Raw genomic sequence first — 92,554 nt, 5'->3', positions numbered from 1 at the left:
ACCCGCCTCGCCGCCGCGCTGCCGGAGCACTCGCCCGCCCGGGACCGCGCCGCGGAGTTCGCCGCACTGACCGCCGCCTGGCGCGAGCGGCTGCGCGCACGGCTGGCGGAGGGCGGCGGCTCCGCCACGGGGGTCGGCGGCTCCCCCGCCGGGGCCGAGGTCTCCGCCGCGGGGACGAGCAGCGCCGCCGGGGACGCCGACCTGCTCGTCGACCTCGCGGACACCGCGCTCGCGGACCTCTGGGTGCTCGACGACGACCTGCCCGCCCCCGTCGCCGGCTGGACCGCGAACTGGCGGTACGTGTGGCCGCGCGATGCGGCGTTCTGCGCCGTCGCCCTGGCCCGGATCGGCGCTGCCGATCGCGCCGCCGACGTGCTCGCCCACCTCCAGGACCTCCAGCAGGCCGACGGCTGGTTCGAGGCGCGCTACGTGCCCGGCACCGACCGCGCCCCCGACCGCCGCGCCCCGCAGTTCGACGGGACGGGGCTTCTGCTGTGGGCGAGCGCCGAGGCGGTCGCCGCCGCGGGCGCCGAGAGCGGGGCCGTCGCCGACCGGCTCGCACCGCTGGTGACGACCTCGTTCGCGGCGCTGCACCACGCTACCTCGGGCGGGACCGCGCTGCCCCGCCTCCCCCGACTACTGGGAGGTGCGCGAGGGCGCCGCGACCCTGTGGGGCGCGGGAGCGACCCTCGCCGGGCTGCGCGCCGGGGCGGAGCTCACCGGCACCGCCGGCGCGGTGGAGTCATCGCAGGTCTTCGCGCACCTGCTCGAGGGGACCTTCGGGCGCGGCGGCTGGCAGCGCTATCGCGACGGCGGCGGCGCCGACTCCGCACTCGCCCTGTTCGACGCGACGGGCCTGCACGGCATGATCGATCCGGCACGCCTGGGGGCGCTGCGGGGCGAGCTGTCCCGGCCCGCCGGCGGCATCGCGCCGGGCGCGGCCTGGAAGCAGGACGGGATCAGCTGGACCCCGTCGACCAGCCTGCTGGGCCTGGGCCTCGCCCGGGCCGGGGAGCACCGGGCCGCCCGCGAGGTCCTCTCCTGGCTCGCCGCGCACCGCACCGAGCAGGGCTCCCTGCCCGAGAAGGTGCTGCACGACGGCCGCCCGGCCCAGGTCGCGCCGCTGGCCTGGACCGCCGCGAACACGCTGCTGGCCCTCGACGCGCTCGCCGCCTGAGCAGCGCACCGACGCGCTCGCTCCCCGCACCGCGCACCGGGGCGGCGCGATAACTCGCTGGCACCACGGCCAGGGCGTGCCCTAGCGTGCCCGGCATGGACACCACCGGCACGCCCCACCGCACAGGCGCCGACGACGCACTGGCACGACGGCGCCGCTTCGAGGACAACCGCGCGAACTGGGACGACCGCGCCGCGCTCCACGTCGCCTCCGGCTACGGCATCGAGGAGCTCGTGGCCGACCCCGCGCTGATCAGCCCCGAGGTCGCCCAGGACCGCGAACGGCTCGGGGATCTCACCGGACGCGACGTGATCCACCTCCAGTGCCACCTCGGCACGGACACGGTGAGCCTCTCCCGGCTCGGGGCTCGCAGGACCGTCAGCGTCGACCTCTCCCCCGGCTCCCTCTCCCGTGCCCGGGAGATCGCGGACCGCGCCGGGGCCGGGATCGAGTTCGTCGAGGCGAACGTGTACGACGCCCGGGAGGCGGTGACGGGCGACTTCGACCTCGTGTACACGTCGATCGGAGTGCTCTGCTGGCTGCCGGACGTCGCCGCGTGGGCACGGGTCGTCGCCTCGCTGCTGCGCCCGGGCGGCCGCTTCCTGATCCGCGACGACCACCCGATGTTCATGGCGGTGGGTGACGACGTCTCCGACGGGCTGAAGATCGAGCAGCCCTACTTCCAGCGGGAGCAGCCGATGACCTGGGACCAGGAGGGCAGCTATGTGCCGGTCCCCGAGGGCACGCCCCGCATGACCCACACCGTCAGCCACGAGTGGAACCACTCGATCGGGGAGATCCTCACCGCGCTGCTGCAGGCCGGGCTGGTGCTGGACTCCTTCGAGGAGGTCCCGTTCGCAGCCTGGTGCCCGTGGCCCGGGCTCATTGTGCGCGACGGCGACCGCTACCGGCTGCGCGAGCACCCGGACCGGCTCGCGCTGCAGTACGTGCTCACCGCTCACCGGCCCGATTCTCCGTCGCACGGCTGAGCAGTTCCGGACAGTCGGTGCACACATGACAGCTGTCACGGCGATCCCGTGACCCGGCCCCCTCGCAGCAGGGCGCATGCCGCGAGGAGGCTGGAGCCATGATCTCGACCACGCGCTCGCCGTTCCGTCCCCTCGCCCTCTTCATGGGCGTGATGACGCTCGCCTGGGCCTCCAATGCCGCAGCGGCAGCTCCGGTGCCGGCGGCGCTGCTCGCCCTGCTGGGCCTCGCAGTGATCGTCCGCGCAGCGACGATGCGCCGTGCCGGCGACCGCTCACCCGTCGCCCGGAACGCTCCGCGCTCGGCGCCCTCGGTGCCGATCGTCACCGGCCGCACCGCCGGTCTTCTGGCCCTGGTCGAGGTGATCGGGATCCTCGTGACCGTCCTGCTCCTGGCACGGTCCGGTCTCGGGGAGCTGGTGATGCCGGCCGTCGCCGTGGTCGTCGCCGCGCACTTCGCCCTGTTCCTGCGCGTGCAGCGTTCGTGGCTGCACCTTGTCACCTCGGTGCTGGGGGTCCTCGGGGCGGGGAGCGCCCTGGTGCTCATGGCCGTCGGCGCGCTCGACCCCTCAGCCGGCCGGGCCGTGGCGGGGCTCTCGCTCGCCGCGTGCACGGCGCTCTACGGAATCGTGTTCTGCGCCCTCGTCCCCGCCCCGGTGCGGTCGGTCGCCGCCCGCTCTTGAGCACGGCGCGGCGGGCTCAGAACAGCAGCGTCGCCAGCTCCCCGACCTGGCGGAAGCCCGAGGCGGCGTAGGCCCGACGGGCCGGCTCGTTGAAGTCGTTGACGTAGAGGGAGACCTGCGGGGCGTGGTCGCGGCGCACCTGGGCGACGAGCTCGGCCATAGCGGTGCGGCCCAGCCCGTGGCCGCGACGGTCCGGGCGCACCCACACGCCGTGGATCTGGGCGACGGGGCCGAAGAGCGCGCCGACATCGGCCTTGAACAGCACCTCCCCCTCCTCGACCACCGCATAGGTGCGGCGCTGCCGGATCAGCTCCCCGGCCCGATGGCGGTAGGAGCGGCCGCCGTCGCCGAGCAGCGGATCGATCCCGACCTCCTCGCGGAACATCGCCACCGCGGCCGGGAACACGGCCGCCGCGTCCTGCGGCTCGGCGGCCCGCAGTCCGGCGCCGGGCAGGGCGGGCATCAGCGCCGGCGGGTCCGCGAGCAGCAGCGGCTGGCTCCAGCGGTGCTCGCGCACCTCCCGGTCCCAGGAGCGGCCGAGGGTCTCCCACAGTCGTTCGATCGCGGCCCGCTCCCCCACCACCGAGCTGGCCCGGCGAGGCCTGCCCGCCAGGTGCGCCCCGAACTCATCGAGCGCCCGCGGGGTCGAGGACAGCGGCGAGAGGTTCACCCCGTGCCAGAGCACGCCCTCGGGCAGGCGGTCATCGCCCACCAGGGAGAACTCCTGGGCGACGGAGGCGGAGCGGGCGGTCTCCCGCAGCCGGGCCCCGCCGAGCGCGTTGGTGACCGGGTCCCGCAGGGCGAGTTCCAGCGCCGCGTCCACCGTGCCGGGGCGCACTGCGCGCAGGCGCCCGCCCCGCCGGAACACGGCCTCAGCCCACGGAGACGGAGGGGGCACCGCCGGCGGGGACGTCCTCGCCCATCTCGGCGGCGATGCGGTTCGCCTCGGCGAGGAGGGTCTCCACGATGTCCTCCTCCTGGACGGTCTTGATGACCTCGCCCTTGACGAAGATCTGGCCCTTGCCGTTGCCGGAGGCGACGCCGAGATCGGCCTCGCGCGCCTCGCCGGGGCCGTTGACGACGCAGCCCATGACGGCGACGCGCAGCGGGACCTCGAGGTGCTTGAGCCCCTCGGTGACCTTGTCGGCGAGGGTGTAGACGTCGACCTGGGCGCGGCCGCAGGAGGGGCAGGAGACGATGTCGAGCTTGCGCGGCTTGAGGTTCAGCGACTGCAGGATCTGGTTGCCGACCTTGACCTCCTCCACAGGCGGGGCGGAGAGGGAGACGCGGATGGTGTCGCCGATGCCCTCGCCGAGCAGGATGCCGAAGGCGACCGAGGACTTGATGGTGCCCTGGAAGGCGGGGCCCGCCTCGGTGACGCCGAGGTGCAGCGGCCAGTCGCCCTCGGCGGCGAGCTGGCGGTAGGCCTCGACCATGATCACGGGGTCGTTGTGCTTGACCGAGATGCCGAAGTCGTGGAAGTCGTGCTCCTCGAAGAGGGACGCCTCCCACTTCGCGGAGGCGACGAGCGCCTCGGGCGTGACGCGGTCGCCGGTCATCATGCGCTTGTCGATCGAGCCGGCGTTCACGCCGATGCGCAGCGCGGTGCCGTGGTCCTTCGCGGCCTTGGCGATGTCCTTCACCTGGTCGTCGAAGCGGCGGATGTTGCCCGGGTTGACACGGACGCCCGCGCAGCCCGCCTCGATCGCGGCGAAGACGTACTTGGGCTGGAAGTGGATGTCGGCGATCACCGGGATCGGGGACTTCGCGGCGATCGCGACGAGCGCGTCGGCGTCCTCCTGGCGCGGGCAGGCCACGCGCACGATGTCGCAGCCGGCCGCGGTCAGCTCCGCGATCTGCTGGAGGGTCGCGTTGATGTCGTGCGTCGGAGTGGTGGTCATCGACTGCACGGTGATCGGCGCGTCGCCGCCGACGTACAGGTCGCCCAGCTTCACCTTGCGGGTCGTTCGCCGGGGGGCGAGGACCGGCGGGGGCGTCTTGACGGAGGGGATGCCGAGGCTCACGGAAGTCACCCCTCCATTATGGACCGCCGACGGGCTCCGGCGAGGCGAGGTGCGACACCTCCACCGCTCCTGCACGCACGACGTGGCCCGGGGCACAGCCCCGCAATGTCCGGTGCGCGCCGCGGACGAGCCGCCGTCGATCGAGCCGGCGCGCGTCGGACCGGCGCCTGTCGGGCCGGCCCCGAAGGACCGGGCGCGCGGCGGTCAGGGGAACAGCGTGATCGGCTTGACGATGTCGGCGTAGAGCAGCAGCAGCGTCATCACGATGAACACGAGCGCGACCGCATTGGTCAGCGGGAGCATCCGCGACATGTCCACGGGGCCGGGATCCGGGCGTCCCCGCAGCCGAGCGATCCGGCGTCGGATCCCCTCGAGCAGCGCCCCGGCGACGTGACCGCCGTCCAGCGGCAGCAGCGGGACGAGGTTGAACACGAACAGCGCCATGTTCAGCGAGGCGAGCATCGAGATCATCGTCCCGACCTTCTCGCGCAGCTCGAAGCCGGGCTCGTCGGCGGAGGCGACCTCGCCGGCCAGGCGGGAGACGCCGACGACGCCGAGCGGTCCGTCCGGGTCCCGCTCGGCGCTGCCGAAGGCGGCCTGCGCCACCTCGTACAGCCGCACCGGGAGGGTCACCACGATCTGTCCGGTGCGCACGAAGGCGTCCCACGCCATCGCGGGCACCTCGGTCGGGGACTGCGGGACGAGGTCGGGGGTGCCGGCCACGCCGAGGAACCCGACCTCCTCGGTGACCAACCTCCCGTCGGCGTCGCGCACCGCGGCGCCGTCCTGGTCCAGGACGGGCCGGGCGTCGATCACGAGGGTCGCCTCGAGCGGGATCTCCCGCCCGTCGCGCTCGACGACGACCTCGATCGTGCGGTCGTCCGCGGCGCGGACGGCCTCGGTGACGTCCTCCCAGCGCGTGATCGGGGCGCCGTCGATCTCGCGCAGCACGTCGCCGGGACGGATCCCGGCCTCGAGCGCGGGGGCCGGGGGCTGTCCCTCGCAGGAGACGTCCGCCGGCGCGTCGGCCGGGACCACGCACTCGGAGACGCTCTGCACCGTCGGCGTCACCGAGGGCAGGCCGATCCCGCTGACCAGCACCACCATCAGCAGCACGGAGATGAGCAGGTTCATGGCGGGCCCGCCGAGCATGACCACGAGCTTCTTCGGCACCGACAGCGCCACGAAGGTGCGGTGGGCGTCCTCGGGCCCGTACTGGGCGGACTCGTACGCCTTCGCGTCCTCGGACATCTCCGTCATCTGCTGGAGCAGGCCGGTGGAGTCCTCGCGGATCGTGCCCTCGGGCTCGCCCTTGTGCGGCGGGTACATGCCGATCATGCGGATGTAGCCGCCCAGCGGGATGGCCTTCAGCCCGTACTCGGTCTCGCCGCGGGTGCGGGAGAGGACCGTCGGCCCGAAGCCGATCATGTACTGGGTGACGCGGACCCCGAACAGCTTCGCGGGGACCAGGTGCCCGATCTCGTGCAGCGCGATCGAGAGGGCGAGCCCCGCCGCGATGACGAGGACGCCGAGCGCGAACAGCAGCATGCTCAGCGCGTCCGGGCCGCGAGGAGCTCGGCCGCGGCGGTGCGCGCCCAGGACTCGAGCTCGAGCAGGGCCTCGACGCCGTCGGCGCGCTCCGCGCGCGGCCGCGTCGGGAGCTCGAGCACCGCCCGGATCAGCCCGGTGATGCCGAGGAAGTCGAGGCGCCCGTCGAAGAAGGCGTCGACCGCCTCCTCGTTCACGGCGTTGTACACGGCCATCGCTCCCCCGCCCTGGCGGTGCGCGGCGCGGGCCAGCGCGATCGCGTCGAAGGTGTCCTCGTCCACGGGCTCGAAGGTCCAGGACTGGGCGGCGGAGAAGTCCAGCGGGGCGGCGAGGCCGGGGAGCTTCTCGGGATGGGCCAGGGCCCAGCCGATCGCGTGGCGCATGTCCGGCGGGCTCGCCTGGGCGATGGTGGAGCCGTCCACGAGCGTGACCATCGAGTGGACGATCGACTGGGGGTGGACGACCACCTGCACGCGCTCCTCCGGCAGGTCGAACTGGAAGCAGGCCTCGATCACCTCGAGCGCCTTGTTCACCAGGGTCGCGGAGTTCGTGGTGATGACCCGGCCCATCGACCAGGTGGGGTGGGCGAGCGCCTGCTCGGGGGTGACGCCGTCGAGCTCGGCGCGGGTGCGGCCGCGGAAGGGCCCCCCGGAGGCGGTGACCACGAGGTGGTCGATCTGGTCGTGGCGCACCCCGGCCAGGGCCTGCGCGATCGCGGTGTGCTCGGAGTCGACGGGGAGGATCTGCCCGGGCGCGGCGGCGCCGGTGACCAGGTCTCCGCCGACGACGAGGGACTCCTTGTTCGCCAGCGCGAGACGGGCCCCGGAGCGGAGCGCGGCGAGGGTGGGCAGCAGGCCGACGGAGCCGGTGATCGCGTTGAGGACCACGTCCTGCACGCCGAGGGACCCGGCGAGCTCGACGACCGCCTCGGCGCCCGCGCTGATCCGCGGCGCGGGGAGGCCGGCGGCGGAGCAGGCCGCCTCGACGGCCTCGCGCACCGCGACGACCCGGGCGGGGTCGGAGACGACGAGCTCGGCGGGGCGGTGCGCGAGCACCTGCTCGGCGACGAGGCCGGGCCGGGTGCCGCCGACGGCGAGGCCGTGGAGGGTCGCGACGTCCCCGTAGCGGGCGAGGACGTCGAGCGCCTGCGTGCCGATGGAGCCGGTGGACCCCAGCAGGACCAGGCGCCGAGGGGCGGCGCCGGTCACGGCACGGAGGCCATCACGTCCGCGACATGGTCGAGGTACACGTCGACCACGGCCTCGCGGTAGCCCTCGGGGCCGCGGCGGCGGCCGAAGGCGGCGCGGCGCACGTCGTCCACGCTCATCGGGTGGCCGTCGGTGAAGTAGGCGACGAGCTGGTCGCACAGGGCGTCGACGTCGCCCTTGTCGTAGGCGGGCTCGCCCTGCGCGGCCGGGGCGAAGCGGTCGCCCGCGGGGCGCTCGAGCCGCTCCTTGAGCGTCTCGGCACGCTCGGTGAGCTGCGCGACCCATGCCTCCTCGCCCTGGGCGGCGATGGCGTCATCGCGCGCCTGCAGCGCGAACGCGTCGGAGAGGCGGTCCAGCGCCTCGTCGACCACGCGCATGTCGTAGCCGCCGCGCTCGGTGCCGAAGCTCGCCGCCGTGATGTCGGAGCCGTCGAAGGACGGGTCGCGACCCTCGTAGGCCTTGCGGGCGCGGGAGAGGAACTCGTCGACCTCGCGCATGTCGTATCCGACGCTGAAGCGCGAGACACGCTCGAACGATGTGCTCACCTGATGGTCCTTCCTCGGTGCTGTCGGTGTCCCACTGTAGCGGCGCGGGAGGGGCGATTCGGGGAGGCGTGCTGGGCTCCGCGGTCCCGGACGGGGCCGGGCCGCAGCGTCAGTCGGCGACGGCCGAGGCGACCGCCTCGACCCGGGCGACGCGCGCCTCGCGGTCCTCGCGATGGGCGTCGGACTCGATCACCTCGGCGGCGAGCTGACCGCAGGCGCCGTCGATGTCGGAGCCGCGGGTGTCGCGGATCGTGGCGGAGATGCCGTTGTCCCGCAGGATCTCCACGAAGCGCTTCTCGACCAGGGGATCCGAGGCGGTCCACTTCGAGCCCTTGACGGGGTTCAGCGGGATGGGGTTGACGTGGATCCAGTGCGCCCCGCCCTTGGCGATCAGCCTGTCGGCGAGCAGCTGGGCGCGGTGGGCCTGGTCGTTGATGTCCCGGATCAGCGCGTACTCGATGGAGACCCGTCGGCCGGTGGTCTCGAAGTACTCCCAGGCCGCATCGAGGATCTCGTCGACGTCGAAGCGGGTGTTGATCGGCACCAGCTCGTCGCGCAGCGCATCGTCCGGGGCGTGCAGCGAGACCGCGAGGGTGACCGGGATCTTCTCCGCGGTGAGCTTGCGGACCGCCGGTGCGAGGCCGACGGTGGAGACGGTGATGTGGCGGGCGCCCATCCCGAACCCCTCCGGGGCCGGGGCGTTCAGCCGCTTGCAGGTGGTCGCGACGGGGCGGTAGTTCGCCAGCGGCTCCCCCATGCCCATGAACACGATGTTCGAGACGCGGCCGGGGCCGCCGGGCAGCTCGCCGCTCGCGAGCATCCGGTTCGCGATGCGCACCTGCTCGAGGATCTCGGCGGTGGAGAGGTTGCGGGTCAGGCCCATCTGCCCGGTCGCGCAGAAGGGGCAGTTCATGCCGCAGCCCGCCTCCGAGGAGATGCACAGGGTGACCCGGTCGCTGTAGCGCATCAGCACGGACTCGACCATCGGGCCGTCGAACAGCTTCCACAGGAACTTCTGCGTGGCGCCGTGGTCCGCGCTCTGGCGCGAGACGACGCTCAGCAGCGGCGGGAAGAAGCGGTCCACGAGCTGCTGGCGGAGGTCCTTGGGGATGTCGGTGAGGTCCTCGGGATCCGTGGTGAAGTGCTCGAAGTAGTGCACCGAGAGCTGCTTGGCGCGGAAGCCGGGCAGGCCCATCTCCTTCACCGCCTCGATCCGCTCCTCGAGCGTGAGATCGGCCAGGTGCGCCGGCGGCTTCCCACGACGGGTGGGACGCAGCTGCAGCTGGCCGGGGGCGAGGGCGACCTTCTGCCCGGGGACGGCCTCGCGGGAGAGGTCGGGGTTGCTCGTCCCTGCGGCAGGGGTGCGAGGCGGGGTCTCGTTCATGGCAGCAGTACCTCCAGCATGACGTAGGTGGTGGGGGCGGCCAGGAGGATCGAGTCCACCCGGTCCAGCACGCCCCCGTGGCCGGGCAGCAGGTGCCCCATGTCCTTGATCCCGAGGTCCCGCTTCAGCAGGGACTCGGCGAGGTCCCCGCAGGTGGAGACCACGACCAGCACCGCACCGATCGCGACTCCCACCCACCAGGGCAGCTCGAGCGCGAGCACCGCGATCAGGGTGACCATCGCGGTGCCGAGCACGAGCGAGCCCGCGAAGCCCTCCCAGCTCTTCTTCGGGCTGATGCCGGGCGCCATCGGGTGGCGGCCGAAGAGCACCCCGGCGATGTAGCCGCCGACGTCGTTGCCGACGGGGCCGAGCACGGCGAGCAGCACCAGCATGGCTCCCTGGTCCCGCTGCATCAGCAGGAGCAGGAAGCAGCCGAGGAAGGGCACCCAGGCCAGGGCGAACACTCCCCCGGCGACGTCGCGCAGGGCGGTCAGGCCCATCGACTCGCTGACCCGCCACAGGATCAGCACACAGACCGCGGCGGCGGTGGAGAGCATAAGCCCCTCCGCCCCGAACACGACGGTCGAGACGACCATCCCGATCACGCCGACCAGCAGCGGCACGGCCGGGACCTCGAGCCCTCCGTGGGCGAGCGCCCGGGTGAGCTCGAGCACCGCGGCGACCATCGCGATGGCGGCGACGAGCGGGAACGCCTGCGGCACCACCAGCACGGACAGCGCCAGCACCGCCACGAGCGCGAGGCCGACGCCGATCGCGGCGGGGAGGTTCCTGCCGGGGCCGCGCCGCTTGGCATGCTCGCCTTCCGGCGCGACAGCGACCGCCTCGATGGAGGTCGAGGCGGTCGCTGCGGCGGGGTCCGGCGCGGAGGTGCTCATCGCGGAGCGCTCACGGTCTGCACGGCGGGGCGGTGGCTCCGCGGCTCAGACGGTCTCGAGCTCGGTCTCCTTGAGGGCGAGCGCCTCGTCGACCTGCTCGATGAACTTCTTGGTCAGGGCCTCGAGGTCCTTCTCGGCGCGTGCGCCCTCGTCCTCGCCGATCTCCCCGTCCTTCACCAGCTTCTCGATGGCCTTCTTCGCATTGCCGCGGGAGCCGCGGATCGCGATGCGGCCGTCCTCGGCCTTGGTGCGGGCGAGCTTGACGTAGTCGCGGCGGCGCTCCTCGGTCAGCGCCGGCAGCACCACGCGCAGGGTGTCGCCGTTGTTGGTGGGGTTCACGCCGAGATCGGACTCGCGCAGGGCGGTCTCGGTCGCGGACATCGCCGTCTTGTCGTAGGGGGTGACGATGACGGTGCGGGCCTCGGGGAACTGCAGCGAGGCCAGCTGGTTCAGCGGGGTCGGCGCGCCGTAGTACTCGACCGTGATCCCCTGGAACATCGCGGCGCTCGCCCGGCCGGTGCGGATCGCGGTGAACTCGCCCTTGGTCACCTCGACGGTCTTGGTCATCTTGGACTGGGCGTCCTTCAGGATGCTCGCGGTGTCGTCGCTCACGGGGTGCTCCTCGGTTGTCGAAGGGTGTTCGGGTCCATTGTCCCGCACGTCGCGGCGTCCGGGCGCCGCGACCTGCGGGCCGGTGTCACTTGGTGACGACGGTGCCGATCCGGTCGCCGCGCATCGCCCGGGTGATGTTCCCCGGGGCGTCGAGGCCGAAGACCATCATCTGCTGGGCGTTGTCCATGCAGAGGCTGAAGGCGGTGGAGTCCACGACCTTGAGGCCGCGCTGGAGCGCGTCGCCGTAGGTGACGTGCTCGAGCTTCGTGGCGTCGGGGTTGGTGCGGGGGTCGGCGTCGTAGACGCCGTCGACGCCGTTCTTCGCCATCAGGACCTCCTCGCAGCCGATCTCGAGCGCGCGCTGGACGGCGACGGTGTCGGTGGAGAAGTAGGGCATGCCGGCGCCCGCGCCGAAGATGACCACGCGCCCCTTCTCCAGGTGGCGCACCGCGCGCAGCGGGATGTACGGCTCGGCGACCTGGCCCATCTCGATCGCGGTCTGGACCCGGGTGGAGACCCCGCGCTGCTCGAGGAAGTCCTGCAGGGCCAGGCAGTTCATGACCGTGCCGAGCATTCCCATGTAGTCCGCGCGACGGCGGTCCATGCCGCGCTGGGACAGCTCGGCGCCGCGGAAGAAGTTGCCGCCGCCGACGACGATCGCGCACTGGACGCCCTGGGCCACGCCCTCGGCGATCTCCGCCGCGATGCGGGAGACCACATCGGGGTCGACGCCCACGGCGCCTCCCCCGAAGGCCTCGCCCGAGAGCTTCAGGAGGACGCGTCGCCCGTCCTGTCGCTTGGGCAGAACAGGGATGGGGGACGTGAACGTCTGGGTCATGGGAGGGGTCCTTCCGCGCGGGGTCCTCGGCGATGATACCGGCGCGGCCCCGCACCGATGGTGCGGGGCCGCAGGGCGGTGGCCACGCTCACGTGGCCGGCGGGCGGGGAGGGCGCGCAGCGCGCCCGGCCCGGCCCGGTGGCGTCAGTTGCCGACGCGGAAGCGGACGAAGCCGGTGACGGTGCCGCCGACCTCCTCGACGACCTGGCCGACGGACTTCTTCGGGTCCTTCGCGAAGGCCTGGTCGAGCAGGACGTTCTCCTTGTAGAACCCGTTCAGGCGGCCCTCGACGATCTTGGGGATCGCCTTCTCGGGCTTGCCCTCGTTCTCGGCGGTCTCCTGCGCGATGCGGCGCTCGTTGTCGACGAGCTCGGCGGGGACCTCGTCGCGGCTCAGGTACGCGGGGGTGAACGCGGCGATGTGCATCGCGACGTCGCGCGCGACCTCGGCGCCGGCCGCGTCGGTCGCGACCAGCACGCCGACCTGCGGGGGCAGGTCCTTGTTGGTGCGGTGCATGTACTCGGTGACGGCCTCACCGGAGACGCGGCCGATGCGGCGCACCAGGATCTTCTCGCCCATGGAGGCGCCGGCGTTGGTCAGCGCCTCGCCGAAGGGGGTCTCGGCGAGCTGCTCGGGCTCGGTGGCGCCGGACTCGACGGCGGCGGCCACGGCCTCGTCGCCGAGCGCCACGAACTTGTCGTTCTTGGCGACGAAGTCGGTCTCGGAGTTGAGCTCGACGAGGGTGCCGGTGCGGCCCTCGGCGCTGTCGCGGATGTCGAAGGCGATGAGGCCCTCGGAGGCGGTGCGGCCCTCGCGCTTGGCGATGCCCTTGAGGCCCTTGACGCGGATGACCTCGACGGCCTTGGCCTTGTCGCCGTCCGCCTCGTCGAGCGCCTTCTTGACGTCGAGCATGCCCGCGCCGGTGGCCTCGCGGATCTCCTTGATGTCTGCTGCCGTGTAGTTGGCCATGTTCCTCTTCCTTGTGGGAGCTGCTTCGGGAGGTGGCGGGAGGCGATCGGCCTCCCCGTGGAGGGGCCCGGGACCGACGTGTCGGTCCCGGGCCCGCGGATCACTCGGCGGCGGGGGCCTCGGTGGAGGTCTCCTCGGAGGACTCCGCGGCGGGGGCCTCCTCGGCGGGCTTCTCCTCGGCGGCGGCAACGGACTCCTCGGCGGGAGCGTCCTGGGACTGGACCTCGGACTGCTTGAGCAGCTCCTGCTCCCACTCGGCCAGCGGCTCGGCGTCCACGGCGGAGACGTTCTTCTCGCCGCCGGTGGACTTGGCGTGACGCTCCTGGAGGCCGGCGGCGACCGCGTCGGCGACCACGCGGGTCAGCAGGGTGACGGAGCGGATCGCGTCGTCGTTGCCCGGGATCGGGTAGGTGATCTCGTCGGGATCGCAGTTGGTGTCCAGGATCGCGACGACGGGGATGTTGAGCTTCTGCGCCTCGTCGACGGCGAGGTGCTCCTTGTTGGTGTCCACGACCCAGAGGGCGGAGGGGGCCTTGCCCATGTCGCGGATGCCGCCGAGGGTCTTCTCGAGCTTGTCCTTCTCGCGGCGCATCATCAGCAGCTCCTTCTTGGTGCGGCCGGAGGAGGCCACATCGTCGAAGTCGATCTGCTCGAGCTCCTTGAGGCGGTTCACGCGCGCGGAGACGGTCTGCAGGTTGGTGAGCATGCCGCCCAGCCAGCGCTGGTTCACGTAGGGCATGCCCACGCGGGTGGCCTGCTCCTGCACGGACTCCTGCGCCTGCTTCTTGGTGCCGACGAACAGGATGGTGCCGCCGTGGGCGACGGTCTGCTTGACGAAGTCGTAGGCCTTGTCGATGTACGACAGGGTCTGCATGAGGTCGACGATGTAGATGCCGTTGCGCTCGGTGAAGATGAAGCGACGGACCTTCGGGTTCCAACGACGGGTCTGGTGACCGAAGTGGACGCCGCTCTCCAGGAGCTGGCGCATGGTGACGACTGCCATGATGGTGTCCTCTGTTCTCCGGTCCTGGGCTCGCACGGCGCGCCCGAAGGCGTCCGCGGTCATCGCGCAGGACCTGCTTTCTCGGTTGTTCCCCCGCCACCGGTCGGTGCGGGGCCTGGTGCCCGGGTGCCGGCCGCCCTGCACCTGCCTCCGCACGGGGCGGGGACGGGAAGGACCGATGGCCGACGAGCCCTGGTGGGCACGCGAAGTCATCCGGACGGACCGGATGCTGAGTGGAGTCTATCGGACGCCGCCGCCTCCTCGCGCGCGTCCTGCGTCACCCCCGTCCCGGCGAATCCTCGCCGGGCCCCGTGGGTCGCCTCCGTCCCGGCGAGTCCTCGCCGGGTCCTCGCGCGACCTCTCCTCCACAGACCCCGCGGGTCCACCGCCGCCGGGCGGGGCTCGCCGAGCCGCGGCGGGGCGCGGACGATGCCGACATGATCCCCTCGTCGGCGCCTCCGCCCTCTCCCCCGCCCCTGTCCCTGCCCGCCTCCCCGGCGTCGCGGGTGCTCGCGCTGCTGGTGCTGCTCCTGCCGGTGGTCGTGATGCCGTCCGCCGCGGCGCGGGCGGACGGTCCGCGCTGGCAGTGGCCGGTGCCGCCGCCGCACGAGGTGATCGCGCCCTTCGACGCGCCGGCGACGCCCTACGGCCCCGGCCATCGCGGGATCGACATCGCGGTCCCGGGCGGTGCGGAGGTCCGGGCGGTCGAGGGCGGGACCGTGCGGTTCAGCGGGTCGGTCGCCGGGCGCGGCGTCGTCTCGGTGGTGCATGCCGACGGGCTGATCTCGACCTACGAGCCGGTCGACGGTGGGGTGCGCGCCGGGGACCCGGTCGGGGCCGGTCAGGTGCTCGGCACCCTCGAGGGCTCCTCGCCCGCCTCCCACTGCGCCGGTCGGGACTGTCTGCATCTGGGTGCTCGACGGGGCGAGCTCTATGTCGACCCGCTGCTGCTGCTCGGCGGGCGCGGGCCGAGCGTCCTGCTGCCGTGGGCAGGCGACGTGTCCGGAGGCGATGCGGGAGCGGCCGGGCCGAGAGCCTCCGCCGATGCCGGGGCAGGGCCTGCGGGGACGGCGTCGGGAGCAGGAGCGAGTGCGGGGCCTGCAGCAGGGGCGGGAATGCCGTCCCGGGCGGTCGCTCCGGTCAGCGCTTCGGTCGGCGCTCAGGTCGCACGTCACGGCGCGCGGGCGGTCGCCCTGGCCTGACCGTGCCCGGGGCCGCCAGGGCTGCACGGCCCGGGACCGTCGGGACCGCGGGGGCGCCGGGGCTCCAGGGCCGAGGACCGTCGGCGATGGTGGCGAGCCCGGCGCGACGGGCGCGGGCGCGGTGCGTCTGCCGAGGATCAGGCTCGCGGATGCGCCTGCTCGACGGTGCTGCGCAGTCGCTCTGCACTGACATGGGTGTAGATCTGCGTGGTGGCGAGCGAGGAGTGCCCGAGGAAGTCCTGGACACTGCGGAGGTCCGCGCCGCCCTCGACGAGGTGGGTGGCCGCGCTGTGCCGCAGGGTGTGCGGGGTGACGTGGCGGGCGATCCCGGCGCGGGCCGCGTAGCGGTCCACGAGGGTGCGCACGGCGCGGTCCCCGAGCCTCCCGCCCCGCACCCCGAGGAAGAGCGCCCGCCCCGGCGCCTTCGCTCGGCGCGCCGCGGAGGTCCCGGCCCGACCGTTCCCCGGGGCCTGTGCCGTGCCTCGACCGGCGGCGGTCGCTCCGGCGAGCACCGGCCTGCCCTCCGTCTCCCAGCGGCGCAGCGCCTCCAGGGCGGGGACGCCGACGGGGACGATCCGCTCCTTGTCGCCCTTGCCGCGCACGCGGACGGTGCCCTGGGCCATGTCGATCCCGCCCAGGTCGAGGGCCACGAGCTCGGAGACGCGCAGGCCGGAGGAGTAGAGCAGCTCGAGCACGGCGGCGTCGCGCAGCTGCACCGCGCGCTGGACGGGATCGACCGCGGACGGCTCCTCGGCGGGCGCTCCGCCTGCGGCGGTGCCCTCCCCAGCCGTGGCCCCCGGCGTCGGGGTGCCGCCTCGTGCCGGGGCGGCGTCCTCGGAGTCCGTGTCGGCGCCCGGTGCCGGGACGTCGCTCCTCCTCGGCGCGGGCTCGGTGACGATCCCGTCGAGGAGCGCGCCGGCCTGCTCGTCGGTGAGGACGGTGGGCAGGTGCCGGCCGCGGCGGGGCGCGCGGAGCCGGCCGCCGACGTCGTGCGGGATCCTGCCGGTGGAGGCGAGCCAGGTGGTGAACGTCCGCGCAGCCGCGGCGGAGCGGGCGAGGGTGCTCGCGCCGGCCCCGGTCTCCGCGCGAGCGCCGAGCCAGGAGCGCAGCGCGGTCACGTCGAGCTCGGCCGGGGCGATCCGCTCGACCTCCCGCAGATGCGCCAGCAGCGCCGCGGCCTCGCGGCGGTAGGCCCGGACGGTGTGCTCGGACCTGCCTCGTTCGAGGTCGAGATGGGCGGCGAAGGCGTCGACGATCTGCTCGTCGGTCTCCGTCGCGCGCTCCGTGCTCATCCCGTCATTCTCGCCCATCCTCGCTGCCGGGGGCAGTGCTCCCGCCCAGCCGGCCGTCAGCCCGTGCGGCGAGTGCGCCGCACCCGCTGCCCTCCCTGCTCGATCAGGCCCAGCAGCTCGAGCCGGGCCAGCGCTGCGCCGACCTCACGCGGCGCGAAGCCGATCTCGTCCGCGAGGCGGCCCGGGGAGATGCCCGAGCGGGGCGGGACGGCATCGAGCACACGCCGATCCGCTGGTGAGAGCAGATCGAGCTCGTCCTGGCGGGCGAAGCTCCCCTCCCCTGCGGCGGGCCCTCCGGGCAGCAGGTCCAGCAGCTCGGCGGGCTCGGTGACGAGCACCGCGCCGCGTTCGCGGATCAGGCGGTGGCAGCCGGCGCTGGCCGCGGAGGTGACCGGGCCGGGCACCGCTCCGACCGGTCGGGAGAGCTGATCGGCGAGCCGCGCCGTGGACAGGGCCCCGGAGCGCCAGGCCGCCTCGACGACCACCACCGCGCGGGACAGGGCGGCGATCAGCCGGTTGCGGGCCAGGAACCTCCACCGTGTGGGGGCGGTGCCCATCGGGGCCTCGCTGAGCAGGAGGTGCTGCTCGCGGATCCGCTCGAGCAGCTGCGTGTTCCCGCGGGGGTAGAGGCGGTCGAGCCCGCCGGCGAGAACGGCCAGGGTCGCGCCGTCCTGGGCGGCGAGCGCCCCGCGGTGCGCCGCGGCGTCGATGCCGTACGCGCCGCCGGAGACGACGGTCCCGCCGGCGCCCGCGAAGGCGGCGCCGAGGGAGGAGGCGACGTCCTCCCCGTAGGGGGTCGAGGCGCGGGAGCCGACGAGCGCCGCGGCGCGCTCCCCGGCCAGGCGGTCGAGCCGGGCGGGGCCCTGCACCCACAGGCAGTGCGGGGCGGTCTCCTGGAGGTCGTCGAGGGCGATCGGCCACTCCTCGTCCCCGGGGATCAGGACTCGGATCCTCCGTCGGTCGGCGTCCTCCAGCACCGCCTCGACGTCGACGGCGGCGAGCCGGCCGCGCCAGCGCTGGAGGGCGCGGGAGGCGCGGGCGCCGGGCGTGCCGGCGCCGGGGTCGGCGGCCTCGGCCGGCACCTGTCCGTCCAGCGCGGCGAGCAGCTCGGTCGGCGTCGCCTCCCGCGCGAGCTCGAGCGCGGCGCGGGATCCGAGCCGTTCCCGCGCCATGAGCGCGACGGCGTCGGACGGCTCGGCGAGCAGGGACCAGGTGAGCCGGGCCCGGCGCTCGGTCTCGTGCGTGATGTCGGGGTTCTCGGGGTTCTCGGGGTTCTCGGGGTTCTCGGTCATCGGGCGTCCGCCTGTCGCAGGGTGAGGGCCTCGCCGATGTGCAGGGCGTCGGGACGATCCTCGCCGTCGAGGTCGGCGAGGGTCCAGGCCAGGCGCAGCACGCGGTCGTGGCCGCGCAGGGTCAGCCGGCCCTGGCTGAGGGAGTGGCGCAGCAGCGCGAGGTCCGCCGGGGCGGGGGCGAACTCGGTCCGCAGCAGCGGGCCGGGAAGGTGGGCGTTGGTGCTCCAGCCGCGTCCCTCGTAGCGGTGGGCCTGGCGGGTGCGGGCCCGGCCGACGCGGGCGGCGATCGCGGCGCTGGGCTCGGCGGGCTCGGCGCCGCTGCGGTGGAGGTCCACCGGTCCGACGTCGACGCGCATGTCGATCCGGTCCATCACGGGCCCGGAGAGCCGGGAGAGGTAGCGGCGACGCTGCAGCGGGGTGCAGGTGCACTTCTCGCCCTTTCCCCAGGCATTCCCGCAGGGACAGGGGTTCGCGGCCAGGACCAGCTGGAAGCGGGCCGGGTAGCGGGTGACCCCGCGTGCCCGGTGCAGGGTGATGTCCCCGGTCTCCAGGGGTTCGCGCAGCGCCTCGAGCACCCGGGCGGAGAACTCCGGCGCCTCGTCGAGGAAGAGCACCCCGCAGTGGGCGCGGGAGATCGCGCCGGGCCGGGCGAGCCCTCCTCCCCCGCCGACGATCGCGGCGGCGGTGGCGGTGTGGTGGGGGCTCTCCAGCGGCGGGGTGCGCAGGAGGCCGCCGCGGGCGTCGAAGCGGCCGTCGAGCGAGTGGACGGCGGAGACGTCCAGGGCGTCCTCGGTGCTCAGCTCGGGCAGGATGCCGGGCAGGCGCGCGGCGATCATCGTCTTGCCGGCGCCGGGCGGTCCCTGCAGCAGCAGATGGTGGGCGCCTGCGGCGGCGACCTCCGCGGCACGGCGGGCCTGCTCCTGGCCGATCACGTCGGCGAAGTCGACCGCGCTGCCCGCTCCCCGCTCCACCGCGGCGCCCGCGGGCAGCGGCTCGCGGGCGGGGGACGGCGGGACGTCCGCGCCGAAGCGGTGCAGGAGGGTGGTGAGGTCGGGCGCCGCGTCCACCTCGATGCCGCCGACGAGTCGGGCCTCGGCGAGGTTCGCCTCGGGGACCACGGCGCGGGAGAGCCCCAGACCGCGGGCGGCGAGCAGGGCGGGCAGCACCCCGGGGACGGGACGCAGCCTCCCGTCGAGCCCGAGCTCGCCGAGCAGCACGGTGTCGGAGGGGACGTGGGTGAGCAGGTCGCCCTGCGCGTCGAGGACCGCGAGCGCGATCGCGAGGTCGAAGCCGGAGCCGTGCTTCGGCCGCCAGGCCGGGGTCATGTTCACGGTGATCCGGCGCTGGGCGAGGCGGAGGCCGCTGCGGGCCGCGGCGGCGCGGACCCTGTCCTTGGCCTGGAGGGTGGAGGAGTCCGGCAGGCCCACGAGCGAGAACGCGGGCAGGCCCTGAGAGACGTCGGCCTCGACCTCGACCAGGGTGCCCTCGAGGCCGGTGAGGCTGATCGAGAGGGTGCGCGCCTGGCCCATCTCAGTGCACCCCTTCGAGGTGCTCGAGGGAGAAGACCCCGTCCAGGTGGGCGTGCACGGCGATCACGTCGATCCGCACGTCGCGGTGCGGGGTCGAGCGCTCCATGAGGTACTCCCCCGCCAGCCGGCGCAGCCTGCGCAGCTTCGCGGGGGTGACGGCGGCCTGCGGCACCCCGGTGACGAACGATCGGCGGGTCTTGACCTCGACGAAGACGAGGGTCGTGTGCGCGAGGGCGACGATGTCCAGCTCGCCGTGCTCGAGCCGCAGGTTGCGCTCCACGATCTGCCAGCCGCAGGCCACCAGGTGGTCGGCGGCGAGGTCCTCCCCGGCGCGTCCGAGCTCGAGGGTGGTCATCTCCCGCACGCGGGGCGGTGCCGGGGCCGGGCGGGGCCTGTCGGCGGGGAGGGAGGCGGGCGGGGTGCCGGGGGCGGGAGCGAGGCTGTTCATGCCCGTCAGCCTCGCGGGAGGGGCCCGGGCGGGGAAGCGGCCCCTGGATCCTGGGGACGACGGGGTGCTGTGGAGGAGAGGTCGCGCGGCACCGGAGGGTCGCGCGGCGGGCTCAGGGCAGGGAGATGTCCTGCTTGTTGAGCTCCTCGATGTTGACGTCCTTGAAGGTCACCACCCGCACCGAGCGCACGAAGCGGTTGGAGCGGTAGATGTCCCACACCCACACGTCCGCCAGGCGCAGCTCGTAGAACACCTCGCCGCCGCCCGAGCGGACCTGCAGGTCCACCTGGTTGGCGAGGTAGAAGCGGCGCTCCGTCTCCACGACGTACGTGAACAGGCTGACCACGTCGCGGTACTCGCGGAAGAGCTGGAGCTCGAGGTCGGACTCGTAGTTCTCGAGATCCTGGCTGCTCATCGGCGCTCCTCCTCGTCCTGCGGGCTCCACGGGCCCTCCCACAGTACGCCAGCGGAGCCGGGCGTCGGGCCGGTGCCCGCGGCAGGCGCCGCTGCGGGGCGGGCGGTGCGGGCGGCGGCGGGCACGGAGCCGAGCCGCCAGCTGCGGCGATGGTGCTCGTGCACGCCGATCCGGTCGATCGCCGCGCGGTGCACCGCGGCGCCGTAGCCCTTGTTCGAGGCCCAGCCGTAGTCGGGAGCCACCGCGTCCAGCTCGACCATCCGCGCGTCCCGTGCGACCTTCGCGAGGATGCTCGCCGCGGACACGCTCGCGCAGTCCCGGTCGGCGGCGACCCGCAGCTGCACCAGCGGCGCGGGGCGCTCCGCAGCCGTCAGCGCGGGGGTGAGCACGTCCGCGTCCCCGTCGAGCAGGAGGGCGTCGGCCTCGACGCCGAGCCCCTCGAGCGCGCGCAGCGCGGCGCGGGTCAGGGCGGCCATGATCCCGATCTCGTCGATCTCGGACGCCTCCGCCCAGCCGACGGCGCCGGTCAGCGCGGACTCGCGGATCGGGGCGACCAGCGCCTCACGGCGCCGGGCGGTGAGCTTCTTGGAGTCCCTCACGCCGTCGGGCAGGGGTGCGACCTCGCCGTCGGTGATCTCGAGGGCGACCGCGCCGACGGCGACGGGGCCGGCGAGGGCGCCACGGCCCACCTCGTCCAGCCCCACCACGACCCGGCGCCCGGGGCCCGCGCGGCGGGCGAGCTCGCGTTCGAGGTCGAGGGTCGGTGCGGGGGCGCTCACGGCTGGTCGGGCACGTCGGCGAACGCGTCCGACCCGTCCCCGAGGCCGGTCCAGCGGCTCGCGGGCCAGAACACGACCTCGGCGCGGCCGGTGATGTCCGACTCGTCGACGAAGCCGCCCTCGCCCTGCACCTCGTGCCAGGCGGAGTCCGCGGAGGCGTAGCGGTTGTCGCCCATCACCCAGACCTTGTCGTCGGGGACGGTGACATCGAAGGCCGCCTGGCAGGCGGGGGTCTCCGGGTTGATGTACGGCTCGTCGAGTGTGGTGCCGTTGACCTGCAGGGCGGCGCCCTCCTCCTCGCACACCACGTGATCGCCGGGCAGGCCGATCAGCCGCTTGACCAGGTGGTCCTGGGAGGGGTCGGGGGCGAGCCCGATGAGCGAGAGGGCCATCATGACCCGCACCCGGGGGGTGGGGTTCTCGGTCGCGTCGCCGGGGATCCAGTCCGCCGGATCCTCGAAGACGATGACGTCGCCGCGCTCAAGGTCGAACACCCCGGGGCTGAGCTTGGAGACGATGATCTTGTCGTCCTCCAGCAGCGTGGGGTTCATCGAGGCGGAGGGGATGTAGAACGGCTGGATCAGGAAGGTCTTCACGAGCACCGCGATGACCAGCGCGACCACCATGGTCACGAGGGTGTCCAGCCACAGCGGCATCCGCTGCCCGCGGCGGTGGGTGCGGCCCTCGCCCTCGGGGCGGTCCTGCGCCGCGGGGCGCTCGTCCCCCTGCGGGGCGCTGCCCTCGGACGCGGTCGTCGCGGTCGCGGCGTCCTCGGCGGGAGCGGGGTCCCCGGTCGGGGAGCCGGCTCGGCGGTTCTCGTCGGACGCATTCATCGCGGCAAGGATAGCCGCTGGGGGCTGGGAGTCAGAGGGAGCCGCCGCGAGGCGGTGGCCACACGATCCGCTCGACCCTGCCGACCACCCGATCCACTGGGATCATCCCGCCGCCGGGGGCGCCGAGCAGGTGCCGGGAGTCGGTGGAGTCGGGACGGTTGTCGCCGAGCACGAACATGCGCCCCTCGGGGACGACGAGGTCGAACTCGGTGGTGCTGGGCGCCATGCCGCCCGGCAGGTAGGGCTCCTCCAGCTCCTCGCCGTTCAGCAGCAGGGCGCCCTCGTCGCCGCAGCAGGCGATGGAGTCGCCGCCGACGGCGATCACCCGCTTGACCCAGTAGCGGTCGCCGTCCTCCGCCGAGGGGGCGAAGTATCCCCTGCCGTCGAAGACGACCACGTCCCCGCGCTCGGCCTCGCCGGCGCTCGTGCGGTCGGCCAGGAGCACGTCCCCGGCCTCGAGGGTCGGGGCCATGGAGGCCGACGGGACGCGGAAGGGCTGGACCACGAAGTGCCGCACGGCGAGCACCGCGAGCAGCGCCAGCACGACGCAGACGGCGACGGCCACCACCGGGTGGGGCCGTCGCCGTCTCGCCGCGCTCACGCGGGTGATCCTGGGATCCGGGAGCGGATCAGGAGTGGTCGCGCTTCTCCTTGATGCGGGCCTTCTTGCCCGTGAGGTTGCGCAGGTAGTACAGCTTCGCGCGGCGGACGTCACCGCGGGTGACGACCTCGATCTTGTCGACCGTGGGGGCGTGCACGGGGAACACGCGCTCCACGCCGACGCCGAAGGAGATCTTGCGGACGCGGAAGGTCTCGCCCACGCCGTGGCCCTGGCGGCCGATGACGTAGCCCTGGAAGACCTGGATTCGGGAGCGGTTGCCCTCGATGACCTTCACGTGCACCTTGACGTTGTCGCCGGCGCGGAAGGCGGGGACGTCCTCGCGCAGGGACGCCTTGTCGAGCTCGTCGAGCTTCTGCATGTCTCTCTCCTGGCCTCCGCCTCAGGTCGTCGGCCTCGTTCGTCGGGCCGCCTCTCGGGCGACCCGTCATGAACCGTCGATCCGGCGGGGAGCTGGCCCCCGTGCCGGTGTGCTGGGCCTCTGGCGGCGACTCCCATCGCCACGGACCTGCCCGACCGCGTGATGCGCCCTCCCCTGAGGCAGAGAGGCGCGCGGTGCGCACGAGGGGACATTCTGCCAGCGCACGGGAAGGGGCGGCAAGCCCGCATCGGGGCGTTCGTGCCGGTGATCACCGTGGAGGGCTGTCGGATCGCTCACGTCCAGGTCGCGGGCGGGGCGTCCTCGGTGCGCCGGACGACGCCCTCAGGCCTCGTCGAGCAGATCGGGGCGGCGCTGCCGGGTGCGCTCGAGCGACTGCTCGCGCCGCCAGGCGGCGATCTTCCCGTGGTCGCCGGAGAGCAGGATCGCGGGCGCCTCCCGCACCACCCCGGCCGGGTCCTCCCAGCGGGCGGGGCGGGTGTAGAGCGGGTACTCCAGCAGCCCGTCGGAGTGGGACTCCTCGACGAGGGACTCGGCGTTGCCGACCACGCCCGGGACGAGCCGCACCACGGCCTCGGTGATCGCGAGGACCGCGACCTCGCCGCCGTTGAGCACGTAGTCGCCGACGGAGGCGAGGTGGACCTCGCAGCCGATGTCGGCGAGGTGCTCGTAGACCCGCTCGTCGATCCCCTCGTAGCGACCGCAGGCGAGGACCAGCCATTCGCACTCGGACCATTCCTGGGCGGTGGCCTGGGCGAAGGGGGTACCGGCGGGGTTGGGGAAGATGATCACCGGCTCGGTGTCGGCGCCGAGCGCCGCCTGCCCCTCGGCGCGCACGGCGGCGAAGGCCTCCGCCCACGGCTCGGGCTTCATCACCATGCCGGCACCGCCGCCGAGCGGGGTGTCGTCCACGGTGCGGTGGCGGTCGTGGGTCCAGCTGCGCAGGTCGTGGACATGCAGGTCCACGAGTCCGTCGCGGCGCGCCTTGCCGATCAGGGAGAGCTCGAGCGGGGCGAGGTACTCGGGGAAGATGGTGAGGACGTCGATGCGCACGGCGGGCTCAGCGCTCCGTCCGGGCGGGGCCGGAGGTCTCCGGCTCGGGGCCCTGCTCGTCCTCGGGCAGCGCGTCGAACAGCCCGCCGGGCGGATCGGCGATGACGACGCCGGCCTCGAGGTCGACCTCGGGCACGAGCTGCTCGACCAGCGGCAGCTGCACGCGTCGCCGGTCGGGGGTGCGCACGACGAGGAGGTCCTGCGCCGGGTAGTGGTCCACGCCCGCGACGACGCCGAGCTCGCGCCCGTCGACGTGGCGGACGGCGAGGCCCTTGAGCTGCGCGGGATACCAGGCATCGGGGTCCTCTGCGGCCTCCTCCTCGGCGTCGACCGCGACCTCGAGGTCCACGCCGCGCAGGGACTCGGCGTCGGTGCGGTCCGCGACCTCCTCGAAGCTCGCGTACCAGCGCTCCTGCTGGAGGCGCGTGCGGGCCACGGTGAGGGTGCGGGAGCGGCCGGCGACCTCGACCTGGAACGCGGTGCCGGGGCTCAGCCGCTCCTCGGGCTGGTCGGTGCGCAGGACGAGGGCGACCTCGCCGCGCAGGCCATGGGCGCGGCCGATCGTCGCGACGATCACGTCGAGGGTGCTCATGCGGTGGCTCCGTTCGAGGGGGCGGGAAGGGCTGCGAGGTGGGCGGGAGAGCCGTCGGACGGGTCGGAGGCATCTGCCCGGGCGGGCACGTCCTCCGGGGCGGGGGCGCCGACGACGGCGTCGCCTCCCTCCTCGGCGGGCGCCGGGGCGTGGTAGCCCTGCTCGGCGCAGGCGGTCGAGAGCTGGTCGAGCGGGTCCTGGAGCCCGTCGGACCAGGTGTCGCCGTCCAGGGCGTCGACGAAGGGGGCGCGGACCTGCTCGAGGGCGGTGCGCACGGCGTCGTCGTCCACGGCGGTGATCTGCGCGTCCAGCAGCTCGGCGGTCGCGCGGAGGTCGTCGGTGCGGCCGGAGGGAACCTCGCGCGGGGAGAGGCCGACGAGCTTGAACATGTTCGAGGTCAGGACGTTCGAGTTCGCGAAGTGGGTGAGAGTGCCGGGGGTGTCGAAGACGTCGGCGCAGACGAGGGCGGCGGGCTTGGCGCCGGCCTCCCCTCCCCCGGCGGCCCAGAGCGCCGCGACGGAGACGTCATGACAGCCGGCGGCCACGCCTTCGAAAGCGTCGGCGAAGGCCTCGCGGTCGGACTCGGCGCCGCGCTCGGGCTGGGTGCGGAACCAGTCGGCCAGCTCCGTCGCGGCCGCCCGTGCGCCCTCGGGCGCCTCGGCGAAGAGGTCCTCGACGTCGTCACCGGTCATGGCGTAGAAGCCGGGGTCGGAGGGGCCGACCTCCGGTGCGCTCCCGGCACGGTCCAGGACGTCGCGGGAGAGCGGGCCCGCATAGTCGGGGTCTCCCCAGAACCCGGTGCAGGCCGCGGCGAGGGCGGGATCGGCGCTTGCCTCCTCGGGCGCGGCCGACGGCGCCTCCGGCTCCCCGCCGGGCGCCTCGGCCGTGCAGCCGTCGAGCGTGAGGGCGAGGGTGGCGAGCGCGGCGCCGGGGAGGGCGGCGCGGTGAGCGCGGCGACGACCCCCGGACGGCGAGGAGCGGCGCTGCCGGGACCTCTCGGTCCGCTCGGCAGCGCCGCTCCTCAGGATCCTGCGGGGCACCTCAGCGACGGTCGACGTCGACGATGTCGACCCGCACGTCGTCCTCGGAGAGGGCCGCGGTGACCGTGCGCAGGGCACGGGCGGTGCGGCCGGACCGGCCGATGACGCGTCCCAGGTCGGCGGCGCCGACCCGGACCTCGAGCAGCGGGCCGCGACGCGTGGACTTCTCCGTGACGCGCACGGCGTCGGGGTCGTCGACGATGCCGCGTACCAGATGATCGAGCGCTTCGGCGCGGGCGCTCATCTCAGGCCTCGTCGGTCGCCGCGGCCTCGGCGTCCTCGGTGGTCTCGCCCTCGGCCGGAGCCTCCTCGGAGCCGGGGGCGACGTCCGCGGCCTCGGCCTGCTCGTCAGCCTTGGCCTTCTTCGCCCCGTCGCGGGACTCGGTGGCGGCCTTGTCGGCCTCGGCGATGAGCTCCTCGGCAGACTTCTTCGCCTCGGCGGTCTTCAGGGAGCCGGCGGCGTCGCCCTCGCCCTTGAACTTCGCCCAGTCGCCGGTGACCTTCAGCAGCGCGGCGACCTGCTCGGACGGCTGCGCGCCGACGCCCAGCCAGTACTGGGCGCGCTCGGAGTCGATCTCGATGACCGAGGGGTTCTCGGTGGGGTGGTACTTGCCGATCTCCTCGATCACGGCGCCGTCGCGCTTCTTGCGCGAATCGGCGACCACGACGCGGTAGAACGGTGCACGGATCTTGCCCATGCGCTTCAGACGGATCTTGACAGCCACGTGGGTGGACTCTCCTTCAGGGATGTTCGGGTGAGTCCCGCCGCAGCCTGTGGGGTGATGCGGGCGCTGACGGTTCTCGGGGTGTCGCTCCCGGGCGGGTAGAGGGCCGGCCCGGACGCATACAGCGCACGATTATGCCAGGGATCCCCTCCCCCGTTCCACCCCGCATCCTGTGCGGCGGGGCACAACGGCCCGAGGGGCAGGGCCGACCCCGGCGCGCCGGGCCGACGAGCCCGTCGGCCTCAGCCGGAGAACGCCTCGATCAGCTGGTTCGCGCCGAGCACCACGAACAGCAGCGTCACCACGCCGAGGGCGATGTTCAGGATCGGCCCGTTGCGCCACTTCTCCGGCATGTGCCGGGAGTTCATCAGCACCAGCAGCGTGATCGCGAGGAAGGGCATGAAGAACGCGCCGAGGACGCCGTAGGCGATGATCACCTGCACCGGCCGGCCGAGCAGGAGCAGCAGCATCGGCGGGAAGGTCAGCCACAGCACGTAGAAGCGGTAGTACTTCCCGCCGATCCTGCGGTCGGGATGCTCCTCGGCCTTGCCCCGCACGTGTCCCCAGAAGTCCGCGAACATCACCGAGACGCCGTTCCACACCCCGAGCACAGAGGAGAAGGACGAGGCCCAGAAGCCGATCAGGAACATCCAGCTGAAGGCCGTGCCGTAGCGGGAGGCGAGCACCTCGGCGAGGTCGAGCAGGCCCCGATCACCCTCGTCGATCGCGATCGAGGAGGAGTACAGCAGCTCCGCGCCGACGACCAGCATGGCGATGACGAAGATGCCGGAGATGACGTACGCCATCGCGTTGTCGATCCGCATCACCCGCATCCAGCGCGGGCTGGACCACCCCTTCTCCTTCAGCCAGTAGCCGTAGGCGGCCAGCGTGATCGTGCCGCCCACGCCGCCGGCGATGGACAGCGTGTAGACGAGCCCTCCCTCGGGGATGCGGGGCACGAGCCCGCCGAGCACCTCGCCGAGGTTCGGCAGGGTGACCACGGCGGCGCCCACGACGGTCAGGAACATCAGGCCGACGAGCATCGCGACGAGCTTCTCGAGCGCGTGGTAGCGCCCCACCCAGACGAGCCCCGCTCCGATCAGACCCGAGAGGATCGCGTAGACGATGAACGGCATGTCCGCGATCCAGCCGACGTCCCCGAGCACGGGCAGCTGCGGGACGAGCGCCGCGAGCGGGAGGGCGGAGGCGCTCATCGCCGTCGCGCCGTACACGAAGCCCCAGACCATGATGTACGGACCGAAGTACCAGGAGGTCCATCGGCCCACGCGGCGCCAGCCCTCGAAGATCGAGTGGCCGGTGGCGAGGGTCCAGCGCCCCGCACCCTCGACCAGCACGATCTTGATGATCACGCCGGCGACCGCGGCCCACAGGAGCGCGTAGCCGTAGCGGGAGCCGGCGACCAGGGTCGCGACGAGGTCGCCGGCGCCGATTCCGGTCGCGGCGACGACGAGGCCCGGGCCGACGAGCTTCCAGCGCGGCGGGGCGCCCTCGGCGTCCTCGACGGCGGTGCCGGCGCCGGCGGGATCCTGCGGGACATCGGACGGGCCGTCCGCGGCGGGGGCGGGAGCGGAGGCGGAGCCGCGCGCGGCGGGGACCGGTGCGGAGGCGGAGCCGCGCGCGGCGCGTCGCCGGCCGGCGGGCTGCGATCCGGTGGGCTGCTCTGCGTCGTCGGAGTGCATCCCCGCACGATAACGGTCGTGTGCCCTGGATCACCGCGCGACTCGGTAGGGCGGTGGGAGGTCGTCCGCTCTGTCCGGTTCGGGCCCGCGGCCGGCGCCGCACGGACGACCGGGCGCCGTCCGTCGGCCGGGACCGGCTCGACCCGCTCGTCCGCCCTGTCCCGCTCGTCCCGCTCGTCCCGCCGCGACGTTCCCCGTCGGTCGGCCGCTCGGACGGTCAGGTCACGCGACCACTCGACCGCCGAGCACCACGTGACTGCGCTCGCGCAGGATCCGATGGTCCTCGCGCGGGTCGGCGGGGACGACGAGCAGGTCCGCCGGGGCGCCGTCCTCGAGCCCGGGGGCGCCGAGGAAGCGACGCGGCGCCCAGGCCGCGGCCTCGAGGATCTCGGTGGCGGAGAGCCCGGCGGCGTCGAGCTCGTCGAGCTCGTCGTGGATGATGCCGTGGCCGAGCACTCCCCCGGAATCGGTGCCGACCAGCAGCGGCACCCCGGCGTCGTGGGCATCGCGGGTGCGGTCGTAGCGGCCGGCGCGCAGGCGGCGCATGTGCGCGGCATAGGCGGGGAACTTCTTCTCGCCCTGGGAGGCGTAGGTCTCGAACTCGTCGACGTTCACCAGGGTGGTCACCACCGGGATACCCGCCTCGGCGACACGGCGGATCGTCTCGTCGGTCAGGCCCGTGGCGTGCTCGAGGCAGTCGAAGCCCGCGTCGAGGACGAGCGGGAGGGTCTCCTCGTCGAAGGTGTGGGTGGTGATCCGGGCGCCCGCGGCGTGGGCCGCGTCGGCCGCGGCGACGAAGTCCTGCGCCTCCCAGCACGGGGTCAGATCGCCGACGCCGCGGTCGATCCAGTCGCCGACGAGCTTGACCCAGCCGTCGCCGCGGCCGGCCTCGCGGGTGACGGCGGCGGGCAGGTCCTCGGGCTCGAGCTCGTCGGCGTAGCCGAACAGGTAGCGGCGGGTGCGGGCGAGATGGCGGCCGCAGCGGATCAGCCGCGGCAGGTCGTCCTGCTGCTGCAGCGGGGAGTTGTCGATGATCGAGCCGGCGTCGCGGATCAGCAGCACCCCGGAGTCGCGGTCGACGAGGGCCTGCTCGCGCGCCTCGGCCAGGGTAGTGCCCCCTCCCCCGTCGGCGATGCCGAGGTGGCAGTGCAGATCGGCGAGGCCGGGGAGCACGAATCCGTCGATCTCGCGGACCTCCGCACCGGCGGGCAGCTCGGGCTTCTCGTGGTGAATCCGGTCGCCGACGACCCAGGCGCCGCCCTGCTCCTCCTCGGCGCCGAGCAGGATCGGTCCGCGCAGGTGGAGGATCGGTGCGGTGGTCTCGGCGACATCGGTGGTGCTCATGCCGCCGAGCCTATCGATCCGGGACCGGGACCGAGGCGTCCCACCGGGTTCGGCCTCGAACAGCGGGGCACGGCACGTGCAGCTGGACTCGGCCAGAGCGGCAGGCGTCGGCGTCGACGGAGAAGTTCAGCCCCATGTCGATGACGACGCGGCCTCTGCACCCCACGCGGCATCGAGGCGAAGGAAGAAGTCGGTCGGCTCGTGGAGGTCCTCCGCGTGCACCCGGATGACCGTCCACCCCTCGGCGGTCAGCACGGCGCTCTTATGGTGATCGTGCTTCACCCGGTCAGGGCTCGTCAGGTGGTCGCCGCCGTCGTACTCGATGGCGATGCGCCGATCCGGATAGGCGAGGTCGGCGTAGTAGACGATGCCGGTCGTGGGGTCGACCACCTCGTGGTTCATCGCGGTGACGGGTCGTCCGCACCGCATCAGCAGCAGATGCATCTGAGTCTCCTGCGGAGACCAGACGCGCTCCCGGGCCAGCGCGACGGCGTCCCTCAGCCGTGATGCCCCGCGGCCGCGTGCCGTGCCGGCCCGCTCTCTCACCTCGGTCATAGGGATGCGCCATGCAGTCCCGAAGCGGTCCGCGACCAGCGAGTCGACGGCGGTGACGAGCTCGTCGAGCGTGAGGCCGACGGCGATCTCCTGCAGCGCTGTCAGCGGATCGACCATGGTCACGCCGTGGAGGTCGACGGTCGGGGACGCGGCTCGCCGATGGACGACGAGCGTCTCGGTGCGCCGCGGGGAGCTGCCCTCGCTGGTGTTCAGGTGCACGCGCGCACCGCCCTCTCGTCGAGCCCGCCGGGGCAGACGGACTCCGAACAGCTCGGCGGCGGTCGCCCCCGAGACGACCGACGGGCACCCGAGGAGCTCCTGGGCCGCGAGGACCACCCGTCGCAGGTCGGCCGGGTGGTCGGTGCGCGTGTAGCAGGTAGGGAGCACGCGGGTCATCGCGGGCGAGTGGAGATGGCGCCGGTGCATCCCGTGCTCGAGGAGCCACTCACCTCGGTACACCTCGCCCCGCTGCAGATCCTCCGGCCTCAGTCCCATGGCCGGGACCGTAGCTCTCTCACGTCACCCGGCACCGGCTCCGGTCGATGCTGGGGACGACCCAGCTGTGGGGAGGAACGGTCGTCCCGCACGGAGCTCGCGGATCGTGTCAGTGCCGGCGTGCCCCTGGCCGACTCTGTGCAGTTGTTCGACGGGAGGTACCGGAAAATCGGTACCGGGCGTCGAACAACTCCACGTAACTGGTACCGGACGTCGAAGTGCCGGGCGGAACTGGTACCGGAGGTCGAACTGCCAGCCGGCGCCGCGCCCGGAGGGCGGTCAGCGCCGCGGGGTCACTTGCCGCCGAGGAGCTTCTGCATCTCCGGCGGGAGCTGGCTGGGGTCGAAGTCGGACAGGTCCGGCTGACCGCCCTGCTTGGCGCCGCCGCCGAACGCGGAGCCGCCCTGTCCGCCGCCCTCCGCGGCGCGCTTGGCGGCCTCGGCCTGCTCGCGCGCGGCCTTGGCGGGGTTCTTCGACTTCGACTTCTTGCCCTGGGGGCGCTGCGGGGCCTGCCGGCCTCGGGACTTCTTGCCCATGCCCATGCCGGGACCGCCGGGCATCCCCGGCATGCCTCCGCCGCCGCCGGACATGCCACGGCCCATGGTGCGCATCATCTGCTGGGCCTGCTTGAACCGCTCGAGCAGCTGGTTGATCTGCTGGACGGTGGTGCCGGAGCCCCGAGCGATGCGGTTGCGGCGCGAGCCGTTGATGATCTTGGGGTCGTTGCGCTCCTCGGGCGTCATCGAGCGGATGATCGCCTCGATCCTCCCGATCTCGGACTCGTCGAAGTTGTCCAGCGCCTCACGGTACTGCCCCATGTTCGGCAGCATGCCGAGCATCTTCTTGATGCTGCCCATGTTCTTGAGCTGCTGCATCTGGTTCAGGAAGTCATCGAGGGTGAAGTCCTCGCCCGAGGCGAGCTTCGCCGCGGTCTTCTCGGCCTCCTTCTGGTCGAAGGCCTTCTCCGCCTGCTCGATCAGGGTCATCACGTCGCCCATGTCGAGGATGCGGCCGGCCATGCGGTCCGGGTGGAAGCGCTCGAAGTCGTCGAGGCTCTCGCCGGTGGAGGCGAAGAGGATCGGGCGCTCGGTGACGCCGGTGATGGACAGCGCCGCGCCGCCGCGCGCGTCGCCGTCGAGCTTGGAGAGGACCACGCCGGTGAAGCCGACGCCGTCGCGGAACGCCTCGGCGACCCGCGCGGCGTCCTGGCCGATCATCGCGTCGACGACGAAGAGGGTCTCGTGAGGACCCACGGCATCGCGGATGTCCCGCGCCTGCTGCATCATCTCCTCGTCGATGCCGAGGCGGCCGGCGGTGTCGACGATGACCACGTCGTGCTGCTGGAACTGCGCGGTGGAGACGCCGTTCATCGCGACCAGGACCGGATCGCCCACGCCGTTGCCCGGCTCGGGGGCGAAGACGGGCACGCCCGCGCGCTCGCCGACGATCTGCAGCTGGTTCACGGCGTTGGGGCGCTGGAGGTCCGCGGCGATCAGCAGCGGCGTGTGGCCCTCGGACTTCATCCACTGCGCGAGCTTGCCGGCGAGGGTCGTCTTGCCGGCGCCCTGGAGGCCGGCGAGCATGATGACCGTGGGCGGGTTCTTCGACCAGTTCAGCTCGCGGGCCTCGCCGCCGAGCACCTGCACCAGCTCGTCGTTGACGATCTTGACGACCTGCTGGGCGGGGTTGAGCGCCTTGGAGACCTCCTCGCCGAGGGCGCGCTCGCGCACCGCGGCGGTGAAGGTGCGCACCACGGACACCGCGACGTCGGCGTCGAGCAGGGCTCGACGGATCTCGCGGATCGTCTTGTCGACGTCCGCCTCGCTGAGGCGGCCGTGGCCACGCAGGCCCTTGAGCGACTCTGTGATGCGGTCGGAGAGGTTGTTGAACACGAAGCGCTTCCCCTTGGTCGGTCGGACCGCACCAGTGTAGAGGCTGGGCCGCGTACTCCCGAGCCCGGCCCCGGCGCGCGGTGAGCTAACCTGCACCGATGGCACGCGGGGGCGTCGGGACGGCGCACGGGATCACACTGCAGCAGCTGCGCTACTTCGTCGAGGTCGCCGCGGAGGGGTCCATCACCGCGGCGGCGGACCTGCTCCAGGTGTCCCAGCCGACCATGTCCGCGGCGATGAAGGACCTCGAGCGCCGGGTGGGGCGCGTCCTGCTGCGCCGCTCCGTGCGCGGCGCGGCCCTCACCGAGGACGGCATCGAGTTCCTCGGCTACGCCCGTCAGGTGGTCGAGCAGGCCGAGCTGCTCGAGCACCGCTATCTGGGACGCCCTCCGGCCCGCCGCCTGCTGGCGGTCTCCGCGCAGCACTACTCCTTCGTGGTCGAGGCGTTCGTGCGGATGGTGAAGGCCTCGGAGGCGGCGGAGTACGCGTTCACGCTGCGCGAGACCCGCACCGCGGACATCATCGAGGACGTGCGGACGCTGCGCAGCGAGCTCGGCGTCCTCTACCGCAGCGACTTCAACCGCAAGGTCATCGACAAGCTGCTGCGCGACTCCGAGCTCGTCTTCACGCCGTTGTTCCTGGCGACCCCGCACATCTTCGTCGCCCGCACGAACCCGCTGGCCTCGCGCCGACGGGTCACCCTCGAGGACCTCGAGGGCCTGCCCCGGCTCACCTTCGACCAGGGGACGGACAACTCCTTCTACTTCGCCGAGGAGATCCTCTCCACGCGCTCGGCCGCGCAGGACATCCGGGTCAGCGATCGGGCCACGATCTTCAACCTGATGATCGGGCTGGACGGCTACACGATCTCCACCGGGATCGTCTCCGACGACCTGGACCCGTCCATCGTGGCCGTGCCGCTCGAGGTGGACGAGCGCATCGAGATCGGCTGGATCGGCCATGCCTCCGCGCCGCTGACCGGTCAGGCGGAGCGGTTCGTCGCCGAGATGCGCGAGGTGGTCTCGAGCTTCGGGGTCGAGCCGTTGTCGTAGCGGCCGCTCCGCCGCCGGAGCCCCTGCGACCGGGGCCGTCCCCGCCATGGCGACCGCCCCGACGCCGGGACCGATCCGTCACCATAGACAGCACCTATGAAGAGCCCCCAAGTGTCGTGATGACACTATGGCGGGTGGTTCTGCGTACGCTCGCTCCCACCACGACGACCGGGGGCATGATGACGACCGACTTCTCCTTCAGCATCCGCACGACCCGCTTCGACGAGGACTACGTCCCCTCGAGCGGCTCGCGGATCACCACGAACTTCGCCAACCTCGCCCGCGGGGAGCATCGCCGCGAGAACCTCCGCCGCGCCCTGCGCATGATCGACGAGCGCGCGAACGAGCTCGCGGGCGGCGGGGACCGCTACGCCGTGGAGCTCGACATCGTCTCGGCGGACCTGCACCTGAGCGCAGGGGCGGATCCCGCCGACGGCGGTGAGGGGCTCCCGCTGATCGAGATGCTCGACGTGCGGATCCTGGACCGCGAGACCGGCGAGCGCCTGCCGGGGATCACCGGGAACAACTTCTCCTCCTACGTGCGGGACCACGACTTCAGCGTGCGCCTGCCCGCCCATCAGCAGGCCACAGGCGACGCGGGATCCGGCGGCGGCGTGCCGGAGGACTTCGGCGTGCTGCACGGCAGGCTCTTCCGCCGCTTCCTCTCCTCGGACGCCTATCGCGAGCGCTTCGCCGGCCCGCCCGTGGTCTGCATCAGCGTCTCCACCAGTCGAACCTATCGCCGCATCGGCGCGCCGCATCCGGTGCTCGGCGACGAGTACGAGGCCGACGGCTCCTCCCTGACCGATCTCTACTTCGCGCGGATGGGGCTGCAGGTGCGGTGCTTCAAGCCCCGCGGCGCCGTCGCCCCGCTGGCGTTCTACTTCGAGGGCGATCTGCTCGCCGATCACTCCGACCTGGCGCTCATCGGCACGATCGCCACGATGGAGACGTTCCAGCGGATCTATCGCCCCGAGATCTACAACGCCCGCGAGAGCGCCGGGGAGGTGTACCGGCCGAGCCTGGGCAGCACCGACCACGCGGACACGGGGATCGTGTACGACCGCGAGGAGCGCAGCCGTCTCGGCGTGACCCAGGGCAGGTTCATCCAGGAGCGGCTGATCGCGCCGCACCAGGAGCACCTCGAGCAGTGGCTGGCCGAGGAGGTCGTCCGATGAGCACCCTCCTCCCCACCTCGATCGTCGGCAGCCTCCCCAAGCCCTCGTGGCTCTCCGAGCCCGAGACGCTCTGGTCCCCCTGGCGTCTCGAGGGCGCAGAGCTGGACGAGGGCAGGCGCGATGCGCTGCACCTGGCCGCGGCCGAGCAGGCCGTGGCCGGCCTCGACGTGATCAGCGATGGGGAGCAGACCCGCCAGCACTTCGTCACCACCTTCATCGAGCATCTCAGCGGCGTCGACTTCGCACGTCGCGAGACGGTGCGCATCCGCGATCGCTACGACGCGAGCGTCCCGACGGTCGTCGGTCCGGTGCGTCGTGAGCGGCCCGTCTTCGTCGACGACGCGGCCTCCCTCCGCACGCGGACGGACAAGCCCCTCAAGTGGGCGCTGCCCGGCCCGATGACCATGATCGACACGCTGTACGACGCGCACTACGGCAGCCGCGAGGAGCTCGCCCGCGAGTTCGCGGCCCTCCTCAACCAGGAGGCGCGGGGGCTGGAGGCGGCGGGCGTGGACATCATCCAGTTCGACGAGCCCGCCTTCAACGTCTTCTTCGACGACGTGCGGGACTGGGGCGTGGAGGTCCTCGAGCGGGCGGCCGAGGGGCTGCGCGCCGAGACCGTCGTGCACATCTGCTACGGCTACGGCATCAAGGCCAACACCGACTGGAAGGCGAGCCTGGGCACGGAGTGGCGCCAGTACGAGGAGACCTTCCCGCTGCTGCGCGACTCGGTGATCGACACGGTCTCCCTCGAGAGCCGCGGCTCGCACGTCCCGATGGAGCTCGTCGAGCTGCTGCGCGGCAAGAAGGTGATGCTCGGCGCGATCGACGTCGCCGATCCGCGGGTCGAGACCCCCGAGGAGGTCGCCGACACCCTCCGCCGGGCCCTCGCCTTCGTGGAACCGGAGAATCTCTGCCCGAGCACGAACTGCGGCATGGCGCCGCTGTCCCGCACCGTCGCGCAGGGCAAGATGCGGGCGCTCGCCGCGGGGACGGCGCTTCTGCGCGCCGAGCTCGCGGGGGGCTGAGTCCGCGCCGCCGCGGGGCGGGCGGAGGGAGCCGGGCCCGGCGAAGGGCGCCGACCCCGCGTCGCGACGGAGCCTGCGCCGCAGCGGAGCCTGCGCCGCGGCCCAGCCTGCGCGGCGACGCCGACCCGGCCGGCTCAGGTCGAGGCGGCGTCCATCAGGGCCGCGACGATCCGGCCGACGGTCGGCGGGTCCAGGGCGCGGCCGTGCTGATCGGTCAGGTACAGCACGTCCACCGCGCGCCGGCCGAGGGTCATCACGTGGGCGCTGCGCACCTGCAGCCCGTGGACGGTGATCGTCTCGGCGACGTCGGCCAGGAGGCTGGGACGGTTGCGGGCGTTGACCTGCACGACGGTCGCCTCGCGCGAGGCGCCGGGCAGGAGCGTCACCACCGGGGCGTCCTCGGTGGTCCGCAGCGGCGGGGCCGGTGGGAGCTCGAGCACCCGGGCGTCGGCCCGGTCCCGGTGCGCCAGCTCCCGGTCCAGGGCCGAACGCACCACGGAGGGGTGCGGGAGGTCGGCCTGGGTGCCGGTGACCCACCAGGTGTTCACGGCGATCCCGTCCTGGGTGCTGACCACGGCGCTGTGCACGTCCAGTCGCAGCCGCACCAGCACCCGCGCCATCGCCGCGAAGACCCCGGCGCCGTCGGGGGCGCCGAGGCAGAGCTGCGAGATCGGCTCGTCGTCCAGCGGGGCGGGATAGATGACCTGCGCGCTGTCGCTGCGGCGCACCGCGGCCAGCACCGCCTCCTGGGCGGAGCGCTGCGGGGCCAGCCGGGTGCGGGGCGCGGTCTCGGTGCCGCGCAGCGCGTCGCGCCCTAGATCGGTGAGGTGGTCGACGAGGTCGGCGCGCCAGGTGGACCAGGCCGAGGGACCGGCGGCGATCGCGTCGGCCTCGGTCAGCGCCCGCAGCAGCTCGAGGGTGTCGAGGTCCTCGTCCACCGCCCGCAGCAGCTCGCGCAGGGTCGTGGGGTCGGCGAGGTCGCGGCCGGTGGCGAGGCCCACCAGGGTCAGGTGCTCGCGCGCGAGGGTCGCGATCGTGCGGGCATCGGCCCTGTCGAAGCCGAGGTGGCGAGCCGCGGTCTCGGCGAGCGGCGCGCCCTCGGCGGCGTGGTCCCGCGCCCCGGGGCGCTTGCCGAGGTCGTGCAGCAGGGCGGTGACCAGGAGCAGGTCGGGTCGGCTGACGCGGGACAGGAAGCGCTGCGCCTCGAGCACGGTCTCGATCTGGTGGCGGTCCACGGTGAAGCGGTGCACGGCCGAGCGCTGGGGCCGGTTGCGGATCTCCGACCAGCCCGGCACCCAGCGGGAGAACACGCCCTTGACGTCGAGGGCCTCGTAGGCGTCGGCGAGGTGCTCCCCGGCGAGGGCGTCGACGAGCACGTCGCGCTGGGCGGGCAGCAGCGGCGCCACGGGCTCCTGCGCCATGCGGGCGAGGGTCGCCTCGGCCAGCGGGAGCCCCGTCGTCGCGGCGTGGCGCACCGCGGCCACGTCCCGCAGCAGATCCCGCGAGGACGGGTCGACGGACACCTCCCCGGCCTGGACGATCACGCCGTGCGGGAGACGCTCGAGGGCGGGGCGTCGCGCGGTGCCGACGCCGCGGGTGGCGCTGCCGCCGGGAGCGATCGCGGCCTCCGCGGCGCGCACCGCGCGGTGCAGCTCCCAGGTCACGGCCCGGGCGGCGTCGGCGAGGACGGCGTGGTGGTCGTCGGCGGTGGCGTGCCCGGTCAGCGCCGCGACGGCGTCCTGGTCGGCGCGGCCCAGGCGGGTGCCCGAGGCGCCGGTGACGGCCTGCAGCGCGTCGCGCGCGTCCCGGAGGGTGCGCGAGGCGGCGTCGACGACCTCGTGGTCGTGGTCGGCCAGCCAGCTCTCGGCGAGCGCCCGGATCACGGTGATGTCGCGCAGCCCGCCGCGGTCGGACTTGAGGTTCGGCTCGGTGGCGTGGGCGAGGGAGCCGTAGCGCCGGTCGCGGTCGGCGGCGAGGTCGACCACCTCCCCGACCCGTCGGCGCGCCTCGCGCCGCCATCGGGCGCGGACCCGGGCGGCGGTGTCCTCGACGAGCTGCGCGTCCCCGGCGATGTGCCGCAGGTCCAGCAGCGCGATCGCCGTGCGCAGGTCGGCAGCGGCGACCTGCTCGCACTCCTCGGGGCTGCGCACCGAGTGGTCCAGGGAGGTGCCGGAGTCCCAGATCGGGTACCACATCGCCCCGGCGAGCTCGGCTGCGCGTTCGGTGCTCACCCGGGCGGGGTCCACCAGCAGCACGAGGTCGAGGTCGCTCGCGGGGCCGAGCGAGCGCCGGCCCAGCGAGCCGATGGCGGCGAGCGCCGCTCCGCTGCCCCGTCCGGGCACGGCCTCGCCGGCCCGCTCCCACAGGGTGCGCAGCCAGTCGTCGACGAGGTCGGACTGGGCGAGCCTGCGAGAGGGACCGGCGGAGGGGTCCGCGAAGCCCTCGTGGAGCACCTGGGTGATCCGGCGGGAGGCGAGCTCCTCAGAGGGCATCCGCACCCCGTTCCCCGGTGCGCACGCGCACCGCGGTGCCGACGTCGGTGGTCCAGATCTTCCCGTCGCCGATCCTCCCGCTGCGGGAGGCGGCGAGGATCAGGTCGATGATCGCGGACTCGTCGCTCTCCAGGGCCAGCACCTCGACCTTGATCTTGGGGATGGTGTCGATCGTGTACTCGGCGCCGCGGTAGACCTCGGTGTGGCCGCCCTGGCGGCCGTACCCGGCGACCTCGGTGACGGTCAGGCCGGTGACCCCGTACTCGCGCAGGGAGTCGGTGACGTCCTGCAGGGCGTGCGGCTGGATGATCGCGGTGATCAGCTTCATCGGGGCTCTCCTGCGACGGCGGGACGGGCGGGCTGCTCGGCGGCGGGGCCGCCTGCGGCGGGGACCGGGTCCGCGACGGGGTCGCCGGGGGCCTGGTTGCGGGGCTCGGGGCCGGGGTCCGCGGGCGGGAAGGCGGCGGAGCCGACGGTGCCGACGACCGAGGAGCGGTCCCGGCGGGAGGCGAGGGCGCCGACCAGATCGTATCCGGCCTCGGCGTGATGGGTGATGTCGATCCCGGCCCGTTCGTCGGCCTCGGGGATCCGCCAGCCCATCGTGTGCTTGAGCACCAGGGCGATGGCGAGGGTCAGCACCGCGGAGATCAGCATGGCCACGATCGCGACGAGGGTCTGGACAAGCAGCAGGCTCGCGCCGCCGCCGAGGAGGAGACCGCCGTCCACGGCGAGGAAGCCGATCCCGATGGTGCCGACGAGGCCGCCGACCAGGTGCACGCCGACCACGTCGAGCGAGTCGTCGATGCCGAAGCGGTACTTCAGGCCGACGGCGAGCGCACAGGCGAGACCTGCCGCGAGACCGAGCACGATCGAGGTGAGCGGCGTGAGCGCGGCGGCGGCCGGGGTGATCGCGACCAGGCCGGCGACGACGCCCGAGGCCATGCCGAGAGAGGTGACGTGCTTGTCGCGGATCCGCTCCACGAGGGCCCAGCCGAGCATTGCACCCGCCGTGGCCACCGTGGTGTTGATCCAGGCCAGGCCTGCGGTCCCGTCGGCCGTGCCGGCGGAGCCGCCGTTGAAGCCGAACCAGCCGAACCACAGCAGGGCCGCGCCGAGCATGACCAGCGGCAGGTTGTGGGGCTTCATCGGCTCCTTGCCGAAGCCCTTGCGCGCTCCGACAACCAGGGCGAGCACGAGACCGGCGACGCCGGCGTTGATGTGGACCACGGTGCCGCCGGCGAAGTCGACCGGCTCGGCGATCGCGGCGAAGGGGCCGTCGCCGCTGAGCAGGCCGCCGCCCCAGACCATGTGGGCCAGGGGTGCGTACACGATCAGCACCCACAGCGCGGCGAAGACCAGCCAGGTGCCGAGCTTGACGCGGTCGGCGATCGCGCCGGAGATCAGGGCGGTGGAGATGATCGCGAAGGTCATCTGGAAGCCCGCGGCGACCAGGAAGGGCACGCCGCTCTCGGCGAGGAGGGACTGGTCGTCGGTGCCGGCCAGGCCCAGGAACTCCAGCGGATTCCCGAACAGGCCGCCGACGTCGGTGCCGAAGGCGATCGAGTATCCGGCGACGGTCCAGGCGATCGCGACCACGGCGATGGCGCTGAAGGACATCAGCATCATGTTCAGCACGGTGCGGGCGCGCACCATGCCTCCGTAGAAGAGGGACAGGCCGGGGGTCATCAGCAGCACGAGCGCCGCGCTGGTGAGGATCCAGGCGGTCGCCCCCGTGTCGAGGGTGAAGTCCATGGCGGCTCCAGTCAGAGGAGGGCCGGCGGCCGGGATCGAGGTGCCGACCTGCCGTACGGCCGGGCGGGCCGTGCCCTCAGAGTGCGGGCTCTGCCGGGGATCGCCTAGGCGGGAGGGTCGCCGTGACCGTTCCGTGACCGGATGTTCCGGGACATGGAACGGGGCAGGACACGCGCCGGGCCCGCCGCCTAGCGTCGGCCCGACGGCACCCGCCGAGCCCTCCGCAGCGTCGCGGGAGCACTCCGCTCCGCCCCTCGGCGGACGACCTCGAGGAGACGATCCCGCCCGTGACCCCATCGACGGCCCCGCTGCCGACCGACGACCTCTCCTCGGACCGCTTCGCGCGGCATGCCGCCTCCACGCTCCGACGCGAGGTGGGCCGACGGCAGATGCTGCAGGTCGCCGCGGCCCTCGGGGCGAGCGGCGCGCTGATGTCGGCCTGCGCCCCGTCGTCCGGGGAGCCCGCGACCGGGGATCCGACGCCGCCCTCCGGGGCCGGGCAGATCCTGCAGCCGGGACGAGGAGAGATCCCAGGCGACCACTACCTCGGTTCGGAGACGGACCAGGTGATGTGGGGCTATGTGCCCACCGTCCACTCCGATCCGGTGCTGACCGTTCGCTCCGGCGAGACCGTGACGATCGATGCGGTCTCCCACGAGGGGATCCTCGAGGACCAGGGCCGGGACCCGCTGGAGTTCTTCGGCGCGCACGGCGTGGAGGCCGGCTCGGTGCTCGAGGACGCGATCGCGATCGCCGCCGACTACGACCGCACCGCCCGTGACTTCGCCGCCGACGGCCCTCACGTGGTCACCGGGCCCATCGCCGTCGAGGGCGCCGAGGTCGGCGACGTCCTGAAGATCGAGACCCTCGAGGCGGTCCCCCGCGTCCCCTACGGCGTGGTCTCCAGCCGGCACGGCAAGGGAGCGCTCGCGCTCACCGCCGACGGCGCCGCGTCGGAGGGTGCGTCCCTCGAGCAGGTGATGCCGGCGGCGTCGACGGACGGCCGGGGTACGGCCGACCCGATGGCCTGGGGCAACGTCTCGGTGTTCACCCCGATCGAGGACGGCCACGGCGTGATGACCTTCGACGGCGGGGCGGCCAGGTTCCCGCTGAGGCCCTTCATGGGGATGATGGGCGTCGCCCGCGCCGAGGCCTCCTCCCCCTCGGACCCCTCCGCCAACTCGATCCCGCCGACCCTCGGGGGCGGCAACATCGACATCCGGCTGCTGGGCCCCGGCTCCACGTTCTACCTGCCGGTGCACGCCCCCGGCGCCCTGTTCTACGTCGGCGACCCGCACCATGCGATGGGCGACGGGGAGGTGGCGCTGACCGCTATGGAGGGCTCGCTGCGCGGCACCTTCCGTCTGACGGTGTGCAAGGAGGGCGAGGGGGACGCGCCGCGGCTCGCGCACCGCCATCCCTTCGCGGAGACCGCCGACGCGTGGATCCCGATCGGGCTGTCCGATCCCGACGGGTCGGTCGACGGCCAGGGCAGCGACCTCGACGTCGCCCTGCGCACCGCCGTCGTCAACGCGCTGGAGTTCCTGGAGCAGGAGCTCGGCATGGACCGCGCGATCGCCTACGCCTATCTCTCCGCCGCCGCGGACTTCACGATCTCCCAGGTCGTGGACCGCACCGTCGGGGTGCACGGGATCATCGCCAAGAGCCACTTCGCCTGAGACGCGGGACGGCCCGGGCGATCGCTGGGGATCGCCCGGGCCGTCCGGGAGGTGCGGGGCCGGGGAGCGCTCAGCCTTCCAGCAGCGCGTCGACGAAGCCGTGCGGGTCGAAGGGGGTGAGGTCGTCCATGCCCTCGCCGAGGCCGACCATCTTCACGGGCACGCCGAGCTCGCGCTGGACGTTGACGACGATGCCGCCCTTGGCGGTGCCGTCGAGCTTGGTGAGCACGATGCCGGTGATGTGCACGGCCTCGGAGAACACCCTCGCCTGCTGCATGCCGTTCTGGCCGGTGGTGGCGTCGATGACGAGCAGCACCTCGGCGACCTCGTCGCCGTGCAGGCCCTTCTCGGCGACCCGGCGCACCTTGCCGAGCTCGTCCATCAGGCCCTTCTTGTTCTGCAGGCGGCCGGCGGTGTCGATGATGACCACGTCGACCTCCTGCTCGATGCCCTTCTTCACGGCGTCGAAGGCGACGGCGGCGGGGTCGGCGCCGTCGCGGTCGGCGCGGACGGTGTCCACGCCGACCCGGGAGCCCCAGGTCTCGAGCTGGTCGGCGGCGGCGGCGCGGAAGGTGTCGGCCGCGCCGAGCACGACGGTGCGGTCCGCGGCCACGAGCACGCGGGCGAGCTTGCCGACGGTGGTGGTCTTGCCAGTGCCGTTGACGCCGACCATGAGCAGCACGGAGGGGACCTCGGTGCCGTCCTCGGCAGTGCGGCGGGTCGCGGCGAGGCGGCGGTCCAGGTCCGGGTCCACGAGCGCGACGAGCTCCTCGCGCAGCACCTCGCGCACGGCGGCCACGTCGTCGGTGCCGAGCACCTGGATGCGTCGCTTGAGGTTCTCGAGCATCTCGTCGGTCGCGGCCGGGCCGAGGTCGGCCATCAGCAGCGTCTCCTCGATCTCGTCCCAGGTCTCCTCGTCGACCGTGGAGCGGGTGAGGAGGGTGAGGATGCCGCGGCCGAGGGCGCCGGAGCGGGAGAGCCGCTCGCGCAGGCGCAGCATGCGGCTCTCGGGTGCCTCGGGGGTCTCGATGACGGGGCCGGCGGGGGCGGTCGTGGTGGCGTCCTCGGCCGGGGCCTCGGGCTGCGCGGTCCCGGCCTGTGCGGTCTCCGTCGGAGCGGCGGCGTCGGTCCCGGAGGTGTCGGGCTCCGCCGTGCCGGTCCCGGCGGTGTCGGCCGGGGCCGTCTCGGCGGGAGCGTCGGCCGGTGCGGACGCGGCGGGGGCCTCGGGCGCCTCCTGATCGAAGGGGACGTCCTCGGCGGGGGCGGTCTTCTCGGCAGGAGCGGCACCGTCCGGCGCCTGCTCGCCCGCGGCGGGCCGCTCGGCGGTCTTCGGGGCCGGGGCGGAGAGTGTATCCGCCCAGGTCGGGGCGGCGGGTCGCTCCTTGACCGCGGTCGCGGTGCCGGTGGTGGAGCCGGGCTCGCTCCTCGAGGAGTCCTCACCGCCACGCTGCTCGTCGCGGTCCTTCGAGGATGACGAGCGGCCGCGGCTGCGGATGTAGGCCCAGGCACCGACGCCGAGCACGACGACACCACCGCCGCCTCCGGCGATCAGGGCGAGTAGGGCATCGGGATCCACGGGTCACCTCCGAGGTCGGGGAAGCCGGCGATGCGGCGAGGACAGCTGCCAGTCTAGGGCCGTCGCGGGCCCCTCCCTGCGTGAGTCCCGGATCCGGGCGCGACCTGCATCGCCGCCGCCCCACGGACGGGGCGGGGTCAGCCGCGACCGGTGCGGGAGGTGTGGCGCGGATGCTCCGCGGCCGTGCCGTCCTCGTCCTCGCGCGGGAGGCGCAGATGGGGCATCGCGACGACTGCCAGGATCACCACGGCCAGGACAACGGCGAGGATCAGGAAGAGCACGACGACGAAGGGCAGCTGCATGCCCATATTGTGCACCGACGACGGCGCGGTCCCCGGGAGCGTCCTGGACGGCGCGTCACCGGGGACCGCGGGGACCGACGGGCCTGCACGGCCCGCCGATCGCAGGGCTCAGCCGAGGCCCGGGAACCAGATCCCGATCTCCCGCTCGGCGGACTCCTCGGAGTCGGAGCCGTGGACGAGGTTCTGGATGACGGGGAGGTCCTGCTCGCAGGCGAGGTCGCCGCGGATGGTGCCGGGCGCGGCCTCGGTGGGGTTGGTGGCGCCGGCCAGGGAGCGGAAGCCCTTGATGACGTTCACGCCCTCGACGACGAGCGCGACGAGCGGGGCGGCGCCCATGTACTCCACGAGGCCGGGGTAGAAGGGCTTGCCCTCGTGCTCGGCGTAGTGGGCGGCGAGCTCCTCGGCGGTGGCGGTGCGCTGGGCGAGGGCGACGATGTCGTAGCCCTTCGCCTCGATGCGGCGGAGGATCTCGCCGCGCAGGCTGCGCTGGACGGCGTCGGGCTTGAGCAGGACGAGAGTGCGCTGTGCGGTCATGGGATCAGGGTACCCACAGGTCAGCCGTGGTCATGTCAGCGCTCGTCCGTCCCGTCCGAGGCCAGCAGCCTCGCGTCCACGGCGTCCTTCTCACGGTCCAGCTGGCGGCCCTTGACGATGCCGTAGGCGAGCATGGCGGCGAAGCCGAGGCCGATCACCCACATCGCAGAGACCTGGAGGCCGAGCAGGATCGCCGGGATCTGGAGGGCGAGGGCCAGCCAGTAGGCCCAGGCGCCGCGGCTTAGCAGCCCCCCGTTCAGCAGCAGGGCGATCGCGGTGACGAGCCCCCAGGTCCAGGTCAGGGCCCGGTCGTCGGGGGCGAGCTGATGGGCGACGAGCACCGCGAAGAAGACGACGAGCGCCTCGCACACGAGCACCGTCGCGGTGATCATCCGCTGTGCGCCGTGGGAGCGGGGGGAGGGGGTGAGGTCGAGGTCCATCTCTCTCACACCTCCTCGGGGACGCCGAGCAGGTCGCGGACCTCGGCGGCGAGGGTGACGGACCCGGCGACGACCACGCCGCCGAACTGGTCGCCGTCGGCCTCGGCGAGGTCGACCGCGATCTGGATCGCATCGGGCAGGCTCTCCTGCTCGAGCACCCGGTCCTCGTCCTCGAAGATCTCGCGGGCGATGTCGGCCAGGCGGTCCGCGGGGATCGCTCGGGGGGAGCTGGAGCGGGTGATGACCACCGCGTCCAGCAGCGGCTCGAGCACCTCGAGGATGTCGTCGGCCTCCTTCTCCTGGAGGATGCCGACCACGCCGATGGTGCGGGTGAAGCGGAAGTTCTCGCGCACGGTCGCGACGAGGGTCAGGGCGCCGGCGGGGTTGTGCGCGGCGTCCAGCAGCACCGTCGGCGCCTGGCGCACCACCTCGGCACGACCCGGGGAGGTGACGCTCGACAGCGCCGCCTGCAGCAGCTCGTCGTCCAGCGGGGAGGTGCCGCCGCCCAGCAGCGCCTCTGCGGCGGCGACGGCGAGCAGGGCGTTGCGGGCCTGGTGCTCGCCGAGGAGGGAGAGGAACACCTCCTCGTAGCGGCCGGCGATCCCCTGCAGCGAGAGCATCTGCCCGCCGACGCCCGGGGTGCGGGCGAGCACGCCGATCTGCTGCCCCTCGACGGAGGCCTCCGCGCCGAGCTCCGCCACGCGCTCGCGCAGCACGTCGGCCGCGTCCTGGTAAGGCTGCTCGGCGAGGACCGCGATCGCCTCGGAGGTGAGGATCCCGGCCTTCTCCCCCGCGATCTCGGCGATCGTGTCGCCGAGGTACTCCTGGTGGTCCAGGGAGATCGGGGTGATCACGGCGACGTCGGGGTCGACCGCGCCGGTCGCGTCCCAGGTGCCGCCGAGGCCGGTCTCGACCACGGCGACGTCCACGGGGGCGGAGGCGAAGGCCTGGAAGGCCATCGCGGTGAGGTACTCGAAGTAGGTCAGCGGCGGGCCGCCGGCGGCCTGCGACTCGGCGTCGACCATCTGCGCGAAGGGCTCCACGTCGCGATAGGCCTGGAGGAAGCCCTCCTCGTCGATGGGCGCGCCGTCGATCGCGATCCGCTCGGTGGGCGAGTGGAGGTGGGGGCTCGTCGTGCGGCCCGTACGCAGCCCGGCCTCGCGCAGGATCCGCTCGAGGATCCGCGCGGTGGTGGTCTTGCCGTTGGTGCCGGCGATGCGGATCGAGCGGTAGGAGTTCTGGGGGTCGCCCATCAGCTCCATCACCCGGCGGATCCGGCTGAGGTCCGGCTCGATGCGGTTCTCCGGGGCGCGCTCGAGGAGCGCAGCATAGACCTCCCGCAGCTCGGGGGACATCGCCGGACGGGAGGAACCCGGGCGGGGAGAACTGGGCACTGCGGCTCCTGGGTGCGGGGCGGGACGGGCCGGATCAGTGTACGAGGGGCACCTGGGACCCGGGGACCGGGCGACCCCGGGGCGCGGGCAGCCGGGGACCGGACGTCCGGGGCACAGACGGTCGGGGCACAGACGGTCGGGGCACGGACGGTCGGGGCACGGGCGACCGCTCCTCCCCACGTCGCGGTCGTCCACAGCCCGGCCCTCCCCCGCTCGTGCTCGACCGCGGCCTCCCTAGCCTGACCGCGAGCGCCGGCGCCGTCGGGGCGGAGGACGCCGATCCACGGGCTCGGCTGGGCGAGGAGACGGGAGGGACGGCATGGGGGACGGAGCCGACGCGATGCTCGGCATGGACACGGACCGATGCCGCCTGCAGGCCGACAGTCTGGAGGCGGCCGCCGACCGGCTCGCGGGGCTGCGCGAGAGGGTCGACGACGCCGTCGGCGCCGCGACCTGGCACGGCCCGGACGCCGACGCCTTCCGGCTCCGCTGTTCCCTGCTGTCCCAGGGCCGTCTGCGCGAGGCCGGCGAGCTCCTGGATCTCCTCGCCCGCCGTCTCCGCGTCGAGGCCGTGGCGCAGGAGCGCGCGTCGGCGGCCGACGGGCACGGCGTGGCCTCCTCGGGCCGTGCGCTCGCCCCCGCCGGAGCAGGAGGACGTCTCCTCGCGGGTCCCTCCGCCGCGGCGTCCCTCCCCCTCCTCGGCGCTCCCGCATCCGCCGCCCTCGTCTCCGACGCCCTCGGCGCCGGGGTCGCGCTCGGCACCGCGGAGCTCACGGGCGTCGTGGTCGGGCTCGGCGGCGACCCGGACGGGATCGACCGGGTCCAGGACGAGCTCGGACACCTCGGCGGGATGTTCGAGGACTGGGCGGCGGGCGGGGATGCCCCCACCCTCGCCCGGCTCGGCGCGAGCACCCTCCTCCTCAGCGGCGCGATCGCGCTCGCACCGGTGGAGACCGTGACCGACACCGGTCTCCTCGACCCACGCACCGACGTCACCGTGCACGCCGTGGTGGAGGTCCCCTCGAGCACGGCTCCGCGCGGCCTCGCCGACCTCGTCGCGGCGAACGACGAGGCCCGCCGACCGCTCGCAGGCGTCCCCGGCGACGCCGACCGGGACGGTGCCGCGGCGGGGCGGGTGCGGATCCAGACCGTGCGCGGCCGGGACGGGGGCGAGGCGTTCATCGTCCACGCCCCGCCGACCGGGGGCGCGCCGATCTGGGATCCCGACTCCTGGGGGCCGCAGGGGAACTCCGCCGGCTGGGACTCGAACCTGCGGACCATGGCCGGGCAGGAGTCCGCGGCGATGGCCGATATCCGCACGGCGATGGCCGCGGCAGGGGTCCCCGACGGGGCGCGGGTGATGGTCGTGGGCCATTCGCAGGGCGGGCTGACAGCCGCGCATCTGGCGGCGGACCCCGGCGTCAACCGGGCCGACGGAGCACCGGGCAGCTACGACATCACCCACAGCTTCTCGGTCGGGTCCCCGGTGGGGACGGTGGTGCCGGCGCAGGCCTCGACCAGCACGGTCAACGTCTCACACAGCTCGGCGCTCGAGCCGTCCCTGCTGCTGCGGCATCCCGCGACCTGGCCGGCGCCGCTGCGGATCGCCGATCCGGTGCCGCTGCTGGACCTGGCCGGGTACCGGATCGACGGCAGCCGCGTCTCCTCCCCCGCTGTCCGCGAGGTGGTGCTCGAGGCGCCGGCTCCCGCTCTCGGCGGGGCCTCCCCGCTCGAGAACGCCCATGAGTCGGTGCTGCGCACGGAGCAGGGCGTGGACCCGACCGGCGGCTATCACGGCAGCCTGCAGGCAGGGTCCGGGACCGACCCTGTGCTCGCCGCGCTGCAGGAGGACCTGGAGGGGACCTATGTCGGCGACGGGGTCACGGTCGTGGAGGACGTCGTGGTCGTGGTGGGTCGGAAGGACCTACGGTGAGCGCGAGGCAGGGCCGGGTCCCGCGGGCGGAGGACCCGGGCGGGCGCCGCGGGCCCCGGCTCAGGTCAGCCCGTATCTCGCGTAGAGCGCGCTCGCGCCCACCTGCTCCAGTCGGTAGTCCTCGACGGCCATGTCCGGCTCGAGGTCCCTGGCCGTGAACTCCTCGACACCGGCGAGCAAGCCCATGATCCCGCCGACGGAGATGTTCCCCTCGGTCTCGTCCCCCTCGTGCAGGGTCGTGACGACCGCGCGCATCGCGTCGTCGTAGATCGTGAACGCGTCCCTGCGCTCCTCGGCCGCGAGGTCGATCCGTCCGTGCAGGAGTCGACGGAAGGTGCCGTTCATGCCGCTCTCGATCTCGCACCCGGCCACGCCCTCGACCTCGAGCACCGCCGTGGTGACTCGACGGACCCGCCCGCTGCCGCCGCAGCCGGTGAGCGGGCCGACAGCGAGTGTCCCCGCCGCCAGGAGCATGGTGCGTCGCCTCGTGATGCCGGCCATGACCTCCCCTTCCCCTGTCCTCGATCCCCACAGGGTGCCATCCGGCGAGGCCGGTGTCAGGACCCTGCGGGCAGTGAGGCCGACGACGGGGAGGCGGCCGGAGACAGGGGCGCTGAGGCGCATGGGGCGACGATCGGCCCTCCGCTCAGGCGACCTTCCAGCGGTAGACGAAGGCGGCGACGGCGTCGCGCTTGATCGGCTCGTAGGGGCGGAAGGTGCCGTCGGACCATCCGGTGGAGTAGCCGTTCGCAGCCATCCAGGTGATCTCGTCGTAGAAGACCTCCGAGCCCCGGTGCACGTCCGTGAAGGGGGACCGGGTCGGGCCCGTGAACGCGGGCGCACCGGCGGCACGGTGGAGGAACGCGGCCATGGCGTCGCGCTTGATCGGCTCGTAGGGGCGGAAGGTGCCGTCGGGCCAGCCCTGCGCGAGCCCCACCGAGTGAGCCCAGGTGATCTCCTTGTAGAAGATCGTGTCCTTCGAGTTCACGTCCTTGAAGGGCGAGACCTTCGGCGGGGTGAACGCGGGCGAGCCCGCCGCCCGGTACAGGAAGGCGATCACAGCGTCGCGCTTGATCGGGTCGTAGGGGCGGTAGACGGCGCTCGCGCCGCTCCCCCACCCCGTGGAATAGCCCATGTGCTTCATCCAGGCGATCTCGGTGAAGAAGATCGTGGTGTCGTAGGGGACGTCCGCGAAGGGGGCCGCGGGCTTCTTCCCGAGCGGCGCGGCGACCGGGTACCGCGAGGTGCTCGCGCCCGTCGGGGAGCCGAACCACTGCGAGTACAGGCGGTAGAAGTTGCGGTTGCCGTAGGTGGCGCAGACGTCGTCGGGCACGGCCGCGGAGCCCGCGTCGAGGGTCGCCTGGGTGGGGGTGAAGGGGGTGTAGTTGTACAGCGCGGCGGTGGCCCGGTTCGAGATGGTCACCTTCCCGTAGCCGCAGAAGGCGTAGGGGCTGTACTGGATGTCGTAGGTGCGGCCCGCCTGGTAGCGGTAGCCGCGAGCCGGGTCGCCGTACGCCTGCAGGCGCACCCCGGCGTTGTAGATCTGCTGGGCGAAGCCGGCATACCTCGGGTCGCAGGTCTGGAAGTCGGGGCAGCCGAAGCCGAGCGCCTCCCGCAGCATCTTCGGGGTCGCATTGCGCGTGGTGACGAGGCCCTGCTCCTTCTGGAGCATGGTCAGGAGCACCTTGGGGCTGATGCTGCAGGCGCGGGCGACGTCCGCGATGATCGTCCCGGCGCTCGCCGCCTTCTTCGCGGGGATCGCGGCGCAGTAGGCGTCCTTCGCTCGCTGCGGGGTGTCCATCCGGAGGTTCTTGAGGCAGTCGGCGCCGTCGGTGCCGCGGGTGCAGCTCGCGCCCTTCTGGTCGAGGAACGCGTCGACCTGCGCGGCGGTCATGGAGGTGCCCGCGAACATCTGCGCATCGCTGATGAGGGTGCCGGGGACGAAGCCGCCGAGGCCGGCGGGCGGGGTGCGGGCCTCGGAGCCGGGGGCCGCGCCGAGGACGCCGGCGGAGGCGATCAGCACGGCGAGCACGAGGAGCGCGAGACGCCGACGAGCCCGCGTCGGAGCGGTCGTCGAGGAGGACCGGGCGGGGACGGGCGTGGACATGCGATCTCCTGGGGATGGGGGATCCCCAGCTGGATCCCTCACCATGATACGTCCGACAGATGCCCAGAAACCCACCCTGACCAGCCGATACGCAGTCGTGACCCGAACCGGGTCGTAAATCGTCACGAAGCGGGCGAACTGACGTCCACCGCTGTGATCGGGACGCGCGGGAGGGCCGACGGGACAGCCCGGGCGAGCAGCCGGGACGGCGCGGGCGGGCTGCCAGGACCGCGCGGGAGGGCCGACGGGGCGGCGCTCCTCACGCCGCCCCGTCCCGCCTCAGGCCCGCTGCACCGAGACGGTGACGGTGCCTCCGGTGACCTTCTCGCTCGCCTCGTGCGCGCCCTCGGCGGGCCGCGCGGGGACCTCGAGCTCGAGCGCGAGGACCTCCCCCGCCACCAGCTCGCGGTGGGCGGCGACCGCGGCGACGACGGGCTCGTCGCCGTCCACGGTCAGTCGGATCCGGTCGGAGATGTCCAGCCCCGCCTCGCGGCGCGCGGACTGGGTCGCGCGGACCACGTCGCGGGCGGTGCCCTCCGCCTCGAGCTCGTCGGTGAGACGGATGTCGAGGGCGAGGAAGTCGCCGCCGCGCAGCACGCCGACGGTACGGCCCTCGAGCGCAGCGCTCTCACCGGCGACGAGGTCGAGGGAGTACTCCCCCTCCTCGAGCGCGATCCCGCCGGAGGTGACGGTGCCGTCCTCGGCCACGGACCAGTCCCCGGTCTTGGAGCCCTTGATCGCGCCCTGCATCTGCTTGCCCAGCCGCGGCCCGGCGGCGCGGGCGTTGACGGTGAGCTTCTGCTCCACGCCCATGCCCTGCGCCTCCTCGCTGGTGACGTCCAGCAGGCGCACGTGCTTCACGTTCAGCTCGTCGGCGATGATCGCCGTGAACGGCTCGAGCGAGGCGGGGTCGTGGTGGACGACGGTCAGCTCGGCGAGCGGCAGGCGGGCGCGCAGGCCCTCCTTCTTGCGCAGCGCGTTGCCGGCGCTCGCGATCGCGCGCACGTCGTCCATCTGGGCGACGAGCTGCTCGTCGCGGGGGAAGAGGGAGTCGTCGGGCCAGTCGGTCAGGTGCACGGAGCGGCCGCCGGTGAGCTCCTTCCAGATCTCCTCGGTGACCATCGGCAGCAGCGGCGCGGCGACCTGCAGCAGGGTCTCCAGGCAGGTGGCCAGCACGTCGATGGCCTGCGCATCGCCCTCCCAGAAGCGGTCGCGGGAGCGGCGCACGTACCAGTTGGTGAGCATGTCCAGGTGGTCCTGGATCTGCTCGGCGGCGTCGGCGATCGCGAGCTCGCGGAAGGAGGCCCGCACCCCGCGCACCAGGTCGCCGGTGCGGGAGAGGAGATAGCGGTCCATCACGTCGGTGGAGTCGTACCGGGCGGCGCCGCGGTGTCCCGTCGGCCGGCCGGAGGCGTCCTTCTCTCCCGCCGCGTTGGCGTACAGCGCCAGGAAGTACCAGACGTTCCACAGCGGCAGCACGACCTGGCGCGTGGCGTCGCGGATCTTCGGCTCGTCCACGACCAGGTTGCCGCCGCGCAGGATCGGCGAGGACATGAGGAACCAGCGCATCGCGTCGGCGCCGTACTTGTCGAACATCTCGCGCACGTCGGGGTAGTTGCGCAGCGACTTGGACATCTTCTGCCCGTCCTCGCCGAGGACGATGCCGTGGCAGATGACGGAGGTGAAGGCGGGCCGGTCGAACAGCGCGGTGGACAGCACGTGCATGACGTAGAACCAGCCGCGGGTCTGCCCGATGTACTCCACGATGAAGTCCGCGGGGTTGTGGCCCTCGAACCAGTCGCCGTTCTCGAAGGGGTAGTGCACCTGCGCGAAGGGCATGGAGCCGGAGTCGAACCAGACGTCGAACACGTCGGTGACGCGGCGCATCGTGGACGTCCCGGTGGGATCGTCGGGGTTCGGGCGGGTGAGCTCGTCGATGTAGGGGCGGTGGAGGTTGACCTCGCCGTGCTCGTCGCGCGGGAGGGTGCCGAAGGCCTCCTCGATCTCGGCGAGGGAGCCGTAGACCTCGACGCGCGGGTGGTCGGGGTCGTCGCTCTTCCACACCGGGATCGGGGTGCCCCAGTAGCGGTTGCGGGAGACGGCCCAGTCGCGGGCGCCCTCGAGCCACTTGCCGAACTGGCCGTGCTTGACGTTGCCGGGCACCCAGTCGATCTGCTCGTTGAGCTCGAGCATCCGCTCGCGCTGGTCGGCGACCTTCACGTACCAGGAGGAGACGGCCTTGTAGATCAGCGGGTTCCGGCAGCGCCAGCAGTGCGGGTAGGAGTGCACGTAGCTGGTCTCGCGCAGCAGGCGGCCCTCGCGCTGGAGGTTGCGGATGATCGGGCGGTTCGCCTCGAACACCTGCAGACCGGCGATCTCGTCGAGCTCGGTGCCGCGGAAGTAGTCGTGGAACTGCGCGCCCTCGTCGACGGAGACGATGACGGGGATGCCGTAGGCGGCGTTGACCTGCTGGTCGACCTCGCCGTAGGCGGTGGCCTGATGGACCACGCCGGTGCCGTCGTCGGTGGAGACGTAGTCGGCGACGGTGACGATCCAGGCGTTCTCGGTGCCCCACTTGGCGCGGTCCTCGGAGTAGACCGTCCACAGCGGCTGGTAGGTCATGTGCTCGAGCTCGTTGCCCGCGAAGCGGCGCTCCTCGATCGCGGCGACGGCGTCCTCGGCGCTCTCGTAGCCGAGCTCCTTGGCGTGCGCGCCGACGAGCGCGGCGGCCAGCAGGTAGCGGCCCTCGCCCGCGGCGGCGCCGTCGGCGGTGCCGAGCGGGCCGGCCGGCAGCACCGCGTACTCGAGCTCGGGGCCGACGGCGAGGGAGAAGTTGGTGGGCAGGGTCCAGGGCGTGGTCGTCCAGGCGAGCGCCTTCACGCCCGCCAGTCCCAGCTGCTCGGCCTTCTCGCCGGTGAAGGGGAAGGTGACGGTGACGGTCTGGTCCTGGCGCTCCTGGTAGACGTCGTCGTCCATCCGCAGCTCGTGGGCGGACAGCGGCGTCTGGTCCTTCCAGCAGTACGGGAGGACGTAGTAGCCCTCGTAGGCGCGGCCCTTGTCGTGCAGGGTCTTGAACGCCCACAGCACCGACTCCATGAAGGTGACGTCGAGGGTCTTGTAGTCGTTCTCGAAGTCGACCCAGCGGGCCTGGCGGGTGACGTACTCCTCCCACTCCTTCGTGTACTTCAGCACGGAGGCGCGGGCGGCGTTGTTGAAGGCCTGCAGGCCCATGTCCTCGATCTCGGACTTCTCGGTCATCCCGAGCTCCCGCATCGCCTCCAGCTCGGCGGGCAGGCCGTGGGTGTCCCAGCCGAAGCGGCGGTCGACCTTCAGCCCGTCCATGGTGCGGAAGCGCGGCACGACGTCCTTGACGAAGCCGGTGAGCAGGTGCCCGTAATGGGGCAGGCCGTTGGCGAAGGGCGGGCCGTCGTAGAAGACGAACTCGTCGGCGCCCTCGCGCTGGGCGATGGACGCGCGGAAGGTGTCGTCGGTGCGCCAGAACTCCTGGATCGCGTTCTCGAGCGCGGGCAGGTGCGGCGAGGGGACGAGCGGGTCTCCGGAGACCGGGTAGACCATGGGACAACCTCCGAGGCGGAACAGGGGCGGCGGGCGGACTGCTGCCCGAGGACGCTCCCGGCGCGGGCCGGCGGCGCGGTACCACCTCGGTTGATGCCGCTCGCGCCGACTCTGCCGACGCGGGGGCCTCCCCTCGTTCCTCAGCTGTGACGGGCTGGTCCCGGCGGGTTCTACTGGGCGCGGCGCCTGTCCTCGCGGAGCGTGCTCGTGCTGTTCTTCCCGCGGCTCTCCGGTGATGGCCGGGTCGATGCCGATGGCGTGCAGTGTACGCGGGCTCGCCCGCGCGGTCACGACCGCCCCGGGGGAAGAGACGCGAGGAACAGCCGCACCGGGTCCGAGGGGCTCTGCGGCTCGCGGGCTCCGTCGCTCCCGGGTCCCAGCGCATGCGGTCGGGATCCTCAGCCGCCTGCCAGGTGGGCGGGGTCTCATGATCACGGCGGCCCCACCGGGGACGCCGTGGACGAAGGAGACGACATGGACGACGACATCCCTCACCGACGATCGCGCCTGGGCGCATCGACCCTCTCGGCGGCGGCGCTGCTGGTGCTGACCTTCGGCCCGTCCGCGCTCGTGCTGAGCCCCTCGACCGCCGCCTCCGCGGCCGCCGTGCCGCCGCGCGTGGTGGTCTCCGCCCCGGTCGCGGCCGCGGCCGCGCTCCAGACGACGCGCTCGCAGGACGAGGAGGACGCCGACGGCACCGACGCCGCCGCGTCCGCCGCCTCCGAGGAGGCGTGAGTCACCTCCTTCGACGGTGACAGTCGTGGAACACTGGTCCTTCCATGGAACCGCGCGCCGCTCGGCGCGGTCGACGCAGAAGGAGCGAGGATGTCGCTGTTCGGAGAGCCCTTCACCGCCAAGTGCCTGAAGTCGGGGGTCACGGTCGAGGTCGGGGAGGGCCAGTCCCTGCTCCAGGCGCTGCTCGACGCCGGCATCCCGATGGACTACTCCTGCGAAGGCGGGGTGTGCGGAACCTGCGTGGTGCCGCTGGTCTCCGGACAGGTCGAGCACATGGACGAGTTCCTCATGGACGACGAGCAGGACAGCCAGATGATCACCTGCGTCTCGCGCGGCGAGGGTGAGATCGAGATCGACGTCTGAGACGTCCAGGCCGCCCGCTGCCTCACAGGCGCGGGCCGGCCACCCACCAGGCGAGGCCGACGACGCCCATGAGCGCCGCGGCGCCGAGCACCGCCAGCGGCATCGGCAGCACGGGCCCGGCCACGAGCAGCACGAGCACGCCGAGGGCGGCGAGCGCCAGCATCGTCACGAACAGCGCGGGCCGTCCCGAGACGGGCTTGCCGCCCTGTCCGGTCGCGGGGTCCTGGCCAGACATCGCCTTCCGACCCGTCACAGCGCGCTGCCGCCCCATTGCGTCCTCCGGGAGCATCGTGGTCATGCGATGGCCCTCTTCCCCTGGTCGTGCCGTGCCCTGGTGCGGGTGCGGCGCGTGCTGCGCCGCCCGATGGCACGATCCTCCCCCGGTCCGCACGGCGCGCACATCCCGCGCAGGGAGGACTCCCGCCTCCGCCTTTGGTCGTAGGCGCGCCCGCGACGGTCAGGCACGGCGGCGGTGCCCCGCGCTGCTCCTCGTCGGTGCGGCCTGCGCGCACCGGTCCTCGTCGGTGCGCCTGCGCGCTCAGCCCGCGTGGCGAGCGATCATCCGCTCCAGCGCGGTGACCAGGTCGTCCAGCGCCGGATCCTCCACCGGGAAGTGCCCGCCCTCGCGCAGGATCACGGTGTCGGTCGGTCCGGGGAGGGCACCGAGCGTGCGGGTGCTGAGCGCGAGCGGGGTCCAGGCGTCGTGCTCGGGCTGCAGGAGCGTCACCGGCACGGGGACCCGGCGTGCCGCCTCGTGCGGGTGCTCGAGGTAGGAGCGCCAGAAGCCGAGCGACATCCGCGCCCCGCCGCCGCGGGGGTCCTCGGCGCAGAGCGTCCCGAGCGCGGGATCCCGCCCCATCCCCGAGAGGTCCGCGAGGCGGGAGACGGGCAGCGCCCGGCGCGCGACCGCTCCGCGCACCAGCGGAAGCATCCTCATCGCGGCGGTGCCCGCGCCGCCCCAGCGGGTCATGCGGGAGCGGGCCTCCGGAGCGGAGGGGTCCAGCAGGCAGGTCGCGGCGACGGCGCCGACGAGGCCCTCGTGCCGAGCGGCGACCTCCACGGCCAGCAGCCCGCCGAGGCTGCCGCCGAGCAGGAGCAGCGGCCGCCCGTCGTCCTCCTCCTCGACGAGGTCGCCCAGCATCCTGATCCAGTCCTGGTAGCGCAGGGTGCGCCGGTCGTGCACCGGGGAGCGGCCGTAGCCGGGGAGGTCGGGTGCGAGCACGTCGATCCCGCGCTCGGCGAGCTGCGAGGCCACCGGCCACAGCGCGGCGGCGTGCGCGCCCGCACCGTGCACGGCGAGCACCCGCACGGGCGAGTCCGGACGCCGCGCCCGCAGGCGTCGGACAGCGTCCGGGCCCCGCCACGGCCACAGGTCCGCCTCGGGCTCGACCATGCGCGCGCGGCGCGGGGCGGAGAGGAAGCCGGCATAGGGTGCCATGTCCTGGTGCACGGCGGCGGGGTCCACCGCCTGCTCGGGATCGTCGCTGCGAGGCCAGGGGTCCGGCGACGCCCCGTCCCTGCGCACGTGCTCTCCGGTCATGGCGTCTCCTCTCGGGGCGTCCGCGCTCAGCGGGCGCCGGGGTCGGGACCGGCGGGTCCCGGGCTCGGCTCGTCGTCGCGTCGGGCGTCCTGCTGATCCTCCCGGGCGTCCTGCCGGGCGAGGTCCGCGAACACGCCGCCGCGCGCGAGCAGCTCCTCGTAGGTGCCGCGCTCGACGATCCTCCCCCGCTCCATCACGACGATCTGGTCGGCGTGGCGGACGGTGGAGAGGCGGTGGGCGATCGAGACGGTGGTGCGTCCCCGCGCGACCGCGTCGAGCGCCCCGGACATCGCCCGCTCCGTGGCGACGTCGAGGGCCGAGGTCGCCTCGTCCAGCAGCAGCACCGGCGGGTCGCGGAGGATCGTGCGTGCGAGCGCGAGGCGCTGCTTCTCCCCGCCGGAGAAGCGGTAGCCCCGCTCGCCCACGACCGTCGCGTAGCCGTCCGGGAGGGCGGCGATGTGGTCGTGGATCTGGGCGATGCGGCAGGCGGCGACGAGCTCCGCGTCGGAGGCGTCCGGGCGGGCGAAGCGCAGGTTCTCGGCGATGGTGGCGTGCAGGAGGTAGGTCTCCTGGGTGACCACGCCGATGCTCGCGGCGAGAGAGGACAGCGTGATCTCCCGCAGGTCGTGGCCGTCCAGGGTGATCCGGCCGTCGGTCGGCTCGTAGAGCCTCGCCATGAGATAGCCGGTGGTGGTCTTGCCCGATCCGGTCGCGCCGACGAGGGCCGTGTGCTTCCCGGCCGGGACCACGAGGTCAAGGTGCGCGAGCGCCGGCTCCTCGGCGCCGGGATAGGCGAAGGTGACGTCCTCGAAGCGGATCTCGCCGCGCACCCGGGCGGGGTCCAGGGCGATCGCGCCGTCGGCGTCGGCGATGAGGATCGGGGCGTCGAGATACTCGAAGACCCGCGTGAACAGGGCGAGGGAGCCGTTGACCTGGGTCGCGACCCGCAGCAGGCCGTTGATCTGCGGGAACAGGGAGGACTGCAGGGCGATGAAGGCGACGAGGGTGCCGATGGTGATGCCGCTGCCGTCGGGGTCGGCGAACAGCAGGTGCCCGCCCAGGAAGTAGGTCAGCGCCGGGAAGAGCGCCATGATCGTGGTGAACACGGCCATCTGCCAGCGCCCGGCCATCTGGGAGCGGACCTCGAGGTCTGCGAGCTCGCGGGAGTCGTCGGCGAAGGCGCTGCTGAGCGTCTCGGTGCGTCCCATCGTCACCCCGAGCAGGATCCCGGAGACGGACAGGGACTCCTGGATCCCGGCGGAGAGGTCCGCGGCCTTCTCCTGCCGGGTGCGGACGATGGTGCGGCGGCGCCGGCCCACGCGCCGGTTCATCCAGACCGCGAAGGGCAGGGCGATCAGCGAGAACAGCGTGAGCCGCCAGTCCATCGCGATCATGGCGACCAGCGCCATCGCGACCCCGGCGCCGGAGGAGACGATCTGGGTCATCACGGAGGTGACCACGGACTGCATCGACCCGATGTCGGAGAAGATCCGCGACTGGATCTCGCCGGTGCGGGTGCGGGTGAAGAATCCCAGCCCCATCCGCTGCAGGTGGGAGTAGACCGCCACGCGCAGGTCGTGCATCACCGACTGGCCCACGCGGGCCGAGAGCATCGACTGGGTGACGCCGAGGGCGCTCGCGACGACCGTGACGGCGATGAGCCCGCCGACGGACCAGGCGAGCACGTCGGCGCGCTGCTCGGGCAGGGCCACGTCGACGATCTCGCGGATCAGGAACGGGGAGACCACCCCGGCGGCCGCGGCGAGGACGATCAGCGAGAGCACGGCGGCGAGGGTGCCGCGGTAGGGGCGGAACAGGCCCAGCACCCGGCGCACATCGGGCTTCTGCCCGGGGGCGAGCTTCAGGTCGCCGCCGCCTCCCATGCCACCGCCCATGCCGCCGCCGGGCATCCCGCCGTAGGCCATCAGAGTCCCTGGTGGCGGGCCACCCGGTGGGCCGCGGCCTGGGCGAGGGGGCGCACGGTGACCAGGTCGAGGTTCACATGGTGCGGGGCGTTCAGGGCGTAGGAGACGACGTCGGCGCAGTCCTCCGCGGTCAGGGGCTGCTCGACCCCGTCGTAGACGGCGTCGGCCGCGTCCTGGTCGCCGAGGCGGACGAGGGAGAACTCCTCGGTGCGGACCATGCCGGGGGCGACCTCGATGACGCGCACCTTCTCGCCGTTCAGCTCGAGCCGCAGGGCGGCGGCGAGCATGTGCTCGCCGGCCTTGGCGGCGTTGTAGCCGGAGCCGCCGGGGTAGGCCTCGTGCCCGGCCACGGAGGTGACGAAGAGGAGGTCGCCGCGGCCGCTCGCCCGCACCGCGGGCAGCAGCGCGCGGGTGACGCGGACGGCGCCGAGCACGTTGATGTCGTACATCCGCTGCCACTTCTCGAGGTCGGCCTCGGCGGCGGTCTCGACGCCGAGGGCGCCGCCGGCGACATGGACGACGGCGTTCAGGCTCCCGTCGAAGAGCTCCTCGACGCGGGCGACGAGCGCGGCGACCGACTCGTCGGAGGTGACGTCCACGCCGAGGATCTCGCAGCCGGTCTCGGCGGCGAGCTCGGCCAGGCGCTCCTCGCGCCGGGCGACGGCCAGGACCCGCCAGCCGTCGGCGACCAGGCGGGCGGCGGTGGCGCGGCCGATGCCGGAGGAGGCACCGGTGACGACAGCGGTCAGAGGGGCATCGGCAGGGCTGTGAGCAGTCATGGTGCCGAGCCTACGTCGGCGCGGGCGGCGCGGGCACGGCCTTCCCGTCGGCGTCCGGGACGGCCGACCGGAGGACGGACGCGCCCGGACGACGGGAGCGGCCGACGGCGATGCCGTCGGCCGCTCCCGAGGGATGCGGGGCCTCAGACCCCGTGGACCTGCTCGTGCTGACCGGCGGCGAGGTCGCCCTCGATCCGGCCCTTCGAGAGCCGGGCCATGACCGCGGCGATCGCGCCGTCGCCGGTGACGTTGGTGGCGGTGCCGAAGGAGTCGATCGCGATGTAGGCGGCGATCATCAGGCCCACGGCCGCCTCGTCGAATCCGAGGATCGAGGAGAGCACGCCGGCGGCGGCCATGATCGCGCCGCCGGGCACGCCGGGCGCGGCGATCATCACGATGCCGAGCATGAACACGAAGCCCAGCAGCGCCGGGACGTTCAGCTCCATGCCGGTGACGATCATGATCGCGACGGCGAAGGTGGTGATCTTCAGGGTGGAGCCGGCGAGGTGGATCGTGGCGCCCAGCGGGATCACGAAGTCGGCGATCGCATCGGGGATGCCGTTGCGCTTGGTGCACTCGACGGTGACGGGGATGGTCGCGGCCGAGGAGCTGGTGCCCAGCGCCGTCATGTAGGCCGGGAGCATCCGGCCCAGCATCCGCAGCGGGTTACTCCCCATCGCGAGGCCTGCGACGCCGTACTGGGCCAGCAGCACCACCACGGTCATCGCGAAGACCAGCAGGATCACGGCGAGGAAGGTGCCGATGACGGTCCAGATCTGGCCGTTCATGGTCAGGCCCAGGAACATGCCGAAGATGTACAGCGGCAGCAGCGGCACGATGATCGCCTCGATGATCCGCACGATGATCGTGCGCAGCTGCTCGAAGGACTCCTGCAGGGCGCCCTTCTTCACGAGGGTCAGCCCGATGCCGAGGCAGAAGGAGAGCACCAGCGCCGTCATCACGTCGAACACCGGCGGGATCTCGATGTCGAAGTAGGCCGTGATCGCCGAGTCCTCGGGGTTCTCGAGCGTGCCGATGCTCGCGCCGTCCAGCATCCGCGGCAGCAGCACCAGGGAGATCCCGAGAGCGAACAGCCCGCACAGCACCGTGGAGAGATAGGCGATGCCGGTGGTGGCGGCGAGCATCTTCCCCGCGCCGCGGCCGAGCTCCGCGATCGCCGGGGTCACCAGGCCCACGATGATCAGCGGGATGAGGAAGCCGAGGAAGCCGGAGAAGATCCCGTTGAAGGTCGTGAAGACGCGGGCGATCGACTCGGGCATCACCAGGCCCAGACCGATCGCGAGCACGATCGCGACGAGGATCCGGGGCAGGAGGCCGAAGCAGGGACGACGAGGAGCCGCGGAGGGGGTGCCCGCGGCGGAGTCAGCGGCGCCGCGCGCCGCCGCGGGATCCTCCGCGGCGGAGTCGACAGCGCTGTCGAGATTCGAGTTCATGAGGGTCCGGTTCGCTGAGGAGGGACGGGGACCGGGACAGAGTAGACGGCCGACGCCCGCGGGCGCTCCACTGCAGGGAGGACCGTCCGAGCGCCGGAGGCGCCGACGGGGCCGAGGTGCAGGCCCGTGCAGCAGCCGCCTCTGTCTTGTGGCACGCCCCACAGCGCACTAAGGTTGATCGAGTGCCTGCTCACGGACGGATCGCCGCTGCCGCCTTCCGCCAGTACTCCACCTACCGGATGGCGACCGCCGCGGGCATCTTCACCAACACGATCTTCGGGTTCATCCGCGCCTCGATCATGTTCGCCGCGATCGGCACGGCGGGCGGCGAGCTCGGCGGGTACACGATGCTGCAGGCGGCGACCTATGTATGGCTGGGCCAGGCGCTGCTCGCCCCGATCGAGGCCTTCGGGACCCGGGAGGTGTCCCAGCGGGTCCACCAGGGCGACATCGCGGTGGACCTTCTGCGCCCCGTGGATCTGCTCAGCCTCCACTACGCGCAGAAGCTCGGCCGCGCGGCGTTCCTGCTGCTGGCCCGCGGCATCCCTCCGCTGGTGGTGGGCGCCCTGGTGACCGGGCTCGCCCTGCCCGAGCATCCGCTGTCCTACCTGCTCGGCGCCCTCTCGCTGCTGCTCGCGATCACGGTCGCCTTCCTCGCCGACATGATGGTGAACCTCGCCGCCTTCTGGCTGGTGGAGACCCGCGGGCTGACCGTCGTCTACAACGCGACGATGAACCTGCTCTCGGGCTTCCTCATCCCGATCGTGTGGTTCCCGGACTGGCTGCTGGCGATCGCTCGGGCGACCCCGTTCCCCTCGATGATCCAGACCCCGATCGACACCCTCTCGGGCCGCGTCCCGCCCGCCGAGGCGCTCGGACTGATCGGCGTGCAGATCGGCTGGACGGCGGTGCTGGCGCTCGCGGCCTGGGCGATGCTGCGCGCCGGCACCCGGAGCCTGGAGGTGCAGGGTGGCTGAGCAGGAGAGCCCGGGCGCCGTGAGCGCAGGGAGCCGAACGGGGGCGCAGGACCGCCCCGTCTCGACCGCGCGCATGGTCGCGACCCTCTACGGCTCGCGCCTGCGCTCGCAGGCGACCTTCCGCACCAGCTTCCTCGCCGACGTGCTCGGCCAGGTGCTGATCGTGGGCACCGAGTTCCTCGAGCTGTGGGTGATCCTCTCCCAGGTCGGCGTCCTCGGCGGGATGACGCTCTCGCAGGTCGCGGTGGTCTACGGGCTCGGCGCGCTCGCCTTCGGGATCGGAGACATGTTCTTCGGGGAGATCGACGGGCTCTCGGCGCAGATCCGCTCCGGGCGCCTGGAGACGCTGCTGATCCGCCCGGTGCCGCTGCTGCTGCAGATCTCGAGCCTGGACCTCTCGCTGCGACGCATCGGGAGGATCGCGGTGGGGCTCGGGATGTACGTGACCGCGCTGGCCATCGCGGGCTTCTCACCGACCCCGGCGCTGCTGCTGCTCGCGGTGCTGGCCCCGTTCGCCGGGGCGCTCATCTTCGGAGCGCTGTTCACGATGGCCGGGGCGCTGCAGTTCTGGCTGGTGGACGGGCGCGAGTTCGCCAATGCCTTCACCTACGGCGGCAACTACGTCGCCACCACCCCCGGCGCCGTCTTCGCCCTGCCGATGCGGGCCTTCTTCACCTTCGTGATCCCGGCGACCCTGATCGCCTACGCCCCCGCCCTCGCGCTGCTGGGTCTGCCCGGCCCCGCCCTGGTCCCGTCCTGGGCGGGCTGGGTCGGCCTGCCCGTGGCGCTCCTCGCCTGGACCATCGCCCTGATCCTCTGGCGCGCGGGGGTCCGTCGCTACACAGGAGCAGGTGGATGACCTCTCACCCCGTCCCGTCCCTCCCGACCCCGTCGGACCCGTCGGCCGCCCGCAGCCCCGACGTCGAGTCCTCCCCCGCGCTCGAGCTCGCGCAGCTGCGTCGTGACTACGTCGTGCGCGCCGCCGCCCCGGGCTCCCGCCGGCGCCTGCGGCAGCGGGTGCGGGCGGTCGACGAGATCTCGCTGCGCATCGAGCGCGGAGAGGCCGTCGGCTTCGTCGGCGCGAACGGCGCCGGGAAGTCCACCACCATCAAGATGATCACCGGCATCCTGCAGCCCACGGCGGGCTGCGTGCGGGTGCTGGGGCGCGACCCGGTGCCGGAGCGTCGGCGTCTCGCCCGCGAGATCGGGGTGGTGTTCGGGCAGCGCTCGCAGCTGTGGTGGGACCTGCCGCTGTGGGACAGCTACCGGATCCTCGGCGCGATGCACCGCCTGACCGATCGGGCTCTCGCCGCGCGCCTGGACCGGCTCGTGGAGGGGCTGGACCTCGCCGCGTTCCTGGACCGTCCGGTGCGTCAGCTGTCGCTCGGCCAGCGGATGCGCGGGGAGGTCGCCGCGGCGCTGCTGCACTCCCCGCAGCTGGTGGTGCTGGACGAGCCGACGATCGGGCTGGACATGGTCTCCAAGGAGGGGCTGCGGCGCTTCCTGCGCGAGGACCGGGCCGAGCGCGGCACCACCCTGTTCCTCACCACCCACGACATGGGCGACGTCGAGCGGCTGTGCGACCGGATCGTGGTGGTCGCCTCCGGGCAGGTCGCCTACGACGGCGCGCTCGCCGGCTTCCGGGAGCGGCTCGGCTCGCCGCGCGAGCTCGTGCTCGACCTCGCCGCGCCGCGTCTCGAGGCGCTCGCGCTGCCCGAGGGGGCGAGGACCCTCGCGATCGAGGCGGAGGGGATCCGTCACCGGATCGCGTTCTCCGGGGCGGAGCTGACCGTGCCGGCGCTGCTGACCCGGATCGGCGCCCAGGCCGAGGTGCAGGACCTCTCCCTCACCGAGCCGGCCGTCGAGGACCTCGTGCGGCGCATCAACGCCGGGGACCGTCCGGGCTGACGACGGCGGACTCGCCGGCGCCATCCTCCCCGGACCGGCCCGGCCGACGCCGCACCGGGCGCGCCCCTTCGTTCATGCGGGGACACACCGTGCGCCGCGACCTGCGCTGATGCACACTGGTCCCCGGGGGATACTGAGAGATCCCGTCTCCCGCCCGGCAGTCCCCGCCGCGGCAGGGCACGGCGCGAGAGAAGGAGGACCATGGCCCGCTCCTACGCCACCGTCGGACAGATGCTCACCTACGCCGTCGAGCGCACGGTCAACGCCCCGGAGAGCGCCGAGCGCACCGAACGGCCCGTGCGCGCCGACGCGATCCTCCGCCACATGCTCGAGTTCGTGCTGATGGCCCCGCGCAGCCGCCGTGCGTTCCTGCGCACCGTGCTCCGGACCGAGCGCGCCACCGGCAGCATCGTCGCCGCGCCGCGCCTGCACCGCCATTCCCCCGACCTGGTCGCCGAGATCCTCCCGTCCTCCCCCGAGTCCGACGACGGCGCCCGCCTCGGCATCGTGGTGAGCACGGAGGGGCTGCTGCGCACCACCCAGCTCGAGAAGCACCTGGCCGCGCTCGGCACCTCGACGCACCACCTGCTGCTGGCGGTCTCGCGCCGCAGCGACCTCGTCGGCGGCGAGGAGCAGCTGCCCGAGCGGGTGCAGGCCACGAGCTGGCGCTCCCTCGCCCGGCGGATGTCGAAGGCCGACCCCGGCCATCAGGCGCTGTGGGAGACGATCGGGGAGATCGGCGAGAACTCGGGCCGGCCCATCGTGCAGTACCCGGTGGAGGCGAAGCGGCTGCTGACCAAGAAGTCGGTCGCCCGGGAGTTCCGCGGCCACCTCGACGTCATGCACCGCGCCTCCCGCGACCTGCTGGGCACCAGCCCGCACTTCTCGACCCGGCGCGGCCAGACCGACGCGCACCTCCAGGCGGGGGTGCGCCTGCACCGCACCGGCCTCGAGTTCGGCGAGGTCGAGCAGGGCACGCCCGTGCACCTCCAGCGCGCCGGCCACGAGCCGGTGCCGCTGGGCATCGGCCTGCCGCGCACCGACGAGGAGAGGGCCGAGGCCGCGGAGCGCCTGGAGTCCCTCGCCCGGCGCACGGCCTGGCGCACCGACGAGGGCGCGCTGCCCGCGACGCCGGAGCTGATCGGCGCCCCCGCCTCCCCGGAGGTGGAGGGGGCGCGTCTGCTGCTGTGGGCGGTGCTGAACCCGATGCTGCTGCGGGATCGCGGCTTCGATCTCGCGCCCGCCCGGCGCCAGCCGGCGCTGACCGCGACCACGATGGGGCTGCGCCTGCTCCATCGCGGCGACGAGACCGGGACCACCTACCGGATCTGGGTGGGCGGCGAGCGGGACTGGACCCATCTGATCCCGAAGGTGACGCGCGAGGCGACGGCGGACCGTCCGGAGGAGACCTATGCGGTGGCGCCCCGCAAGAGCCAGTCCACCGCGGACTTCGTCTGGGAGGTCCACCGGGCGCTGCGCTCGCTGACGATCCCGTGATCTCGCGGCCCGTGCTCGTCAGCCCCGTGCCCCGTCGGCACGCCGGTTCCGCGTGGCCGGCCGGCCCGGCATGACCCGTCGGCCCCGCCGCGGGGTGCTCGGATGCGCGAGGATGGGGTCATGGATGCTTCGAGCGAGACCCCGGTGACGCACGGCGAGTACAAGGTCCGCGGCGGCAAGCTCGTCGCCGTCGACGTCACCGCCCAGGACGGCCGGATCGCCTCCGCGCACGTGTTCGGCGACTTCTTCCTCGAGCCCGACGACGCGCTCGAGGAGCTGAACGCAGCGCTCGAGGGCATGCCCACCGATGCGACCGCCGCCGAGCTCGGCGCCGCGATCACCGACCGCCTCGCCGCCCTCCCCGAGCCGGTGGAGATGATCGGCTTCGACGCCGAGGCGGTCGCGATCGCCGTGCGGCGCGCGCTCGGGCACGCCTCGAGCTGGGACGACCTCACCTTCGACGTGATCCCGCCCGTCGTCCTTCCCCCGGTGATGCACGTGGCGCTCGACGAGGTGCTGCCGAAGGAGGTCATCGCCGGGCGGCGCCGCCCCCACCTCAGGATCTGGGACTGGGACTCCTCGCTGGTGGTGATCGGCTCCTACCAGTCGCTGCGCAACGAGATCGACACCGAGGGCGCCGCGAAGCACGACATCGGGGTGGTGCGCCGCATCACCGGCGGCGGCGCGATGTTCATGGAGCAGGGCAACTGCATCACCTACTCCCTCGTGGTGCCGACCTCGCTGGTGGAGGGGCTGAGCTTCGAGCAGGCCTACGCGTATCTCGACGACTGGGTGATGGGCGCCCTCGCGGAGATCGGAGTGAGGGCCCACTACGTTCCGCTGAACGACATCGCCTCCGAGCAGGGCAAGATCGGCGGCGCCGCCCAGCGCCGCTTCGCCGGCGGCGTGCTGCTGCACCACGTGACGATGAGCTACGACATCGACGCGGACAGGATGGGCGAGGTGCTGAGGATCGGCCGCGAGAAGCTCTCCGACAAGGGCACCCGCAGCGCGAACAAGCGCGTGGACCCGATGCGCTCCCAGACGGGTCTCGCGCGCGAGCAGATCATCGGCGGGTTCCTCGAGTTCTTCCGCGCCCGCTACGACACCGTCGACTCGAGCTACACCGAGGACGAGCTCGCGAAGGCGGGCGAGCTGGTGGAGACCAAGTTCGGCACCGAGGAGTGGACCGCGCGGGTGCCGTGAGGCGAAGTAGGCGCGAGCGATCCCGCGAGACCCTACGATGAGCCGTGCTCAGCTACCTCCTCGCCCCGCGCTCGACGGTGCTCGACCTGCTCGCAGGCGACGACGACGCCTCCGTCGGCCCCGAATCCGCGACGGGCTGGACCGTCGCCTGGTTCGAGGATCCGGATCTCATCGAGGAGATCAGGACCGCGATCCTGGTGGACGAAGCGGGCGAGGTGGAGATCGCTCTCGGCGTCCGGCGTGACGGGGTGACCCGCTCCTGGTCGTGGGCCGTGGACGAGGACGAGAAGTGCGTCGACGATGCCGACGGCATCGTCGAGGTCGGTGACGGCGAGAGTCTGGCCGACGAGGACGGGGCAGCGCGTGAGCTCGCCGCCGCGCTCGGGGCACCGGACGAGATCCGGTCGGCACTGCGAGAGCTGCTCGCCCAGCGCAGGGAGCCGGACAGCTTCGTCGACCGGCTCGCCACGCTCACCGGCCTCCCCGCGCCCTCGCCCCCGCATCCTGTACGCGCACTCGTGCTCTCCCGGACCACGCCCGCCGCGACGCGCCTGACCGGTCAGATCGCCGCGACCGGGCTGGGAGACATCGCGCTGGCCGACCTCGGGGATGGCTGGTCCGGCCTGCTGATGCTCGAGAATCCTGATCTCGGCCCCCAGCTGGCGGATGCCGTCGGGCGCTTCATCGCTGCACAGGGGCTGCGCTCGCGGAAGAAGCGGGCGCTGCTGCTGTGGCGCGGCGAGAACGGCGCAGCCGGGTTCGAGCTGCACCGCGGAGAGAACCTGTACGCCGCGCACTCCTGGGGCACCGGATGGACCGACATCGTCAGCGCCGAGCTGTCGGTGCGCGACGCCTTCGCCGAGGAGCTGCTCGTGCTCGCCCCTGATGCGCCAGAGCATCGTCCGCGCCTGCGCTCGCTGATGCGTGCTGACACCCGGGATCGCGACCCGCTCGCAGAACTCGTCGACCTCCTCGATCTGCCGTCCGACGCGATCGCCGTGCTGGATCCGGGGGTGGACGGTACAGCGGCGGCGCCTTGGGACGACCCGCCGGTGCCGCTCGAGCTGCTCGAGCCGGCCGGGCTCGGACGCTTCCTCCGCGGCCTCGTGACCGGTCGCGGCCTGCCGCCGCTCGCGCCCCGCTGGGTCCTGCGCGCCTATGGGGCACTCTGCGCCTCGCTCTCGCTGCTGAGCGCCCTGTGGGCCGCGACGAAGACGTTGGTCGTCGCGACTGACGGCGCCATCGTGGATCAGCCGACGGCCACCGCCGGGGACTGGATCTTCCTGTGCGTCGCCGTCGTCGCCACCGTCGTCAACGCGGTGATCGCCGCCGGGTCCTTCCTCCAGGCCCGCGCAGCGGAGTGACGGCGTCCGTCGAGGGAGTGCTGACGGACGAGCAGGTTCCGACCGGCCGCCGTCCCGGGCATGCGCGAGAGCGCTCACACTGCTGACGCCTGCGTTGCACGGGGGCGCAGACCTGGAACAATGACCCCATGACCGACACCGCATCGCGCCCTGACGCCCAGACCTCGATCCCCGATCGCCCCTCCCTCGAGGGCCTCGAGGAGAAGTGGGACGGCGTATGGAGCGAGCAGCAGCTCTACGCCTTCGATGAGGACACCACCCGTGACCAGGTGTTCAGCGTCGACACCCCGCCGCCCACGGCGTCGGGCTCGCTGCACATCGGTCACGTGTTCGGCTACTCGCAGGCCGACATGATCGTGCGCTACCAGCGCATGCGCGGCAAGAACTGCTTCTACCCGCTGGGCTGGGACGACAACGGCCTGCCCACCGAGCGCCGCGCCCAGAACTACTACGGGGTGCGCTGCGATCCCTCGCTGCCCTACGACCCGGACTTCACGCCCCCGATGGAGGGCGGCTCGAACAAGTCCTCCAAGGCTGCGAACCAGGTACCGATCTCCCGCCGCAACTTCATCGAGCTGTGCGAGAAGCTGACCACGATGGACGAGAAGTCCTTCGAGGAGGTCTTCCGCACCCTGGGTCTGTCGGTGGACTGGAACCACAGCTACCAGACGATCGACGCCCACTCCCGCGCCACCTCGCAGCGCGCCTTCCTCGAGAACCTCGAGGCCGGGCAGGCGTACCAGTCCGAGGCCCCCACCATGTGGGACGTCACCTATCGCACCGCCGTCGCGCAGGCGGAGCAGGAGGACCGCGACCGCGAGGGCGCCTACCACCGCATCGGCTTCACCCGCCCCGACGGCGAGAAGGTCTTCATCGAGACCACCCGCCCCGAGCTGCTCCCTGCCTGCGTGGCCCTGGTCGCCCACCCCGACGACGAGCGCTACCAGGACCTGTTCGGCACCACCGTCACCTCTCCCCTGTTCGGGGTGGAGGTGCCCGTGAAGGCGCACCCGCTGGCCCAGGCGGACAAGGGCGCCGGCATCGCGATGATCTGCACCTTCGGCGACTCCACCGACGTGATCTGGTGGCGCGAGCTGGAGCTGCCCACCCGCTCCGTCGTCGGCCGCGACGGCCGCTTCCTGCCCGAGGCGCCGTGGATCTCCACCGACGAGGGCCAGGCCGCCTACGCCGAGCTCGCGGGGCTGACCGTGTTCAGCGCGCAGAAGCGCGTGGTCGAGATGGTCACCGAGTCCGGCGACCTCGTCGGCGAGCCGAAGAAGATCTCCCACCCGGTGAAGTTCTACGAGAACGGCGACAAGCCGCTCGAGTTCGTCACCAGCCGCCAGTGGTACCTCACCAACGGCGGCCGCGACTCCTCCGAGGGCGGGCTGCGCGACGAGCTCATCGCCCGCGGCAAGGAGCTCACCTGGCACCCCGCCTACATGGAGTCCCGCTACCGCAACTGGGTGGAGGGCCTGGCCGGCGACTGGCTGATCTCCCGCCAGCGCTTCTACGGCGTGCCCTTCCCGGTCTGGTACGGCGTGGGCGAGGACGGCGAGACCGACTACGACACGGTGCTCACCCCGTCCGTCGACGAGCTCCCGATCGATCCGACGATCGACGTGCCGGCCGGCTTCACCGAGGAGCAGCGGGGCCAGGCCGGCGGTTTCGTCGCCGACCCCGACATCCTCGACACCTGGGCGACCTCGTCCCTGTCCCCGCAGCTCGCGGGCGGCTGGAATTCGGACGACGGGGAGGACGGGCTGTTCTCCAAGATCTTCCCCATGGACCTGCGCCCGCAGGGCCACGACATCATCCGCACCTGGCTGTTCTCCACGGTCGTGCGCTCCCACCTGCAGCAGGACGCGCTGCCGTGGAAGCACGCCTCGATCAACGGCTGGATCCTGGACCCCGACCGCAAGAAGATGTCGAAGTCCAAGGGCAACGTGGTCACCCCGATCGGCCTGCTGCAGCAGCACGGCTCCGACGGCGTGCGCTACTGGGCGGGCCGTGCGCGTCAGGGCGTGGACACCGCCTTCGACGAGGGGCAGATGAAGATCGGCCGACGCCTCGCGATCAAGATCCTCAACGCCTCGAAGTTCGCGCTCGGCTTCGGCGAGGCTCCCGCGGACCCGTCGGGCCGTCTCGCCGCGGATCCGGCGGCGGTCACCGATCCGCTGGACCGGGCGCTGCTCGCGCAGCTCGCGGACGTGGTCGACCAGGCCACCACCGCGAACGAGCACATGGACTACGCCCGTGCCCTCGAGGCCGTCGAGCCGTTCTTCTGGGCGTTCTGCGACGACTACATCGAGCTGGTCAAGGAGCGCGCCCACGGCAACTCCCCGGCCGGCGAGGCCGGTGCCGCCTCCGCGCGGGCGGCGCTCGCGATCGCGCTCGAGGTGCTGCTGCGCCTGTTCGCGCCGGTGATCGTGTTCGCGACCGAGGAGGTCTGGTCGTGGTGGCGCGGCGGCTCCGTGCACACCCAGCCCTGGCCGGAGTCCGCGCCGCTGCGCGAGGCCGCCCAGGGCCAGGACTCCGCGCTCGTGGACTCCGTCGCCCAGGCCGCGATCGTGGTGCGCCGCATCAAGTCCGACGCGAAGGTCTCCCAGAAGACCCCGATCCTCGCCGTGACCGTCGAGGCTCCCGAGGCGGCGCTCGCGCACCTCGAGGCCGCCGCGGCGGACCTCACGGCGCTCGGCCGGATCGAGAAGCTCGAGCTGGTCGCCGGGGCGGGCGAGGAGATCACCACCCGCGACGTCGAGCTGGGCGAGCCGCCGGTCAAGCAGCCGCGCAGCAAGGCCTGAACGACCGGACGCGGGAGGAGCGCGGGCCATGCAGATCCGCACGTACCGCTCCGGGGTCAACCGGATGTTCCTGTGGATGGGCGTGGCCCTCGTCGTGGTCGCGGTCCTGCTCTTCGGCGCGGTGCCGGTGCTCGGCTGGTCCCTCACGCGCAGCCCCGCCCTGCTCGGGATGCTGCTCGGCCTGCCGGTGTTCGGCCTCGCCGGGGCGGTGATGGCGCTGGTCGGGGCGCGGCGCCGCGTGCTCGTCGGACCGGACCGGGTGACCTGGTACGGGGTGCTCGGGGCCCCGAGCGTCGTCCTGTTCTCGGAGGTCGCCCACGTCGAGGTGCCCTCGGGGCGCCGGGGTCCCCGCGCCGTCGCGCTGCATCGCCGCGACGGCAGGGTGCAGGTGATCGGCGCGCTGGCCATGTCCTCGGGAGAGGGCGGCAACAGCGCGGACGGCGCCTACCGGGAGGCGGCGAGCGACCTCGTCGCCTCGCATGCCCGGTGGTGGGCGCTGGCCCGGGGCCCTCAGCAGGGACGGACGCCGGGACGACGCTGACCCGCCGCCGCTGACTGCAGGGCCTCGGAGCCGCGAGCGACCGCGAGGTGGCCGGCGGAGAGGCCGGTATCGCTCAGAACGGCCACTTGTCGGAGACGTAGTCCGTGGCCCCCTGGAACGCTCCGGAGGCGTCGCCGATCGCGTCGTCGATGTCGTAGTCGCCCGGGGTGAAGGTGTTCACGATCTGGTTCGGATGGACCGCCACGGTGGTGGAGCCGCCGAGCCCGAGCTCGACCGCGAGCGAACCGGCGACGCTGACGGAGATCTCGTCGGTGGAGATCGTCTGCCCCGCGCCCGCCCCGACCCCGTAGCCGGCCTTCTCGCTGATGGAGGTCGAGCCGGAGAACCATCCGCCGGGCGAGGTGGATTCGAAGGTCTGGGTCGCCTGCGCCCCGGCGAAGGCGCGGGCGTCGAAGCCCTGGCTGAAGCCGTTGACCTGACCGTCTTCGTTGCGCGTGACGTGCGAGTACGCGTTCGCGCTGGCGTTCGCGCCGGCGTAGAGGTCCTGCCGGATGGTCCCCGAATTGCCGAGCGGGCCGTCGACGGTGGCGTACTGCGAGGAATAGGCGCCGAGCCCGGCGCGGGCTCCGGCGGCGACGCCGTCCGGTCCGACGGTGCCTCCGGCCTCCGCGTAGCCCTCCGCCCCTACCCGGGCGCCGGCCTGGATCCCGGTCCCGAGAGGCCCGTCGAGGCGGTCGTCGATGCCGATCTCGGCGCTGCCCCGCGCACCGACGGTCCCGGTCACGTTGCCGTACGGATCGGTGGTGACGTTGGTGCCGGCGCTGTAGTCGTACCCCGCGTACCCGTCGAGGAATCCGTAGCTCTCGTCGATCTCGCGCCCGTCCCACAGCGAGTCGCCACCGGTGATCTGCTCGCCGATCGGTCGGTCGTCCCCGTACTTCGCGCCGCGCGAGGTGAAGCCGGGATCGCCGAAGAACTCCTGCGGCCCATCGCCGTCGCCGCCGGTGAACCAGTCCTCGAGGTCCTTGCGGAGGCGGTCGATGACGCCCGGGGTGAGGGGCAGCCCGGGGATCGGCGCGGGCAGGGGCATCAGCGGGCCCGGGAAGGGCATCGGGAACAGGTCGCGCAGGACGTCCAGCAGGCCGCCTCCGTCCCCGGCGGAGGCCTCGTCCTGCTCCTCGGCGTGGCGGCGGATCTCCTCGCCGCGGCCCTGGAGGTCCTCCGCCTTCGCGCGCAGGCCGGGCGCGATCACGCCGTGCCAGAGGGCGCGGAACGCCACCGCGTCCGGTCCCATCCACGGCACGGAGTCGATGAGCCGGGTGGTCGCGTCGGTGATCTCGTCGACCGTCCGCGATCCCTGCTCGAAGGCGGTCCCCTGCTGCCGCATCTGCTCCGTGTCGCCGCCCTGGAAGCCCGCCATCATCTCTCCCCCGAAGTCCTCGTGCGACCGGACCGTGTCCGGTCCTGCCCCCACCCCTCTGATCCTGTCGACCGAGCTGGGCACGGCGACGCAGCTCAGCATAGGCAGACCGCACGGCGTCGACCATGGGGAGCACTCCCCATCGGCGGGCCCCGGGGCCCGCCGTGCTGCCACGACGGCGAGCACGAGAGGTGACCGCGTGGAGCTCGTCGCCCCGCGCTAGGGTGGGCGGGCCGTCGTCCTCGACCAGCAGGGAGCTCCATGTGCACGCCGTGATCCGCAGCGCCGGCGCGCAGATCAACCTCGTCGTCGGCCCCATGGTCGCTCTGATCGGCGTGGCCGCGCTGCTCACCGGGGTCGTCCTGTCGATCGTGCTGGAGACGGCCTGGTTCCTGATGTTCCTGATCCCGGCGGCGATGGGGATCGGCGCCGGACTGCTCCTCCTCCGCGGCGCCCGCAGGTCCCGCCTGCAGATCGACCCGGAGGGCTTCACCTGGTGCGGGTTCGCCGGCGCGGAGCAGTCGCTGCGCTGGCAGGAGATCCACCAGCTGCTGCCGCCCCCGCCCGCGAGCCGACGGGTGGTCGCGATCGCGCAGCTGCGCGACGGACGCCAGGTCGAGGTGCGGGCGCTGTGGGAATCGCCGACCTCCCCGGCCGTGCTGCTCGGGCCCTCGGACCACAGCCGCGCCCAGAACACCCTGCTCGGCGCGCACCGCGCCTGGCTCGCCGGCCACCGCTGACGCCCGCGGCGCGGCAGAGCCCGCCCCTGGAGGTCAATGCTCCACCAGGCTGCGGCCGAGGCGGGCGGTGCACCCGGGCGCGTCACGGCCCGCGCTCAGCGCACGATCTCCCGGTGCCCGGCGTCCACGCGACGGGTCCAGCCGCGGCCGTCGAGATGCTCGAGCAGCGGGATCGCGACGCGGCGCGTCGTCCCCAGAGCCTGGCGGGCCTCGCTGGTGGTGAAGGGCTGCTCGAGCCGGGCCAGCTCCCGCATCGCGAGCGCGGGCGCGGCGGGCAGCAGCACGACCTCGTCGGGCAGCCGCAGCAGCCGGCCCTGCGCCGCGGCGGCGGCGAGCTCGCGGGCGCCGAGGCGGAGAGCGGCGAGGTCCTCGGCCTCCGGGGCGCGGAAGGGCGTCTCTGCGAGCCGTCGTTCGAGCTGTGTGACCCCGGACTCGGCGGCGCCGAGACCTGCGACGGCGGCAGGGTCCTTCACCCGGCCGGCCTCGAGCGTGAGACCGGCGGCGGCCATGACCGCGTCGAGCAGCTCCGGGGCGGGCAGCGCCAGCGCGTCGGCGGCGGCCTTGCGGGGCAGGCCGGCGGAGAGCGGATCGGCCTGCACGGCCTCGGCGACGAGGGCGGTCAGCATCTCCCGCCAGTCGGCGAGCGCCCGAGCGTCGACGAGCTGCTCGCCGCGGCGCTCCACCCCGTCGGGCAGCTCCTCGGGGACGGCGAGGCCGTAGCGGCGCAGCACCTGCTCGCTCACGGCGCCGCGGCGTGCGACCTCCCCGGCGAGGTCCCCGCCCGCGGGCATCGCCTCGAGCACGGCCTGGCGCCGGCGGCCGTCGCCGCGCCGCGCCGGGGCGGGCGGGTCGACGTCGAGGACGCGAACCCCGCTGCGCACAGCGTGGCTGCCGCTGCCGCGCAGCACGAGCGCATCGCCGACGGCCAACGGCAGCGGCCGCTCGAGGGTGAGCCGGGCATGCTCCTCGCCGAAGGGGCGCACCCGCGCGGTGACCTGGGCGGTGCCGAGGTGGGCGATCAGCTCGCCCGGGGCGCCCGCGAGGTCCTCGCCGGTGGTGCGGCGCACGTCGACCTGGGTGCTGAGGTGCCACGCCCCGGGGGTGATCAGCGCGTCGCCGCGACCGACCTGCTCCGCGTCGACACCGCGGAGGTTCACCGCGGCGCGGCTGACGGGGCCGAGCTCGGCGAGCCCTCCGCCGCGGGACTGCAGACCGCGGACCTGCACCTCGGTCCTTTGGTCTCCGGGCGCTGCGCCGCCGTGCGTGCCGATCAGCTCCAGCCGGTCCTCGCGGCACAGGGTGCCGGCGGCGAGGGTCCCGGTGATCACGGTGCCGGCGCCGGAGACGGTGAAGGCGCGGTCCACCCACAGCCGCACCCGCTGCCCGGGGTCGGGACGGCGTGCGGCGGCGACGAGCTCGTCGAGCTGCACGCGCAGCGCGTCCATCCCCTCCCCGGTCACGGCGGAGACCGCGAGAGCGGGCGCGGCGGCGAGTCCGGTGCCGGCGAGCTCCGTGCGGGCCTGGGCGATGACCTCCGGGACCCTGTCGGGAGCGAGGTCGGCGCGGGTGATCACGAGCAGGCCCTGGTCGATGCCGAGAGCGGCGACGGCGTCGCGGTGGTCGCTGGACTGCGCCTGCCAGCCCTCGTCGGCCGCGACGACGAAGCAGACGATGGGGGCGGGGCCGATGCCGGCGAGCATGTTGCCGAGGAACCGCTCGTGGCCGGGCACGTCGACGAAGGAGACCTCCTGGCCGGAGGGCAGGACGGTCCAGGCGAAACCGAGGTCGATCGTGAGGCCGCGCCGCTTCTCCTCGGCGAGGCGGTCCGGCTCGATGCCGGTCAGCGCGCGGATCAGGGTGGACTTGCCGTGGTCGACGTGCCCGGCGGTGGCGATGACCTGCATCATCGCGCAGGATCCTGAGCGGAGGCGTGCGCGGAGGCGTCCTCGGGGCGACGGCGGTTGTCGCGGTCGCGCAGCCGCTCCCGCGCCGCGGCGACGGCGCCGACCAGCGTGTCCTCGTGCTCGGCGGGCACGCAGCGCAGGTCCAGCAGGCAGGCGCTGCCCTGGACGGTGCCGACGACGGCCGGGTCCCCGGTGCGGAGCTCCGCGGCCAGCTCCTCCTCGAGCGCGATCGCCCAGCCGGGCAGCGGCACCTCGGCCCCTCCCCCGCCGCCGACGCGGCCGTCATGGGCGACGGTGCGGCCGCCGAGCCGGGCCGCGAGCGCGTCGGTCCGCTCCCGCAGCGTGTCCGGGTCCGTGCGCAGCGCCGCGAGGACGGGCGGGACGGGACCGGCGAGGGTCGCCTCGATCGCGGCGAGCGCGAGCTTGTCGGCGCGGACCGCACGGGCCAGCGGGTGTCGGGCGAGGCGCGCGATCACCTCGCGTCGGCCCAGCAGGATCCCGGCCTGCGGACCGCCGAGGAGCTTGTCGCCGCTGGTGATGACCACGTCGGCGCCCGCGGTGAGGGCCGAGGCGGCATCGGGCTCGTCGGGCAGCGCGGTCTCGGGGCGCAGCAGTCCCGAGCCGAGATCGGCGATCAGCGGCAGCCCGTGCTCGTGCGCGAGCGCTGCGAGCTCGGCGATCCCGACCTCGCTGGTGAAGCCCTCGATGCGGTAGTTGCTGGTGTGGACCTTGAGGATCGCGCCGACGGACGGCTCGTCCGCGGGAGCCGGCTGCGCGCCCGGCCCCGGGGCGGCGGCGCCCTGCTCCCCGCCGGCGCCGGCCGTGAGCGCCTCGCGGTAGTCGCTCGCATGGGTGCGGTTGGTGGTGCCGACCTCTCGCACCCGCGCCCCGGCGGAGGCGACGAGCTCCGCGAGCCGGAACCCGGCCCCGATCTCGACGAGCTCCCCGCGGCTCCACAGCACCTCGCGGCCCGCGGCGAGCGCGGTCGTGGCCAGCAGGAGGGCGGCCGCGCCGTTGTTCACCACGAGCGCGTCCTCCGCCGCGGGGCAGGCGGCCAGCAGCGCGGCCCGCGCGCCGGCGCCGCGGCGGGAGCGGGCGCCGGTGGCGAGGTCGAACTCGACGTCGGTGTACCCGGCGGCGTCCTGGACCGCCTGCCGGGCCGCGGCCGAGAGCGGGGCCCGGCCGAGGTTGGTGTGGACGATGACGCCGGTCGCGTTCAGCACCGGGCGCAGCGAGGAGGCGCTGTGCTCCCCGAGGGAGGCGAGCACCGCGGCGGCCACGTCCTCCGGGACGATCTCGCCGCGGCGGGCCCGGTCCTGGGCGGCGCGGACCAGGTCGTGCACCACGCGCTCCCCCATCGCGCCGCTCGCCGCGGCGACCTCGGGCAGGGCGAGCAGGCGATCCGTGCGCGGGATCCGCCGACGCGGGTCCTCCGCGTCGCTCGGGGACTGGGGCACGGGACCTCCTGCGCACGGGATCGGAGCGTCCGCCCGGCGGCGGACGGCAGACTTGGCGGAGGCGGACGGGAATCGAACCCGCCAGACCGAGATGCTCGGTCTCACCAGTTTTGAAGACTGGGGCGCCCACCAGGACACGTACGCCTCCGCGGGCGACGATATCACCGCCGGACCTGGGACGACGCTCGCCCTCCCCGGGCGGCCCGGGCTAGGGTCGGGCCATGAGCGACTCCCCCATCCAGCCCCTGGCCCGCCCCGAGATCCGCCTGACCACGATGGCGCACGGAGGCGGCTGCGCCTCGAAGATCCCGCCGGGCGAGCTCGAGGAGGTCGTCTCCTCCCTCGCCGGGCAGCAGTACGACCAGGTGATCGTGGGCCTGGACGACGGGGACGACGCCGCCGCCGTGCGGATCGGCGGGCCCGACGGCGACACGGCCGTGCTCTCCACCGCGGACTTCTTCACCCCCGTGGTCGACGACGCCCACGACTGGGGCCGGATCGCGGCCGCGAACGCGCTCAGCGACATCTACGCGATGGGCGGCGACCCCGTGGTCGCGATCAACCTCGTCGGCTGGCCCCGCGAGGTCCTGCCCTACGAGCTGCTGCAGGAGGTGCTCGCCGGCGGTCTCGCGATCGCGACGGAGGCCGGGGTGCCGGTCATCGGCGGGCACTCGGTCGACGATCCCGAGCCCAAGTACGGCATGGCCGTCACCGGCACCGCCCGCCCGGACCGTCTGCTGCGCAACGACGCCGCGGAGGCAGGCCTGCCGATCACGCTGACCAAGCCGCTCGGGGTGGGCCTGCTGAACAACCGCATGAAGTCCACCGGCGAGGCCTCCCCCGCCGCGGTCGAGGTGATGACGACCCTGAACCGGGACGCCTCGAAGGCCGCGCTCGAGGCCGGGGCGAGGGCCGCGACCGATGTGACGGGCTTCGGCCTGCTGGGCCACCTGTACAAGATGGGCCGCGCATCCGGGGTCGGGATGATCCTGGAACGGGCCGCGGTGCCGCTGGTCGACGGTGCGGCGGAGGCGCTGCGGGACGGGTTCGTCTCCGGCGGGACGCGGCGGAACCTCGAGTGGGTGCGCCATGCGGTCCAGACCGGGCCCGGCATCGACGAGGACGATCTGCTGCTGCTCGCCGACGCGCAGACCTCGGGCGGACTGCTGGTGATCGGCGAGGTGCCCGGGTATCCGGTGATCGGCGAGACCGTCCCCGGTGAGGGCATCCAGGTCCGCTGACTGCGCCCCCGGCCCGCCCGCTCAGCCGGCGGTGGTGATCGAGTCGTCGGTGATGCCGGCGGCGCGGCGCGCCGCCAGGCGCGCCTTCTGCGGCTCGATCACGCGGCGCGGATCCTTCACGGACTCGAGCCCGGCGTTCAGCACTCCGAAGCGGGTCAGGGCCGAGGCGGTCAGCAGGGCGGCGCCGCTCGCCGCCGCGATCACGCGGCTGCGCCCGCCGAGGAGCGTGCCGACGCCGCCCGCGATCGCGAGGCGCTCCGCCCAGGTCAGGAGCTTGCCCGGCGTCCCGGTCTCGAGCGGCTCCCGCTCCAGGGGATGCATCGTCTCCTTCATCAGGTGCATGCTCGCCACGTCCCCGGCGACCCCCGCGGCCGCGAGGAGCCGGGCGGGACCGGCCTCGGCGACAGGGGTGGTGACCATCGCGGCACCGCCGGCGGCGAGGCTCGCGGAGGAGGCGAAGAGGTACGGGAGGTGGCCGCGGCCGGCCTCCCAGGTGGGGACCACGGTGTTGCCCAGCAGCGCACCGGTGTACGAGGCGAGCAGCGGGGCGAGGGCGACCTGGCCGAGGGAGGCCGGTCCCTCGGCGGCCCGGAGCAGGGGGCGCAGCGCCCCGAGCGGGAGCTTCTCGCCTGCCAGGCGGTCGACCTCGAGGGCGCCGAGCACGCCGGACAGCGAGGCGAAGCCTCCCACCACCCAGGTGCCGAGGCTCATGGGGCTGGTGACCTTGACGGTGCGCATCATGTTCAGGAACCGCTCGGGGCGGCCGAGGTCCTCGATGAGCGCCAGCGTGCCGACACCGACGGTGCCGAGCGCCGTGAGGCGCGCGTTGCGACGGAGCACCGGGCGACCGGTGCACTGCGCCCCGAAGGCCAGCAGGCCCGAGCCGCCGGCGACGCCGCCGAGGAACAGGTAGACGGCGATCGGTGCCTTCCACGGCGGCGCCTTGACCACGGGCCGGCCGTAGTAGGAGTCGTACTGCTCGGACCGCTCGATCTCGACGTCCTCGACGACGGCGCCCTCGCGGGATCCGTCGCCCATCCCGACCTCGCCGAGGCCGCGGCGGCGTCGGCGCTTCCCTCCGCCGCGTCGGCGGGGCTTCTCCGGCGGACGGTCCGCGTCGTACTCGGTGATGCTCATCGACGCGCCCCCAGGAAGGACAGCGCGACGGCCGCGACCATCCCCGCGGCCGCGAGGCCGGTGCGGGCATAGAGCTTCGGCAGCGCCTTGGTGGGCACCTGTGGGTCCGGCGGGAGGCCGTACACCTCGGGCTCGTCCAGCAGCAGGAACACCGAGCCGGTGCCGCCCACGCCGTCCTTGGGGTTCGCGCCGTACAGCCGCGCCTCGGTCATGCCGCGCTCGTGCAGGTCCGCGACCCGCTGCTTCGCGTCGGCCGTGAGATCGGGGTGGTCGCCGAAGGTGATCGACTGCGTGGGGCAGGTGGCGGAGCAGGCGGGCTGCTCGCCGTCGACCAGCCGGTCGTAGCACAGCGTGCACTTGCTCGCGGTGTTGCGGCGGGGGTCCTCCTCCTCGCGCACGGCGAACGGGGAGACGGTCCCGTCGTCGCGGCGCTCGATGACGCCGAAGGGGCAGGCGCTCACGCAGGTGCCGCAGCCGTTGCACACGTCCTGCTGCACCACGACGGAGCCGTACTCGGAGCGGAAGATCGCACCGGTCGGGCAGACGTCCAGGCAGCCGGCGTTGGTGCAGTGCTTGCACACGTCCGAGGACATCAGCCAGCGGAACTCGGGGGTGTCCGGCGGAGTGCGGTCCACGTCCGAGAGATCACCGGCCGGGGTCGCGCCGCGCTTGCCCGAGGACTTCGGGCCGATCCCCGGCATGCCGAGGCTGACGAGCTTGCGCCCGGACTCCCGCGCCTCCTCGATCCGCTCCTGGCCCTGCTCGACGAAGGCGACATGGCGCCAGGTGTTCGCGCCGAGCTCGCCCGTGTTGTCGTAGCTCGAGCCGAGGATCTCGAGGTTGCCGTCGATCGGGTTGCGGTTCCACTCCTTGCACGCCACCTCGCAGGCCTTGCAGCCGATGCAGATGGAGGTGTCGGTGAAGAACCCCTTGCGCTCGTGGTCGTGGTCCCATCCCGCGTCCGCGGAGGGTCCTTCCGGTCCGGCGAGCAGGCTCATCGGTTCCTCATCTCCTTCATCGACGGCTCCCCCGTGGGCACGGCGGTGGCCTCCTCCGGACCGCGCACCTCGTGCGGGGTCCCGCCCGTGGCCGGGCCGGCACCGGGAGCACCCTCGGCCCCGTCGACCTGCGGGTGCAGCGCGGGGATCAGCCCGGCCCTGCGGCGGTACTCCTCGACCAGCTCCGCCCGCCCCGCTCCGCGGGGACGGCGCCCGGGCAGGATCGTGCACGAGTTGTTCTTGCTGTTCTGGATCTGGGTGTTGGCGTCGAGGTTCATCCCGATCAGGTCGTTCGCACCGTCGCCCTGCACCACCGCGGCGCTGCCGCGTCCCCAGTGGAACGGGAGGCCTATCTGGTGGACGGTGCGTCCTCCTACGTGGAGCGGGGTCATCCGCTCGGTGACCAGGACCTTCGCCTCGATCGCGTTGCGGGCCGAGATGATCGTCGCCCACCCGTAGGGCTCGAGCCCGATCTCTGCGGCGAGCTCCGGGGAGACCTCGCAGTACATCTCCGGCTGGAGCTCGGAGAGATAGGGCAGGAACCGGCTCATGCCGCCGGCGGTGTGGTGCTCGGTGATCCGGTAGGTGGTGAACACGTACGGGTACACCTCGCCGCCCGCGCCCATCGCGCCCGGGGAGCTGAGGTTGTCCTCGTCCCGGAAGGTGACGCGCGTGGGGTTGGACTGCTGGGGGTACAGCGGGTTGCGGATGTTCGACTCCGGCGACTCGTAATGGGTCGGCAACGGCCCGTCCACCATTCCGGTCGGCGCGAAGAGCCAACCGCGCCCGTCGGACTGCATCGTGAACGCATCGGTCCCCGTCAGCGCCGCCACGCCGCCCTTGCCCGGGTCCCCGGGGTCGTCGGGACGCTTCGTGGGCGGGAAGTCCGGCACGTCCTTCCCGGTCCATGTCCCGGTCTCCTCGTCCCACCAGACCCACTTCTTCCGCTCGCTCCACGGGCGGCCCTCGGGATCGGCGGAGGCGCGGTTGTAGAGGATCCGTCGGTTCGCGGGCCAGGCCCAGCCCCATTCGGCGGCGGTCTCGTCCTGCTCCTGACCGGGTGTCCGCTTCCGGGCACGGTTGATCCCGCCCGCGTAGACGCCGGAGTAGATCCAGCAGCCGCCGCTCGTGGAGCCGTCGTCCTTCATCTCCCCGAAGGAGGCCAGCGGCTGCCCGGCCCTCTCACCGGAGAGGTGGCGGCCGTTGATCTCGGCCAGGACCGCCTCGGCGTCCGGCTCGCCGTGCTCGTTGACAGGATAATCCCAGGTCAGTTCGAGGATCGGCCGGTCGCGGGGGTCGGAGGAGTCCTTGAGCTTCTCCCGCACGCGGCGTCCCAGCTCGTACATGAACTCGAGATCGCTCTTCGCGTCGCCCGGCGGCTCGACGGCCTGGTCGCGCCACTGCACCATGCGCTGGGTCTGCGTGAACGACCCGGCCTTCTCGGTGTGGTTCGCGGCCGGGAGGAAGAACATCTCGGTGCCGATCTGCTCCGGGGAGAGCTCCCCCGACTCGATCTCGGGTCCGTCCTTCCAGAAGGTCGCCGACTCGATCATGTAGAAGTCGCGCACCACCATCCACTTCAGGTGCGTCAGGCCCAGGCGCTGCATACGCCCGTTGGCCGAGCCGACAGCGGGGTTCTGGCCGAACAGGAAGTATCCGTCGACCCCGCCCTCGAGCATCCGCATGACGGTCTGGTACGTGCCGTGCGCGCCGGTGAGCCGGGGCAGGTGGTGATACGCCCAGTCGTTCTCGGCGGTGGCGTGCTTCCCCCACCAGGCCTTCAGCAGATTGATCGTGTAGATGTCCGCATTGGCCCAGAAGCCCTTCTGCTCCTTCTTTCCCACCAGTCGCGTGTACTCGTCGAAGTCGTCCTGTCCGGCCTTCGGCATCGGAAGGTAGCCGGGCAGGATGTGGTAGAGCGTCGGGATGTCGGTGGAGCCTTGGATGGTGGCGTGTCCGCGCAGCGCCATGATGCCGCCGCCGGGGCGTCCCATATTGCCCATGAGCAGCTGGAGGATGCCGGAGGTGCGGATCATCTGCGCACCGCCCTGGTGCTGGGTCCAGCCCAGCGCATAGGCGAACATCGTCGTCTTCTCACGGCCCGAGTTCTCCGCGATCGAACTCGCGAGGTACTCGAAGTCCTCCGGAGCGATGCCGCAGGTCTCCTGCACCATCTCCGGGGTGTAGCGCGCGTAGTGACGCTTCAGGATCTGGAAGACGGTGCGGGGGTGCTGCAGGGTCTCGTCCCGCTCGGGCAGGCCGCGCGCGATCGCGTCGGGATCACCCGCATACGCCCAGGTGGTGTTGTCGTAGGTGCCGGTCTCCGGGTCGTAGCCGGAGAACAGGCCGTCGAGGTCCTCGGGGTCGCCGTACGCCTCGGAGACGAGCGTCGAGGCGTTGGTGTACGCCTGCACGTACTCCTTGAAGTACAGCTCGTTCTCGAGCACGTGCCGGATCACGCCGCCGAGCAACACGATGTCCGTGCCGGTGCGGATCGGGATGTGCCGATCGGCGTTCGCGGAGGTGCGTGTGAACCGCGGGTCGACGTGGATGACCCGGGAGCCGCGCTTACGCGCCTCGACCACCCATTGGAAGGCGACCGGGTGGGCCTCGGCCATGTTCGAGCCCTCGATGACGATGAGGTCAGCGTTGGCGAAGTCCTGCACCGTGTTCGTGGCACCGCCACGACCGAACGAGGCTCCCAGACTGGGAACCGTGGCGGAGTGTCATATGCGGGCCTGGTTCTCCATCTGGATGGCGCCCGCGGCGGTGAAGAACTTCTTGATCAGATAGTTCTCCTCGTTGTCGATGGTCGCGCCGCCGAGGCTCGCGATGCCCATCGTCCGCCGGAGGGGGTTGCCGTGCTCGTCCTCGTCCTCCCAGTGCTTCCGGCGCGCCTCGAGGAAGCGGTCCGCGATCATGTCCATCGCGGTGTCGAGGTCGAGGTCCTCCCACTCGGTCCCGTAGGGGCGGCGGTAGCGGACCTTCGTCTGGCGCAGGTAGGAGTTCGCGAGCTGCTCGCTCGCGGCACCCTTCGGGCACAGCCGGCCCCGGGAGACCGGGGAGTCCGGGTTGCCCTCGATGTTGATGACGCGTCCGTCCTTGTGGAAGACGCGCTGGCTGCACCCGACGGCGCAGTACGGGCAGACGCTGTCGACGACACCGTCCGCCTCTGCGGTGCGCGGCATCGTGCTGCGGGTCCGCGGGGACGTGACGGCGGTGCCGCGTCCCGTCGGATCCGCCCCGCGAAGCTGCCGGATCACCGGCCAGTCGAGGAACGTCTTTCGAGCCATGTCCCCGATGCTATCAGCGGTTTCGGCCCGAAGGGCGGGGTCTGCGAGGTCCCGGCGCGGCTCGGGCGGGCAGACCCGCGGCCGACCGACCGGCAGGGCAACGCGGACCCGTCGGCGGGGCGGCGCGGACCCGCTGGGGGCGTCAGGCCCCGGCGGCGCCCTCGTCGCGGATCCGCTCATGGTGGCGGATCACCTCGGTGACGATGAAGCGCATGAACGCCTCGGCGAATGTCGGGTCCAGCCCCGCGTCGTCGGCGAGGGAGCGCAGACGCTCGATCTGCTGCTGCTCGCGGTCCGGATCCGCCGGCGGCAGGCCGTGCTCGGCCTTCAGCTGGCCCACGCGCTGGGTGTGGGAGAAGCGCTCGGCGAGCAGGTGCACGAGGGCGGCGTCGATGTTGTCGATGCTGCGCCGCTCCTCCCCCAGCAGCTCCCGGGCCCGGGCGACGTCCGCCTCGCGCGGCGCGCCCGCGTGACCGGATGCACTCATGCGGTGCGCTCCTGCCGGCCGCTGTCGTGCTCGCGGTCCGCGTCCTTGCCGGTGAGCATCAGGGGCGCCCGGCCCTCGGTCACCACTCCCTCGGTGATGACCACCTTGACCACGTCGTCCCGCGAGGGCACCTCGAACATGACCGGCTGGAGGGACTCCTCGAGGATGGCGCGCAGTCCGCGCGCGCCGGTCTCCCGCTCGACCGCCTTGTCCGCGATGGCCTCCAGGGCGCTCCGCTCGAAGTCGAGCTCGACGCCGTCCAGGGCGAACATCTTGCGGTACTGCTTCACCAGCGCGTTGCGCGGCTCGGTGAGGATCGTGATCAGCGCCTCCCGGTCGAGGTTCGAGACGCTCGTGATCACCGGCAGACGGCCGATGAACTCGGGGATCAGGCCGAACTTCAGCAGGTCCTCGGGCAGCAGCTTCGAGTACAGCGCCTCCTGCGCGAGCGGGGAGTGCAGCTCGGAGCCGAAGCCGATCCCGCGCTTGCCGATGCGGGAGCCGATGATGTCCTCGATGCCGGCGAAGGCGCCCGCCACGATGAACAGCACGTTCGTCGTGTCGATCTGGATGAACTCCTGATGGGGGTGCTTGCGCCCGCCCTGCGGCGGTACCGCCGCGACCGTGCCCTCGAGGATCTTCAGCAGCGCCTGCTGCACGCCCTCGCCGGAGACGTCACGGGTGATCGAGGGGTTCTCGGCCTTGCGGCCGATCTTGTCCACCTCGTCGATGTAGATGATGCCGCGCTCGGCCTTCTTCACGTCGTAGTCCGCGGCCTGCAGCAGCTTCAGCAGGATGTTCTCGACGTCCTCGCCGACGTAGCCGGCCTCGGTCAGCGCGGTGGCGTCCGCCATCGCGAAGGGGACGTCGAGCATCTTGGCGAGGGTCTGGGCGAGGTAGGTCTTGCCGCAGCCGGTGGGGCCCACCAGCATGACGTTGGACTTGGAGACCTCGATGTCCTCGTGGTCATCGCTCGCCTCCTCGGCGAGGGTCGCGGCGGCGCTCTTCGCGTTCGGAGCCGCCTGCGCGGCGTCCTGCGCACGCACGCGCTTGTAGTGGTTGTAGACCGCCACGGCGAGGGCGCGCTTGGCGGGCTCCTGGCCGACCACGTACTCCTCGAGGAAGTCGAAGATCTCGCGCGGGGCGGGCAGCGGGGCCTGCTCCTCGGCGGCGGGCTGCGCGGCCTGGATCTCCTCGGCGATGATCTCGTTGCACAGCTCGATGCACTCCTCGCAGATGTACACCCCCGGCCCTGAGATCAGGCGCTCGACCTGCTTCTGCGACTTGCCGCAGAAGGAGCACTTGAAAACGTCTCCGTTCTCGCTCGCACGTGCCACAGCTGTCCTCCTCCTCGGCGCTCAGGTCCGTCCAGCCTACCCGCCGCTCCTGGCGTGACCGCGCAGGCTCGCTGTGGGCAGAACGACGGCCCCGCCGAAGCGGGGCCGTCGTGGTCGATCGTCGTGCGGCGGAGCCGTCGCGGCGGCCCGCCGACGCGTCAGCGCCCGAGCGCCGGACGCGGCTCCTTGCGGGAGGTGAGCACCTGGTCGACCAGGCCGTACTCGAGGGCGCCCTGCGCGGTGAGGATCTTGTCGCGCTCGATGTCGGCGCTCACCTGCTCCTTGGTGCGGCCCGAGTGGTGGGCGAGGGTCTCCTCGAGCCACTCGCGCATGCGCATGATCTCGTTGGCCTGGATCTCGAGGTCGGAGGCCTGGCCGCCGCCGCCCTCGCCGCCCATCGCGGGCTGGTGGATGAGGATGCGCGCGTTCGGGAGCGCGAGCCGCTTGCCGGGGGCGCCGGCCGCGAGCAGCACGGCGGCGGCGGAGGCCGCCTGGCCCAGGCACACGGTGGTGATCTCGGGCTTGATGTACTGCATCGTGTCGTAGATCGCGGTCAGCGCGGTGAACGAGCCGCCGGGGCTGTTGATGTACAGCGTGATGTCGCGGTCCGGGTCCTGGGACTCGAGCACGAGCAGCTGCGCCATCACGTCGTCGGCCGAGGCGTCGTCCACCTGCACGCCGAGGAAGATGATGCGGTCGTCGAAGAGCTTGGTGTAGGGGTCCTGGCGCTTGAAGCCGTAGGGCGTGCGCTCCTCGTACTGGGGCAGCACGTAGCGGGAGGTCGGCATCTGAGTGGCGGCGGCGGGCTGCGCGCCGGCCTGGGCCATGGGCAGCGCGCCGATGGTGCGGGGATCGAAGGTCACGGGGTCTCCTGGTCTCGAAGGTGTCGGAAGGTTCTGGAGGGGGCGATCAGCTGTCGGTGCCGCCGCCGCCCGTGACGTCGCCGGAGCCGGCGACGATCTTGTCGATGAAGCCGTACTCCAGGGCCTCCGCCGCCGTGAACCAGTGGTCGCGGTCGGAGTCGGCGTGGATCTGCTCGACGCTCTTGCCGGTCTGCTCGGCGATCAGCTCGGCGAGCTGGTTCTTCATCGAGAGGATGAGGTCGGCCTGGATGCGGATGTCGGTGGCGGTGCCGCCGAGGCCGCCGAGCGGCTGGTGCATGAGCACGCGAGTGTGCGGGGTCGCGTAGCGCTTGCCCTTCGTGCCGGAGGAGAGCAGGAACTGGCCCATCGAGGCCGCCATGCCCATGCCGACGGTCACGATGTCCGGCTTGACGAACTTCATCGTGTCGTAGATGGCCATGCCCGCGGTGATCGAGCCGCCGGGGCTGTTGATGTAGAGGTAGATGTCCTTGTCCGGGTCCTCGGCGGCCAGGAGCAGGATCTTGGCGCAGATCGCGTTGGCGTTCTCGTCGCGGACCTCCGAGCCGAGCCACACGATGCGCTCGCGCAGAAGGCGCTGGTAGACGTTGTCGTCGAGGCCCATCGGGGAATCGCCGGCCGCGTCACGGGGCGCGGAGGGCTGGCTGCTCTGCGGGGTCTGAGAGGTCACGGGGGCTCCTTGATCGCGGGAATCGTCGATGCGTCGACTCTAGGCGCTGGGCGGGAGGGTGACGGGCCCTGTTCGCCGCAGGCGCACTGGCGCGGCGCCGCAGCCCCTGTGGCGCCCCGCCCCCGGGTTCGTCAAGGTGGGGTGAGAGTCGGTCACGACTTCCTGCCGATCTGTAAAAACAGACAAAGAGCGTTATCCGGGTCTGCCAAGCGCCTTCAGACGGGCGCCGGAATGCTCTTACCTTGAAGTCACCGCCCCGACCCCAGAGGTCACGACATCCCGCAGGAATGCCCCCGGCCCCCGGTCGGGATCGGAAGGAACTCCCGCTCATCATGGCTCAGCACAACTCCCACCGTCTCCCCGGCCGCGCCCAGCTCCCCACCCGCCAGGCCGGCACCGCGGCTCGCGGGCTCGGCGGCGCCGCCGTCCTCGGCACCGTCGTCCTCGGCACCGCCTTCACCGGCGCCTCGGCCCAGGCCGCGCCCGCCGCCCCGAGCGCCCCGGCCGCTCCGGCCGCCGCCGCTCCGGCCACGGCCGACGCGGCCCCCTCGGTCGCCCCGTCGGCCGCCTTGAACTCCACCCAGAAGCTCCGCTGGGGCTCCCGCGGCGGCGCCGTGCAGGAGCTGCAGTCGGCGCTGAACTCGAACGGCGCGGGCCTCGCGGTCGACGGCGTGTTCGGCAAGCGCACCCACGCGGCGGTCAAGGACTACCAGTCCTCCAAGGGCCTCCAGGTCGACGGGGTCGTCGGCCCGAAGACCCGCGCCGCCCTCAACGGCGGCGTCTCCACCGGCGGCGCCTCCGCCCCCTCCTCGAGCGCTTCGAGCTCCTCCTCCGGCTCCTCCAGCACCATCGTGAACGCGGCCCGCTCCGCCGTGGGCACCCCCTACTCCTGGGGCGGCTCCTCCCTCGGCGGCATGGACTGCTCGGGCCTCGTGAACTACGCCTACAAGGCCGCCGGCATCTCGCTGCCGCGCACCTCCGGCCAGATCGCCAACGGCGGCCGCTGGATCTCCCAGTCGCAGGCCCAGCCCGGCGACATCGTCGCCTGGTCCGGCCACGTCGCGATCTACGCCGGCAACGGCCAGATCATCGACGCCTCCGGCTCGAAGCAGCGCGTCGTCGAGCGCTCCATCTGGGGCAACCCGATCGGCTTCGTCACCTACCGCTGAGCCACCGGCTCCTCGGCCCACGGCCCGGCTCCCCTCGCGGGAGCCGGGCCGTGCCCGTTCATCCGGCCCCGCTCGATCCGGCCGCTGCGCCGCTCCCCGCCGTCCCGCGGGGACGGTAGAGGCGGCCGAATCCCGCCTCCGCGCCCGGGATGGTCCCGACCAGCTCCCAGTCGATCCGCCGCCCGCCGGGCGCCGAGAAGGCGCGCGTCCCGTCGCCGAGCATCACCGGCGCGGAGAAGATCTGCAGCTCGTCGACGAGGTCGAGCTCGAGGGTCTGGCGGGCGATGTCGGCGCTGATGATCTGCACGTCCTTGCCGTCCGCGAGCTCGTGGGCGCGACGGATCGCCTCGGCCACGTCGACGTCCAGGGCGGTCACCGAGGGATCGCCGGCGAGCTCCTCGGGCCGATGGGTCAGCACGATCTCGACCCCGTCCCAGGCCCCGCCGTAGGCCTCGGAGGTCAGCTCGCCGCGCTCGGCCGCCTGCGCGACCGCGGCGTCGTAGCCGCGCCGGCCGGAGATGATCACGCCGACGGGTTCGGCGAGCCGCGCCACGACCTCGCCGCCCATGGGCGGGCAGGCCTCGAGCCAGGCCATGTCGTGCTCGGGCCCCGTGATGAAGCCGTCGAGCGAGGCGGTGAACCCCCAGGTGGCCCTGCCCTGCGGGGCCTGCGTGCCGGCCGTGGCCGCGGCGGGGTCGTCGGGACGGTCGGGTCGGTGCGGTGCCATGGGTCGCTCCCGGGCGTCGGCGGTCCCCGGCGCTCGCCGGGACGGGCAGTCCCCCACCGACGCCGACGGGCCGCCACCCCCGGAAGGGGTGACGGCCCGTTCGATCTGCCGCGCGGGGCGTGACCCCGTCAGCGGCGGAGGGTCATTCGGCGGACTCGTCCGCGGCGGACTCGTCCTTCGCCGACGCCTTCTTGGCGGCCGGCTTCTTGGCGGGGGCCTTCTTGGCCGGAGCCTTCTTCGCGGCGGGCTTCTCGGACTCCGCGTCCTCGGCGGACTCGTCGGCGGCGGCCTCGTCGGCCGCAGCGGCCTTCTTGGCCGGAGCCTTCTTGGCCGGGGCCTTCTTGGCCGGGGCGTTCTTCGCGGCGGGCTTCTCCTCGGCGTCCTCGGCCTGCTCGGCGTCGTCGGCCTCCTCGGCCTTCAGGCCGAGGTCGAGCACGTCGCCCTTCGCGTTCTTGACGGTGACGTCGGCGAGGACCACGTCGAGCGCCTTGGAGCGCTGCACCTCGGCGAAGATCTGCTCGAGCTGGCCGGACTGGGCGAGCATCTGCAGCAGCTGGTTCGACTCGATGCCGTACTGCGCGGAGAGCTGCGTCATGTAGCTCATGAGGTCGTTCTGGTCGACGTCGACCTGGCGGGTGCCGTTGATCTCGTCGAGCACGAACTGGGCGCGGATCGCCTTCTCGGTGTCCTCGCGGATCTCCTCGCCGTGCGGGTCGCCGGCCTCCTTGCCCTCGTTCTGCAGGTGGGTGAGGATCTCGTCCTCGACCAGCTGCTCGGGCACGGGGATCTCGAGCTCCTCGAGGAGCTTCTCGAGCAGGGCGTTGCGGGCGAGCGCCACGCGGTTGCCCTCGGCGTCCTTCTCGGCCTGGACCTTGAGGTCCTCCTTGAGCTCGTCGATGGTGTCGAACTCGGAGGCCATCTCGGCGAACTCGTCGTCGGCCTCAGGCAGCTCGCGCACCTTCACGGACTGCGCGGTGACCTTGACCTGCGCCTCCTCGCCCGCGCGGTCGCCGCCGGCGAGCTTCGAGACGAAGGTGGTGGACTCCTCGGCGGACAGGCCGATGAGCGCCTCGTCGAGGCCCTCGAGCATGTTGCCCTCGCCGATGCGGTAGGAGACGCCCTCGACGGACTCGATCTCCTCGTCGTCGATGGTGGCGATCATGTCGACGGAGACGAAGTCGCCGTCCTCGGCCGGGCGGTCCACGCCCACGAGGGTGCCGAAGCGCTCGCGCAGCTCGTCCAGGCGCACCTGGACGGCGTCGGCGTCGACCTCGGGCTCCTCGATCTCGACCTCGTAGGAGGCGAAGTCGGGCAGCTCGATCTCGGGGCGGACGTCCTGCTCGACGGTGAAGAGCAGGTTGCCCTCCTCGGAGCCGTCCAGGCCCGGCACCTCGGTGACCTCGACCTCGGGGCGGCCGACGGGCTTGAGCTCCGCCTCGGCCGCGGCCTGCTGGTAGAAGTCGGGCAGGGCGTCGTTGACGGCCTCCTGCATGATCGCGGGGCGGCCGAAGCGCTGCTCGACGAGCTTGGAGGGGACCTTGCCCTTGCGGAAGCCGGGGATCTGCACCTGATCGGCGATCTTCGTGGTGGCCGCCTCGACGGCGGGCTTGAGCTCGTCGAAGGGCACCTCGACGGTGAGCTTCACCCGGGTGGGGCTGAGCTTCTCGGACTCGGTCTTCACTGGTCAGGTCTCCCTGTAGATGGACATCGGATGGACGATTCTGGTGGCGCCCCGGAGCTCGCGCGGCGGCGACCCGGCGGCGGAGTCGGGGTGACAGGATTTGAACCTGCGACTTCCCGCTCCCAAAGCGGGTGCTCTACCAAGCTGAGCTACACCCCGGAGGGCAACCCAGGGGATATTACCCGTTCCGCCCGTGCGGCGGCGGGGAGCGCCCGGGGCCCTGTGAGCAGATGCATGTCGTCCCGGCCACGCCGGATGTGCTCGGACGGCTCTGATCTGGTTCAATAGGGGCCGCATGCGGGCGTAGCTCAATGGTAGAGCCTCAGTCTTCCAAACTGATTACGCGGGTTCGATTCCCGTCGCCCGCTCCAGCACCCGGGCCGCATCCTTCCTGTTCAGGGGGTGCGGCCCGGCTCTCGTCCGGGCTCGCGCCCTCGCGAGTTCCTCCCACCGCGCCACAGCCCCTTCCGGCAGGGCGGAGCCTCCAGCACGGACGTCGCCCGCCGGGCTGGGCGGATCTCACGTCGACGCCGCCTGCTCCCGTACGGCCTGCGTGACACGATGGGGCGATGACCGCGCCCCCGAGCTCCGCACCGTTCCGCTTCCTCGTCGCCGCGCGCTACGCGGGGATGGAGTCCTCCCCGCTCAAGGACATCTTCGCCCTCGCCGCCCGCGAGGACGTGGCCTCCTTCGCCGGCGGCATCCCGGACCCGGAGCTGTTCGCGCTCGAGGAGGTCACCGCCTGCTACGACTGGGTGCTCGCCCAGCAGGGTCATCGCGCGCTGCAGTACGGGGTCAGCGAGGGCGAGCTCGAGCTGCGCGAGCAGGCCGCGCGCCGCGTCTCGCGCGACCTCCCCACCGACGCCTCGCAGATCCGCGTCACGTCCGGCTCCCAGGAGGGGCTGTTCGTCGTCGCCCAGGCCCTGCTCGAGCCGGGTGACGTGGTGCTGGTGGAGTCCCCGACCTATCTCGCCGCGGTCCAGGCCTTCTCGGTGCACGGCGCGCGGATGATCGGGGTGGACACCGACGACGACGGCGTGATCCCCGAGGCGCTCGAGGAGGCGATCCGCACCCACCACCCGCGGATGGTGTACCTGATCCCCACGTTCCAGAACCCGACCGGGCGCACGATGCCGCTCGAGCGACGCCAGGCGGTCGCCGAGGTGCTGCAGCGCACCGACGTGCCGCTGATCGAGGACGATCCCTACGGCGCCCTGAGCTTCACCGGCAGCACCTGGGCGCCGATCGCGGCGCTGCCCGGCATGGCCGAGCGGACGATCCTGCTGAACTCGATGAGCAAGCTGATGAGCCCCGGCGTGCGCATCGGCTGGATGCGCGCGGAGGGCCCGGTCCTGGACACCCTCGCCGTGGCGAAGGCCGCGATCTCGATGCAGTCCTCCGTGGTGGACCAGCTGATGGTCGCCCGCTATCTCGAGACCGTGGACCTCGACGCCCACGTCGCCCGGGTCAGCGCCGTCTACCGCGAGCGGCGCGACGCGATGTCCGCGGCGATCGCCCCGGTGCTGCCGGACGGAGCGCACGTGACCCGTCCCGAGGGCGGGATGTTCCTGTGGGCCGCGCTCGGCGAGGGCTACGACGCGCAGGAGATGCTCGCCGACGCCGTCGAGGCCGGGGTCGCCTATCTGCCCGGCTGGTCCTTCTACGCCGACCATGCGGACCGCTCCACGATGCGGCTCAGCTTCGTCACCCACTCCCCCGCCGTGATCGAGGACGCCGTCGCCCGCCTCGGCGAGGTCATCGCCGCGCACCGCGCCTGAGCCGGCGCCCGACGGCACGTCCTCCGACGCGCTGTGCCGCGCCCGGACACGGAGGGCGCGGCGACAGGGCAGAAGCGTCAGATCGGCTTCTGCCACCGCAGCGTCGAGCGGAAGCCCTCGCGCCGGTGCAGCACCGCCCCGGGGAGGATCTCCCGGGCCCGCTCGCGCAGCTCTCCGTGCGACCAGGCCGGGTCCTGGACCGGGATGCTCGGCCCCGGGACGGGATCCCGCACGGGGCGCGGATGCTTCACGAGCCCGATCAGCGGGTTCGACAGCGCATCGCCGATGTCCCACAGCAGGTCGAGGCGCGTGCGGGGCACGGTGAGGGTGACCACGAGCAGACGCCCGCCGGGACGCAGCAGGTCGCGGGCCTGGGCGACGGCCGGCTCGAGCTCCATGTGGTGGAGGGAGGCGATCATGGTCAGCGCGTCGTAGTGCCCTCCCGCCCCCTCGGCCCGCAGTGTCTCGGCATGCGCCACGAGTGCGCGCCGGCGGATCGTGACGCCGTCGAGGTCACGGCACCGCTCGGCGGCGACGAGCGCCATCCGGGGGTCGGGGTCGATGCCGTCGACCTGCGCGACGCGCCCCGCCAGGGCGCGCACGAGGTCGCCGCGTCCGCAGCCGACGTCGAGGACCCGCGCCGCCCCCGGCGGCAGCGAACGCAGCACCCAGCGGTGGAAATGGGCGTTGTGGTCCCAGGGATGGCGCGCGTTCAGGCGGTGCAGAACCCGTTCCGCCCCGCGGATCACGGGGTTCGGCGTCGTGCGGATGTCCACCTCTCGCCTCCTCTCATGCCTGCAGCTCCCGCAGGCGTCGTCGGGTCAGCAGAACGAGCAGGCCGACGAGCGCGGCCGCGGTGAGGAGCACGGCCCCGGGGCCGGAGGGGAGCACGAGCAGCAGCGCCGCGGCGCCCAGCAGCGGCACGACGACGGCGTCGGCCTGCCAGGCCAGCATGACCAGCACCGACAGGTCCCCCTGAGGGGTCGGGATCGGAGTGGCGAGCGCGAGCGGCATGGTGCCCTTCGCCGCCTCCCAGGCCCGTGCGGCGAGGACCGTGGCGGCCACGGCGACGGGCAGCAGCACGGAACCGCTCCCCGCCCCGCCGCCCACGACCGCGGCGAGCGTCCCGCCGAGCACGCCGAGCGCCACCAGGAGCAGCCCGGGCGCGGCGGCGTGGAGCAACAGCTGCGTCCCCGCGCGCTGACCGAGCAGGGGCGGGGCACCGAGGGTGTGCACCCCGTGACGGATCCCGTCGACGAAGGCTCCCGCCCCGGTCCGCAGCGCGAGGGCGCCCAGCAGCAGCGCCGTCCAGGCCGCCGGCCCCGGCAGCAGCGGCGCCCCGCCCAGAGCGACGGCGCCGAGCAGCACCGCGAGCGCGCCGCCCGCGCACCGGTCGGGCGTGCGCAGCCAGGCGACCGCGTCCCGTCGCGCGTACAGCAGCACCGTCGGGCCCCCGCCGATCGCCCGCAGACGACGGCCC

The 92,554-nt window shown here is 73.1% G+C and carries 81 protein-coding genes, 3 tRNA genes and 2 pseudogenes; 24 read left to right on the top strand and 62 right to left on the bottom strand.

What is annotated here, in order from left to right; translation table 11 throughout:
* Positions 1-384, bottom strand: a pseudogene (locus Y09_RS17865) (hypothetical protein); the annotation flags it as partial.
* Between the two features lie 262 nt (positions 385-646).
* On the opposite strand from Y09_RS17865, the gene Y09_RS17670 reads away from it, so the two are divergent.
* The 3 genes from Y09_RS17670 (at position 647) to Y09_RS09525 (ending at position 2,846) form a co-directional block, all read left to right on the top strand.
* Positions 647-1,177: a hypothetical protein gene (locus Y09_RS17670; RefSeq protein ID WP_053917495.1), complete on the top strand. Its 531-nt coding sequence runs from the start codon at positions 647-649 to the stop codon at positions 1,175-1,177.
* Between the two features lie 95 nt (positions 1,178-1,272).
* Positions 1,273-2,166, top strand: coding sequence for a class I SAM-dependent methyltransferase (locus tag Y09_RS09530; RefSeq protein ID WP_053917494.1), 894 nt, complete (start codon positions 1,273-1,275; stop codon positions 2,164-2,166).
* A 98-nt stretch (positions 2,167-2,264) separates the two neighbouring features.
* Positions 2,265-2,846 (top strand): hypothetical protein, encoded by a 582-nt coding sequence (locus Y09_RS09525; protein ID WP_053917493.1) that lies wholly within the window; start codon positions 2,265-2,267, stop codon positions 2,844-2,846.
* 16 nt (positions 2,847-2,862) lie between these two features.
* On the opposite strand, the gene Y09_RS09520 is transcribed toward Y09_RS09525, so the two are convergent.
* The 11 genes from Y09_RS09520 to rpsB all read right to left on the bottom strand — a co-directional run bounded on the left by Y09_RS09520 (position 2,863) and on the right by rpsB (position 13,873).
* Positions 2,863-3,714, bottom strand: a complete 852-nt coding sequence (locus Y09_RS09520; protein ID WP_053917492.1) for a DUF4081 domain-containing GNAT family N-acetyltransferase — start codon at positions 3,712-3,714, stop codon at positions 2,863-2,865.
* A gap of 4 nt (positions 3,715-3,718) precedes the next feature.
* On the bottom strand, positions 3,719-4,879 hold the full coding sequence (ispG, locus tag Y09_RS09515) for a flavodoxin-dependent (E)-4-hydroxy-3-methylbut-2-enyl-diphosphate synthase (protein WP_010551365.1): 1,161 nt from the start codon (positions 4,877-4,879) through the stop codon (positions 3,719-3,721).
* 195 nt (positions 4,880-5,074) lie between these two features.
* Entirely contained in the window at positions 5,075-6,418 is a 1,344-nt protein-coding gene (locus tag Y09_RS09510; RefSeq protein ID WP_053917491.1) for an RIP metalloprotease, read from the bottom strand.
* Positions 6,419-6,420: 2 nt separating this feature from the next.
* Positions 6,421-7,626: a 1-deoxy-D-xylulose-5-phosphate reductoisomerase gene (dxr, locus tag Y09_RS09505; RefSeq protein WP_053917490.1), complete on the bottom strand. Its 1,206-nt coding sequence runs from the start codon at positions 7,624-7,626 to the stop codon at positions 6,421-6,423.
* On the bottom strand, positions 7,623-8,171 hold the full coding sequence (locus Y09_RS09500) for a DivIVA domain-containing protein (RefSeq protein WP_010551362.1): 549 nt from the start codon (positions 8,169-8,171) through the stop codon (positions 7,623-7,625). Before Y09_RS09500 ends, dxr begins: the two co-directional genes overlap by 4 nt.
* Before the next feature lie 109 nt (positions 8,172-8,280).
* Positions 8,281-9,555 carry a 23S rRNA (adenine(2503)-C(2))-methyltransferase RlmN gene (gene rlmN / locus Y09_RS09495; protein WP_010551361.1) on the bottom strand — a complete coding sequence of 425 codons (1,275 nt, stop codon included), beginning with the start codon at positions 9,553-9,555 and terminating at the stop codon, positions 8,281-8,283.
* Positions 9,552-10,451, bottom strand: coding sequence for a phosphatidate cytidylyltransferase (locus Y09_RS09490; protein WP_053917489.1), 900 nt, complete (start codon positions 10,449-10,451; stop codon positions 9,552-9,554). Before Y09_RS09490 ends, rlmN begins: the two co-directional genes overlap by 4 nt.
* A gap of 45 nt (positions 10,452-10,496) precedes the next feature.
* Positions 10,497-11,063 carry a ribosome recycling factor gene (frr, locus tag Y09_RS09485; RefSeq protein WP_053917488.1) on the bottom strand — a complete coding sequence of 189 codons (567 nt, stop codon included), beginning with the start codon at positions 11,061-11,063 and terminating at the stop codon, positions 10,497-10,499.
* A gap of 85 nt (positions 11,064-11,148) precedes the next feature.
* Positions 11,149-11,901, bottom strand: coding sequence for a UMP kinase (pyrH, locus tag Y09_RS09480; protein WP_010551358.1), 753 nt, complete (start codon positions 11,899-11,901; stop codon positions 11,149-11,151).
* A gap of 144 nt (positions 11,902-12,045) precedes the next feature.
* Positions 12,046-12,870, bottom strand: coding sequence for a translation elongation factor Ts (gene tsf, locus Y09_RS09475; protein WP_053917487.1), 825 nt, complete (start codon positions 12,868-12,870; stop codon positions 12,046-12,048).
* A gap of 100 nt (positions 12,871-12,970) precedes the next feature.
* The gene (gene rpsB / locus Y09_RS09470) at positions 12,971-13,873 is read right to left on the bottom strand and encodes a 30S ribosomal protein S2 (RefSeq protein ID WP_029360685.1); all 903 of its coding nucleotides are present in this window, start codon (positions 13,871-13,873) and stop codon (positions 12,971-12,973) included.
* 437 nt (positions 13,874-14,310) lie between these two features.
* On the opposite strand from rpsB, the gene Y09_RS09465 reads away from it, so the two are divergent.
* Positions 14,311-15,075 (top strand): murein hydrolase activator EnvC, encoded by a 765-nt coding sequence (locus tag Y09_RS09465; RefSeq protein ID WP_053917486.1) that lies wholly within the window; start codon positions 14,311-14,313, stop codon positions 15,073-15,075.
* A 137-nt stretch (positions 15,076-15,212) separates the two neighbouring features.
* Here the strand turns inward: Y09_RS09465 and Y09_RS09460 are convergent, their stop codons facing one another.
* The 18 genes from Y09_RS09460 to ffh form a co-directional block, all read right to left on the bottom strand.
* Positions 15,213-16,367: a tyrosine recombinase XerC gene (locus Y09_RS09460; RefSeq protein ID WP_053917485.1), complete on the bottom strand. Its 1,155-nt coding sequence runs from the start codon at positions 16,365-16,367 to the stop codon at positions 15,213-15,215.
* Between the two features lie 56 nt (positions 16,368-16,423).
* A complete protein-coding gene (gene dprA / locus Y09_RS09455) occupies positions 16,424-17,659 on the bottom strand; it encodes a DNA-processing protein DprA (RefSeq protein WP_053917484.1) in 1,236 nt (411 codons plus the stop codon).
* Positions 17,656-19,188, bottom strand: a complete 1,533-nt coding sequence (locus tag Y09_RS09450; RefSeq protein WP_053917483.1) for a YifB family Mg chelatase-like AAA ATPase — start codon at positions 19,186-19,188, stop codon at positions 17,656-17,658. The genes dprA and Y09_RS09450 overlap by 4 nt, the downstream gene beginning before the upstream one ends.
* A 1-nt stretch (position 19,189) precedes the next feature.
* Positions 19,190-19,636 carry a YraN family protein gene (locus tag Y09_RS09445; protein ID WP_082358740.1) on the bottom strand — a complete coding sequence of 149 codons (447 nt, stop codon included), beginning with the start codon at positions 19,634-19,636 and terminating at the stop codon, positions 19,190-19,192.
* Positions 19,637-19,748: 112 nt separating this feature from the next.
* Positions 19,749-20,051, bottom strand: coding sequence for a DUF2469 domain-containing protein (locus Y09_RS09440; RefSeq protein WP_010551350.1), 303 nt, complete (start codon positions 20,049-20,051; stop codon positions 19,749-19,751).
* Positions 20,048-20,830 (bottom strand): ribonuclease HII, encoded by a 783-nt coding sequence (locus tag Y09_RS09435; protein WP_053917482.1) that lies wholly within the window; start codon positions 20,828-20,830, stop codon positions 20,048-20,050. The genes Y09_RS09440 and Y09_RS09435 overlap by 4 nt, the downstream gene beginning before the upstream one ends.
* Entirely contained in the window at positions 20,827-21,663 is an 837-nt protein-coding gene (gene lepB, locus Y09_RS09430; RefSeq protein ID WP_053917481.1) for a signal peptidase I, read from the bottom strand. Before lepB (Y09_RS09430) ends, Y09_RS09435 begins: the two co-directional genes overlap by 4 nt.
* 31 nt (positions 21,664-21,694) lie before the next feature.
* Positions 21,695-22,264, bottom strand: coding sequence for a signal peptidase I (gene lepB, locus Y09_RS09425; protein WP_053917480.1), 570 nt, complete (start codon positions 22,262-22,264; stop codon positions 21,695-21,697).
* 28 nt (positions 22,265-22,292) lie between these two features.
* Positions 22,293-22,643, bottom strand: a complete 351-nt coding sequence (gene rplS, locus Y09_RS09420) for a 50S ribosomal protein L19 (protein WP_010551346.1) — start codon at positions 22,641-22,643, stop codon at positions 22,293-22,295.
* A gap of 342 nt (positions 22,644-22,985) precedes the next feature.
* Positions 22,986-23,714: a tRNA (guanosine(37)-N1)-methyltransferase TrmD gene (gene trmD / locus Y09_RS09415; RefSeq protein ID WP_053917479.1), complete on the bottom strand. Its 729-nt coding sequence runs from the start codon at positions 23,712-23,714 to the stop codon at positions 22,986-22,988.
* A 7-nt stretch (positions 23,715-23,721) separates the two neighbouring features.
* Positions 23,722-24,306 carry a ribosome maturation factor RimM gene (rimM, locus tag Y09_RS09410; RefSeq protein ID WP_053917478.1) on the bottom strand — a complete coding sequence of 195 codons (585 nt, stop codon included), beginning with the start codon at positions 24,304-24,306 and terminating at the stop codon, positions 23,722-23,724.
* The gene (locus tag Y09_RS09405; RefSeq protein WP_053917477.1) at positions 24,303-25,346 is read right to left on the bottom strand and encodes a hypothetical protein; all 1,044 of its coding nucleotides are present in this window, start codon (positions 25,344-25,346) and stop codon (positions 24,303-24,305) included. The genes rimM and Y09_RS09405 overlap by 4 nt, the downstream gene beginning before the upstream one ends.
* 1 nt (position 25,347) lies before the next feature.
* Complete coding sequence (locus Y09_RS09400; RefSeq protein WP_010551342.1) at positions 25,348-25,590, bottom strand: RNA-binding protein; 243 nt, start codon at positions 25,588-25,590, stop codon at positions 25,348-25,350.
* A gap of 1 nt (position 25,591) precedes the next feature.
* Entirely contained in the window at positions 25,592-26,071 is a 480-nt protein-coding gene (gene rpsP, locus Y09_RS09395; protein WP_010551341.1) for a 30S ribosomal protein S16, read from the bottom strand.
* A gap of 242 nt (positions 26,072-26,313) precedes the next feature.
* Positions 26,314-27,771 carry an Nramp family divalent metal transporter gene (locus tag Y09_RS09390; protein WP_053917476.1) on the bottom strand — a complete coding sequence of 486 codons (1,458 nt, stop codon included), beginning with the start codon at positions 27,769-27,771 and terminating at the stop codon, positions 26,314-26,316.
* A 222-nt stretch (positions 27,772-27,993) separates the two neighbouring features.
* The gene (locus Y09_RS09385) at positions 27,994-29,115 is read right to left on the bottom strand and encodes an amidohydrolase family protein (RefSeq protein ID WP_053917475.1); all 1,122 of its coding nucleotides are present in this window, start codon (positions 29,113-29,115) and stop codon (positions 27,994-27,996) included.
* 126 nt (positions 29,116-29,241) lie between these two features.
* Positions 29,242-30,165 carry a DUF559 domain-containing protein gene (locus Y09_RS09380; RefSeq protein ID WP_053917474.1) on the bottom strand — a complete coding sequence of 308 codons (924 nt, stop codon included), beginning with the start codon at positions 30,163-30,165 and terminating at the stop codon, positions 29,242-29,244.
* A 293-nt stretch (positions 30,166-30,458) separates the two neighbouring features.
* Positions 30,459-32,057 (bottom strand): signal recognition particle protein, encoded by a 1,599-nt coding sequence (ffh, locus tag Y09_RS09375; RefSeq protein ID WP_010551337.1) that lies wholly within the window; start codon positions 32,055-32,057, stop codon positions 30,459-30,461.
* A gap of 98 nt (positions 32,058-32,155) precedes the next feature.
* Here ffh and Y09_RS09370 point away from each other — a divergent pair, with 98 nt between their 5' ends.
* The 3 genes from Y09_RS09370 (at position 32,156) to Y09_RS09360 (ending at position 35,315) form a co-directional block, all read left to right on the top strand.
* Positions 32,156-33,109 carry a LysR family transcriptional regulator gene (locus tag Y09_RS09370; protein ID WP_053917473.1) on the top strand — a complete coding sequence of 318 codons (954 nt, stop codon included), beginning with the start codon at positions 32,156-32,158 and terminating at the stop codon, positions 33,107-33,109.
* Positions 33,110-33,288: 179 nt separating this feature from the next.
* Entirely contained in the window at positions 33,289-34,287 is a 999-nt protein-coding gene (locus Y09_RS09365; protein ID WP_053917502.1) for a putative oxygenase MesX, read from the top strand.
* On the top strand, positions 34,284-35,315 hold the full coding sequence (locus Y09_RS09360) for a methionine synthase (RefSeq protein ID WP_053917472.1): 1,032 nt from the start codon (positions 34,284-34,286) through the stop codon (positions 35,313-35,315). Before Y09_RS09365 ends, Y09_RS09360 begins: the two co-directional genes overlap by 4 nt.
* Before the next feature lie 134 nt (positions 35,316-35,449).
* Here Y09_RS09360 and Y09_RS09355 read toward each other — a convergent pair whose 3' ends face one another.
* Genes Y09_RS09355 through amt form a run of 3 tightly spaced genes read right to left on the bottom strand, consistent with a single transcriptional unit; the run spans position 35,450 to position 39,559 of the window.
* Positions 35,450-37,807: an HD domain-containing protein gene (locus Y09_RS09355; protein WP_053917471.1), complete on the bottom strand. Its 2,358-nt coding sequence runs from the start codon at positions 37,805-37,807 to the stop codon at positions 35,450-35,452.
* The gene (locus Y09_RS09350) at positions 37,797-38,135 is read right to left on the bottom strand and encodes a P-II family nitrogen regulator (RefSeq protein ID WP_010551331.1); all 339 of its coding nucleotides are present in this window, start codon (positions 38,133-38,135) and stop codon (positions 37,797-37,799) included. The genes Y09_RS09355 and Y09_RS09350 overlap by 11 nt, the downstream gene beginning before the upstream one ends.
* The gene (gene amt, locus Y09_RS09345) at positions 38,132-39,559 is read right to left on the bottom strand and encodes an ammonium transporter (protein WP_053917470.1); all 1,428 of its coding nucleotides are present in this window, start codon (positions 39,557-39,559) and stop codon (positions 38,132-38,134) included. The genes Y09_RS09350 and amt overlap by 4 nt, the downstream gene beginning before the upstream one ends.
* Before the next feature lie 287 nt (positions 39,560-39,846).
* Between amt and Y09_RS09340 the strand changes: the two genes are divergently transcribed.
* Positions 39,847-41,238, top strand: coding sequence for an acetamidase/formamidase family protein (locus Y09_RS09340; RefSeq protein ID WP_082358739.1), 1,392 nt, complete (start codon positions 39,847-39,849; stop codon positions 41,236-41,238).
* 70 nt (positions 41,239-41,308) lie between these two features.
* Here the strand turns inward: Y09_RS09340 and ftsY are convergent, their stop codons facing one another.
* The 5 genes from ftsY to Y09_RS09320 form a co-directional block, all read right to left on the bottom strand.
* Positions 41,309-42,814 carry a signal recognition particle-docking protein FtsY gene (gene ftsY, locus Y09_RS09335; RefSeq protein ID WP_053917469.1) on the bottom strand — a complete coding sequence of 502 codons (1,506 nt, stop codon included), beginning with the start codon at positions 42,812-42,814 and terminating at the stop codon, positions 41,309-41,311.
* Positions 42,815-42,951: 137 nt separating this feature from the next.
* On the bottom strand, positions 42,952-43,116 hold the full coding sequence (locus Y09_RS17525) for a hypothetical protein (protein ID WP_159419648.1): 165 nt from the start codon (positions 43,114-43,116) through the stop codon (positions 42,952-42,954).
* Between the two features lie 108 nt (positions 43,117-43,224).
* Positions 43,225-43,650 carry a nucleoside-diphosphate kinase gene (gene ndk / locus Y09_RS09330; protein WP_053917468.1) on the bottom strand — a complete coding sequence of 142 codons (426 nt, stop codon included), beginning with the start codon at positions 43,648-43,650 and terminating at the stop codon, positions 43,225-43,227.
* 35 nt (positions 43,651-43,685) lie between these two features.
* Complete coding sequence (locus tag Y09_RS09325) at positions 43,686-44,090, bottom strand: DUF4233 domain-containing protein (protein ID WP_053917467.1); 405 nt, start codon at positions 44,088-44,090, stop codon at positions 43,686-43,688.
* Positions 44,091-44,095: 5 nt separating this feature from the next.
* Entirely contained in the window at positions 44,096-45,445 is a 1,350-nt protein-coding gene (locus tag Y09_RS09320) for a folylpolyglutamate synthase/dihydrofolate synthase family protein (protein ID WP_053917466.1), read from the bottom strand.
* Positions 45,446-45,803: 358 nt separating this feature from the next.
* Here Y09_RS09320 and Y09_RS09315 point away from each other — a divergent pair, with 358 nt between their 5' ends.
* Positions 45,804-47,417 (top strand): alpha/beta hydrolase, encoded by a 1,614-nt coding sequence (locus tag Y09_RS09315; RefSeq protein ID WP_053917465.1) that lies wholly within the window; start codon positions 45,804-45,806, stop codon positions 47,415-47,417.
* 60 nt (positions 47,418-47,477) lie between these two features.
* On the opposite strand, the gene Y09_RS09310 is transcribed toward Y09_RS09315, so the two are convergent.
* The 3 genes from Y09_RS09310 to ileS form a co-directional block, all read right to left on the bottom strand.
* Positions 47,478-47,918, bottom strand: a complete 441-nt coding sequence (locus Y09_RS09310; protein ID WP_053917464.1) for a hypothetical protein — start codon at positions 47,916-47,918, stop codon at positions 47,478-47,480.
* A 145-nt stretch (positions 47,919-48,063) separates the two neighbouring features.
* Positions 48,064-49,524: an S-layer homology domain-containing protein gene (locus tag Y09_RS09305; protein WP_053917463.1), complete on the bottom strand. Its 1,461-nt coding sequence runs from the start codon at positions 49,522-49,524 to the stop codon at positions 48,064-48,066.
* 279 nt (positions 49,525-49,803) lie between these two features.
* Complete coding sequence (gene ileS / locus Y09_RS09300) at positions 49,804-53,100, bottom strand: isoleucine--tRNA ligase (RefSeq protein ID WP_053917462.1); 3,297 nt, start codon at positions 53,098-53,100, stop codon at positions 49,804-49,806.
* A gap of 474 nt (positions 53,101-53,574) precedes the next feature.
* On the opposite strand from ileS, the gene Y09_RS09295 reads away from it, so the two are divergent.
* Both Y09_RS09295 and Y09_RS09290 read left to right on the top strand, forming a co-directional pair.
* Positions 53,575-53,835 (top strand): hypothetical protein, encoded by a 261-nt coding sequence (locus Y09_RS09295; RefSeq protein ID WP_053917461.1) that lies wholly within the window; start codon positions 53,575-53,577, stop codon positions 53,833-53,835.
* Between the two features lie 90 nt (positions 53,836-53,925).
* Positions 53,926-54,198, top strand: coding sequence for a 2Fe-2S iron-sulfur cluster binding domain-containing protein (locus Y09_RS09290; RefSeq protein ID WP_053917460.1), 273 nt, complete (start codon positions 53,926-53,928; stop codon positions 54,196-54,198).
* 22 nt (positions 54,199-54,220) lie between these two features.
* Here the strand turns inward: Y09_RS09290 and Y09_RS09285 are convergent, their stop codons facing one another.
* The 5 genes from Y09_RS09285 to Y09_RS09265 form a co-directional block, all read right to left on the bottom strand.
* The gene (locus tag Y09_RS09285; protein ID WP_234695687.1) at positions 54,221-54,496 is read right to left on the bottom strand and encodes a hypothetical protein; all 276 of its coding nucleotides are present in this window, start codon (positions 54,494-54,496) and stop codon (positions 54,221-54,223) included.
* A 240-nt stretch (positions 54,497-54,736) separates the two neighbouring features.
* Complete coding sequence (locus Y09_RS09280; RefSeq protein ID WP_200716785.1) at positions 54,737-55,738, bottom strand: alpha/beta hydrolase; 1,002 nt, start codon at positions 55,736-55,738, stop codon at positions 54,737-54,739.
* Between the two features lie 26 nt (positions 55,739-55,764).
* A complete protein-coding gene (locus tag Y09_RS09275; protein ID WP_053917459.1) occupies positions 55,765-57,663 on the bottom strand; it encodes an ABC transporter ATP-binding protein in 1,899 nt (632 codons plus the stop codon).
* Positions 57,663-58,442 (bottom strand): SDR family oxidoreductase, encoded by a 780-nt coding sequence (locus Y09_RS09270; RefSeq protein WP_053917458.1) that lies wholly within the window; start codon positions 58,440-58,442, stop codon positions 57,663-57,665. Before Y09_RS09270 ends, Y09_RS09275 begins: the two co-directional genes overlap by 1 nt.
* Positions 58,443-58,585: 143 nt before the next feature.
* Positions 58,586-59,896: a dicarboxylate/amino acid:cation symporter gene (locus Y09_RS09265; protein ID WP_053917457.1), complete on the bottom strand. Its 1,311-nt coding sequence runs from the start codon at positions 59,894-59,896 to the stop codon at positions 58,586-58,588.
* Between the two features lie 182 nt (positions 59,897-60,078).
* Here Y09_RS09265 and Y09_RS09260 point away from each other — a divergent pair, with 182 nt between their 5' ends.
* The 8 genes from Y09_RS09260 to Y09_RS09225 all read left to right on the top strand — a co-directional run bounded on the left by Y09_RS09260 (position 60,079) and on the right by Y09_RS09225 (position 70,193).
* A complete protein-coding gene (locus Y09_RS09260) occupies positions 60,079-60,873 on the top strand; it encodes an ABC-2 family transporter protein (RefSeq protein ID WP_053917456.1) in 795 nt (264 codons plus the stop codon).
* Between the two features lie 19 nt (positions 60,874-60,892).
* Complete coding sequence (locus tag Y09_RS09255; protein WP_234695686.1) at positions 60,893-61,732, top strand: ABC transporter permease; 840 nt, start codon at positions 60,893-60,895, stop codon at positions 61,730-61,732.
* On the top strand, positions 61,729-62,781 hold the full coding sequence (locus tag Y09_RS09250; protein ID WP_148639598.1) for an ATP-binding cassette domain-containing protein: 1,053 nt from the start codon (positions 61,729-61,731) through the stop codon (positions 62,779-62,781). The genes Y09_RS09255 and Y09_RS09250 overlap by 4 nt, the downstream gene beginning before the upstream one ends.
* Before the next feature lie 201 nt (positions 62,782-62,982).
* Positions 62,983-64,278: a hypothetical protein gene (locus tag Y09_RS09245; RefSeq protein ID WP_053917455.1), complete on the top strand. Its 1,296-nt coding sequence runs from the start codon at positions 62,983-62,985 to the stop codon at positions 64,276-64,278.
* Positions 64,279-64,398: 120 nt separating this feature from the next.
* Complete coding sequence (locus Y09_RS09240; protein ID WP_053917454.1) at positions 64,399-65,484, top strand: lipoate protein ligase C-terminal domain-containing protein; 1,086 nt, start codon at positions 64,399-64,401, stop codon at positions 65,482-65,484.
* A 44-nt stretch (positions 65,485-65,528) separates the two neighbouring features.
* Positions 65,529-66,848 (top strand): hypothetical protein, encoded by a 1,320-nt coding sequence (locus Y09_RS09235; protein WP_053917453.1) that lies wholly within the window; start codon positions 65,529-65,531, stop codon positions 66,846-66,848.
* A 128-nt stretch (positions 66,849-66,976) separates the two neighbouring features.
* Positions 66,977-69,652, top strand: a complete 2,676-nt coding sequence (gene valS / locus Y09_RS09230) for a valine--tRNA ligase (protein WP_053917452.1) — start codon at positions 66,977-66,979, stop codon at positions 69,650-69,652.
* Between the two features lie 28 nt (positions 69,653-69,680).
* Entirely contained in the window at positions 69,681-70,193 is a 513-nt protein-coding gene (locus tag Y09_RS09225) for a hypothetical protein (RefSeq protein ID WP_010551303.1), read from the top strand.
* 73 nt (positions 70,194-70,266) lie between these two features.
* Here the strand turns inward: Y09_RS09225 and Y09_RS09220 are convergent, their stop codons facing one another.
* Positions 70,267-71,628: a hypothetical protein gene (locus tag Y09_RS09220; protein ID WP_148639597.1), complete on the bottom strand. Its 1,362-nt coding sequence runs from the start codon at positions 71,626-71,628 to the stop codon at positions 70,267-70,269.
* Between the two features lie 209 nt (positions 71,629-71,837).
* Here Y09_RS09220 and Y09_RS09215 point away from each other — a divergent pair, with 209 nt between their 5' ends.
* Positions 71,838-72,314, top strand: a complete 477-nt coding sequence (locus tag Y09_RS09215) for a hypothetical protein (RefSeq protein ID WP_053917450.1) — start codon at positions 71,838-71,840, stop codon at positions 72,312-72,314.
* Between the two features lie 95 nt (positions 72,315-72,409).
* On the opposite strand, the gene Y09_RS09210 is transcribed toward Y09_RS09215, so the two are convergent.
* The 3 genes from Y09_RS09210 to Y09_RS09200 form a co-directional block, all read right to left on the bottom strand.
* The gene (locus Y09_RS09210; protein ID WP_053917497.1) at positions 72,410-74,218 is read right to left on the bottom strand and encodes a SelB C-terminal domain-containing protein; all 1,809 of its coding nucleotides are present in this window, start codon (positions 74,216-74,218) and stop codon (positions 72,410-72,412) included.
* Complete coding sequence (locus Y09_RS09205; protein ID WP_053917449.1) at positions 74,218-75,675, bottom strand: L-seryl-tRNA(Sec) selenium transferase; 1,458 nt, start codon at positions 75,673-75,675, stop codon at positions 74,218-74,220. Before Y09_RS09205 ends, Y09_RS09210 begins: the two co-directional genes overlap by 1 nt.
* 53 nt (positions 75,676-75,728) lie before the next feature.
* Positions 75,729-75,823: transfer RNA gene (locus Y09_RS09200), tRNA-Sec, on the bottom strand.
* A gap of 73 nt (positions 75,824-75,896) precedes the next feature.
* Here Y09_RS09200 and selD point away from each other — a divergent pair.
* Positions 75,897-76,916: a selenide, water dikinase SelD gene (gene selD, locus Y09_RS09195; protein WP_053917448.1), complete on the top strand. Its 1,020-nt coding sequence runs from the start codon at positions 75,897-75,899 to the stop codon at positions 76,914-76,916.
* A 21-nt stretch (positions 76,917-76,937) separates the two neighbouring features.
* Here selD and nrfD read toward each other — a convergent pair whose 3' ends face one another.
* The 7 genes from nrfD to Y09_RS09155 all read right to left on the bottom strand — a co-directional run bounded on the left by nrfD (position 76,938) and on the right by Y09_RS09155 (position 85,653).
* A complete protein-coding gene (gene nrfD, locus Y09_RS09190) occupies positions 76,938-78,053 on the bottom strand; it encodes an NrfD/PsrC family molybdoenzyme membrane anchor subunit (protein WP_053917447.1) in 1,116 nt (371 codons plus the stop codon).
* Positions 78,050-79,051 carry a 4Fe-4S dicluster domain-containing protein gene (locus Y09_RS09185; protein ID WP_010551296.1) on the bottom strand — a complete coding sequence of 334 codons (1,002 nt, stop codon included), beginning with the start codon at positions 79,049-79,051 and terminating at the stop codon, positions 78,050-78,052. Before Y09_RS09185 ends, nrfD begins: the two co-directional genes overlap by 4 nt.
* Positions 79,048-82,344 carry a formate dehydrogenase-N subunit alpha gene (gene fdnG, locus Y09_RS09180; protein ID WP_234695685.1) on the bottom strand — a complete coding sequence of 1,099 codons (3,297 nt, stop codon included), beginning with the start codon at positions 82,342-82,344 and terminating at the stop codon, positions 79,048-79,050. The genes Y09_RS09185 and fdnG overlap by 4 nt, the downstream gene beginning before the upstream one ends.
* Positions 82,345-82,486: 142 nt before the next feature.
* Positions 82,487-82,831 carry a chorismate mutase gene (locus Y09_RS09170; protein ID WP_053917444.1) on the bottom strand — a complete coding sequence of 115 codons (345 nt, stop codon included), beginning with the start codon at positions 82,829-82,831 and terminating at the stop codon, positions 82,487-82,489.
* Positions 82,828-84,168 carry an ATP-dependent Clp protease ATP-binding subunit ClpX gene (clpX, locus tag Y09_RS09165; RefSeq protein ID WP_053917443.1) on the bottom strand — a complete coding sequence of 447 codons (1,341 nt, stop codon included), beginning with the start codon at positions 84,166-84,168 and terminating at the stop codon, positions 82,828-82,830. The genes Y09_RS09170 and clpX overlap by 4 nt, the downstream gene beginning before the upstream one ends.
* Positions 84,169-84,326: 158 nt before the next feature.
* Positions 84,327-84,995, bottom strand: a complete 669-nt coding sequence (locus Y09_RS09160; protein ID WP_053917496.1) for an ATP-dependent Clp protease proteolytic subunit — start codon at positions 84,993-84,995, stop codon at positions 84,327-84,329.
* Between the two features lie 82 nt (positions 84,996-85,077).
* Positions 85,078-85,653, bottom strand: coding sequence for an ATP-dependent Clp protease proteolytic subunit (locus Y09_RS09155; RefSeq protein WP_050815762.1), 576 nt, complete (start codon positions 85,651-85,653; stop codon positions 85,078-85,080).
* A gap of 398 nt (positions 85,654-86,051) precedes the next feature.
* Here Y09_RS09155 and Y09_RS09150 point away from each other — a divergent pair, with 398 nt between their 5' ends.
* Positions 86,052-86,888: a C40 family peptidase gene (locus Y09_RS09150; protein WP_010551289.1), complete on the top strand. Its 837-nt coding sequence runs from the start codon at positions 86,052-86,054 to the stop codon at positions 86,886-86,888.
* Between the two features lie 58 nt (positions 86,889-86,946).
* Here Y09_RS09150 and Y09_RS09145 read toward each other — a convergent pair whose 3' ends face one another.
* The 3 genes from Y09_RS09145 to Y09_RS09135 all read right to left on the bottom strand — a co-directional run bounded on the left by Y09_RS09145 (position 86,947) and on the right by Y09_RS09135 (position 89,455).
* Positions 86,947-87,615, bottom strand: coding sequence for a dihydrofolate reductase family protein (locus Y09_RS09145; RefSeq protein WP_053917442.1), 669 nt, complete (start codon positions 87,613-87,615; stop codon positions 86,947-86,949).
* A 142-nt stretch (positions 87,616-87,757) separates the two neighbouring features.
* A complete protein-coding gene (tig, locus tag Y09_RS09140; protein ID WP_053917441.1) occupies positions 87,758-89,296 on the bottom strand; it encodes a trigger factor in 1,539 nt (512 codons plus the stop codon).
* Between the two features lie 85 nt (positions 89,297-89,381).
* Positions 89,382-89,455, bottom strand: a tRNA-Pro gene (locus Y09_RS09135).
* Between the two features lie 138 nt (positions 89,456-89,593).
* On the opposite strand from Y09_RS09135, the gene Y09_RS09130 reads away from it, so the two are divergent.
* Positions 89,594-89,667 (top strand) — tRNA-Gly (locus Y09_RS09130).
* Between the two features lie 198 nt (positions 89,668-89,865).
* Positions 89,866-91,074 carry a PLP-dependent aminotransferase family protein gene (locus Y09_RS09125; RefSeq protein ID WP_053917440.1) on the top strand — a complete coding sequence of 403 codons (1,209 nt, stop codon included), beginning with the start codon at positions 89,866-89,868 and terminating at the stop codon, positions 91,072-91,074.
* A 77-nt stretch (positions 91,075-91,151) separates the two neighbouring features.
* Here Y09_RS09125 and Y09_RS09120 read toward each other — a convergent pair whose 3' ends face one another.
* Together Y09_RS09120 and Y09_RS17520 are read right to left on the bottom strand one after the other, a co-directional pair.
* Positions 91,152-91,850 carry a bifunctional 2-polyprenyl-6-hydroxyphenol methylase/3-demethylubiquinol 3-O-methyltransferase UbiG gene (locus Y09_RS09120; RefSeq protein ID WP_053917439.1) on the bottom strand — a complete coding sequence of 233 codons (699 nt, stop codon included), beginning with the start codon at positions 91,848-91,850 and terminating at the stop codon, positions 91,152-91,154.
* 13 nt (positions 91,851-91,863) lie between these two features.
* Positions 91,864-92,554, bottom strand: a pseudogene (locus tag Y09_RS17520) (hypothetical protein); the annotation flags it as partial.

Source organism: Brachybacterium sp. SW0106-09 (assembly GCF_001293905.1).
GTDB classification, from domain to species: domain Bacteria; phylum Actinomycetota; class Actinomycetes; order Actinomycetales; family Dermabacteraceae; genus Brachybacterium; species Brachybacterium conglomeratum.
This window is presented reverse-complemented; position numbering and strand designations above follow the sequence as displayed.

Excerpts from the sequence above, each read along its gene's own strand:
- Y09_RS09530 (WP_053917494.1), top strand. The coding sequence starts at position 1,273 with ATGGACACCACCGGCACGCCCCACCGCACAGGCGCCGACGACGCACTG.
- Y09_RS09525 (WP_053917493.1), top strand. The coding sequence starts at position 2,265 with ATGATCTCGACCACGCGCTCGCCGTTCCGTCCCCTCGCCCTCTTCATG.
- Y09_RS09510 (WP_053917491.1), bottom strand. The coding sequence starts at position 6,418 with ATGCTGCTGTTCGCGCTCGGCGTCCTCGTCATCGCGGCGGGGCTCGCC.
- rlmN (WP_010551361.1), bottom strand. The coding sequence starts at position 9,555 with ATGAACGAGACCCCGCCTCGCACCCCTGCCGCAGGGACGAGCAACCCC.
- Y09_RS09490 (WP_053917489.1), bottom strand. The coding sequence starts at position 10,451 with ATGAGCACCTCCGCGCCGGACCCCGCCGCAGCGACCGCCTCGACCTCC.
- pyrH (WP_010551358.1), bottom strand. The coding sequence starts at position 11,901 with ATGACCCAGACGTTCACGTCCCCCATCCCTGTTCTGCCCAAGCGACAG.
- tsf (WP_053917487.1), bottom strand. The coding sequence starts at position 12,870 with ATGGCCAACTACACGGCAGCAGACATCAAGGAGATCCGCGAGGCCACC.
- rpsB (WP_029360685.1), bottom strand. The coding sequence starts at position 13,873 with ATGGCAGTCGTCACCATGCGCCAGCTCCTGGAGAGCGGCGTCCACTTC.
- Y09_RS09465 (WP_053917486.1), top strand. The coding sequence starts at position 14,311 with ATGATCCCCTCGTCGGCGCCTCCGCCCTCTCCCCCGCCCCTGTCCCTG.
- Y09_RS09460 (WP_053917485.1), bottom strand. The coding sequence starts at position 16,367 with ATGAGCACGGAGCGCGCGACGGAGACCGACGAGCAGATCGTCGACGCC.
- dprA (WP_053917484.1), bottom strand. The coding sequence starts at position 17,659 with ATGACCGAGAACCCCGAGAACCCCGAGAACCCCGAGAACCCCGACATC.
- Y09_RS09450 (WP_053917483.1), bottom strand. The coding sequence starts at position 19,188 with ATGGGCCAGGCGCGCACCCTCTCGATCAGCCTCACCGGCCTCGAGGGC.
- Y09_RS09445 (WP_082358740.1), bottom strand. The coding sequence starts at position 19,636 with ATGAACAGCCTCGCTCCCGCCCCCGGCACCCCGCCCGCCTCCCTCCCC.
- Y09_RS09440 (WP_010551350.1), bottom strand. The coding sequence starts at position 20,051 with ATGAGCAGCCAGGATCTCGAGAACTACGAGTCCGACCTCGAGCTCCAG.
- lepB (WP_053917481.1), bottom strand. The coding sequence starts at position 21,663 with ATGAATGCGTCCGACGAGAACCGCCGAGCCGGCTCCCCGACCGGGGAC.
- rplS (WP_010551346.1), bottom strand. The coding sequence starts at position 22,643 with ATGCAGAAGCTCGACGAGCTCGACAAGGCGTCCCTGCGCGAGGACGTC.
- rimM (WP_053917478.1), bottom strand. The coding sequence starts at position 24,306 with ATGAGCACCCTCGACGTGATCGTCGCGACGATCGGCCGCGCCCATGGC.
- Y09_RS09400 (WP_010551342.1), bottom strand. The coding sequence starts at position 25,590 with ATGAGCGCCCGCGCCGAAGCGCTCGATCATCTGGTACGCGGCATCGTC.
- Y09_RS09390 (WP_053917476.1), bottom strand. The coding sequence starts at position 27,771 with ATGCACTCCGACGACGCAGAGCAGCCCACCGGATCGCAGCCCGCCGGC.
- Y09_RS09385 (WP_053917475.1), bottom strand. The coding sequence starts at position 29,115 with ATGAGCACCACCGATGTCGCCGAGACCACCGCACCGATCCTCCACCTG.
- Y09_RS09380 (WP_053917474.1), bottom strand. The coding sequence starts at position 30,165 with ATGGGACTGAGGCCGGAGGATCTGCAGCGGGGCGAGGTGTACCGAGGT.
- Y09_RS09370 (WP_053917473.1), top strand. The coding sequence starts at position 32,156 with ATGGCACGCGGGGGCGTCGGGACGGCGCACGGGATCACACTGCAGCAG.
- Y09_RS09365 (WP_053917502.1), top strand. The coding sequence starts at position 33,289 with ATGACGACCGACTTCTCCTTCAGCATCCGCACGACCCGCTTCGACGAG.
- Y09_RS09360 (WP_053917472.1), top strand. The coding sequence starts at position 34,284 with ATGAGCACCCTCCTCCCCACCTCGATCGTCGGCAGCCTCCCCAAGCCC.
- Y09_RS09355 (WP_053917471.1), bottom strand. The coding sequence starts at position 37,807 with ATGCCCTCTGAGGAGCTCGCCTCCCGCCGGATCACCCAGGTGCTCCAC.
- Y09_RS09350 (WP_010551331.1), bottom strand. The coding sequence starts at position 38,135 with ATGAAGCTGATCACCGCGATCATCCAGCCGCACGCCCTGCAGGACGTC.
- amt (WP_053917470.1), bottom strand. The coding sequence starts at position 39,559 with ATGGACTTCACCCTCGACACGGGGGCGACCGCCTGGATCCTCACCAGC.
- Y09_RS17525 (WP_159419648.1), bottom strand. The coding sequence starts at position 43,116 with ATGCAGCTGCCCTTCGTCGTCGTGCTCTTCCTGATCCTCGCCGTTGTC.
- ndk (WP_053917468.1), bottom strand. The coding sequence starts at position 43,650 with ATGACCGCACAGCGCACTCTCGTCCTGCTCAAGCCCGACGCCGTCCAG.
- Y09_RS09325 (WP_053917467.1), bottom strand. The coding sequence starts at position 44,090 with ATGGACCTCGACCTCACCCCCTCCCCCCGCTCCCACGGCGCACAGCGG.
- Y09_RS09320 (WP_053917466.1), bottom strand. The coding sequence starts at position 45,445 with ATGTCCCCCGAGCTGCGGGAGGTCTATGCTGCGCTCCTCGAGCGCGCC.
- Y09_RS09315 (WP_053917465.1), top strand. The coding sequence starts at position 45,804 with ATGGGGGACGGAGCCGACGCGATGCTCGGCATGGACACGGACCGATGC.
- Y09_RS09310 (WP_053917464.1), bottom strand. The coding sequence starts at position 47,918 with ATGGCCGGCATCACGAGGCGACGCACCATGCTCCTGGCGGCGGGGACA.
- Y09_RS09305 (WP_053917463.1), bottom strand. The coding sequence starts at position 49,524 with ATGTCCACGCCCGTCCCCGCCCGGTCCTCCTCGACGACCGCTCCGACG.
- ileS (WP_053917462.1), bottom strand. The coding sequence starts at position 53,100 with ATGGTCTACCCGGTCTCCGGAGACCCGCTCGTCCCCTCGCCGCACCTG.
- Y09_RS09295 (WP_053917461.1), top strand. The coding sequence starts at position 53,575 with ATGGACGACGACATCCCTCACCGACGATCGCGCCTGGGCGCATCGACC.
- Y09_RS09290 (WP_053917460.1), top strand. The coding sequence starts at position 53,926 with ATGTCGCTGTTCGGAGAGCCCTTCACCGCCAAGTGCCTGAAGTCGGGG.
- Y09_RS09285 (WP_234695687.1), bottom strand. The coding sequence starts at position 54,496 with ATGACCACGATGCTCCCGGAGGACGCAATGGGGCGGCAGCGCGCTGTG.
- Y09_RS09280 (WP_200716785.1), bottom strand. The coding sequence starts at position 55,738 with ATGACCGGAGAGCACGTGCGCAGGGACGGGGCGTCGCCGGACCCCTGG.
- Y09_RS09275 (WP_053917459.1), bottom strand. The coding sequence starts at position 57,663 with ATGGCCTACGGCGGGATGCCCGGCGGCGGCATGGGCGGTGGCATGGGA.
- Y09_RS09270 (WP_053917458.1), bottom strand. The coding sequence starts at position 58,442 with ATGACTGCTCACAGCCCTGCCGATGCCCCTCTGACCGCTGTCGTCACC.
- Y09_RS09265 (WP_053917457.1), bottom strand. The coding sequence starts at position 59,896 with ATGAACTCGAATCTCGACAGCGCTGTCGACTCCGCCGCGGAGGATCCC.
- Y09_RS09250 (WP_148639598.1), top strand. The coding sequence starts at position 61,729 with ATGACCTCTCACCCCGTCCCGTCCCTCCCGACCCCGTCGGACCCGTCG.
- Y09_RS09245 (WP_053917455.1), top strand. The coding sequence starts at position 62,983 with ATGGCCCGCTCCTACGCCACCGTCGGACAGATGCTCACCTACGCCGTC.
- Y09_RS09240 (WP_053917454.1), top strand. The coding sequence starts at position 64,399 with ATGGATGCTTCGAGCGAGACCCCGGTGACGCACGGCGAGTACAAGGTC.
- valS (WP_053917452.1), top strand. The coding sequence starts at position 66,977 with ATGACCGACACCGCATCGCGCCCTGACGCCCAGACCTCGATCCCCGAT.
- Y09_RS09225 (WP_010551303.1), top strand. The coding sequence starts at position 69,681 with ATGCAGATCCGCACGTACCGCTCCGGGGTCAACCGGATGTTCCTGTGG.
- Y09_RS09210 (WP_053917497.1), bottom strand. The coding sequence starts at position 74,218 with ATGCAGGTCATCGCCACCGCCGGGCACGTCGACCACGGCAAGTCCACC.
- selD (WP_053917448.1), top strand. The coding sequence starts at position 75,897 with ATGAGCGACTCCCCCATCCAGCCCCTGGCCCGCCCCGAGATCCGCCTG.
- nrfD (WP_053917447.1), bottom strand. The coding sequence starts at position 78,053 with ATGAGCATCACCGAGTACGACGCGGACCGTCCGCCGGAGAAGCCCCGC.
- Y09_RS09185 (WP_010551296.1), bottom strand. The coding sequence starts at position 79,051 with ATGAGCCTGCTCGCCGGACCGGAAGGACCCTCCGCGGACGCGGGATGG.
- Y09_RS09170 (WP_053917444.1), bottom strand. The coding sequence starts at position 82,831 with ATGAGTGCATCCGGTCACGCGGGCGCGCCGCGCGAGGCGGACGTCGCC.
- Y09_RS09160 (WP_053917496.1), bottom strand. The coding sequence starts at position 84,995 with ATGGCCCAGGCCGGCGCGCAGCCCGCCGCCGCCACTCAGATGCCGACC.
- Y09_RS09155 (WP_050815762.1), bottom strand. The coding sequence starts at position 85,653 with ATGGGCCTCGACGACAACGTCTACCAGCGCCTTCTGCGCGAGCGCATC.
- Y09_RS09150 (WP_010551289.1), top strand. The coding sequence starts at position 86,052 with ATGGCTCAGCACAACTCCCACCGTCTCCCCGGCCGCGCCCAGCTCCCC.
- Y09_RS09145 (WP_053917442.1), bottom strand. The coding sequence starts at position 87,615 with ATGGCACCGCACCGACCCGACCGTCCCGACGACCCCGCCGCGGCCACG.
- Y09_RS09125 (WP_053917440.1), top strand. The coding sequence starts at position 89,866 with ATGACCGCGCCCCCGAGCTCCGCACCGTTCCGCTTCCTCGTCGCCGCG.